Source organism: Pseudomonas sp. R1-1 (assembly GCF_051132135.1).
In the GTDB taxonomy this organism is placed as follows: Bacteria; Pseudomonadota; Gammaproteobacteria; order Pseudomonadales; family Pseudomonadaceae; genus Aquipseudomonas.
In genome coordinates this window covers 3,326,074-3,441,416 of sequence record NZ_CP071663.1, presented here as the reverse complement: position 1 = coordinate 3,441,416, position 115,343 = coordinate 3,326,074, and the positions used below count along the sequence as shown (strand labels likewise).

The following is a 115,343-nucleotide window of genomic DNA, read 5'->3' as shown; positions in this document are numbered from 1 at the left end:
GCGCTCGCTGTTCGAAACCCGCCGTTTGATCGAGATCGGCATCGTCACCGAACTGTGCCGGCGCAAAGACCCGGCGGCGATGCAGGACCTGCGCGCGCACCTGCTGCTCGAAGACGAAGCCCACGCGGCGGGCGATCACGAACGGCTGATTTATCTGCTCGGTGAATTCCATCTCAAACTGGCGCGCAGCCTGAACAACCCGGTGCTGCTCGACTGGTTCCAGAAACTGATTTCCCGGGCCTCGCTGTACGCTGCCGCGCTGGATGACGACAGCCATGAAGTCTGCCGCGACGACGAGCATTTGCGTCTGATCGAGCACATCGAGGCCGGCAACCAGAGCGCCGCCATCGAACTGACCTGCACCCATTTGAACGGCATCGAGAAGGCCATTCTCGACGTCGCCGCGAAAATGAAAACCGGCTACCACCCGCTCAAACACCTGATCGGCGTCTAGTCGGCTGCGGGGTAACAAATCGGTTAATCTCTGATGAAACCAATACGACCGAAGACGCTCGAAACACACGAGCGTCGCGTCGTTCCGGCGTCGCGACAGATCGGGCATTCACCACAGGACACCGAGTCAATCGATGCAGTTTTTATCCGATAGCTACGGTTGTGACGGCTGGAAAGGCGAAATGGCCGAGCGTATTCGGGCGTTCGACTGGAGCCACACCGAGCTGGGCCCGTTGCATAGCTGGCCGGCCAGCCTGTGCAGCGCGGTACAACTGATGCTGGCCTCGCCGCTGCCAATGGTGATGCTTTGGGGCCGTGCCGGTTACATGGTTTACAACGACGCCTATTCGCAATTCGCCGGCGGCCGCCATCCTTACCTGCTCGGCGCGCCAGTCGAGCTGGGCTGGCCAGAAGTCGCCGAATTCAATCGCAACGTGGTTGATACCTGCCTGGCGGGCGGCACGCTGTCCTATCGCAACAAACTCCTCGTGCTGTTGCGTGACCGCGTACCGGAAGACGTCTGGCTCGATCTCTATTACAGCCCGGTGGCCAATGATGACGGCGCTCCCGCAGGCGTGATGGCGATGGTGGTGGAAACCACCGAACTGGTGATCTCCGAGCGCTTGCGTCAGGAAGCGGAGAACGCCTACCGCGCCGATAACGAGCGGGTGCGGCTGGCGCTGAATGCGGGGGCGTTGCTCGGCTCGTTTGTCTGGGACATCAAAAACAATCGGCTGTCGGCTGATGAGCGCTTCACCCGGACCTTCTCCTATCCACCGGACCAGGACCTGAGCAATCTGGCACAAGACATTGCCGACTCGCGCATTCATCCCGATGACCTCGCCTGGGTACGGGAACGTGTTGCTCATTCGGTGCAGACCGGTGAGCCATACAACGCCGAATACCGGGTGTTGCGCAGCGATGGCAGTTACCTCTGGGTGCTGGCCAGCGGTGCTTGCGAGTTCGACGAAGACGGCGCGCCGCTGCGCTTTCCGGGTGTGTTGATCGATATTCATGAACGCAAGAACGCCGAAGAATCCCTGCTCAAATTCACTCGCAACCTCGAGCAACGTGTAGCCGAAGAAGTCGAGGCGCGGCTCACAGCTGAAGAGCAGTTGCGCCAGTCGCAAAAGCTCGAGTCGATAGGCGGATTGACTGGCGGCGTCGCTCACGATTTTAACAATCTGCTGCAAGTGATCGCTGGCAACCTGCATCTGCTCGCGCGGCATGAACCGAACAATGCCAATGTGCAGCGCCGCGTCGGTGCTTCGCTGGCAGCGGTCGAGCGCGGCGCCAAGCTGTCTTCGCAACTGCTCGCGTTTGCCCGGCGCCAGCCGTTGTCGCCGGCGGTATGCAACCCGCAGCAGATCTTCGAGGGCGTCGGCGAATTGCTCCAGCGCGCCCTCGGCGAAACCATTCAGATTGACGTGCAATTGCCGCCAGCGCCGTGGCATGTCTACGTTGACCGCAACCAGTTGGAAAACGCCATTCTCAACCTGGCGATCAACGCCCGCGATGCCATGCAAGGCGAGGGCGTGATCGGCCTCAGCGCCTCCAACGTCCAGCTCGATAGCGCATTCTGTGCCGGTAAAGGCATCAGTCCCGGCGACTTCGTGCGAGTCGCGGTCAGCGACAGCGGCGCGGGTATCCCGCCGGACATCCTTGAGCAAGTGTTCGAGCCGTTTTTCACCACCAAGGCCGATGGTCAGGGCACCGGGCTTGGCCTGAGCATGGTCTTCGGTTTCGTCAAGCAGAGCGGCGGCCACGTCGAGATCGACAGCCGGATCGGCGAGGGCACGCGGGTGCAGTTGTATTTTCCGCGCAGTCTGCGTCCGATCCTTGACGAATCGCCAAATCTGCAACGCCAGCAGAGTGGCGGCAACGAGACGATTCTGGTGGTCGAGGACAACGATGCCGTGCGCGCTTCGGCGGTTGAGTTGCTGCGCGAGGAAGGTTATCGCGTGGTCACCGCCGGCAATGGCGACGTGGCGATGCAGACACTGCTTGAAGGCACTGAAGTCGATATGATTTTCACTGATGTGGTCATGCCGGGATTGATCAAGAGCTCGGATCTGTTCGCCTGGGCCAAGGTGCAGACGCCGCCGGTGGCGGTGCTGTTCACGTCCGGACATACCCGCGACATCATTTCGCGCAATCACCAGCTCAGCCCCGATACCCATCTGCTCGGCAAACCGTACAGCCCGCAAGCGCTGCTGCAAACGATTCGCGCGGTACTCAGCAGTTGAGCGCTGAACACCCCTTCACCAAGGCAGGCCGATGACTTCCAAACGCAGCTCCAAAGCGCCCGCCGGCATGGTCCGGGTTCGTGGCGCCCGCGAACACAACCTGAAAAACGTTGACGTCGACATTCCGCGCGACGCCTTGGTGGTGTTCACCGGAGTCTCCGGTTCGGGCAAATCATCACTGGCCTTTTCGACCCTGTACGCTGAGGCGCAGCGGCGCTATTTCGAATCGGTGGCGCCTTACGCACGGCGCCTGATCGATCAGGTCGGTGTGCCGGATGTCGATTCCATCGAAGGCCTGCCGCCCGCCGTCGCTTTGCAGCAACAGCGCGGCACGCCGAGTACGCGTTCATCGGTGGGCAGCGTGACCACGTTGTCGAGCCTGATCCGCATGCTCTATTCGCGCGCTGGCAGTTATCCGTCGGGGCAACCGATGTTGTACGCCGAGGATTTTTCGCCGAATACCCCGCAGGGCGCCTGCCCGGAATGTCATGGGTTGGGGCGGGTTTATGAGGTCACCGAGGCGCTGATGGTGCCGGATCCGAACCTGACCATTCGCCAGCGCGCCGTGGCGTCGTGGCCGCTGGCGTGGCAGGGTCAGAACCTGCGCGACATCCTCGTAACCATGGGTATCGATGTCGATATTCCGTGGAAGATACTGCCGAAAAAGCAGCGCGACTGGATTCTCTTCACCGAAGAAACTCCGACCGTGCCGGTGTACGCCGGGCTGACCCCGGAAGAAACCCGCGTGGCCCTCAAACGCAAGCTGGAACCGAGTTATCAGGGCACGTTTACCGGTGCCCGACGCTATATCCTGCATACCTTTACCCACTCGCAAAGTGCGCTGATGAAAAAGCGCGTTTCGCAGTTCATGCTCGGCAGCCCGTGCCCGCTGTGTGAGGGCAAGCGCCTGAAGCGTGAGGCGTTGTCGGTGACGTTTGCCGGGCATGACATCGGTGCGCTGTCGCAGATGCCGCTGCTGCAAGTGGCGGAGGTGTTGCGCCCGGTCGCGGCGGCGGATTATCTCGAGCAGGCTGATGAAAACAGCGAAACCCTCAGCCACGCGCAAACCCGCGAGGCCCGCCAGCAGCGCGTGGCTCACGGCGGCAGCGGCCATGCCAGCGCGCCGGATGTGCGGCACACGCCGAACCTGTCGCTGGAAAAGCGCATTGCCGCACAGCGCATCGCCGAGGACTTGCTCGAGCGGGTCAGCACCCTGACTGATCTGGGCCTTGGTTATCTGGCGCTGGAGCGCAGCACGCCGACGCTGTCGTCCGGCGAGTTGCAGCGCTTGCGCCTGGCGACGCAATTGGGCTCGCAGCTGTTCGGGGTGATTTACGTGCTCGACGAGCCGTCCGCCGGCTTGCATCCGGCCGATGGCGAAGCGTTGTTCGAGGCCTTGCAACGATTGAAGGCGGACGGCAACACGCTGTTTGTGGTCGAACATGATGTGGAAACCATGCGCCGCGCCGACTGGCTGATAGACGTCGGCCCGGCTGCGGGCGAGAAGGGCGGTGAGGTGGTGTACAGCGGCCCGCCGGCCGGTCTGGCCGAGGTCGGGTTGTCGCAGACCCGACCGTATCTGTTCGGCGAAGCGCAGCGTCCGCCACGCACGGCGCGTAAGCCTACGGCGTGGCTGAAGCTTGCGGGCATCACGCGCAATAATCTGAACAACCTCAGTGCCGAATTTCCCTTGGGTTGTTTTACCTCGGTCACCGGCGTGTCGGGCTCCGGTAAGTCGAGTCTGGTCAGTCAGGCCTTGCTCGAGCTGGTCGGTGCGCAACTGGGCCGGCCGACGGTTGAGGCCGAACCGGAAGAACTCAGCCTCGAAGACGATGCACCGCAGGTCAGCGGTGGCCAGGTCACGGCGGGGCTGGAATCGATCAAGCGTCTGGTGCAGGTCGATCAAAAGCCGATCGGTCGCACGCCACGCTCCAACCTGGCGACCTATACCGGGCTGTTCGATAACGTGCGCAAATTGTTTGCCGCCACCGATGCGGCGCGCGCCGAGGGTTATGACGCCGGGCAGTTTTCCTTCAACGTCGCCAAGGGCCGCTGCGCCACCTGCGAAGGTGAGGGGTTTGTCAGTGTCGAGTTGTTGTTCATGCCCAGCGTCTACGCACCGTGCCCGACCTGTCATGGCGCGCGCTACAACCCGCAGACCCTGGCGATTGTCTGGCAAGGCTTGAGCATCGCTCAGGTGCTGCAATTGACTGTCGATGAAGCGGTGACGGTGTTTGCCGAGCAGCCGGCGATCCGCCGCTCTCTGGAAGTGCTGCGCGATATTGGTCTCGGTTACCTGCGCCTCGGGCAGCCGGCCACCGAGCTGTCCGGTGGTGAGGCGCAGCGCATCAAACTCGCCACCGAATTGCAGCGCAACCAGCGCGGCGCAACCTTGTATGTGCTCGACGAACCGACCACCGGATTGCACCCGCGCGATGTCGACAGGCTGCTGGAGCAACTGGATACGCTGGTGACGGCAGGGCACACGGTGATCGTCGTCGAGCATGAAATGCGCGTGGTCGCGCAAAGCGACTGGGTGATCGACATCGGCCCGGGCGCGGGGGATAAGGGCGGCAGGATCGTAGTGGCTGGCACACCGCAAAAAGTCGCCGCCAGCAAGAAAAGCAAGACCGCGCCGTTTCTCGCCCGGGCTTTGGGCCGATAGCTCCGTGGCCGCGGCCGGCCCCATCGCCAGCAGGCTGGCTCCCACAATGGATCTCGGTTCGGCATCAGAACAGTGGTGGATTGGCTGGCGCCATCGCTGGTAAGCCAGCTTCCACAGGGATCTTGGAGATGTCTGATTATTGAGCCACAACACAAAACCTGTGGGAGCTTGCCTGCAAGCGATAGCGGTAGAACATTCAAACGTTCATTGACTGGGAGTCAGCTATCGCCAGCAGGCTGGCTCCCACAGGTTTCTGCGGTGTACTCAACGCCGCGGAGACAGGCCAGTCACTGTGTGAGTCTATTCGCCACGAATGATTTATCCGCCGAATCACAAGCTCCTGCGATGTTTTGAACGAATCATCGCCGTCGGGCTTCGAATCTGCATGGCCGACGTATCCAGTCGTGCCAGATGAAAGATGCAGGACCCTGAATGAGGTGGCTATGAACGATCAAGCGTCGCAACAGCAAAATCAATCAGCTGATTCGATCAACCGCAACGACCCCGCGATCGATCCGCAATCACCGGGGCAGACCACGCCAGCGCCGGTAGAAGAGGGCCAGGCGGACAGTGCGCGCAGTGACGTCGATCAGAAGCAGCATCACAACGACAACAGCAACGACTTCAGCCCCGGCTTCAAGCCCGATCCGGACAGACCCGCGCCGGGCGAGAGCACCGACGCCGATATCGACACCGACGGGGGTTGATTGGCATACACAAAAAAGCCGCATCCTTGGATGCGGCTTTTTACGCTCCGGGCGTTTATTTGCTCGGATGCTTGGCTTGCAGCTCTTTGGCGTGCGCCAGATGTTTTTCCAGCGCCGGGAGCATTTTTTGCGCGAAGGCTTTGAGTTCAGTCGCACCCTTGGCCTTGTCATCGGTCACGGTGTTCGCCTGTTTCTTGAACAGCTCGATGGTTTCCTGGTGCGCCATGACCTGATTGTTGGCGTAGGCTGCGTCGAACGATTCGTCGCGCATGTCGAGAATCTTGGCCTTGGCCTGTTTGGTCAGGGTGGTGGTGTCCGGCACTTCGATGTCGTTGGCTTTGGCAATCGCCGCCAGCTCGTCGTTGGCCTTGCTGTGATCGGTGATCATCTGATTGGCGAACGCCTTGATGTCAGCCGATTGGCTTTTTTCCAGCGCCAGGCGACTGGTTTCGATTTCGGCGATGCCACCGGCCGCCGCGTTGTCGACAAAGTCGTTGGAAGTGGCAGCAAAGGCCGAGCTCATGCCAGCACTGAGGGCAACAGCCAGAGCGAGATGACGCAAGTTGAATCCGTCCATTGGGTATCTCCACGCAGGTTTTTGTGAGCGTTAACCAATGGAGCGAACGCACCCGGCAAAGGTTTTATCGCATTTGCGACAGGGCGACGAACGGCAACCGCTGGTCTGACAGGGTGTCGACAGACGCCTGCGGGTGAGGCCATGCTGATAACGAACCAGCGCATCGGTCGCGTTGGTTGTCGATCAATTGATGGAGGTGTTTCATGCCGGTTTCACATGATCTGTATCAGGACCTGGGTTGCAAGAAGGAAGAGATCGAGCAAAAACGCTCCGAGGATCCGAAGCTGGATTCGTTGGTGACTAAGTACTTTGATGTGGACAAGGAAGTGGTCGAGGCCGAGAACGCCAATACACTCAGTGATGACGACCTGAAAAAGCTCAAGGAGAAACGCGTGATCGCCAAAGAAGGCATCGTCGCACGACTGGCCGGGCAGCCGCTGACGGGCCAGTGAGCTACCGACCGGCGGTCACAGACTGACCGGAACGACTATCGGCAACGGCACCTCGAATATTCAGAGTCTCTTGTCCCCGACTCTTGGCGAGGTGCCTTATGAACGACCCCAGATTCCCCAGTGAGGAGCAGGGCGGATTCGACCCGATTCCAACCCGTCCCGAACCGAACAGCCCGGCGCATACTACTGCGCATCCCGAAAAGCCTGTAGAAGAATTGCCTGAGGATGAAGATCCCGAGAAGTTCGACAGGTCCAGCAACTGACATGCCGCTATCGCCAGCAGGCTGGCTCCCACAGGTTTTGTGCCGAATACAGGATGTGTGATCAACTCAATCCCCTGTGGGAGCTAGCCTGCTAGCGATAGCGGCCGCCCATTCAACACAGCCTCAAAGGGCTCACTTCAAGGCCGCCTCCAACGGCAAACGCGCCATATTCCGCGCCTTCAACGAGCCGAAATACAACCACTCTCCATACTCGCGCACCGTGGTAATCGGCGAATAATTGCCGCTGCTCGCGTCCTGCAGATTGGCGATCACCTTGCCCTGCAGATCCAGCCCCAGCACAAAGCCGCGTTTCTCCACCGGTTTCGGCAGCACGGTCAGCGCCCGAACGATCATCTTGCGCACGAACGGGTGCTCGGCGGTGCCATCGAGCAAGGCATTGCGCGGCGCATACAAGGCCACCCAGAAGCGATTGCTGCCGTTGAACGCGAGGTTGTCCGGCAGACCCGGCAAGTTGTCGATGAATACATCATGGGTGCCGGCTTGCGGTCCGCTCAACCAGTAACGGCTGATGCGGTAGGCGCCGGTTTCGTTGACCAGCACATAGGCGTCATCCGGGCCGAGGGTCACACCGTTGGCGAACTGCAGTTTGTCCAGCAACACACTGGTCTTGCCGGTCTGAAAGTCGTAGCGCAGCAAACGCCCGTCGGCGCCGTGCTCGATGATCGCCTCGCCGTCATGGCCATAGCCCCAGCGGCTGGACGCGTCGCTGAAGTAGGCGTAATGCCCGGATTTGTCGATCGCCACGTCATCGGTGAAGCCGAAAGCCAGACCGTTGGCCTCGGTGCTCAATGGAATCAACCGACCTTGCGCGTCGAGGGACAGCAAGCCCTTGACCGCATCGGCGATCACCAGCAAACCGTTGGGATGCCGCGCCAGGCCCAGCGGACGTCCACCGGTGTCAGCCAGCACTTTGCGCGCCTGGCCGTCGAGGCTGGTGCGGATCAGTCGGCCGTCGTGCAGGCCGGTGATCAGGTAATCGTCTTCCAGCAGTAATGCTTCCGGCCCTTCGATATCGCTCGGCCCGACCTTTACCGCGCCTTTGAGTTTCTGATTGTCGGCGTAGATGCCTTCTTTCAGCGACGGTGCTGGCGGTGGCGTCCAGGCCAGCGGTTCGACGCGGGTCGGCATCAACAAAAGAAAACCGACTACGATGACGATCAGCAATGACAATCCATGCGTTAGCTTCACGCGTGCGTCCTCGCTGAGGCCAGGTACTGCGTGGCCATGTCGCGCAACGCCAGCAATGACGCGGCGGATTCGCGCTCGATACGCCGCTTGAGCAGCAAGCGATTGGCGATGCGCAGGGCGAAGCCGTCGAAGCGATAATCCAGCGTGCGCACGAATCGCGTCGCGCCAGCTTCGGCGCTGCATTCGTAAGTCAGATTCAACGACAGTCCCTGGTCACCCTGCGCCCGCGCACACCAGCGGCGGCCGGGCAGGTATTCGGTAACCTCCCAGCGCAAATGGCCGCTGCGCCCGCCGGCGTTTACGTCTTCCTCGAAACGTGAACCGGCATGCAGCGGCCCTTGGGCGCCGTCGATTTTCAGCGACGAAGGATGCCACTCCGGCCAGCGACTGACGCTGGCGGCATAGGCGAGGACGGCAACAGGGTCGCCAGCAATATCGATCTGGTGCTGCATGCGCGTCATGGGCAGTCTCGAATGGCTCGGAAGGGGGGCTTCAGGCTCGCGATAAAGCGTGCCGAAGAGGTAATCCATCAGCGGCACAACGATGTTGAAATTGCTTGCTTGCATGTGCTCGCGGCGGTGATGCAATTCATGCAGACGGCGCATCTGACGAATCCACGGCAGGCGCGCCAGCGGATGATCTGGCGGTAGATGTTCGCAGGCGTGAAACACCTCATAAGTCAGATAGCCCAGCACCATGCAACCGCCGAACAGGCCGGCGACGTTGCTGTTTACCTGCGCCAGCAACCACCACAGCGGGAGGGTGATCAGCAGCGTATGGATCACGACCAGCCACGCCGGAAACAGAATCACCCGCCAGTCGCGAGCGCTGTCGTAGCTCATGTGGCCCGGGGTGAAAAAGCTGTGGTGATCGCCTGCATGGCGGGCATAGAACATTTTTGCCCAGGCCTTTTTGTGGTGGCCGAGATGACGATGGGCCATGTACACGCCAAAATTGAACAGCAGCAGGGTCAGCGGCACCGTCAGCCATTGCAGCGGACTGACCTGCTCCACGCCGCTCCAGAACCCGGCGATCGCCAGCATACCGAACGCCAATACAAACCCACCGTGCAGCCACGGGTTGTAGCGCGGATGAACGGCCGCGCGGTAGCGCTCGCGGAACATCTCGGTGGTCTGCCTCACTGCCTCACCTGCGGGTATCGTTGTGATACCCGGCAGAGTAGCCGATCCGGCCATGCGTGCAGGCTCGACCTTGATGGCAGTTGCGCCATCATCCGGTGTAAAGCGTTCGCGTCAGCTCAACGGATTCCAGCGCTGCGACCAGTCGTCATCGGTGCGGATCACTTCGCGCAGCAGGTCGAAGGCTTGCTGCAGGGTTGCCGAATCCCGGTCGCGTGAATAGACGAGATAGGTCGGATAGCCGAATTCCGGGGCTTTGGTCACCGCCTCCAACGCACCGGTTTCCAGATAGGTGCGCACCACGCGAGTGCGGAAATAGCCGCTGCCACCGTGTTCGAGGATGTATTGCAGGGCCAGCGGGCCAAGATTGAAACTCAGCGGCGCCTTGGCCTTTTCCGGCAGCGCGGCGTCGTGCTGGCGGCGGAAGTCCGGGCCCCAGTCGATGTACACGTAGGGATCCGGGCGATCGGGAGCGCGTACCAAGATCAGTTTTTCTTCCAGCACTTGCTCGACCTGCAAGCCCGGCCAGTATTCAGGTTGGTAGACCAGGGCTGCGTCGAGTACGCCGAGCTCGAGCTGGCGCAGCAGGTTCTCGCCGTCGCGGATTTCCATGCGCAGGGCGTGGCCGGGGATCTTCTCGCGCAGTTCCGCCGCCCAACTGAGCATCAATGGGTTGCACAGGCTGACTTCGCCGCCGATGTGCAGCACGTTGTGATAACCCTCGGGAAGAGGCAGGTCGCGGCGTGCAGCTTCCCAGGTTTGCACCAGTTGATTGGCATAGATCACGAAGGCCTCGCCGTTGGGCGTCAGCTTCGCCCCGGCGCGGTTGCGTACGAACAGCGTACTGCCGAGCTGGCTCTCCAGCTTCTGCACCCGTGCGGTGATTGCCGTCTGCGTGACAAACAGCTTCTGCGCCGCCGCGGCGAGGCTGCCGTGGCGGACAATTTCCAGAAAGGTGCGAGCAAGATCGATGTCCATGGGCGGGCCGGTGTTTTCAGATGGCGCATTGTAAGTGTCCACTTGATACCGCGTCATCGTTCATCGCGAGCAGGCTCGCTCCCACAGGTTTCTCTGGCAATCATGAATTCCGGTATCACAACCGAACCCTGTGGGAGCGAGCCTGCTCGCGAAGAGGCCCGTGCGGTCAATCAAATGTCATCCCGCCAACTCAACCGAACGCATCCGCGCCCAATCCTCGACCAACCGCGCCGGCGTGCCGCAAGCCTTGCGTTTGTAGACGAAGTTGCGGCACTTCTCGGCGAACTGGTTGTGGTTGTGCGGCGCAACGCTCTGTCTGCTCGGGCCGACTCGTTGTGCTGCCTGGCGTTTCGTTCAGGTCCTACGGAAACGGGCCTGTTTCCAGCTGATGAGGGGATATTTCTGACGACTTTTTCAGGTTGGTTGTCGGACGCCTGGCCTATAGCATCAGTCCCGACATTGAAGTCACCGAGCGCTCGATCGCTCTGAACCCAGACAAAGGACGGCAATATGCGAATCCCGCTGCTTGAAAGCCACACGCCTGCTTACTCCCCTCGCCATTACTGGCGCGACGATCGCGCCAGATGCCCCTCGGAGGACGTCGCCATGCCAACCGCCAAAGCGCCTCGGCTTACGGGTTTGAAAAAACTCGAGGGCAAGCCCGTCGAGTTGTTGCTGCGCGGGCAGGACACCGGCGACGACCCGATGCTGATTCTGCGCTGCACAACCGAAGGGTTTGAACTGCACGATGTCGTCAATATGCTCGCCACCAGCGAGCTCTATCAGCGTGGCGATCTGGTCAAACGCATCACTGGAAGGTCGGTCAGAACCGTGCGGCGCCTGCTCAAAGAGGGAACGTCGGTGCGCCTGGACACGCCACAGAGCATCATCGCGTACCAATACGCCGCTGCGCTGGAATTGGCCACCGAAGTGTTCGCACGCCAGGCCAAGGCCGAGTCGTGGTTGCAACAATCCGCGACCTATTTCTACGGCCATGTGCCGCTCGATCTGGTCGGGCACGCGTTGGGTTTCAGGATGGTGGAGGAGTATCTGAACCAGATCAAATACGGGGTTTATCAATGAATCCCTTGCCCTGGGATGAACGCTGGTACGCCTGGCGACTGGATCGCGAGATGTACAGCGATACGTGGGATCGCGGCCTGGGTTCGAATCGCCGTGGCGGCCGCTGGAATACACCCGGGCGACGCGTGGTGTATGCGTCAGTCGACCCATCCACGGCCATCCTCGAAGTGGCCGCCCATGGCGGGTTCGATGCACTGGACGAGGAGCCTCACGTGTTGACCTGTTTTGAGGTCATCCACGAAGCCAGCGTCAGAATCGTGCAACCGGAAGAAGTGCCCAATCCGCATTGGTTGCACCCGATGAAAACCTCGCCCAATCAGCGCAAGTTTGCCGACGCATTGTTGGCAGAACATCCGTTCGTCCTGGTGCCCTCGGTGGCAACCCGGCATTCTTGGAATTTGCTGGTGAGCTGCGACCTGGCGGAGGGGCAATTCAGGATGATTTCGCAGGAGCGGTTTGGTCTGGATACGCGGTTATTGAAGGATTTGGCTGTTAGCTGACCAGACGCTCAACTGTCAGACACAAGCCTGGCGCTGAAAACGACAAATCCCGCCACAAGGGACGGGATTTGCAGATAACCAAGCGGCTTCTTACGAAGGGAACAGCTCGGACAGTTTCATCGACAGCATCATGTCGCCTTCAACGCGCAGCTTGCCGCCCATGAAAGCTTGCATGCCGTCGGTTTCGCCGCTGACGATGCCTTTCAGCGTTTCGCTATCCAGTACCAGCGTGCAGTTGGCATCCGGGTTTTCGCCCTCCTGGATGTCGCAAGTACCGTCCTTGACGATCAGTGCGTACTGCTTGTCTTCGTCGGTGATGTTGAAACCGAAGACCAGGTCCAGACCGGCAGCGGCGGCTGGGTTGAACTTGGCTTGCATTGCTTTTACGGCATCAGCTACGGAGGTCATGGTTCGATCCTTTGTTAGGTAATGGTGCTGGTGTTACAGCAAGGGTCACAGTTGTCCGGTACTCAGCGAAACGTGATGAGTTCCGGAGCCTTCAGCAGTTGCAGGTGCGCATGACTGTTGAAGGAAGCCAGGGCCACCTCGCGACCGCGGAATTTCAGCTGGTTGAGCGAGGTGTTGACGATTTGCCAGTTCAATTCAAAGGCCTGTTTCGCAGGCATTTGCGTAATGAGATGGAGCAGGGCAGTGATGGTGCCGCCGGAAGTGAACACGGCGATGGACTGGTGCTTTTGAGCCAGATCGAGAATCCGGTGCAGCCCGGCGCGGACGCGTTCGACGAAGCCCTGCCAGCTTTCCAGGCCAGGGGTGTCGAAGGTGCCGGCCAGCCAGCGCTCGATGATCAGGGCGAAAATGCGCTGGAATTCGCCACGGCTTTGCGCGGCGTTGCGCAGGATGTCTAGCGCTTCCGGTTCGTCCGGCAGCATCGCCGGGAGCAGGGCGCGGATCACCGCGTCGGCATCGAATTCGTTGAACGCGGAGTCGGTTTCGAGGATCGGCACCGGCAGGCCTTTGGCGCTGAATTGCTCCAGGGCGCTGGTGGCCGTGTGTTGCTGGCGGCGCAGGTCACCGGCGAGGCAGCGATCGAAGCAAATGCCCAGTTCAGCGAGGTGCTGGCCGAGGATTTCTGCCTGGCGCACGCCGGTTGGCGACAACACGTCATAGTCGTCTGCACCGAAGGAGGCCTGGCCATGTCGAATCAAGTAGATGCTGCCCACGTCCGCGTCTTCCCGGTACGTTGAAGGTTCGGCGAGGTTATGAGGATGGCGGGTAGCTGTCAATGAAAAAACATACGCTTGTTTGAAATGCCCGTTACAGGGGTGTTGCCGGAGGTTTCACGGCTGGTCGACAGGGCGGCGCATGGGTATGCTGGGGCCATCCCGCGTGTGCCGTACAACCACGCATTGTTCTAAGGAGTCTCTGTGGAGTTTTTCACCGAATACGCCAGTTTCCTGGCCAAGACTGTCACGCTGGTGATCGCCATTCTGGTGGTGCTGGCCAGTTTTGCTGCATTGCGCAGCAAGGGCCGGCGCAAGTCGGCGGGGCAATTGCAGGTCAGCAAGCTCAACGATTTCTACAAAGGCCTGCGTGAGCGCCTGGAGCAGACGCTGCTCGACAAGGATCAGCTCAAGGCGCTGCGCAAGAGCGAGGCGAAATCCGAGAAAGGCGAGAAGAAACAAAAGAACAAGCCGGAGAAAAAATCGCGGGTGTTCGTGCTCGATTTCGATGGCGATATCAAAGCCTCGGCTACCGAAAGCCTGCGCCACGAGATCACCGCGTTGCTGACCCTCGCCACGCCCAAGGATGAAGTTGTGCTGCGCCTGGAAAGCGGCGGCGGCATGGTGCACAGCTACGGTCTGGCTTCGTCGCAACTGGCGCGTATCCGTGAGGCGGGCGTGCCGTTGACCGTGTGCATCGACAAGGTTGCGGCCAGCGGCGGCTACATGATGGCCTGCATTGGCGAGAAGATCATCAGCGCGCCGTTCGCGATTCTCGGCTCGATCGGGGTGGTTGCGCAGTTGCCCAACGTCAATCGCCTGCTGAAAAAGCACGATATCGACTTCGAAGTGCTGACCGCCGGTGAGTACAAGCGCACCCTGACCGTGTTTGGCGAAAACACCGAAAAGGGCCGGGAGAAGTTTCAGGAGGACCTGGACATCACCCACCAACTGTTCAAGAACTTCGTCGCGCGCTATCGCCCCCAACTGGCGATCGATGACGTGGCGACCGGTGAAGTCTGGCTCGGCATCGCGGCACTGGACAAGCAACTGGTCGACGAACTGAAGACCAGCGACGAGTACCTGGCAGACCGGGCAAAAAAAGCCGAGGTTTACCACCTGCATTATGCCGAGCGTAAAAGCCTGCAGGAGCGTATCGGCATGGCTGCGAGCGGTTCAGTCGATCGCGTGCTGTTGAGCTGGTGGAGCCGCCTGACACAGCAACGTTTCTGGTAATTCAACAGGCAAAAAAAACGCCGGTCACATGACCGGCGTTTTTATGTCCGCAGCAAAAGCCCTGAGGCTTAACGGCGACGGAACAGCGGCAGCGGTTCGTCAGTCGCCGCCTGGTAGGTCACCGAGAAGTCCTTGAGACCTTCCAGCGCCTCGTACGGATCTTTGTCGGCGCGAATGGCAAACGCGTCGAAACCGCAGCGATGCATGTAGAACAGTTGATCGCGCAGCACGTCGCCAATCGCACGCAGTTCACCTTTGAAACCATAGCGGTCACGCAACAGGCGCGCATTGGAATAGCTGCGGCCGTCAGTGAAAGCCGGGAAATTCAGAGCGATCACCTGAAATTCATTGACCACTTCACCGATCTCTTCGGCTTCTTCGTCAGCGTCCAGCCAGACACCCAGACCGCCATCGCGAGCCTTGAGCATGCGGCTGTGCTCGCGCCACAGTTGCAGCGGAACGATCAGGTCGTCGCAGTTGCTGATTTCGTCGATGTTGAAATCCTTCGGCAGCAGGTGCCAGGTTTCGTCGACGACTTCGTTGTTCTTAATGATTCGCTGCATAGACGCGTTCCTTGAAGAGGTCGATGCCAATACGCTGATAGGTGTCGATGAAGCGCTCGTCTTCGGTGCGCTGTTCAACGTACACGTCGATCAGTTTCGAAATCACGTCAGGCATGGCGTCCTGAGCGAAGGACGGGCCGAGGATCTTGCCCAGGCTCGCGTCACGGCTGGCGCTGCCACCGAGGGAAACCTGATAGAACTCTTCGCCTTTCTTGTCCACACCGAGGATGCCGATGTGGCCGACGTGGTGGTGACCACAGGCGTTCATGCAACCGGAGATGTTCAGGTCCAGCTCGCCGATATCGAACAGGTAGTCGAGATCGTCGAAACGACGCTGGATCGATTCGGCGATCGGGATCGACTTGGCGTTGGCCAGCGAGCAGAAATCACCGCCAGGGCAGCAGATGATATCGGTCAGCAAACCGATGTTCGGCGTGGCGAAACCTTGCTCGCGCAATTCCCCCCACAGGGTGAACAACTGGCTCTGCTCGACGTCGGCAAGAATGATGTTCTGCTCGTGTGAGGTGCGCAGTTGACCGAAGCTGTAGCGCTCGGCCAGGTCGGCGACGGCATCGAGCTGTTTGTCGGTGATATCGCCTGGCGCCACGCCGGTCGGCTTCAGCGACAGGGTCACGGCGACATAGCCCGGTTTCTTGTGCGTCAGGGTGTTGCGGCTGCGCCAGCGGGCGAAACCTGGATGCTCTTTGTCCAGATCGGCCAGTTGTGCGGTCTGGTTGTCGAGCGCCTTGTAGTCCGGATCGACGAAGTGCTTGGCGACACGCTGCAGTTCAGCGTCGGTCAACGTGGTCTGACCACCACGCAGGTGCTCCATTTCCGCATCGACTTTCTGCGCGAACACTTCAGGCGTGAGCGCCTTGACGAGGATCTTGATCCGCGCCTTGTACTTGTTGTCACGACGGCCGTAGCGGTTGTAGACCCGCAGGATGGCGTCGAGATAGCTCAACAGGTCCTGCCACGGCAGGAACTCGTTGATGAAGGCGCCAACCACCGGCGTACGACCGAGGCCACCGCCGACCAGCACGCGGAAGCCCAGTTCGCCAGAGGCGTTGTACACCGGCTCAAGGCCGATATCGTGGACTTCGATGGCGGCACGGTCACTGGTAGAACCGTTGACGGCGATCTTGAATTTGCGCGGCAGGTAAGCGAATTCAGGGTGGAACGTGGTCCACTGCCGAACGATTTCGCACCAGGGACGCGGGTCGATCACTTCGTCCGCGGCGACGCCGGCGAACTGGTCGGTGGTGACGTTGCGCAGGCAGTTGCCGCTGGTCTGGATGGCGTGCATCTGCACGGTGGCCAGTTCAGCCAGAATGTCCGGGATGTCTTCCACTGCCGGCCAGTTGAATTGCACGTTCTGCCGCGTACTGATGTGGGCGTAGCCCTTGTCGTAGTCGCGGGCAATCCTGGCCATCATGCGCACCTGACGCGAGGTCAGTTGGCCGTACGGCACGGCCACGCGCAACATCGGCGCGAAACGCTGGATGTACAGGCCATTTTGCAGGCGCAGGGGGCGGAATTCTTCTTCGCTCAGCTCACCTGCCAGATAGCGTCGGGTCTGATCACGGAACTGCTTGACGCGGTCCTCGATGATCCGCTGATCGTACTCGTCGTATACGTACATATAAGTCCTGTTCTCAGGCTTTGGGCTACTCGGAAAACGCTGCGTTTTCGCTTGCTGGAGTCCGATTGTGCCTCTGCAATTCTGCGCGCACGGCCGCGCACTCCCTGACGGAGCCGGGGCAATATACCCGTTTGCGGTTATGCGCAAAAGTGATGTTTGAGTATATGTAAAGAACCAAATCGCCTAACGAGAATCGCTGTCAACTATTCCACATTTGTCGTGCGGACAATCTTCGTCTTAACTGTGGTCGAGTCTTTCTGCAATCACCGACAAAACCGACAAGAGGCGATGCAATGAGCAACCCGACCAAGGCAAGAAAGAGCGACAGCAGTGTCGATGCGTGGGCCATCCTGTTCCTGATCATTCTCGTTGTAGGGACAGCGGTATTCTGGGTCAGCCACCAGTAAATGAAACTCCGGGCCTGATCGCATGCCCCTGGCCGGTGGTTCGCCGGTGACAAGGCGTGATCGTTCTGCCATGGCCCGGATTTTTCATGCAGGCCTCAAACCCCGGCCAGATGCAGCACCAGTTTGACGATGCCAAACAGTGTCAAACCGAACAGGGCTGTGAACAACACCCCCAGAATGACGAAATGGCTGGGTTTGCCGTGGGTGAAATCCCTTTCGCGGTTTTTGCCGCTCTGCACGCCGAACGCGGCGGCCATGACGCTGTGCAGCATCTGCCACAGAGTCGGTGGTTTGTTGTCGCCTGGATCGTCCATATATCCCTCTCCACAAAGTCGTTCCTGATCAGCATAGTCAAATAACCGCCTGTCAGCGGTTCCAGACACGACGTAACAACACTCTCTCGATCCGTGTCGTGGGCCTGGTGAAGCATCCGGTTACTCATCGTCGGCTGTGCAATATCCGGGTACCGCAGATGCGCGCGCCTGACATGGTCTGCTGATTGTTTCCCCGTAAGGAGCAATCATGAGCCCGACATCATCCACTGCGCGAGCGAAGCAACCTGCTTCGCTCGCGCCTTCTGCAAAACCGAAAGCGACGCAAAGCCTGCACGGCCAGTTCCTGACGGAATCGATCCCTGCCTGGTTGACCAACGCCTCAGCGCAAAGACGCGAGGCGTTCAAGAGCGTCACAACGGCGCTGCCGTCCTGGTTTTTAAACGCGACGCCGACCCAGCGCCAGACATTGAGCGAGCGCTTCAAGGCCAGCGTCGATGCGCAGAACAGCCTCGATAAAAGCATGGCGACGTTTCAGCAGGTCGAAGCCTTTGCCAGGCCTTTGCTGATCAAGGCCCTTGCGGACGAGTATCGGCTGCAAGTGGACGTTGACCAGACCCTGCTGTGCCTGCGCCGGCCGTTGGAGGTCAGCGTTCTGGCAATAGAGGTGGGCTCCTTCGAAGTGCTCAAACTGTCATTGCTGGAGGCCGCGCTGCATAACTTCGAAGCCTGGGAATGTGACCGGGGTGCTTACCACGCAACCTCCGGCTTCGTCGTGGCAACGACTGAAGCCGGCAATTATGAGGCCGTGAGCCTTGCGATCTCGGTCAGCCAGTTCCTCGGATTGTGTCGCCGTCTGGACATTGGCAAGCAATATCAGACCTGGCTGCAGTCGTTCTTTCATCCCGCGGATCCAGTGGCGGAGGCGGTACTGCGTGAGCGTTTCATTGCCAGCCAGAAAGCGACAATGCGCGCTGCTGCCGAGCAGGCGTTGCTGACGAAGGACATCGAAGCTGCGCACTACGCGATGATCGTTTCGGTGATCGAGGGCGAGCTCAACCCCTCGGTCGGCAACAAGCCTGTGTGGTTTCGCGACTTCAGCCTGATGAAAAAAAGAATGACGGGCTGTGTGGTCTTCGTCATCAGCGACAAGTACCGCTACAGCAACGAATGGCTTGTTTACATTCCGCACGATCCCGAGCACCCGTTCAAATGCTATCGCGGCAATGACGAGAAGGAAGAATTCAAACGGCTGCTCACGGCTCGAGATACTTCATCAGCGTCGGGTGCGGAACCGACTGCCTATCAGCGCTTCCTCAGTCAGTTTTTGCCTTACGACCAACGAGGCGACTATTTCAGCCAATTCACCCGCAAGGCAGCGGATTCACCCAGCGATTTCTGGCGCTCCCCGTGGCGCATCGTCACCTCGTTTGGCCCTGGCGCGCCTATTACTCGAATCAAGCAGTTTCCGTCCCCGCCAGCCGCAAAACTTGAGCCTGAACCTGATCCCTATATCGCCCCCGGCACGCTTCTGCAAAGGCAGCGCGGGCTGTGGGAAAAGAACCAGGATCTGTGGCAGTACCTTTACGACGAGAGCCGGGCCAAGGTATTGGCCGACGCTCGAAGCCATGCCGTGCCCACCGACGATGTCGACGTCAAGGCGCGCGAGGCCAAACTGGCGCACCTGATGCAGATCGGCCTGCTTGGTTTGAATGTGGTGTCGATGTTCGTGCCGGTGCTGGGCGAAGTGATGATGGTGGTTATGGCCGGGCAACTGCTCTATGAAACCCTTGAAGGATCGATTGAATGGGCTGAGGGCGATCGCCGTGCGGCCAAGGATCATCTGATCGATGTGGCGGAGAATCTGGCGCAGATTGCAGTGGTGGCGGGGGTCGGGGCAGGGGTGCGGAAAATCTCCAGCGCCAAAGCTGTGCCGGTGATTGAACAGCTGCAGCCGGTGCAGTTGCCCAACGGCGAAACCCGCCTGTGGAGAGCCGACCTGCACGCTTACGAGTCTGCGGTCACGCTGCCCGACAGTCCCGGCCCGAATGATGCCGGGCAGCACGTGTTTGAGGGGAAAACCTACATTCGCCAGGGCGGCAAAGTTTACGAGCAGTTCTTCGATGACTCGCTCGGCAAATGGCGGATCAGGCATCCGAGCGACGCCAACGCCTGGCAGCCAGTGCTCGAGAGCAATGGCCGCGGCGCCTGGCGGCATACGCTGGAGCGTCCACAGACCTGGGATCGTCTGACGCTGCTGCGGCGCATCGGCCATGCAACCGAAGCCTTCTCCGATGCGCAGCTGCTCAAGGCTGCGGATATCAGCGGTGTCAGTGAGGCGGCCCTGCGCAAGATGCACATCGATTCGGCGCTGCCGCCACCGGAACTGACCCAGGCCCTGCGCATGATGCGCGCCGATAGCAACGCGGCGCGGGTCGTTGAGCAGTTGCGCGGGACACAACCGATCGACGACCTTTATCTCTACGCGTTGCCGCTGATCACCGAAATGCCGCGCTGGCCGGCGAACCGGGTGCTGGAGGTCTTTGACGGCGAGTCATTGTCCGGCAAGTCGGTCAGGTATGGCTCCGCTCGGCGCTTTCGCGATGTCGGCGTCAAGGCGCCGATTCAGATATCGCGGGCCGATGTCCTCAGCGGTGAACTGTCAACCCATATTCTGGCGGCGCTGGACGAGTCAGAAGTCACCGGCCTGCTGGGAGAGCAAGGTGCACGGGTGGTCGACGCGCGGTCGGCAGAGTTCGGCAAGCAGATCGCCGACTATGCCAACAGCCGTCAGCCGGCGGTTTACGACAGCATCTATCTGGGAACCGACCCCGTCGACCTGCAGGTTGTGCGTTTGCAGAAGGCCTGTCCCGGGCTCAGCGAAGCGGCGGCGCAGGCAGTGCTGGCACACGGGCGCCCCGATGAACTGGAGCGACTCGGCGCAGGCCAGCGAGTGCCGCTGCGCCTGCTGGAAGAGGCACGCTGGTATGCGCGTCAAAGCCGACAAGTGGCGGCGTACGCCGGTCTGCGCAGTGAAAATTTGGCTTCGGCGGACAGCCGGCGCCTGGCGTTGCACACGCTGGAACAATTGTCGGGCTGGCCTGACACCGTGCGTATCGAAGTACGCGAGGGGCATGCGGCTGGCACGCTAATCGACAGCATTGGCAGCGAAACAGCCGGCGAGAAAAAATACCTGATCAAGCAAGGCATGCAGTTTCAGGCGTTCGACGAGCGCGGGGAGGCGCTCAACAGCCTGCCTCGCCACGGCGACAATTTTTACTCATCGATCATGCATGCCCTGCCTGATGCGGCGCGCCGCAGCCTTGGTGTGCCTGAGGTCGGGCAGTCCGCCGGGTTGCGAACAAAAATCATCGATTACGCCGATCAGCATCAAGCAGATGCGTCTGCGCTGCTGGCGCCACCGGTCAAGTGGATCAAGCCGCCCGTGCGGGTGAACGCTACGCTGATCGGTTATCCCGCCAGCGGACGCGGCGCGGGATTGCCAACGCAGCTGGTCGCCCATGTGCGCGATATCTATCCGCAACTGAGCTACGAGCAGGTTCAAGGCTTCATTCTTGAACAATATCGGGCGGGAAAAGACGACAGCGCTATTTTCGAACTGTTGCAATCCCGTCGGCGCGAGTGGGAGCAACTGAACGCGACGCTAGATGAATGGGCGGGGACATCGACGCTCGCCCCCTGGGAACGCTCCGGTACAGATCACAAGTTTCGCGCCGCGCAAGCGCTGAAAACCTGTTGGCGCAATGCCTTGTCCACCGGAGTCGCGGGGGCTGATCAACTTTCGATTCTCACCTACGACCCTCTGCCGGCGCTGACCGCCGACTTTGCTCATGTCCGTGAGCTGGCGATTGGCGGCAATGGCTTGACCGACGCCAATGCAGACGCCTTCCTGGCGCGGTTTGCCAATCTGCAAAAGCTGTCGCTGGGGGAGCGGGGCAGTCTGTTTGGCGCTTACATGGCGCATGAGCAGTCACTGACGACCCTGCCGTTGACGGTGACGCGAATGTCCGCGCTGACGAAGCTCAAGTTCAGAAGCCAAGCCACGGCGCTGGCCGCCGATCTGTCGACACGATTGCGTACGTTGACCGTCGTTGAGGAGCTTCATCTCGATCTTCCCAGCGGCGCGAGCATTCCGCCTGGCCTGGACCTGACGCCCCTCAGGCGCCTGAAAAAATTCAAGATCGAAGCGCCGGGCCTTACGCAGTGGCCGGCATATGTAGAGCAACTGCCTGAACTGGAACGACTGGATCTGACTCAGACCGCCATCGCTTCGCTGCCACAAACGCTCTATATCGGTCATGAAAAACTCTGGGCTGGTTTGTCGCTGGACTGGTCGAAGTTTTCCCATGAAGCGTTCAAACCGGCGTACGACTATGTGAAAAACTACCTCGGGCAGTGGCGGCACTTGGTTGATCTGGACTCGATGGTTCGCCGCTACTGCGCCGGAGAACTGCAATTTCTCACGGGCGAGGCCGGCCGTCCCAACCCGTTGCCCGAGCGTATCATGAGCCTGTGGAACACCCCGGAAACCAGGCTCAAGGCCGTGGAGATTCTGCGCGTGGAACACACCGCGATTTTCCGCCAGTTCTACGAGCCCACGGCGTCCGCAGGTTTGCGCAGTGCAAAGCCGGCCGCGCGCTGGCAAGCGCCGCCCCATGAGCGGGTGATTCGTGCCCTGGAAAAGAACTGGCGCGCGGCCATACGCCGGCGTTATCGCTTGAACGATGAAGTTCGTCCGTTCAATGCGACTAACTGGACATCCGCCACCGATCTCGACGATGCCGGCGTGTTTGAACTGGTCGACACCGCATGGGTACAGGGCGAGGCGCCGGTCAGTGAACTGCCGCAATTGCCAGTCGGTACGTTTGCCCATGTGCAGACCGTGCGGCTGGAGCGGTTGAACGTGCCGATCGATCAGCTTCGCGGGTTTCTCCAGGCATTCAGTGGCGCCACAAGCCTGGAAATCACCGCCTGCGGCTTGACCGAAGTGCCGGTGCGGCCAGCCGACTTCACCCAACTGACTCAGCTGGACCTGTCTCTCAACCTTATCGCCGTAACGCCTGAGGTGCAGGGCCAGTTCAATGCGTTGAACAAACTGGAATACCTCAATGCCCGGCTCAATCGGCTGGACACACTGGATGTTTCTCGCCTGACAGGGCTCAAGACGCTGAACCTCAGCTCCAACGGACTCAATCAATGGCCGCCAGGGGCGCAAAGCCTGCCGCGTTTGCAAGTGCTGGATTTACGACATAACACCATCGGGTCGCTGCCCGAAGACGTGCTTGCCAACGACACTGTGCTGCTCAAGACCCGCTTGCTGAACAACCGCTTCAGTGTCACTGGCGAAGCGGACCTGAAAACGGCGCAGCGCCGGATAGAAATGACCATTGGTTTGCCCGAAGGCGCCTTGCAACGGTTCGACGCGCAAGCCGCGCCGTTGCCTGGTTCAGGCGCGGCGCCGCCGGAAAGCGCGCTGGACCGCGCCGGTCAGCTGTTACCGCTCCCGCCAGTCTCCGCAATCGGCGGCGGCTCTGACATGAGTGCCCGTGTGCTGGAGATATTCCCCTCGCTGACCTTCGAACAAGCGCAAGCCAGCGTTGCACGTCTACGCAACCAAGGGCTGGTTCCTGAGCAAATTGCGGACAGGCTGAACCAGTGGCGGGCGAGTAACGAGACGCTGACGCGTGAGTTGAACGGCTGGATTTTCAACCCGGCGCCAGGTCCTGGTGAAGGGGTGTCGTCATCCACCAGATTGTTCGACGCGACGAGGATCAGCACTTGCTGGCGCGACGGGGTTACCGCGCTTGCCGAGTCCGCCGGACAGACGTTGAGCCTGTCAGCGGGATTCATCGGTGATTTGCCTGCGCTGACAACCCTGTTTTCCCATGTACGCTCACTGGACCTGACCGGGGTGAAATTCACTGTCGAGAGTTTCAATCGCTTTTGCCCGGCGTTTCCTGAGTTGACCACCCTGATGCTTAACGGCAATGCACTGGACCGCGTGCCGGAAGCGGTCTCGGGTCTGAGCCGGCTGGAACGGCTGGAATTGAGCGGTAATCGCCTGGCCGCGGCACAAACGGTCTATCAGTACGTGACCGGGGCACGCCTGCGCTGGCTCGACCTCAGCCACAACCAGCTGGAAGACTTCAACGCCAGAACGTTCAGCCGTCTGGAAACACTCAACCTCGGCCAGAACGGTCTGGATTTCTGGCCTGACGGCGTGCTCGAACTGGCGCATCTGCAAAGGCTGGACCTGTCGGGCAACAACCTCATGTTCTTCCCGGACCGGCTGTTGGGCGGCAACCATGAGCGGCTCGTGGCGGGTACTGACTTGGCGGATAACTCGCTGTCGCTCAACGCATTGGAGCAGCTCAGGGAGTACAGCATCGCGCAGGGTGACAGTGATGTGATGGGCTACTCGTCAGCGTTTCTGCAACGTGAAATTACCGAGCGCCTCCTTGAGGCTGATAGCGATTCCAGTTCCGGGGCGGATTCGGGCTCGGATTCCACGAGCGACGACGGTGATGATCCAAGTGGCGGCGGCGGCAGCAGACGCGTTGATACCCATGCCGTTGTCGAGGCCGCGGAGGACATTGCCAACCCCGCGCAGGATGTGGCGGCGCCGGCGATGGACATCTGGATGACGCATACCCATGCCGATGCGCGTGCTGCGCGGCGAACGCTATGGCTGCAACTGGCGCAACAGACCAATCATGAGTCGTTCTTTCATTTGCTTTCGACCCTGCCCGATACCCTCGAATTCAGGTTGTCCGGCGTCGACCTGACTCATCGGGTCTGGGAAGTCATCCAGGCCGCTACGGAGAACGCCGAGCTGCGCGAGCTGTTGTTTCTCAACGCCGAGACCCATGGCACCTGCGGTGATGGCCGGATCCTGTCGTTCAGCGAACTGGAAACCCGGGTCTATGAATACAACGCTCTGCGCGACATCCCTCGGCATCGTCCCGATCAACGCGGCAGAGCCTTGCTGGATCTGACCCGCCGCCTGTTTCGCCTGGAAAGGGTCGACCGTCTGGCCGAAGCCGCGGCCAAAAACAAGGACCGCGCCGAAGTCCGCTTGCAATACCGCATCGGCCTGACTAGCGGCTGGCCGGACGGCCTCGAATTGCCGGCGCAACCCGAGCACATGCTGTACGCCACACCGATTCGCGGGCAGCGCTTGCTCGACGCGCGTGCGGCGGTCCTCGCCGATGAAGCGTCTGACAGGTTTCTCGAGGATCTGATCGCCCGCGATTACTGGATTCGCTACTTGCGCGAGACTCACGCCGAAGTGTTCGAGACACTTGAACGCAACGCTGGCCAGCGTCAGGAAGAGGTCGAGGATGCCTATATCGACAGAGAGGACAACGAGGTCGGTCGCAACCGCTATCTGGAGGCGATGGCAACGTTGGAAATCGAACTGGCGGAAGCGCGCACCGATAAATTGAAGGAACTAACCCGCGCGCAACTGCAGAACCCGGCGTCGAGCGGCGAGGGCGCGGCGACACCCGCTCCAGCGTCACCGCAGGCCGGCCCGTCATCGCGCCCGTGAGCGGATAAAGGACAAGGCCCGGGAGCAAGCAGCTCTCGGGCCTTGCGCGCCTTGTTTGTCGTAATTCAGCTTCGTAACTTAGTTGTCGTAACCCAGGTTCGGCGCCAGCCAGCGCTCGGTCACGCTCAGGTCCTGGCCCTTGCGCGCGGTGTAGCTTTGCACCTGATCCTTGTCGATCTTGCCCACGGCAAAATACTGCGCTTGCGGATGGGCGAAGTACCAGCCGCTGACCGCTGCTGCCGGGAACATCGCGTAGTGTTCGGTGAGGAACACGCCGCTGCGTCCGGCACGCATTTCGGCCGCTTCAGGATCGAGCAGGGCGAACAGCGCCGCTTTCTCGGTGTGGTCCGGGCAGGCCGGATAGCCGGGAGCAGGGCGGATGCCGCTGTATTGCTCTTTGATCAGCGCTTCGTTGTCGAGCGTTTCATCCTTGGCGTAACCCCAGTGCTTTTTACGCACCTGCTGGTGCAGCCACTCGGCGCAGGCCTCGGCCAGACGGTCGGCCAAGGCCTTGACCATGATCGAGTTGTAATCGTCGCCAGCGTCCTGATAAGCCTTGGCGACTTCTTCGGCGCCGATACCGGCGGTGGTGATGAAACCACCGACGTAGTCGGTCACTTCGCTGTCCTTCGGTGCGACGAAGTCGGCGAGGGAGAAGTTCGGTTTGCCGTCGGTCTTGATGATCTGTTGGCGCAGGTGATGCAGTTTCGCCAGTGGCTGGCCGTCATCGCCGTACAGCTCGATATCGTCGTCATGCACCTGATTCGCCGGCCAGAAACCGAACACGGCGCGGGCGCTGATCAGCTTCTCGTCGATCAGCTTGGCCAGCATCTCCTGCGCGTCCTTGTACAGCGCAGTGGCGGCTTCACCGACCACTTCGTCTTCGAGAATGCGCGGGAACTTGCCGGCCAGATCCCAGGAAATGAAGAACGGCGTCCAGTCGATGTATTCGGCCAGCACCTTCAAATCGATATTGTCGAGCACTTTGCTGCCGGTGAAAGTCGGCTTCACTGGTTGGTAGCTAGCCCAGTCGAATTGCGGTTTCTTGGCGATGGCGGCGGCGTAGCTCAGGCGCTCGGTGCGCGCGCTGCGGTTCGAGGTGCGCTCGCGCACGTCGATGTATTCCAGGCGGGTCTTCTCGACGAAACCAGCCTTCAGTTCCTTGGACAGCAACTGCGTTGCCACGCCCACCGCGCGGGAGGCGTCGGTCACGTAAACCACCGCATCGTTGCTGTACTTCGGCTCGATCTTCACCGCCGTGTGCGCTTTGGAGGTGGTCGCGCCACCGATCATCAGCGGCAGGTGGAAATCCTGACGCTGCATCTCGCGGGCCACATGAACCATTTCATCCAGCGACGGCGTGATCAGGCCGGAGAGGCCAATGATGTCGCACTTCTCTTCCTTGGCAACCTGGAGGATTTTCTCCGCCGGGACCATTACGCCGAGGTCGACGATGTCGTAGCCGTTGCAGCCGAGCACCACACCGACGATGTTCTTGCCGATGTCATGCACGTCGCCCTTGACCGTGGCCATGAGGATCTTGCCCTTGGCTTCCGGCTTGTCGCCTTTTTCCAGCTCGATGAACGGAATCAGGTGCGCCACGGCCTGCTTCATCACCCGCGCGGATTTCACCACTTGCGGCAGGAACATTTTGCCGGCGCCGAACAGGTCGCCGACGATGTTCATGCCGGACATCAACGGGCCTTCGATCACTTCGATCGGCCGCGCAAACGACTGGCGCGATTCTTCGGTGTCTTCGACGATGTGCGTGGTGATGCCCTTGACCAGCGCATGTTCCAGACGCTTGTTGACGTCCCAGTTGCGCCACTCTTCGGTCTCGGCTTCCTTGACACTGCCATCGCCCTTGTATTTGTCGGCGATCGCGAGGAGGGCGTCAGTGCCTTCCGGCGTACGGTTGAGGATCACGTCTTCAACGGCGTCGCGCAGCTCTTGCGGGATCTGATCGTAGATCTCCAGCTGGCCGGCGTTGACGATGCCCATGGTCAGGCCCGCGCGGATCGCATACAGCAGGAACACCGAGTGGATCGCCTCGCGCACCGGGTTGTTGCCACGGAACGAGAACGACACGTTGGACACGCCGCCCGAGCTCAGGGCGTACGGCAGTTCATCGCGGATGTACGCGCAGGCATTGATGAAGTCGACTGCGTAGTTGTTGTGTTCTTCAATGCCGGTGGCCACGGCGAAGATGTTCGGGTCGAAGATGATGTCTTCCGGCGGGAAGCCGACTTCGTTGACCAGAATGTCGTAGGAGCGTTTGCAGATTTCCTTCTTGCGCGCTTCGGTGTCGGCCTGGCCGGCTTCGTCGAAGGCCATCACCACCACCGCAGCGCCGTAGCGCTTGCACAGTTTGGCGTGATGGATGAACTGCTCGACGCCTTCTTTCATGCTGATCGAGTTGACGATGCCCTTGCCCTGAATGCACTTGAGGCCGGCTTCGATCACTTCCCATTTCGACGAGTCGATCATGATCGGCACGCGCGAGATGTCCGGCTCGCCGGCGATCAGATTGAGGAAGGTCACCATGGCCTTCTTCGAATCGAGCATGCCCTCGTCCATGTTGATGTCGATGATCTGCGCGCCGGCCTCGACCTGTTGCAGGGCAACTTCAAGGGCTTCGGTGTAGTTGTCTTCGCGAATCAGGCGGGCGAATTTCGCCGAACCGGTGATGTTGGTGCGCTCGCCGACGTTGACGAACAGCGAGCTGCGATCGATGGTGAACGGTTCCAGACCCGAGAGGCGGCACGCTTTTGGAATGTCCGGAATCTGCCGCGGCGCGTAACCGGCAACGGCTTTGGCGATGGCCTCGATGTGCCCCGGCGTGGTGCCGCAGCAACCGCCGACGATGTTGAGGAAACCGCTCTGGGCGAATTCTTCGATGACCTTGGCGGTTTGCGACGGCAGTTCGTCGTATTCGCCGAATTCGTTCGGCAGGCCGGCGTTCGGGTGCGCGGAAACGTGGGTGCTGGCCTTGTTCGACAGTTCTTCCAGATACGGACGCAGCTCACTGGCGCCGAGCGCGCAGTTGAGGCCTACGGAAATCGGCTTGGCGTGGGCCACCGAGTTCCAGAACGCTTCGGTGGTCTGCCCCGACAAGGTACGGCCGGACGCATCGGTGATGGTCCCGGAAATCATGATCGGCAGTTCGATATGCAGTTCTTCGAACACGCCCTGCACGGCGAAAATCGCCGCTTTGGCATTGAGGGTGTCGAAAATCGTCTCGATCAGGATCAGGTCGGCGCCGCCTTCGATCAGGCCTTTGGTGGCTTCGGTGTAGTTTTCTACCAGTTCATCGAAGGTGACGTTGCGGTAGCCGGGGTTGTTGACGTCGGGCGACAGCGAGCAGGTGCGGCTGGTCGGGCCGAGCACGCCGGCAACGAAGCGTGGCTTGGCCGGGTTTTCGGCAGTCTTGGCGTCGGCCACCTTGCGGGCCAGGCGTGCGCCTTCTACGTTTAACTCGTAGGCCAGCTCTTCCATGCCGTAGTCGGCCATGGAAATACGTGTGGCGTTGAAGGTGTTGGTTTCGAGAATGTCGGCGCCGGCGTCGAGATAAGCCTTTTCGATGCCGCCAATCACGTCCGGACGGGTGATCACCAGCAAGTCGTTATTGCCCTTGACGTCACTCGGCCAGTCGGCAAAACGCTTGCCGCGATAATCCTGCTCTTCGAGCTTGTAGCTCTGGATCATCGTGCCCATCCCGCCGTCGAGAATCAGGATGCGCTCTTTGAGGGCTTGCTTGAGAGCTTGAAGGCGGATGCTGCGATCGGACATGTGGACTACTCGAAAAGACCATTACGAAGGAGGGGGATCATAACAAACCTGTGCGCTTTTGGAGCATGCTGGGCTTTTTCATGAATATCGCTCATGTTGGCACGGACGTCATAACGGTAGAATCGCAGCCTTTTTTACAATCGGGATCAGCAGCATGTCGTACCGCGTCTTCAGTTTCATGTTGCTGTTCCTGAGCGGCGTTGCAGCAGCGCAGACGCCTGCGACCTCGTCCCCGATCAGTTACACGCGCGATATCCAGCCGGTCTTCACCGAGAAATGCGTGGCCTGCCACGCCTGCTATGACTCGGCCTGCCAGTTGAACCTGGGCAGCGGCGAAGGCGCCGCGCGCGGGGCAAGCAAGATGCCGGTCTACGACGGCGAACGCACCCAGGCGGCACCGACCACCCGATTGTTCTACGACGCGTTCGGCAAACGTGCCTGGCAGCGGAAGGATTTCTATTCGGTGCTCGATGCCCAGGGCAGCCAGGCTGCACTGATGGCGCGCATGCTCGAACTTGGTCACAAGACCCCGCTGACGCCGAACGCGAAACTGCCGGAAGACATCGTGCTGGGCCTCAACCGCAGCAATCTGTGCGCGATGCCTGGCGAATTCGACGCTTATGCCGGCGCGCATCCCAAAGAAGGCATGCCGCTGGCGGTCACCGGGCTGACCGACCAGCAATATCAGACCTTGCAGCGCTGGCTGGCGTCCGGCGCGCCGATCGATGAGCAGGGGCTGGCGCCGAGCGCCAAAGAGGCATTGCAGATCGTCCAGTGGGAAAACCTGCTCAACGCCCCCGGCGCGCGGCAGAGCCTGGTCGGGCGCTGGCTGTTCGAGCACTGGTATCTGGCGCACATCTATTTCAAGGACGGTGAGCCGGGGCATTTCTTCCAGTGGGTGCGTTCGCGCACGCCGACCGGTCAACCGATCGACCTGATCGCCACGCGCCGGCCCAATGACGACCCGGGTACGCAGGTGTATTACCGCTTGTGGCCGGTGCAGGGGGTGGTCGTGCATAAGACCCACATCACCTACCCGCTGAGTGCGGCGAAGATGGCGCGGGTCAAAAGCCTGTTCTACAGCGGCAACTGGCAGGTCGATGCGTTGCCCGGTTATGGCCCGCAGAGTCGCGCCAATCCGTTTGCCACGTTCGAAGCGATTCCGGCGCAGGCGCGGTATCAGTTCATGCTCGACAACGCCGAATATTTTGTCCGGACCTTTATTCGCGGCCCGGTGTGCCGCGGGCAAATCGCGACCGACGTGATTCGTGACAACTTCTGGGCGCTGTTCCAGGCGCCGGAGCATGACCTTTACATCACCGACCCGCGCTATCGCGGTCAAGCCACGCCGTTGCTGGCCATGCCGGGGCAGAACGATGACGTCGGCAGTGTCCTGAGCCTGTGGCGCGATTATCGCAACAAACGTAACGAATACGAGGCACTGCGCCGCGACAACTACGCCGAAATTCCCGCGCCGAGCTGGTCGACCCTGTGGGCCGGCAATGACAACGCGCTGTTGAGTATCTTCCGCCATTTCGACAGCGCGGCGGTGGTCAAGGGCTTGATCGGCGATGTGCCGCAGACGATGTGGCTGTTCGACTATCCGCTGCTCGAGCGCACCTATTACCAGTTGGCGGTCAACTTCGATGTGTTCGGCAACGTCTCCCATCAGGCGCAGACGCGCCTGTACTTCGACCTGATCCGCAACGGCGCCGAGCAGAACTTCCTGCGCCTGATGCCCGCCGATTCCCGCGAAGACTACCTCGACGATTGGTATCAGGACGGCGGCCAGTTCAAGATGTGGCTTGATTACGAAGCCATCGATGACGACAAGCCGACCGCCCTTAAACTCGATGAAAGAGACCCGAAGCGCGACTTCGCGATGCAACTGCTGGCGCGTTACGGTGATCTCAATGCGCGGCCCGATCCGATCAATCGTTGCAATGGTGCTTATTGTTCGCGGCCGAACATCGACCCGGCATTGCAAAATGCCGAGCAGGCCCTGAGTCACCTGGCCTCACGCCCGGCTGCCGGGTTGAAAGTCATCGATCAGTTGCCGGAAGCGACGCTGCTGCGCATCGAAACTGCTGGCGGCAAACGTGAGGTGTATAGCCTGCTGCGCAACCGCGCGCACAGCAACGTGGCGTTCCTGCTCGGTGAATCGCGGCGCTATCAGCCGGGGCTCGACACGCTGACGATCTATCCGGGCGTGCTGACCAGCTACCCGAATTTCATCTTCAACGTACCGGCGGATCAGGTCCCAGCGTTCGTCGATGCCATGGAAAACGCCAGGGACGCCCATCGCTTCGAGAAAATCGTCGAGCGTTGGGGTATCCGTCGCAGTCACCCGCAGTTCTGGTTTTATTTCCATGATCTGAGCCAGTACCTGCACGAAACCGATCCGGTGGAAGAGGGTGTGCTGGACATGAATCGCTACGAGAATCTTTGAGCAGCCATCGACGCAGGCCTGTGCCTGCGTCGATGGCTGCGTCAATGCTGAGCAACGCTCATGTAGGATCGGGCGCTGACATTGCGCCAGCAGGCTTGAAGGCTTTCCAGTAGTCCGTGCCGTAATCGAGGAAAAGTTCGGTGCCCGCCGGAATCTTCTCCCATGCGAGCAAAAACACCATGTATTTGCCGACATAGATCGAGCCTACGTTTTCGACGCCTATGTTGGCCTGACCGGGCACATTGACCGCGTTGATCAGGCTCAGCACGTTGCTGTTGCCATGACCGCTGAGGGTGGCGCCCTTCGTTGCCGTTGCGAAGAGAAACGTGCTGACTTTCTCGGTGGATTTCTCCAGCATTTCCGCCCGCACGGATTTGGTGGTGCGATGCAGTTTGCCGCTGTATGGCCCCAGCACTTCGAAAGGCTCGATATCGACTTTGGCAAATACCGACAACCCTCGTTCCGGACCGTCGAGCGGTCGTCTGACCTCGAGTCGACTGACCAGTCTGTCGTGATGGCGGCCTTCATCGGCGATCCATTCCTGAACGTCTTCGGTGATTCTGCGCGTCATTTCCTTGAGTCTGGCACCCTCAAACCCAGCGAGAAAACGATTGGTTTCGGTGATGGTGATATTGTCGACATCACCCTCCAGTTTGCGCGTCAGACTGATCCTGACATCCGTTGGGTCCTGAAGAATCGGGGCATTGTTATTGATGTGATGCCCAAGCGAAGGGGTCAGATCCGTGGCGCGGGCGTTGTCTGGCGCAGCATTTTCCAGTCGAGGTCGTTTGGAACTGCCAGCAGTAGGCGGCGAAAGTGGCCCTGTTTCGCGGGGCGAAGGCGGCTGTGGTATCTGCCACGAAGCGGATTTTATCCCCGCACCGGGGGGGAGGGACTTTCGAGCGCGCATGAGCGCTGAATCCGAGGCAGCAACCAGTTGCAAGCACTCAGGGACCGCACTTCTCAACTCACCTCGATCATTGACAAACGTTGACCAGAGCACCGGGTCTAGATTGTTGTCATCGAGAAACGTATTCATGGTGCTGGCGGACCCGGTAGCGATGTAACGCACGCGCCATTGCTCGATGTGTTCTGCGGTCAAAGGCGTGAACGCCTGGTTATGGGCATATTTCTCCAACACCTTGCCCGGTGCTCGGAACGAGCCATCGGTGTTGACGTGGGAAATGAAGTCCTGCGGGTCAAGATTGTGCGTGGCGGCAAAGCCTTCGCGGCTGAGGGTGCTGCGGCCTTCCTGCGACATCCGGCGCCACTCCCGCAGATGCTCGTAGGTGACGACCGTACGCGCGGTGCCGGCCCGATCCAGTACTTGTTGGCCCAGCGGTTTCAATTGCCCTTGTGTGTGGACGAATTGCCTGAAAGCGGCCGGGTCCAGCCGATGTTTTTTCGCAAACGCCTCAAGGGTAATCTCCAGTACGTGTTCGCTGAACTGCGACCACTTTTGCAGATGCAACGGTGTAGTCACAGTGAGATCTTCAGGCGCGCCGCCTCTGACCCGGATTTCCCGGGTGTACCAGTGACCGGGCTTTACCGATGACACATTAATTGACAGGTCACGGTTGTTTTTCGGGTTGACCAGCACCACCGAAAAACTGTTTTCGCCGGTCTGCGCGGTCTCCTGAATGAATCCATAGGAGTTTTCACGTATCTGGTAAACGGCGACGGTGCCGTGTTCATCAATGTTGCAAATGAACTTCTGGTTGTACTCAGGCCGGAAAAAGATGCCGCGCGCGTCGGCATTGAGTCCGGAGATCCAGTGCGGTTGAACCGCGTGTGGCCGCAACAACGGGCTGCGGTTGCTCATGACCGTCACCGGCTCGCGATAGCGTGGGCCGAACGCCTGGTTCGACACGGCGTCGATCAGGCGATAATCCACCGCGTCCAGGCTGCCAACGTTGCGCATCGGAATATTCGCAATCCCCTCGACCGTACACAGCCGATCACCGGGTTGACGCGGGGTCCAGGTGTTCGGGTCGACTGCGAGCAGATGCTGAGCGGTGACCGTGCCGTCGCGCAACTGGGCGATGCCCAGCCGTGCCTGGCGTATTGCCGCTGCGCCGATCTTGCGCAGGGCAAAGCGCCCAAGCTGGAGCAACCCCAACACCGATTCCAGCGGATTGAGTTCGCGCAATGTCGAGATCAGCAGCGTTCGCGTCAGGCTGGTGAACCTTGGCAGGGCGAGGCGAATGCCGATCTTGCCTGCGAGACTGACCACCCGCGTGCAACCGGCGAGGTATTTGCCGATAGGCAGGGCAAAAGACACGATATCGGTGAACAGGCCAAGCCCGCCGCGTTCGATGCGTTGCGGTTCGCCGGACGCCAGGTCGTCAATGGCGCTCCAGAACGGTACGAACATCTTCCCCCAAAAGCTGAGGTCCTCGAGAAAATCCCTGCCGATGTCCATGCTGCGCGTAGCCTTGCGGGTTTCTTCGAGCAAGGCTGCCTCATCCTTGTAAAACAGTTCGCGGGCGATCATGGCGGCCAGTTCGTCTGCCCGGGCAGAGGTCAGGTTATTGGCCGCAAAGGGCAGGGTGCGTGCCGCGACGTCGGGCGAGCGATATTCAATGGATACCGCGGCAAACGTTTCGCCGACCTGTTCGGCGATAAGGTTGGCGTGCTCGTCCGTTCTGGGTTTCGAGCCGTCGCGGTAGGCTTCCCAGTCGAACGGCAACTCGGTGCCTTTTCTGAAAGACCCGCGGCTGGTTCGACTGCTGGAACCGACTCTCTCGACCTTGATCTCACCGCCGACCGGCAGCGAGTCGATGTCTTCGCGCAAACGTACGATACCCGCTCGCGGGAAGATTTCAACGTAGCGGACCTTTGCCGGATAGACAGGGTTGACCATTCGCAGAATGAACCCATAGCGGCCGCGCACCGCGTCGGTGTTGGTCTTGTTCTCATGTTCGACCTGCGTGTCGTTGAGCGGCAGCCGCAGCGAGTAAACAGTCACCTCGTCGCGCTCAAGGTCACCCCGGCATGCGGGCAGGTACTGGGCGAGCAATGTCTTGATCAGTGATTTATAGGCAGCTCTTGGCGTGGCCAGCCAGGCATCAAACGCCTGGTCATACGCCGCGTCTGAGGCGTAGCGAAAGCGGCTCGGCGGGCTCAGCGCGAGGTTGTTCAGGGCATCGAGCATTTCTTGCTCATGCTGTTCCAGCGTGCTCAATGCCAGTTCTATTTCGCTGACCGGGTAAGCCGCCTGACGTGTGGCGAACAATCCCATCGCCGCCCCCCATTCCACCGTCGGGCGGACCTTGGCGGCGGCTACCAGTCGCTGTTGCTCGATATCGTGCGCAAAGGCCCGAAAATGCTCTGCCGGCAGGTTGAGCAACTGTTCGAAGGTCATGTGCCGGGAGGAGCCGGGCGCGACGGATTCGGCAAGCATGAACCCGCTCTTGAAATTGACCCAGGTGCTGGACGTGGCGTACGGCAGTGCGTCGGGGATGTCCTGAACCCACGCTTCGCTGGCCACATTGCTCTTCATGGTGGCCACCGCTAACAAGGCAATGGGCCGCTCGACTGACAGCGATCTCTGGAAGTGTTCGATCAATGAATCGTGGATGGCCGAATAGCCACAGCCGGGCTCGATCAGTATCTGCAGTTCGTTTGAGTAGTTGCTGTGCGCGCCCGGTTTAATGCTCAGCCAGAGCGCACGCCACAACAACTTCGTCAAAACGCTGGCTGGGCCATTTTGCTTGTTCTTTAGGGTGTACCAACCCAGTTCTTTGGCAATACGTTGCGCCAGTTGCAGGTTATTGGCCGATTGCAGGGCTGTTTCCAGAAGCGCTACTGGCGTGGTCTGGCTCAACTTTTCGAAATTTGCATTGAGTTTCACCGGTACGACATTCGCCAGCAGACAGCGTGATGTTTCGGCTTCAATTTCGCGGACAACCCGCATGATTGTTTCGTCGCCGCCGGCGCTGAACAAATGCTCAAAATCACTGACAGGCCCGTGATGCCCAAGCAGCCATAACGCGCGATGCTCAACCAGATTGTGCAGCAGGCGCTTCCAGTCGGCATGTTTCGCGGGACGCCGCGGGACCAGCGCGTAATACGCCAGAACCTGGTCGAAGCGCACGGAACCGTCGCTTTTGAGCCCATTGCCGACCTTGCCGTAGATATCCAGCAGGACATCAACGTCGATGGACCAATAGATCGGCACATCTCTCAGCGTTATCGAGTGACCGGCGATCGGGAAAACTTCTGCAGAGTCAGGTGTCGGCGACTTCGTGGAACTCAACTGGAAGGACAGAAAGTCGTACAGGAAGTCGTTGCCTAACAGCGATTGATCGGCCGTGGCTGGCGTAGAAAGGTGGGTTATGAAATCTTCGTCTGCCTCCAGTTTTTTCAATACGCGAAAGGCTTCCTTACACTCTCGGCCCAATTCTGAGCCGGCGGGCGGGTGGTAATAGAGCTGGCTGGCATCGGTGTTGAAGTTATCGTCGATGAGCCCGTGCAGGTAACTGATCAGGTGATTGAGGTCCTGCAATCTGCGCGGCGGCGTCTTGCTGTAAAAACGGGATAACGAGGTAGACATTCAGGGCCTTAGAACCGTAGTGGCTGGAAAAATAGTCGAAGGCCATGAATATAGGAGGGTGGAAAACCGGTTGAGGCATACATATATATGGGTGTGAATGTGCTTGGGTTTCCATTTGTTAACAGTGCACCTGCCGTTCGAGCGCCCAGCCGTCGCCGTGGTCAGCGAGCCGGCGAGGGCATACGCCCGGCTTTTTCCGACAAAAATACTGGGACTTTGTCCCGCGCGCCGATTGGCGTAAACTGCGCCCAAGCCTGCGAGGAGTTTCCATGACCGCTATTACCATTACCGACGCCGCCCACGATTACCTGGCTGATCTGCTGTCCAAGCAGAACACCCCGGGCATCGGCATCCGCGTCTTCATCACCCAGCCTGGCACCCAGTACGCCGAGACCTGCATTGCCTACTGCAAGCCGGGCGAAGAAAAGCCTGAAGATACGGCGCTGGGGCTGAAAAGCTTCACCGCGTATATCGATTCGTTCAGCGAAGCGTTTCTCGACGACGCCGTGGTCGACTACGCCACCGACCGCATGGGCGGCCAGCTGACCATCAAGGCGCCAAACGCCAAAGTGCCGATGGTCAACGCCGACAGCCCGGTCAACGAGCGCATCAATTACTACCTGCAAACCGAAATCAACCCGGGGCTGGCCAGCCACGGCGGTCAGGTCAGCCTGATCGATGTGGTTGAAGACGGCATTGCGGTGCTGCAATTCGGCGGCGGTTGCCAAGGCTGCGGCCAGGCCGACGTGACCTTGAAGGAAGGCATCGAGCGCACGCTGCTCGAGCGCATCCCGGAACTCAAGGGCGTGCGCGACGTGACCGACCACACGCAGAAAGAAAACGCCTACTACTAAGGCGTTCGCTGCGAACAAGAAAAACGGCGCCCCGTGAGCGCCGTTTTTTTATGCCTTCGTTTTACCCAAGGTGGGAGCGAGCCTGCTCGCGAAAGGGCCATCAAGGGCGATAAAGATGCGCATGCCCCGCCCGATACAACGACGATTCACTGAACACCTCACTCCCCAGCACCCGCCCGACCAGAATCAACGCCGTACGCCGAAAGCCTTTCGCTGCAACCTTGTCGGCAATGTCCGCTAGCGTCCCGACTACCCAATCCTGATCCGGCCACGTCGCCCGGTGAATGACCGCAATCGGACAATCCGCACCGTAATGCGGTACCAATTCCACAAGAATCTTCTGCAAATGATTGACCCCCAGGTGAATCGCCATGGTTGCGCCATGCCGGGCCAGATTGCCCAGTTCTTCGCCGGCCGGCATTGCGGTCTTGTCGGCATAGCGGGTCAGAATCACGCTCTGCGACACATCCGGCAGGGTCAGTTCGGCCCCGAGCAGCGCCGCACAGGCGGCGGTGGCCGTCACGCCGGGAATGATCTCGAACGGAATATCAAGCTCACGCAGATAACGAATCTGCTCTCCGATCGCGCCATACAGGCTCGGATCGCCGGAATGTACCCGCGCGACGTCATGACCGTTGGCATGCGCGGTCTTGATCAGCTCGATGATTTGTTCAAGGTGCAACTCGGCACTATTGACCACGGTTTGCGCCTGATGCCCTTCGAGCACTGCGTCGGGTACCAGTGAACCGGCATAGATGATCACCGGACATTGGCGGATCAACCGTTGGCCTTTGACAGTGATCAATTCCGGGTCGCCGGGGCCGGCGCCGATGAAATAAACGGTCATCGATGGATCCTTGGAGAAGAGGCGCGACAACGCTTCAGATGAACATTGCTCATGATGGATGGCGGCGATTATCAGGAATTACGCGGCGCCGGCCAATGCCAGAGTGGCCTGAGCGTATTTTTGTCGGCTGATCAGCAGCTTTGCCGGCGCTTGCAGGAGTTGTTCGGCGAGCGCCAGCGCTGCGCTTTCCGCCACGCCGTAGCAGCCGGTGCGTTCGTAAGCGATTTGCGACTGGTGGCTGAGCATCGACTGGTAACCGGCCAGTTCCTCGCTGCTGAAGTACAGCAGGGGCAAGGCCAGTTGCGCGGCCAATTCTTGCAGGCCCGGCTCGTCGCGCTTCAAATCGATGCTGGCCAGGGCCTTGATCGACTTGAGCTCGATGCGGTGCGCCTGCAAGGCCTGGTCGAGTAACGCGCGCAGCGTACTGGTCGGACAGCCGCGCTGGCAGCCGAGGCCGACCACCAGCGTCGACGCTGCGCGGTCATCGCTCATGCGTGGTATTGACCGTTGCTGTTGCGGCGGAACAACCAGGCGCTGATCAGGCCCAGTGCCAGCCAGAACGCCACGTTGGTCAATTGCGAAGCGATCTTGAACCGGGTTTCCAGCGCTTCGGGCGCGAGCATCGAATGCACCAGCGGTTGCGGCGCGCCGATCACATGCGGCACCGCGAGAATCGCCACACCGAGCAGCTTCATCAGCCAGTGCCGGCTAAAGGCGATCAGCGACAGGCCGACCGCGGTCGAGGCCGCAGTGCCGATCCACCACATCTGTCGCGAAGCCAGATCAGCCGCAGCGGTGCCCGGCAATTCCGGCGGCAGGCCCAGCGTTGGCGCCAGCACGAACGTCGCGTAACCGGCCAGCCCCCAGAGCAGGCCTTGCGCGGTCGAGCGCGGCGCACGCAGGGTGTACAGACCGGCAAGCATCAGGGCGAAACCGACCGCTACCACCAGATTGCCAGCGGTGGTCGAAACCACCCGCTGCCAGCCGTTTTCCGGCTCCCAGGCTTCGCCGTCATGGCTGTGCGCCGCGGTGCCGGCCGCGTGTTCGTGGACTGCGGCGACCGGCTCGGATTTTTCATAGGTTTCCGCCTGAAGAATCAGCGGCGAGACCCAGAAGCTTTGCAGCAGCGTGAGGAGCAGGGCGGCCAGCAGGCCAGTGAAACCTGCGGTTTGCGCAATTCGCTTGATCATTCGACAGGTCTCAGTGGCACGGGAACGCAGCGCTGTGGCGGGTATCGTGGGCCGCGTTGTGCACCGCTTCGATATGCGAGAAACCGGCGAAATACACCAGCCCGGCGCCGAGAATCGAGGCGAAGGCGGCGGCAATCAGGCGTTGGCTCAGGGTGGTGGTGCTGGCGATTTTGTCCGCGTTGCTGGCGGTGCTGCTGATGATCGACATGGCGCTTCCCTATGGAGTGTCAGGGGCAGTCGAACGCATGCGGACCCTGCGTGACGGACACGCGGAGGTACGAACAGCGCCCGCCCACCGCGGGTTTGTTATGTCCAGTGACGCTGATTGCGCACCGTGTGTTGCGGGCCGGTCTCCGGGCTCACGAGGGGTTGGCGCCGGGCCAATCTGCAAGCGTCACCTTCCCATGCCGTTGGCACAGTGGTTTTGACGCTTCGCTCGCTTACCGTTGCGGGGGCAGCACCGGACTGACATGGCTCTGAGTAAAGCACATGATTCACCGGTTTCCCGTTTCACCCTGTGAAGGGCACCCGTAACAAGGCGTACAGGAGAGCATGCGGGTGGGTTTGAGTCAATTTTCGGTCGCGAGTGAATATCCAGGGTTGCTGACGGCGGTTTCGTCTGGCGGCGAGTTACTTTGGCAAACGCCCCAAAGTAACCAAAGGTCTTCGCCCTGACGTTCGGCCTGTCGGTCATGATCCCAATCCAGACATTGACCCGCCATTGCACCATGCGTAGCCTTGCGCCTTCGAGGTTCTTCGGTATCTGCCGAAGCTAAGAAGGGAACGCGGTCAAAGCCGCGGCTGCCCCCGCAACTGTGAACGGTGATGTTCGCTGCCACGCCACTGCCAGCTCGGTCAACGAGCCCGCGGGAAGGCGCAGCGAACGCCAGGCCTGGCGCCTGAACACTGTCAGCCAGGAGACCTGCCTCGTCACAGATTCTCACTTTCAACCGGGCGGGGTGATCCGGTGGCGAATACTTCCGGCGCGCGTGCGCGTGGCCGGTTCTCGTCCCGTATGCCCGCCGCTTTGCCAAAGGGCATACCGATGAAAACACTGGCCAAACTCCCCGTCACCATCGTCACCGGTTTCCTCGGTTCGGGCAAAACCACCTTGCTGCGGCACATGCTCGATAACGCCCAGGGCCGGCGCATTGCGGTGATCGTCAATGAGTTTGGCGAGCTGGGCATCGACGGCGAAATCCTCAAGCAGTGCACCATCGGTTGCACCGAAGAAGAAGCCAGCGGCCGCGTTTACGAACTGGCCAACGGCTGCCTGTGCTGCACGGTGCAGGAAGAGTTTTTCCCGGTGATGCGCGAACTGGTCGCGCGTCGCGGCGATCTCGATCACATCCTCATCGAAACCTCAGGCCTGGCCCTGCCAAAACCGTTGGTGCAAGCCTTCCAGTGGCCGGAAATCCGCAGCGCCTGCACCGTTGATGCGGTGATCACCGTGGTCGACAGCCCGGCCGTGGCCGCCGGCACCTTCGCCGCGTTTCCGGATCAGGTCGATGCCCAGCGCAAGCTTGACCCGAACCTCGATCACGAATCGCCGCTGCACGAACTGTTCGCCGACCAACTGGCCAGCGCCGATCTGGTGATCCTCAACAAGGCCGACCAGACCAGCGCCGAAGATCTTGCGCGCGTGCGTGCTGAAGTCGCGGAGGAGCTGCCGCCCGCTGTAAAAATCATTGAAGCGAGCAACGGCCGTCTGCCGCTGGACGTGTTGATCGGCCTCGGCGCCGGTTCCGAAGAGCACATCGACAGCCGTCACAGTCACCACGACCATCACCACGACGGTGATGACGATCACGATGACCACGATCACGACGCCTTCGACTCGATCTCCATCGAACTGCCGCAAGCCGACGAAAGCCTGCTGCTCGACGCGCTGACGCAACTGGTGGTGCAGCACGGTATCCTGCGCGTGAAAGGCTTCGCCGCGATTCCGAACAAGCCGATGCGCCTGCTGATTCAGGGCGTGGGTACGCGCTTCGACAAGCATTTCGACCGTCAGTGGGGCGCCGACGAAGCGCGCGTGACGCGACTGGTGTTGATCGGCCAGGAATTGGACGCAGCACAACTCGAAGCGCAATTGCGCGCCGCGCTCAGCGTTTAAGTCATGCACCTGCTCAGGACCCAGCCCGGCGGTTTCGTCTCGGATGACAATATTGCCGACCTTGGCCAGACGCCTGCCGAGCTGGTGATCCTGTGCAGCGGCGATTCCAGCCTCGCGCTGCTCGCCGAAGCGGCGCAGCAGTTGCCACAAGACTACCCGAGCCTGCGTCTGGCCAACCCGATGCAGGTGCAGAATCACGCCTCGGTCGATCTGTACGTCGACGAAGTGTTGCGTCACGCCAAGCTGATTCTGATTTCGCTGCACGGCGGCATCGCCTATTGGCGCTATGGCGTCGAGCGTCTCGTCGAACTGTCTGAACGCGGCGTGCAAGTGATTCTGGTGCCGGGCGACGATCGTCCCGATCCTGAACTCAGCGACTTGAGCACCGTCAACGCGGTGGACCGTGACCGTCTCTGGCAGTTTCTGCGTCAGGGCGGCCTGGGCAACGCGCTGGATTTCTTCCGGTGCCTGGGTAATCGCTGGTTTGCCCGCGATTACCCGTGGGCCGAGCCGCAAACCCTGCCGCGCACAGCGATTTATCATCCGGACAAAACCACCGCGACGCTCAGTGATTGGCAGGCCGAATGGCTGCCCGCACAACCGGTCGCGGCGTTGCTGTTTTACCGCTCGCACCTACAGGCGGCGAATACTGCGTTCATCGATGTGTTCTGCCAGCGTCTGCAGGCCGCCGGACTGAATCCGTTGCCCATCGCCGTGGCCAGCCTGAAAGAACCCGGCTGCCTGACGGTGGTCGAGGATTGGCTGGACGAAGTCGAGGCCGGGGTGATCCTCAATACCACCGGTTTTGCCCAGTCCAGTCCCGAAGCGCCGCACCTGCGACCGTTTCGCCGCAATATTCCGGTGATCCAGGCGATCTGCGCCCAGGACAACGAGCCCGGCTGGCGCGGCAGCGAGCAAGGCCTCGGCCCGCGCGATCTGGCCATGCACATAGCCTTGCCGGAACTTGACGGGCGCATCATCAGTCGGCCGATCAGCTTCAAGGATCTGGCCTGGCGCAGCGAGCGCAGCCAATCGGATGTGGTGTGTTATCGCGCACAACCCGATCGCATGGATTTTGTTGCTGAACTGGCGCGACGCTGGACTGATCTGGCGCGGGTACCGAACAGCGAAAAGCGCATCGCGCTGATTCTCGCCAACTACCCGACCCGCGACGGGCGCATCGGCAACGGTGTCGGCCTCGACACGCCAGCGGCAGCGCTGAATATCCTGCGTGCGTTGCAGGCTGAGGGCTATCCGGTTTCGACCGATTTGCCAGGCAGCGGCAGCGAGTTGATCCAGCAATTGCTCGGCGGCGTCAGCAACGATCTCGAGACGATTGACCTGCGCCCGTGCCAGCAAAGCCTGGCGATGGACGCCTATCTCGCGATGTTCGACGCACTGCCCGAAGCCAACCGCGCCGCCGTGATCGCCCGCTGGGGCGCGCCGCACAACGACCCGATGTGCCGCGACGGACGCATGATGATCGCCGGGCTGCGTTTCGGTCTGACCTTCGTCGGCATTCAGCCGGCACGCGGGTATCAGGTCGACCCGAGTGCGGTCTATCACGACCCGGATCTGGTTCCGCCGCATGGCTATCTGGCGTTCTATTTCTGGCTGCGCACCACCTACGGCGCCCACGGCGTTATCCATGTCGGCAAGCACGGCAACCTCGAATGGTTGCCGGGCAAAGGTGTCGGCCTGTCGGAGAACTGCTGGCCGGACGCGCTGCTCGGGCCGCTGCCGAATGTCTATCCGTTCATCGTCAATGACCCGGGCGAGGGCGCCCAGGCCAAACGGCGCACGCAAGCGGTGATCATCGACCACCTGATGCCACCGCTGACCCGCGCCGAAACCTACGGGCCGTTGCGCAATCTCGAACTGCTCGCCGACGAGTACTACGAAGCGCAGTTGCTCGACCCGCGCCGCGCCCGGGAATTGCAGCGCGACATTCTGCAACTGGTGCGCGACACGCAGATCGACCGCGAGCTGCAACTCGACGCCGCGCTGGACAGTGACGCCGACGCGGCGATCTGGTTGCCGCGTCTGGATACCTATCTGTGCGATTTGAAGGAGTCGCAGATTCGCGACGGTCTGCATATCTTCGGCGTATCGCCCAGCGGGCGGTTGCGCATCGATACCTTGCTGGCCTTGCTGCGGATTCCGCGCGGGGATGGCAAGGGCGCGCAATCAAGCCTGCTGCGCGCGGTGGCAAAAGCGTTTGAACTAGGTTTCGATCCACTGGATTGCGCTCTGGCCGAGCCGTGGGAGGGACCGCGTCCAAGCGAACTGCAAACCGTCACCGACGAAGTCTGGCGCACCGCCGGCGACACCCGCGAACGCCTCGAATTGTTCGCCACCGAGCTGATCTCCGCATCCCTGCATATCCCTTGTAGGAGTGAGCCTGCTCGCGATAGCGGTGGATCAGCCAACATCAAATCAACTGACACACCGCCATCGCGAGCAGGCTCACTCCTACAGGGGCCCGGGTGGGATGAAGTCGGGGCAATCATCGATAATCTGCGCGAAGTCATCGCACCACGCCTCGACGCCTGCGGACCGGCAGAAATGCGCGGTCTGCTCGACGCCCTCAGCGGTCGTTTCGTCCCCGCCGGCCCGAGCGGCGCGCCCAGTCGCGGGCGTCTCGACGTGCTGCCGACCGGACGCAACTTCTATTCGGTGGACGTGCGCAATTTGCCGACCACCACCGCGTGGCGCATCGGTTTCCAGTCGGCGACCTTGATTCTCGAACGGCATTTGCAGGATCACGGCGATCACCTGCGTCAGCTCGGCCTGTCGGTCTGGGGCACCGCCACCATGCGCACTGGCGGCGATGACATCGCTCAGGCCATGGCGCTGATGGGCGTACGGCCGGTGTGGGCCACTGGTAGTCAGCGCGTCGATGATTTCGAGATCCTGCCGCTGAGCCTGCTTGATCGTCCGCGCGTCGACGTGACGTTGCGCGTCTCGGGATTTTTCCGCGATGCGTTTGCCAACCTGATCCGCTTGTTCGACGCCGCCGTGCAAGCGGTCGCGGCGCTGGACGAACCGGACGACCTCAATCCGCTGGCCGCCAAAGTGCGCGCCGAGCGCGAAGCGCTACGTCAGACCGGCGTCGATGAAGACACCGCGCGGCGGCAGGCCGGCTGGCGCATCTTCGGCGCCAAGCCCGGTGCTTACGGCGCTGGCGTGCAGGGTGCCATCGACGGTCGCCTGTGGCAGAGCCGCGAAGACCTCGCCGAGGTCTATCTGAACTGGGGCGCTTACGCCTATGGCGGCGCCGACGAAGGCACCGCCGCCCGTGAGCAGTTCGTCCAACGCCTGAGTCAGGTGCAGGCGGTGCTGCAGAATCAGGACAATCGCGAGCATGATTTGCTCGACTCCAACGATTACTACCAGTTTCAGGGTGGCATGCTCGCCGCTGTGGAAAGCCTGCGCGGCGAAGCAGCGGCGAGTTATCACGGCGATCATAGCCAACCCGATTTGCCGAAAATTCGCACCCTGAAAGAAGAACTGAACCGGGTGATTCGCTCTCGCGCGGCGAACCCGAAATGGATCGACGGGGTCAAGCGCCACGGCTATAAAGGCGCGTTTGAAATGGCAGCGACTGTCGATAATCTGTTTGCTTTCGACGCGACCACGCATCTGATCGATGATCATCAGTATGCGCTGCTGGCCGACGCCTATCTGCTTGATCCGCAGACTCGGGAGTTTGTCCGCGAGCACAATCCGCATTCGTTGCGCGAAATGACCGAGCGCATGCTCGAAGCGCAGCAGCGGGGCATGTGGCAGGAGCCGGGGGCTTATAAGGAAGCGCTGGAGAATTTGCTGCTGGATATCGAGGAAGATGGGTAGCGCCTCCAAAAACCAACCCTCACCCCAGCCCTCTCCCGGAGGGAGAGGGGGCCGATCTGCGTCGTTCTCGGAATGGGTATTCCACTCGAAGTATCAGGTCGGCGAGATCGAAAGATCACCCCAATCAGTTCCCTCTCCCTCTGGGAGAGGGCTAGGGTGAGGGGCTTTTAAATGACACCCAGCAACATTGCAGAACACCCGGATCAGTTCCCTCTCCCTTTGGGAGAGGGCTAGGGTGAGGGCCTTCGATCTGACACCCCAAAACATTAAAGAACACCCACGACCACGCCAGAGAACCCACCAATGACCGACACCCCACATTTCCCCCTCTCCGCCGTGGTCGGCGCCGATGACCTGAAGCTCGCCCTGTGCCTCACCGCCATTGACCCGAAAATCGGCGGCGTGCTGATCGAAGGCCCGCGCGGCATGGCCAAATCGACCCTGGCCCGTGGCCTTGCGGATCTGCTCGCCAGCGGCCAGTTCGTCACCTTGCCGCTGGGCGCGACCGAAGAGCGTCTGGTCGGCACCCTCGATCTGGACGCCGCCCTCAGCGATGGGCGCGCGCAGTTTTCCCCCGGTGTGCTGGCCAAGGCTGACGGCGGCGTTCTCTATGTCGATGAAGTCAATCTGCTGCCCGATCACCTGGTCGATCTGCTGCTCGATGTCGCCGCCAGCGGCACCAACCTGATCGAACGTGACGGGATTTCCCATCGTCATTCGGCGAAATTTGTCCTGATCGGCACGATGAACCCGGAAGAGGGCGAGTTACGCCCGCAGTTGCTCGACCGCTTCGGTCTGAACGTCGCCCTCAGCGGCCATACGCAACCGACCGAGCGCGGCCAGATCATCCGTCGGCGGCTGGATTTCGACAGCGATCCGCAGGCGTTCTGCGCGCAATGGGCCGCCGCGCAGCAGAGCCTGCGTGAACGCTGCGAAAGCGCGCGGATTGCGCTGGCCGATATTGAGCTGGACGATGCCGCGCTGGCGCAGATTACCGAGCGCTGTTTCGCCGCCGGCGTGGATGGCTTGCGTGCTGATCTGGTGTGGTTGCGCGCAGCCCGCGCGCACGCGGCATGGCGTGGGGCGACGCAGATTGGCGAGGAAGATATTGACGCCGTGGCCGAGTTTGCCCTGCGCCATCGACGTCGCGAACCGTCGGTGCCGCCTAGCCCGCAACAACAGCAACAGCCACAACAACCGCCGCAGTCGCCCAATCCGACGCAAAACACAGCGAGCGAAGGGCAGGGCCAGTGGGGCGATATGCCGACACCAGCGCTCGCCACTGGCACTCGACGAGAAGTGCCCGTCTGGCCAAAAAAGCCCTAGGCATTCGCCCCCGATCCGACGCGGGGGCGAATGCCAGACCCCGCGCCGGACGGCTCGACAACGGACGCCAAGGCAAGCGCCACAGCGCGAGGAATGGCTCGGTGAACTGGCCGGGCACGTTGATAAACGGACGGCCACGACTGCGTGAAGATCTTCTATTCCAACTGCGCACCCGCTCTCCCCATGAGCTGTGGCTGGTCATCGTCGACGCCTCCGCTTCGACTCGACGCCATCAGGCCTTGAGCGATGCCAAGGGTCTGCTCGCGCAGTTGTTCGACGACGCCTACCGCCAACGCGCGCGGCTCGCTTTGCTGACCGCCAGTGGTTCGACGCCGAAGTGGCAAGTGCAGGGACTCAAAGCGTCCAGCAGTCTGCAAGCGTGGCTGCAAGCGTTGGGGGCGGGTGGTGGCACGCCGTTGCTTGCGGCGCTGTTGCAGGCGCAGCAGTGGCTGGTGCAACGGCGCAAGCGTTTCCCCGCCGAACAGCAGCGATTGCTGGTGGTGACCGACGGGCGTTTGAAGCAATGTTCTGGACTGCCGGTGCTGGATTGCCCGGGATTGCTGGTCGATATCGAGCGTGGACCGATTCGCCTGGGCCGGGCGCAGGCAATTGCCGAAGCGCTGGGGACTGATTATCGGCATATCGATGAGCTGGCTGAGCGTTGACGATCGCTTGGCGAGCCTGCTGGCGAACGCAGCTGTCTTCAGCTCATCCGTACAGATCTTGAAATGATTTGCCACTGGGGAAAATGTGTCTTGAGGCTGTACGCTCCAAGGCCATTTTTCATTCAGGATTTGCATGAACACCCTCTCGGAGCCCCCCAGTTATCCCGTCTCCTCGCGCCACGGCGCGGTCTTGATGCTCGCGCAGCATCCGGTTTTTCGACTTCCGACTATCTTTGCCAATGCGGCTCTTCAGCCTTCGCGTTGCGCTTTGTCGTGTCCGGCAGCCTGAATTCACTGAGAGAGATCGAGACGTTTTATGGAATGGTTAGCGGATCCCACGGCCTGGTTGGGCTTGTTGACATTGATCGTGCTGGAACTGGTGCTGGGTATCGACAACCTGGTGTTCATTGCGATTCTGGCGGACAAACTGCCGCCGCATCAGCGCGACCGTGCGCGAATCATCGGCCTGTCGCTGGCACTGATCATGCGTCTGGGCCTGCTGGCGAGCATTTCCTGGCTGGTCACGCTGACGCAGCCGCTGTTCGAAGTGTTCGGCAAAAGCTTCTCCGGACGTGATCTGATCATGCTGTTTGGTGGTGTGTTTCTGCTGTTCAAGGCCACCATGGAGCTGCACGAACGGCTCGAAGGCCATGTCGGCGAGCGCACCACCAACGCGGCGTACGCGCTGTTCTGGCCGATCGTTGCGCAGATCGTGGTGCTGGACGCGGTGTTCTCCCTCGATGCGGTGATTACGGCGGTGGGCATGGTCGATGAACTGGCGGTGATGATGATCGCGGTGATCATTTCCATCGGCCTGATGATCGTCGCCAGCAAGCCGCTGACCCGCTTCGTCAATGCGCACCCGACGGTGATCATGCTGTGCCTGGGCTTTTTGATGATGATCGGTTTCGCCCTGACCGCCGAAGGTCTGGGCTTCCATATTCCGAAAGGCTACCTGTACGCGGCCATCGGTTTCTCGATCCTGATCGAGGTGTTCAACCAGATTGCCCGGGCGCGCCGCAAACGCTCGATGCAGGGTGTGCGCCCGTTGCGTGAGCGCACGGCCCACGCGGTGATGCGCTTGCTCGGCGGGCGCACACTGGCAGCCGAAGAAGTGGGCGAGGAGATCTCTGACCTGCTCGATAACGGTGACGCACCCAGCGCCGAGCTGTTCGACCGTCGCGAGCGGGTGATGATCAGCGGTGTGCTGCAACTGGCTGAGCGACCGATTCGCCAGTTGATGACGGTGCGCGCCGATGTCGACGCCATTGATCTGGCTGACGACGCGGAAACGATTCGTACGAAGCTGATGCATTCGTCCTACTCGCGTTTGCCATTGATTCGTGACGGTGCGGTGGATGAACCGTTGGGCTTTGTGCACAAGAAAGAACTGCTCAAGGATTATCTGGCCGGCGCCGAGCCAAACCTGGAGCAACTTGCCCGCCAGACCGTCAACCTGCTCGACAGCTATTCGATCCTCAACGCGCTGGAACAGATGCGCGCGGCCTCGACGCACATTGCGTTTGTGGTCAACGAATTTGGTGATTTCGTCGGGGTGCTGACCATGACCGACATTCTGGAATCGATTGCCGGTGAGTTGCCCGATGCCAGCGAAATCGAAGGCCCGGACGTGCTGGAGGAGCAGGGCGGCTATCTGGTCAGCGGCGCATTACCGCTGGCCCGCGTGCGCCAGCGCACCGGGTTCGCTGCCGAGCCGACCGAGGATTATCAAACCATGGCCGGGTTGGTGATGAGTCTGCTGGATCGCTTGCCGATGAAGGGCGACCGGCTGGCATACGAAGGCTGGCAATTGACGGTGAAGGCGGTGGAAGAGCGACGGGTGACGCGAGTGTTGCTGGAGCGCGCGGCTGCATGATTGCTGCGGTCATTGCCTGACCCTTCGCCATCGCCAGCAGGCTGGCTCCCACAGGTTTTGTGTTACTTCAAATTGAATGTAATGCAAACCCCTGTGGGAGCTGGCTTGCCAGCGATGGCGATCAGTCAAGCGACGCAGCTTCATGATGAAATGTGTACCGGTCCTTGCCGGTGTGCTTGGACTCATACAACGCCGAATCAGCCTTGATCAATGCTTGATTCAACGTGTCACCCTCCTCGACCCGGGTTATGCCGATGCTGATGGTGACCGGGTGCTCGGCAGGCTGTTCACGGACCAAACGGCACAGCTCGGTGGCAAGCCCGGCAGCATCTTCGCGGCGCACGGCCGCCAGATAGATCGCAAACTCTTCACCGCCCAGGCGTGCATAGTCGAATTCGGCCATCACGGTTTTGATATTGGCAGCGACGCGTTTGAGCACTTCGTCACCGATGTCATGGCCGTAGGTGTCGTTGACCTTCTTGAAATTGTCGATGTCGATCATCATCAGAAAGTGGTCGTATTCGCGTGGAATCGCTTGCAGGCGCTGCTGCGCGTGCGTCATGAACGCGCGGCGATTGGGAATCTGTGTCAGTGGGTCGTTGTACGCCTGATCCAGCAGCAACCTGGACATGATGTAGTTACTGAACCGCGCCTCGCGAAATTTCAAAAACGCGTACACGGTCAGCGCGCAGAGGAACACGCTGTAGCAGGCGGTCAGTACGCCGCGCAGTTCGCCCAGTTCGGTGCTGGTACCGAGGAACGGGTTAAGCACCACCCAGATAACCACCTGCAAGGCAAAAAACGCCCAGCGCCGCAACGGCAACACCGAAACGCTGTACAGCAGGCTCGCAGCGGCGAGCATCAGCCACGAACTGTGCACCGCAGGCGGCAGACCGTCGACGATCATTCGCACGCCGACCGTCAGGCCCAGGACCAACAACACGGTGAGCACATCGAAATGCGCGGCTTTGCGAGTAAACCCGAGCACCAGCGTCACCACACCGAAGACGCCAAGAAACACCATCGAGCGCCACGTGAAGCCTTGTCCGCCCATGAAACTGACGATCAGGTCGAACAACAGCCACATGAAAATGCTGACCACGTAAATCAGCAGGCTGAAGGTTTTCAGTCGCTCGAATTCGCGCTGAAGAAACTCGCTTCTCAACGGCGCCGACGCGCTTTCCTTCAAGGCCTGCGCTTCTATGCTTTCGAACATGCTCGTCCTGCTGCTCGTTTTGATGGCAGCGACTACCGGGCCCCCAAGGGTGTAGCGCTACGTGTTTGCTCATCAGCAAAGCAGCCGAACGGACGCTTGTCCAATGTGAGGCCTGATCCCGGTCCATGACGAGATCAGGCTGCACTCAAGCGCCGAACAGTGAACGCCACCATGCAACTAATCGTTTCGGCAAACTCGACGGCTTGCGCTCAATCAGGCGCTCGAGTGCCAGGCTGCCAAAGTACGAACGCCCCTCCTGGCTTACGCCTTCGGCCTTCAGTGTGACCGTGACAGTGGTTTCAACAGGTGGCGCTATGAACCAGTCGGTCAGCACCTGCCAGTGCGAATCATTGCTGATGGACAGTCTGAGCAATTCGCGAGGTCGTTCCTGGGTCACTACTACGCTGGCAGTCAGTTTGTCGGCTGTTTTCATCCGCAACGCCAGTCGGTATTCAGCTCCCGGCTGGATGTGCTTGATTGTCTGACTGACGGAGCCGGGCGCTACGATACTGCACTCTCCGTCGACGAAATCCGTTTGTCCTGGATGAGTGACTTCCCAATGCTCCGAGCCTTGAGTGAACTCACCGTTCTTGATCAGGTTGGTCACGTTTGAATCCTCCTTGACGTTTATGGGGTCGCGGTACTTCAGCATTTTGCGCAGTCAATACGAACGACGGTGACGCGATGGGGCGACGGTACACAGCACTCTGAATGCCTCACGCAACCAGGCCAGGTCATGCTGACGTTTACGCGGCGGGCCAGCAGGCGCTTTGGTCTTGCCAACATGCCTTGCGAAATCTTCTGCAAGGGACTGTTCAGTACCAATGCCCTTGAGCTTTTTCAGCAATTTGCCGTTGCGATAGAACAGCACCGTAGGCGTGCCGGTGACCAGCGGATGGCGTGGCGACTGGCGGGTGTCGAGCATGTAAACGTTGGCGCGATGCCGGTAGGGCTCGGCAGTCTGCCGAAAGATCGGCCCAGCCCATTCGCACGCAGGGCAATGCTCGTTGGCAAAATACAGGACGACCGGGCGCCAGGTTTTCAGGGCCTTGCGATAAACCGGTGCCAGCGTTGCCGCAGGGAGAGATGCGCTCATCGAATGCTCCTTTTCAACGACGGTGAGGTCTGGCGACGTTAAAGGAGGGTGTGTGAGGTCGTCTACTGTCAGAAATTACAGGTGCTGGCTCGAAGTCTCGGATTTATCCCACGAAAATGGCAGAGCGCGCTGACAGCCAAGGCAGAAATGATGAATGGAATGACGTGTTAGGCTCGATGTATCAAGTCAAGCGCTTCTTGGGGTGCTATTTTTGGCACTTCTTAAAGTACGCCAAGGAGCATCTTGATGGCACATATCGTCCTCTCCAATGTTGTAGCAAGTATTTCTGAATTGAAAAAAGATCCGATGGGAACGGTAGCAGCGGGCGGGGGGCATTCGGTCGCAATCCTTAACCGAAATCAACCGGCGTTTTATTGCGTTCCTGCCAAAGAGTATGAGGCGATGATGACGCGTCTGGATGATCTGGAGCTGATTGCGCTGTGCAAGGAGCGGGAAAGCGACCCAACGATCAGGGTCTCGATAGATGACTTATGAGCTGGAGTTTTCTGAAAAAGCCTGGAAGGAATGGATGAAGCTTGGTGCAGTTGTGAAGGAGCAGTTCAAGAAAAAGCTCGCGGAAAGGCTGTTGAATCCACATATTCCCTCGGCTCGTCTGAAAGGCTTGGGCAATGCATACAAAATCAAACTTCAAAGCGCCGGCTATCGGCTGGTTTATAGAGTGAGCGACGAAGTGCTGATTGTCACAGTGATCGCCATCGGCAAAAGAGCCGGGGGCGATGTATATGAGGCTGCGACTAGACGCTGATTACAATTCTGGCTCTTAGTTAAATGCACCGAAATCGCCCAACCTCATCCCGTTTGGGAACCTGATACCCGTCTGCAGTAGCGTTCGGTAGCGAACCCGCTCCCTCTAGCGCACCACCCTCAAGCGATATTTCCATCGCATCTCCTTGATTCTAAAAACCTTTAAAACCTACGCAGATTTCTGACCAAGGCTGTGGCACACTTTCTGCTGTCTATTCCGTAGTAACAAACCGTGTTCCGGTATAGCGGAATAAACACCATTCTGGAGTGCTTGCCATGCATCGCCGTCCTTCGTTGTTCAAAGCGTGTGTTTTCGTTCTTGCAGCTTCATCAACCGTGATGGGCCTGGCCCAGGCTGCCGAGAGCAAGCTCGACAGTGTCCTGGCTCGCGGCAAATTGATTGTCGGCACTGGCAGCACCAATGCGCCGTGGCACTTTCAAGGCGCGGACGGCAAGTTGCAGGGTTTCGATATCGATATCGCCAGGATGGTGGCCAAAGGGCTGTTCAACGACTCGAGCAAGGTCGAGTTCGTCGTGCAGTCGTCCGATGCGCGGATTCCCAACCTGCTCACCGACAAGGTCGACATGAGCTGCCAGTTCATCACCGTCACGGCCAGCCGCGCGCAGCAAGTGGCGTTCACCCTGCCGTATTACCGCGAAGGGGTTGGTCTGTTGTTGCCGAACAACAGCAAGTACAAGGAAATCGAAGACCTGCAAGCTGCGGGCGACGACGTCACCGTTGCTGTGCTGCAAAACGTGTATGCCGAGGAGCTGGTGCATCAGGCCTTGCCCAAAGCCAAAGTCGATCAGTACGACAGCGTCGATTTGATGTATCAGGCAGTGAATTCCGGCCGTGCCGACGCGGCTGCCACCGACCAGTCTTCGGTCAAATACCTGATGGTGCAGAACCCCGGTCGCTATCGCAGCCCGGCATACGCCTGGAGCCCGCAGACCTACGCCTGCGCCGTCAAACGCGGCGATCAAGACTGGTTGAACTTCGTCAATACCGCGTTGCATGAAGCCATGACCGGCGTTGAATTCCCGACCTACGCCGCGTCGTTCAAGCAGTGGTTTGGCGTCGATCTGCCGTCGCCGGCCATTGGTTTCCCTGTCGAATTCAAATGATCCCGTGAGAGCGGGGCGATTGCCGTCGCCTCGCTCAAGGTGCTGCTGACCATGAACTATCAGTTGAACTTTGCCGCCGTGTGGCGCGATTTCGACACCTTGCTGGCGGGGCTCGGTCTTGGGCTGCAACTGGCGCTGGTGTCGATCGCCATCGGTTGCGTGATCGGCCTGCTGATGGCGTTTGCCTTGCTGTCGAAGCATCGCGCCTTGCGGGTGCTGGCCTCGGTGTACGTCACGGTGGTGCGCAACACGCCGATACTGGTGTTGATCCTGTTGATCTACTTTGCCCTGCCGAGCCTCGGCATTCGGCTGGACAAGATTCCCTCGTTCATCATCACGCTGTCGCTGTACGCCGGCGCCTACCTGACCGAAGTCTTCCGCGGTGGCTTGCTGAGCATTCCCAAAGGCCAGCGTGAAGCCGGGCTGGCGGTCGGGTTGGGCGAGTGGCAGGTCAAGGCGTACGTCACCGTGCCGGTGATGCTGCGCAATGTCTTGCCGGCGCTGTCGAACAATTTCATTTCGCTGTTCAAGGACACCTCGCTGGCCGCTGCGATTGCGGTGCCCGAGCTGACTTACTACGCGCGCAAGATCAACGTCGAAAGCTACCGGGTGATCGAAACCTGGCTGGTGACCACGGCGTTGTATGTCGCGGCCTGTTACCTCATTGCCATGCTGCTGCGTTACCTCGAGCAGCGTCTGGCGATCCGCCGATAGGAGGCTGCGATGTACGAATCACCTAGCTGGTTGCATGAATTGTGGGTCGCTCGCGAGCCGCTTTTGCAAGGTTTTCTGACCAGTGTGCAAGTGTCGGCGCTGGCGATTCTGCTCGGCACCTTGCTCGGCGTAGTTGCCGGGTTGGTGCTGACTTACGGGCGCTTCTGGATGCGTGCGCCGTTTCGCTTTTACGTCGATCTGATTCGCGGCACGCCGGTGTTTGTATTGGTGCTGGCCTGCTTCTACATGGCGCCGGCGCTGGGTTGGCAGATCAGCGCGTTTCAGGCCGGCGCCTTGGGCCTGACGCTGTTTTGCGGCTCGCACGTCGCCGAGATTGTCCGTGGCGCGCTGCAAGCATTGCCACGCGGACAGCTGGAGGCGGGCAAAGCCATCGGCCTGACGTTTTATCAGTCCCTCGGCTACGTGCTGTTGCCGCAGGCATTGCGGCAGATTCTGCCAACCTGGGTCAACTCGTCCACGGAAATCGTCAAGGCCTCGACCTTGCTCTCGGTGATCGGTGTGGCTGAATTGCTGCTCAGCACGCAGCAAGTCATCGCGCGGAATTTCATGACCCTGGAGTTCTATCTGTTCGCCGGTTTTCTGTTCTTCGTCATCAACTTCGGCATCGAATTACTCGGCCGGCACATTGAAAAGCGGGTGGCCTTGCCATGACTCAAACTCAAGTTTCCCCAAACCATCAGGCGCTGCTGGACATTCGCGGCCTGCACAAACAGTACGGCGCGGTCGAAGTGCTCAAAGGTGTCGACCTGAGCATGCAGCGCGGCAACGTCGTAACGCTGATCGGTTCCAGCGGTTCGGGCAAGACCACGCTGCTGCGCTGCGTGAACATGCTCGAGGAATTTCAGGGCGGGCAGATTCTGCTCGACGGTGAATCCATCGGCTATGACGAGGTCAACGGCAAGCGCGTGCGTCATGCGGAAAAAGTCATCGCCCGGCATCGCGCTATGACCGGTATGGCGTTTCAGCAATTCAATCTGTTCCCGCATCTGACCGCATTGCAGAACGTCACCCTGGGCTTGCTCAAGGTGAAGAAAATGCCCAAGGACGAAGCCGTGGTGCTCGCCGAGAAATGGCTGGAGCGCGTGGGCCTGCTGGAGCGGCGCAATCACTTTCCCGGCCAGTTGTCCGGCGGGCAGCAACAGCGCGTGGCGATTGCCCGGGCGATTGCGATGAACCCCAGCCTGATGCTGTTCGACGAAGTCACCTCAGCGCTCGACCCAGAGCTGGTCGGTGAAGTGCTCAACGTAATCAAGGGTCTGGCCGAAGACGGCATGACCATGCTGCTGGTGACCCACGAAATGCGTTTCGCCTTCGAGGTCTCGGACAAGATCGTTTTCATGAATCAGGGGCGAATCGAAGAGCAGGGGCCTCCCAAGGAACTGTTCGAACGTCCGCAATCACCGCGTCTGGCTGAGTTTTTGAAGAACACGCGGTTTTAAATCTTTGTTTTGTAATCAGGAGAAACACCCATGAGCATTACTCGTTATGGCACCGGCAGCACCGCCGCCGGCGGTCAGCCGCGTCCCTTCGCGCGCGCGGTCGAAGCGGATGGCTGGCTGCACGTCTCCGGCCAGGTGCCAGCGGTCGAGGGCGAGATCATTGTTGGCGGCATCGTCGAACAGACTCACCAGACCATGAAGAACCTGATCGCGATTCTCGAAGAGGCTGGTTATGGCCTGGAGGATGTAGTGCGGGTCGGTGTGTGGCTGGATGACCCGCGGGATTTCAGCAGCTTCAACAAAGTCTTCGGCGAATATTTCAAACCCGAGCACGCCCCGGCGCGGGCTTGTGTGCAGGCGAGCATGATGGTCGATTGCAAGGTTGAGATTGATTGCATTGCGTACAAAAGGAAGGCCTGAACCACACCGATCGTTCCCACGCTCTGCGTGGGAATGCCTCAAGGGACGCTCCGCGTTCCAATGGGACGCAGAGCGTCCCCGGCTGCATTCCCACGCAGAGCGTGGGAACGATCATTAGCGGTAAACTCCCGGCGACTTTGAATGGGAACCACTGAAATGACCGAAGACACCATCAAGCGCCGGGCTCGCGGTCTGGACCGGGCGTTCGATATCCTCGATTTTCTCAAGGAAATCGGCCAGCCGCTGCGCCCGAACGACATCGCCAACGGCATCGGCAGCCCGAAATCCACGGTCTACGAACTGGTTGCCTCGTTACTCGAACGGCGCATTCTCGAGCTGGTGGGCAAGGACGGTCATGTCTACCTGGGCCGGCAGCTGTACTTTCTCGGCCAGGCGCATCTGCGCCATTTCGATCTCAGTCGCGAGGCCGATCACGCCTTGCAGGAGATTGTCAGCCAGACCCGCGAGACCGCGCAGATGTGCCTGCTCAACGGGCGCAAATACACGGTGGCGCTGATGAAAGAGGGTGAGCGGCATTTCCGCATTTCCTCCGACATCGGCGAGAACGCGCCGATCCCGTGGACAGCCTCGGGGCGCCTGCTGCTGGCGCACCTGAGCGACCAGCAGATCATCGACCTGATCGACGAAGACGACTACATCCTGCCCGACGGCGAACGTCTGCCGCTGGAGCGCTTTCTGGCGGAGATCCGTCAGGCCGGAATCGACGGTTTTTTCTCCTTCGACAGCGTCGCCGACACCTTCACCCATTGCTTCGCCGCGCCGGTCAAAGACCCGCAAGGCGTAGCGATTTGTACCTTGTGCATCGTCGCGCCCCGGGCCGACGCGAAAACCCATTACGACGACTATCGCCGGGTACTGATCGAGAGCGCCAACAGCCTCGCCCGGCGCATCAACGAATAAACGCGGCTGGCTGCGGCCGCGACAACGAGGAGTTCGACCATGACGACTGCCAACAATCGTGCTGTGCAAAAGGGCGACGCGGCTATCGGCGCGCAGCTGGTGCGCGACGTCAGCCTGCCCGCGCTGGTGCTGCACCGCCAGGCACTGGAGCACAACATTCGCTGGATGCAGAAATTCGTCAGCGACAGCGGCGCCGAACTGGCGCCCCACGGTAAAACCAGCATGACCCCGGCGCTGTTCAAACGTCAGCTCGATGCCGGTGCGTGGGGCATCACCCTCGCCAGCGCGACCCAGACCTGCGCCGCCTATGCCCATGGCGTGCGCCGGGTGCTGATGGCCAACCAACTGGTCGGCATCCCGAACATGGCGCTGATCGCTGACTTGCTTACCGATCCGGCATTTGAATTCCATTGCATGGTCGATCACCCGGATAACGTCGCTGACCTCGGCGCGTACTTTGCCTCGCGCGGGCTCGAGCTCAACGTGATGATCGAATACGGCGTCGTCGGCGGACGTTGCGGTTGCCGCAGCGAGCAGGAAGTCATCGAACTGGCGAAGGCGATCAACGCCCAACCGGCGCTGGCACTGACCGGCATCGAAGGTTACGAAGGGGTGATCCACGGCGACCACGCAGTCAGCGGCATCCGCGAGTTCGCCGCCTCGTTGGTACGCCTGGCCGTGCAGTTGCAAGACAGCGGCGGTTTTGCCGTTGCCAAGCCGATCATCACTGCGTCTGGCTCGGCGTGGTACGACTTGATTGCCGAATCGTTCGAAACGCAAAACGCCGCCGGGCGCTTTCTCAGCGTGCTGCGTCCGGGCAGTTACATCGCCCATGACCACGGCATCTACAAGGATGCGCAGTGCTGCGTCCTCGACCGGCGCAGCGATCTGCACGAAGGCTTGCGCCCGGCGCTGGAAGTCTGGGCGCATGTGCAGTCATTGCCGGAAGCGGGTTTTGCGGTGATCGCGCTGGGCAAGCGTGATGTGGCCTTCGATGCCGGTTTGCCGGTGCCATTGCTGCGCTACAAGGCCGGTGCCGTGCCTGCGGTTGGCGAAGACGTGAGTGCCTGCAAAGTGACCGCGGTGATGGACCAGCACGCGTTCATGACGGTGGCGCCGGGTGTTGAATTGCGCGTCGGCGATATCATTTCCTTTGGCACCTCGCACCCGTGTTTGACGTTCGACAAGTGGCGGGTGGGGTTGTTGGTGGATGAACAACTGACGGTGATCGAGAGCATGGAGACTTGTTTCTAAGGCTTCAGACCGAGGCGCAGCCAATCGCGAGCAGGCTCACTCCTACATTTGAAACGCATTCCAATTGTAGGAGTGAGCCTGCTCGCGATGACGGCGGCACAGCCACCACCGAACCATCAGAGCCCCCCTCAAATGAACACCTTAAGCCCCCTGGGCCCAAACACCCCGCGCATCGCCCTGATCGGCGAATGCATGATCGAGCTGCAGCAGCGCGCCGATGGCAGCCTGCAGCAAAGCTTCGGCGGCGATACCCTGAACACTGCGGTGTATCTGTCCCGCGCGATGGGCGATCAGGCACAGGTCGATTACGTCACCGCGCTGGGCGACGACAGTTTCAGCGATGCCATGTGCCGGATCTGGGACGGCGAAGGCATTGGCCTCGATCTGGTCCAGCGCCTGCCTGGCCGGTTGCCCGGTTTGTATTGCATTCAGACCGACGCCAACGGGGAGCGACGTTTCCTTTATTGGCGCAACGAAGCCGCCGTCCGCGAGTGCTTCACCACACCGGCCGCCGAACCGGTGCTGGCAGCGTTGCCCGATTATGACGTGCTGTATTTCAGCGGTATTACCCTTGCTGTACTCGGTGCAAAGGGCCGGGACAGACTGATCGAAACCTTGATCAAGGCGCGGCAGAACGATGCGCGCATCGTCTTCGACAACAACTACCGGCCGCGGCTGTGGGCTTCTGTCGAAGAGGCGCGAGCGGCGTATCGCAGTATTTTGCCTTACGTTGATCTGGCGTTATTGACGGTGGAAGACGAGCAGGCGCTGTTCGGCTTCCCCGACTGCGATGAAGTGTTTGCGGCGTATGCGCAGATTGGTACGCCGGAGGTGGTGCTCAAGCGTGGGGCCGAGGCTTGTCTGATTCGCTGCGAGGGTGCGGCGTTCGAAGTGCCGGCGCGGAAGGTCGAGACAGTGGTGGATACCACCGCGGCGGGGGATTCGTTCAGTGCGGCGTATCTGGCCAGTCGTCTGTCCGGTGACAGTCCTGTGGAAGCGGCGCAGGCTGGGCATCTGCTGGCGAGCCGGGTAATTCAGGTGCCGGGGGCGTTGATTCCGAAATAGTCGTTTGAATGGCCGCTTGCTGCGCAATCGGTTCGCGAGCAGGCTCGCTCCCACAGGGGACCGCATTTCAGCCTCCACAGGGACTGCATTTCAGTGTCCAGAAGGCAATGCATCACACCTAACACAGGTGGAATGCATTTCAACTGTGGGAGCGAGCCTGCTCGCGAAGAGGCCCGCGAGCCAACTCACTAATCCCGGTAAAACACCTGCACCAGGTGATAACCAAACTTGCTCTTGATCGGCCCATGCACGGTGCGCAGTGGTTTTTTGAAGATCACCGCATCAATCGCACCGACCATCTGCCCCGGTCGGACTTCGCCCAGGTCGCCGCCACGTTTGCCGGACGGGCAGGTGGAGAATTTCTTCGCCAGCACATCGAACGCCTCTCCCTTGGCGATGCGTTGTTTGAGCTGTTCGGCCTCTTCGGCGGTTTTCACCAGAATGTGGCGGGCTTGGGCTTTCATCGGGCGGTCCTGATAACGGGGTGAAGGCGGGGCGCGGATTATGCCTCAAGTCACAGGGTTTGGCTGGTCATCGTGCGGATCTTGCTGGCCAGCAGCTCGACCGCGAACGGTTTGGCAACCATGTCCATGCCGTCCTCAAGAAATCCCTGACGCTCAGCGGCTTTTTGCGCGTAGCCAGTCATGAACAGCACCTTAAGGCCGGGCCGATGCTGACGGGCAATTTCCGCCAATTGCCGACCGTTCATGCCCGGCAAGCCGACGTCGGTGACCAGCAGGTCCACGCGCCGGCTGGACTCAAGCAGGGGCAGGGCGGTCTTCGCGTCTACGGCTTCGTAGGTCTGATAACCCAGTTCCCGGAGCAGATCGAGTACCAGCATGCGCACCGCCGGGTCGTCTTCGACCACCATCACGGTTTCACCGGTGGCGATGGTCGGCGTTTGTTCAACGGCCAGTTGCGTGGCTTGCTGCGCTTCGACGCCGTGCAGGCGCGGCAGATACAAACGCACGGACGTCCCTTGGCCCGGCAAACTGTCGAGACTGACATGCCCGCCAGATTGCTGGGCAAAACCATAAATCATCGACAAACCGAGACCAGTGCCCTGGCCGATCGGCTTGGTGGTGAAAAACGGATCGAAGGCTTTCGAACGGACCGAGGGCGTCATGCCGGTGCCGTTGTCGCTGACCGCCAGCATCAGGTAATCGCCGGCCTTGACCGGTTCCAGCGTCGTGATGTCAGTGCCGTCGAGATAGACGTTGGCGGTTTCGATCAGCAACTCGCCGCCATCGGGCATCGCATCGCGAGCGTTGATGACCAAGTTGAGCAGGGCGTTTTCCAGTTGACTGACGTCGGTGCTGACCGGCCATACATCGTCGGCCAGTTGCAGTTTGAGTTCGATCGGATCGCCTTTGGTCCGCCGGATCAGATCCTCCAGCGATAGCACCAGCACGTTGACGTCGAGGGTTTTGCGGTCCAGCGACTGGCGCCGCGAGAACGCGAGCAAACGGTGGGTCAGTGCCGCCGCGCGATTGGCCGAAGACACCGCCGCTTCGGTGAACCGGCCGATCTCGTCAGCCCGGCCGTTGGCAATGTAGCGCTGCATCAAGTCGAGACTGCCGATGATCCCGGTGAGCATGTTGTTGAAGTCGTGGGCGATGCCGCCGGTGAGCTGGCCGACCGCTTCCATTTTCTGTGCATGGCGCAGGGCATCTTCAGCGCGCTCACGCTCGAACATTTCGCTCTGCAAGCGTTGATTGGCCAAGGCCAGTTGCTCGGTGCGGGCACTGACGCGTTCTTCAAGGGTTTCGTTTAGATTGCGCAGGGCTTCTTCGGTTTTCTTGCGTTCGGTCTCGTCGATCACAAAGATATAGAAACCGTTGACCGCGCCGTCGGCGCCATAACGCGGCAGATAGTTCATCAACGCGTGGCGGCTGCTGCCGTCGCGGTGCGGCGTGTACAGGCTGAAGGAGCACGGCCGGCCGGCCAGCGCTTCGGCAATGTAAGGCAGGCGCAGGAAATACGCCTCCTCACCAATCACCTCGCGAATGGTGCGCCCGTACAACTCCTGCGGCGTGAGCCCGTACCAGTCCAGATAAGCCGCGTTGTTCAAGCGGAAGCGTTCTTCACGATCGACGTAGCTGATCAGGATTGGCATGGCGTTGATGATCAATTGCAGCTCGGTCTGACTCTGGCGCAATGCCTGTTCGGTGTGCTTGCGCTCGGTCAGGTCCAGCGCCGCGCCGAGGAACCGCGTCGGCCGGCCATGGTGATCCTTGTAACAACGCCCGCGCGCAAACACCCAGCGCACTTCGCCGTCACGCTGCAGCAAGCGATATTCCTCGGCGTATTCGGTGCCGTGTGTGATGCAGTGTTTGATGCGACGCGTGACCATGGCGCGGTCTTCGGGGTGCACGCCTTGCAGGTAGTCGCTGATCGGCAATTGCCGGGCGTGTGCCGGATCGACCCCGTGCAACTGGGCAAAATGCGCGTCGGCGATAAAGCGGTCTTCGCCGATATTCCAGTCCCAGGTGCCGACCGCGTCGGTGGCCGCGAGGGCCAGTTGCAGGCGTTCTTCGGTTTCGCGTTGCGCCTGCAGGCTTTCTTCGGAGCGACGCTGCAACTCCAGCGCCACGCGCCGGCGTTCATTGGTTTCGATGGCGGTGACGAGAATCCCGGCGACTTGCGCGGATTCGTCGCGAATCGGGCTGTAGGTCAGATCGAGCCAGAAGTCGCTGTCCTTGCCGTCACGCTGCAAGGTAAACCGCCGTTCGCTGTAGGTGCGCACCTGGCCTTGCAGGACGGCGCGGTAAATCGGGTCGGTGAAGTCGCGAAGCTCCGGCCAGACCTCATGCGCCGGCTGCCCGAAAGCCTGCGGATGCTTCTGCCCGGCAAGCAGGGCGAAACCGTTGTTGTAGATCTGCGTGAGCTCCGGGCCCCACAGCAACACCATGGGCATGGGCGAGTGAATGACGATGTCGACCGCAGTGCGCAGGCTCTGCGGCCAGCTTTCGGCAGCGCCCAACGGGCCGCGACTCCAGTCGGTGCGGGTGAGCAGTGCCTGGGCATCATCGGGAATCGGTACAGCGTTCATTACATCGGTCCTGAGCATGGTTCGGTGAGGCGGCGTCTATCATTGTTGCAAACAGGCGTGCTTCAGGTGCAGGCCAATTTCTGTTCATTGAATGCTTCGCGGGTGATTTTTGCCATGGAAATCGATGCACTGTTAGCAATTTTGTCCAATAAAAACGGCTCAGACCTGTTTCTTTCCACAGGTGCGCCGCCCAGCGCGCGGATCGACGGCGTGCTCGTCCCGTTGGGTGATCAGCCGTTCAAACTCGGCGATACCGCCGCCATCGCTGCCTCATTGATGGACGCCGAGCAGCAACGGGAGTTCGACCGGGATCTGGAAATGAATCTGGCAATCTCCCGAACGGGCATCGGCCGCTTTCGTGTGAACATTTTCAAACAGCGCAACGACGTATCGATCGTCATTCGTAACGTCAAACTGGATATCCCGCGGTTCGCCGATCTGAAGCTGCCGCCGGTCCTGCTCGACACCATCATGCTCAAGCACGGGCTGATTCTGTTCGTCGGAGCGACCAACTCGGGCAAGTCGACCTCTCTGGCCGCACTCATCGATCATCGCAACCGCCATAGTACCGGGCACATCATTACCATCGAAGACCCGATCGAGTACATCCATCGGCATCAGCGCTCGATCGTCAATCAGCGTGAAGTCGGCGTCGATACCCGCAGTTTTCACGCCGCGTTGAAGAACACCCTGCGCCAGGCGCCGGATGTAGTGCTGATCGGCGAAATTCGCGACCGCGAAACCATGGAGCATGCCTTGGCGTTTGCCGATACCGGGCATCTGGTTTTGTCAACGTTGCATGCCACCAATGCCAATCAGGCGCTGGACCGGATTATCAATATGTTCCCGGAAGAGCGGCGGCCGCAGTTGTTGCATGCGCTTGGTAATAATCTGAAAGCCTTTGTCTCGCAGCGCTTGGTGCGCACTATTGATGGACATCGAAGAGCGGCGGTGGAGGTGCTTCTGGGGACGCCAACAGTGGCGGACCTTATTCGTCAAAATGAACTTGGCGAACTTAAAAACATGATGGAGAAATCCGAAGATGCAGGAATGCAGACATTCGACTTTGCCCTCTACAAACTGGTTGAAGAGGGCGTTATCGATGTTGGCGAAGCATTGAAAAATGCTGATTCACTGAATAATTTAAGATTGCGAATCAAACTGGGTTCAGGCGATAAAAGACCAGAGGCCGCACCGGGAGAATGGGGCTTGGTGGAGTAATATCTGTTAGCGGAACACGTTTTTTTCTTCCGATTTGTTGATTCGGAAACGTGAGCTAATAAACGTCTAATTGATTGATGTGCTGTTCTGTTTAAAGTTTGGTTGGCCATGTTGGCCAATAAAACTAAAACAGGATGAGTTGATGAAAGTCAGAAATGATAACGCTGTAAGCTCGGTGATTGCCGCGCAAGACAGCAAGTTGTGTATTCAAGGTGACCAAATAGAGCGTGCTAAGATAACTTCGGTGCTCTACGCGTTGTATAAGGCGCGAAGAAGTGTCGTGCTGGTAAGCATGGATTCAATTACGTTGACCTTGCATGAGGGGTCATCGTTTTATTATATGCATAAGCCGCTCAGCAAAAAATTATCAGACTTGTTAAGTTTTTTCCATCCTGACGCGGAAGCAATCGTCACCCACGCTGGACTGGATCTTTGGTTGAATGACGGAAGTCCCGCTGAAACATTGCAAAAGAGAATACAGGCTGATCCAGAAGCACAGTCGATCCTTAAAATAATCATGCAAGCTGCACAGCTGACTGGCGGAGCTGTACGCTCGGTGGCAGACGAGGCCAGCTATGCCCAATGGTTGCAGTTCCATGGGCTGATTATCCCGGCCAGCGTCGAACAACTGGAGCAGTTGCTGAATTTTCTACAATGGGAGTTTCGTGATCCTGAGCACATCGACAAATATTGGGAACAAATAAGCGGCCATAGTGGCGGCTCGGCCGCATTGACCGAAGTGCAGTGCCAGGAAATTCGCGCATTGACCGCAAAATTCATTCCTGCAAACAAGAGTCTGCTGGGGGTGCTGTATGAAAACGTCAAGCCGGTTCTGCACGATGTTGTCGGTCCGGAAAACGCTGATGACATCCTGAACCAGATCACCCATCACGATTTTTCTTTTCAATTGGCGAAAAAATACATCGATGCCTTGGGATGGTGGGGCTCCGGCGCTGACGAAGTATGTAGTGGGGACGATTACGCCCAGGTTCTCTACACCGCAATTCTTATTCAGCTCGATCCGTTAATTGCTGAGAAGAAACGGCGCAATGTGATCGCCGGGTACGATCTCTATCATCCTGCGGTTGCTGCAGACAAGAAACTGCACGTCATACGAGAGGAGTTTGAAAGGCATCTGATTCGGCAAGGTACAGTCTCCCAGAGGCTAGCCCCTCTGGCGTCACACATGCTGTTATCGTGCGCAGCGCCAGGTCTGTTGATCAGTAACGTTCCAGAATGGCTCACCGCTGGCTCTATCGGTTGGGTCACTTTTTCTCAAGCGGTTGGCATGATTGAGTTGAGCGCCAAGGGGGCTTCACGTTTCGTGGATTACGAAGACGTCATGCTATTTGCCGATATGGGGTCTATCAGCCAAGCCTTGGGCGAACTACAAAGCTTGTCGGCGATTGATGTGATCACTGACTGGGCACTTATAAACGAAGTGATCGTCCATAATGATCTGGAGACTTCCACGACCGCTGCCGCTCAAACCGCTTTGAAGGCTTACCAGAGTCACGTGGAAACGATGGTCAACGGAGTGAAGGCTTTTTCCACGTCAGTGCCCAATCGCAAGAAACTGGCGATGGCGGCGCTAAAACAAACAATGCCTGACTGCGATTTTCTTGAAGAACCGCTGCTGCGCCCAGAACCATTTTCCAGTCTCAGGCAATCCATGCTGGATTTGCACATTCAAGGTGAACTGACTTCCGGAGTATGGGACTGGAATGAAAAGCCTCACATTCTTAGCCGATATCCACAGTTGATGGGTTTGGCTAATAATCAGACGATATTTAAAGCTGATGTGCGTAAGTATCACGAAGATATTCATCGGGCGATAGCTTCCAATATCAAACTCGCCTTGTCCGGAATACCTCGCCAGGATCGCGATATTATCGCTCGAAGCAAAATCACTTTCTTCACTGTGCGTGCACCGGTCACTGAGCTGGTTTACCCATCCAGCAATTACAATCTGTTCGGTGTAGCAAACAAGGGGCCTACCTCAGTTGAAGTGCAATCCAAAAAAGATCAGGCAATAGGCCGCTTTGCTGTAATTATGATCGCTTCGTATGAGGGTGGAATACTTTGCTATGAATTATTCAGTCTCTTGGGAGAGTGTCGAAGAAACGATGCTTTGGGGGAGCTGATCATAAAAACTCAAAAAATGAATATGCCGTCACGTCTGGACTTTAAAGGCAGTCCCAATGATGCTTTTTTTCCACTACCTGCAACCCACCGAGTTCCTACTGATTTCCAAAGCTATACCCAAGGCGCACGGCCGCGTGCTGATGCGTCCGATATCATGGTCATAGAGAAACTGGGAGTGATTCCCGCGCCTGTCACCGCTACACAGGGAAAACAAAGCCTCTATCAATTTTTCATGAGCGAGCCGATAAATAACATCGCGCAATTTGTGGTAACCCACCGACCCGTTGGAAGCGTGGAAGAGTTGACTATGGCCTTCACCGAGCTGACGGAGCGAGAGTCGATCGTTAAAAAAACGGAGGAGTGGGTAACATTTACCATTGATCTGCTGGTGCCTTTCAAGAGATGCATCGAGGATATCGCTTCCGGTGAACGTAACAAAGTCGTTGACGGTATCTACGCTTGTACGATGGATGCTATCGGCATCTTCTTCACGGTGTTGGGTGCGCCTGCAAAGATTCTGACCATAGCAGCAAGGACGGTTTCACTGACATCGAAGCTTGCCAGCGTGGTGAAATATTCATTGAAGCTGACAGTGTCTACGTTTAACCCTGTCGATGGCTTGCCAACAGCCGGGTATCTGGCTACCAAGTCACTTTTGAAAAGCGGGCTCGGGTTGACCAGAGAGGGTGTCAGGCTTTTTGACAAGGCTACCTCTCAGTTGCACAGACTGACCGGCAGACGCCAATCCGTAGACTTTATTCAACTGGCGAGTCTACCCCAAACTGGCCAGGGCAAATGGCGACCTCGTGCTGATGCGCTCGACGTATTTAGCGTATGCGCGCTGAACAGGAAAGATCAGTGGTACGCGATCAGCAGTCGGGGGACGCCTTGGGGCAAAAAGCTGGCGAATTTCCAGTTCCAGCACACGTATTCTCTGCCTAGCGTCCGTTCTGAGAGTTACACACAACACATCATTAAAAATAGTTTGCCCATTGTCCGGAGTAAGATTGACGCGGCTGAAAAAGTGCTGGGGTATTCACAGCTGAATACCAAGACCGACCTTGCAATAGGTTTGTTTTTAGGCACTACTGCAAAAGGACGAGATGACTTTTCGATACTTTTGCGGGCCATCAGATTGAATGTCTACGATACTTCGTTGAGCAATTTTTTTCTGGATGTCGCAAAAGTTGACGAGCATACCGTTGATGTCATCCAAAGCCAGTACAGTGAGTGGAAGAATGCCGGTTTGCATGAGCGAGGAAAAATTCAATACCTGAACATCAATAGTCAGAATCTCAATCGCCGCTTCAATGATGCCGGCTTCAATTATGGTGAGGTCGCAGATGACCTGCTCCATGAAATGTTTCGTACAGGTTCTGGCAAGACTGATCTGGTGGCTGCCAAGGCGCGGTTGCACAATCGAGTTCCCATGTTGGATGTGGCGCCGTTGTTGAATTTGGCAGCAGGACGCCTACCGAAATCGGGAGGAGGGTTCCACAGTGCTGCCGAAGCTCGCTCGAACGCGGATTCCCTTGCGCTTCTGACTGCTCTGCTGAGTCTGGTGGAAACAGACCTCGCCGCTTATTTCAGAAATATGGAAGTCCTGAAAGCCGCGGTCGCGGGCAATCCTGATCGCACTATAACTGGTGAGGTGTTGATTGAGCTGAACACCGATTGATTTGCGTAAATTGCACTTGATCGAGCCACTCTCTCACCCGGCCGTGCTCATTCATTGAGCTCCGGCCGATCCCGAAACTGCTCCAGCGCTTCGGGATTGGCCAGCGCGTCGGTGTTCTTCACCGGCCGCCCATGCACCACCTCGCGCACCGCCAGCTCAACGATCTTGCCGCTGATAGTGCGCGGAATGTCTGTGACCGCCACGATCTTTGCCGGTACATGCCTTGGGGTGGTATTGGCGCGGATCACCTGACGGATGTGCTGTTCGAGCGCATCATCCATTTCCAGCCCTTCGCGCAATCGCACAAACAACACGACCCGCACGTCATCCTGCCACTGCTGGCCGATGGCGACGCTGTCCATTATTTCGCTGAGCTTTTCGACCTGACGGTAGATCTCCGCTGTGCCGATGCGCACGCCGCCGGGGTTGAGCACAGCATCCGAACGCCCGTGAATCAACATCGCGCCGTGCGGCGATTGTTCAGCATAATCGCCCTGGGCCCAGACACCGGGAAACAGGCTGAAATACGACTGGCGCAGTTTTGTCCCGTCCGGGTCATTCCACAAACCGATCGGCATGGCCGGAAAATGCCGTGTGCAGACCAGTTCACCTTTCTCGCCAATTACCGCCTGACCGGCGTCGTTCCAGACCTCGACCGCCATGCCCAGGCTTTTGCCCATGATCTCGCCGCGCCGTACCGCCGACAGCGGATTGCCGTTGACGAAGCACGAGACAATATCGGTGCCGCCGGACATCGACGCCAGACACAGATCGCTTTTTATCTCGCGGTAGACATAGTCATAACTCTGCGGCGACAGCGCCGAGCCGGTGCACAGCAGGGTTTTCAGGCTACCCAGATCATGGCTGTTGCGGGGGCGGGCACCGCCGCTTTCCAGGGTGGCGAGAAACTTCGGGCTGGTGCCGAACACGCTGATGCGCTCGTCGTCGATCAAGTCGAGCAAACGCTGGTGGTCCGGGTAAAACGGCGAGCCATCGTAAAGAACCACCGCACTGCCGACCGCCAGCGCCGAGACCAGCCAGTTCCACATCATCCAGCCGCACGTTGTGTAATAGAACAGCCGGTCGCCGGGTCCGAGATCGCAATGCAGCCCGTGTTCCTTGACGTGTTGCAGCAGCACTCCGCCGGTGCTGTGGACGATGCACTTCGGCACGCCGGTGGTGCCGCTGGAATACAGCACATACAACGGATGGTTGAACGGCACCGGGACGAAATGCGTCTCGCCGCCGACTGCGTAGAAGTCCTCCCACGAACTCACTTCAGCCGGTGTCTGGTACACCTCCATGCTCACTTGCGGATCGGCGTACGGGACAATGATCAACTGTTTCAGGGTCGGCAGCTGTTCGAGGATGCCGTTGATCTTGTCGGTCTGGTCGAGAGTCTTGCCGGCGTAGCGGTAAGCGGCGCAAGTCAGCAACACCTTCGGTTCGATCTGGCCGAAGCGATCGATGACCCCGTGGGTACCGAAGTCGGGCGATGAGCACGACCAGATCGCCCCAAGGCTGGTGGTCGCGAGCATCGCCACCAGCGTTTGCCAGGTATTGGGCATGCATGCCGCGACCCGATCACCGAGGCCCACGCCGGCAGCCTGCAGGCTCGCTTGAAAACCGGCGACGTGCTCCGCCAGTTCAGCCCAGGTCAATTGCTCGCGCTGGCCGTTCTCCGCCACGCTGATCACCGCTACGGCGTCGTCGCGGCGGCGCAGCAGGTGTTCGGCGAAGTTCAGGGTTGCGCCGGGAAACCACTCGGCGCTGAGCATTTGCGCGCCTTCACGCAGTACCGCGTCGGGCTGGGTGTGAAAGCGAATATCGAAACAATCGACAAGCGCCTGCCAGAAATCCGCACGCTGCTCGATGCTCCATTGGTGCAGGGCAGGGTAGTCGTCGATGTTGAGATCATGGCGCTGATTGATGGCACGGCGAAACGCATCCATGCGTGATTGGGCGATACGGTTGGCGTCGGGTTGCCAGAGGATGTCGGACATCGCTTGCCTCTTTTTATCGAATTCAAATAAGCAGCCTGGCTTGTTGACCCTGTGGGAGTGAACTTGCTCGCGAAAGCGCTGCGTCAGTCAAAAACTCTCTAACTGACACTCGGTATTCGCGAGCAAGCTCGCTCAGGTTATTGCGCGAGCCAGCCGCCATCGATATTCCAAGCCGCGCCACGCACCTGACTGCCGGCCTCGCTGCACAGAAACAACACCAGTTCGCCCAGATGCTGCGGCGTGACGAACTCCAGCGAGGGCTGCTTCTCGGCCAGCAGATCATGTTGCGCCTGCTGCGGATCGACACCCTTGGCCGCACGGTCATCGATCTGCTTCTGCACCAGCGGCGTCAGCACCCAGCCCGGGCAGATGGCGTTGCAGGTAACATTGCTGGTCGCAGTTTCCAGGCCGACCACTTTGGTCAGGCCGATCACGCCGTGTTTGGCGGCCACGTACGCGGCTTTGCCGGTCGAACCGACCAGGCCGTGCACCGAGGCGATGTTGATGATCCGCCCCCAGTTTTTGCTGCGCATGCCCGGCAGGCTCAGGCGGGTGCTGTGGAACACCGAGGACAGATTGATGGCAATGATCGAATCCCAGCGCTCGATCGGAAACTCTTCCACCGCCGCGACATGCTGAATGCCGGCATTGTTGACCAGGATATCCACGCCGCCGAACTCGCGCTCGGCGTAGGCGATCATCTCGGCGATCTGCGCCGGATCGCTGACATCGGCCGGATGATGGCCAACCTTGCCACCGAATTGGCCGACTTCGGCAATCACTGCCGACGCATCGCCAAAACCGTTGAGAATCAGGTTGGCCCCAGCCTTGGCCAGGCTCAATGCGATGCCCAGGCCGATGCCGCTAGTGGAGCCGGTAACCAGTGCGGTCTTGCCGGAAAGAGTCGTCATGAATACCTCACACAATGCCAGTGGCGTAGAAGGTGCCGATCACTACGAAAACCGCCAGGGTCTTGATCAGCGTAATACAGAAAATGTCTTTATAGGCCTCGCGGTGGGTCAGCCCGGTCACCGCCAGCAGGGTGATTACCGCGCCGTTGTGCGGCAGGGTGTCCATGCCGCCGCTGGCCATCGCGGCCACGCGGTGCAGCACTTCCAGCGGAATGTTCGCCGCGTTGGCCGCGCTGATGAACTGCTCGGACATCGCCGCCAGGGCAATGCTCATGCCGCCCGATGCCGAGCCGGTGATCCCGGCCAGCAGGGTTACGGTGATGGCTTCGTTGACCAGTGGATTGGGGATCTGCTTGAGCCAGTCCGCCAGTACCAGAAAACCCGGCAACGAGGCGATCACTGCGCCGAAACCGTATTCGGACGCGGTGTTCATCGCCGCCAGCAGTGCGCCGCTGACCGCACTCTTGCTGCCTTCGGCGAGTTTGCTGCGAATCGCCTGAAAGCCGAACGCCAGCACCATCAGAATGCCGACCAGCAACGCCGCCTGTACCGCCCAGATTGCCGTGAGCTTGGCGATCTCGGTGGTGACCGGTGTGGCCATGCCCGGCAGCGCGAGGCTGTGGGTCTTGCCGTACCACTGCGGAATCCACTGGGTGAATAGCAGATTCATGATGCCTACCGCGAGCAGCGGCGACAGTGCAATCCACGGGTTGGGCAGTTTCAGGTCTTCGGCGGTTTCCGGCTCGTTGCGCAATTCGCTGCCATAGCCCTCACCGGCGCGCTGGGCCTTGTTGCGCTGGCGCTGAAGAAACAGCATGCCGGCGCAGAACACGAAAATCGTGCCGATCACACCCAGCCACGGTGCGGCCCATGCGGTGGTGTTGAAGAACGTGCTGGGAATTATGTTCTGAATCTGCGGGGTGCCGGGCAGGGCGTCCATGGTGAAGGAAAACGCGCCAAGGGCGATGGTCGCGGGGATCAGCCGTTTGGGGATATTGCTCTGGCGGAACATTTCGGCAGCAAACGGATACACCGCAAACACCACCACGAACAACGACACGCCGCCATAGGTAAGCAGCGCGCAAACCAGCACGATCACCAGCATCGCCTGGCGAGTGCCGAGCAGGCGAATCGCCGCGGCGACGATCGAACGGGAGAACCCCGACAGCTCGATCAGCTTGCCGAACACGGCGCCGAGCAGAAACACCGGAAAATACAGTTTGATGAAGCCGACCATTTTCTCCATGAACACCCCGGTGAAGGCAGGCGCAACGGCGGATGGATCGGTGAGCAGGACCGCGCCGAGCGCGGCAATCGGGGCGAAGAGGATAACGCTGTAGCCACGGTAGGCGGCCAGCATCAGCAACGCGAGGGCTGCCAAGGCAATGATCACACTCATGGTGTGTCTCTCCAGAATTGTTATTTTTGTGTGTGGAACGGGTGTGGAGAGGTGTAAGCGAGATTTGTGCCAATCTGCTAAGGGGTTGAAAAATAAGGAATTAACGAGTGAAGATTGGTCAAGGTAAAGTAGTCTGTCTCTGAGTTGAGATTTTCGGCGGACGATCTGGCGCTATCGCGAGCAGGCTCACTCCTACAAGGTGACGGTGTACGCAGTTCCTGTAGGAGTGAGCCCGCTCGCGATAAGTGCGAAGCACTTCCATCTACCAAGTGAGAGTGAAGTCTCTAAAGTGAGACTAGGCAATCCCCAGCGCCACCATTTTCTTGTACAACGTCGACCGCCCAAGCCCCAGTCGGGCCGCCGCTTCCGGCACCTTGCCCGCGCATTCAGCCAACGCCGTTTCAATCAATTGCCGATCAAAGCGCTCGCGCGCCTGGGCGAAGGTTTCCTCCGTCGCCGCTGGTGCGACAGATGCGGGCGAACGCTCGACCGGCGTCAACGTGCCGATCGCCGCACGCAGATCCTGTTCGGTGAGAATCAAGTCATCGCTGAGCAACGCTGCGCGCTCCAGCACGTTGCGCAATTCGCGAATGTTCCCCGGCCACGCATGTTGGCCAAGCAATGCCAGCGCATCACGGTGCAGTTCGTGCTGACTGCGCAACTCCTCCAGAATCGCTTCGCTGAGTGCCGGCAGATCATCGAGGCGTTCGCGCAGGGGCGGCACCTGGATCGGCAGCACATTCAGGCGATAGTACAAATCGGCGCGAAATTCGCCGCGCTTGATCGCTGCTTGCAGATCCGTCGAGGTCGCGGCAATGACCCGCACATCACTCTGAATCACCTCGTTGGAGCCGACCGGTTCAAACTCCTTTTCCTGCAACACGCGCAGCAACTTGCTTTGCAGCGGCAGCGGCATGTCGCCGATCTCGTCGAGAAACAGCGTGCCGCCCTGGGCGATCTGCAATTTACCGGTACGCCCCTTGCGATCAGCACCGGTGAACGCGCCGGGGGCCGTACCGAAAAATTCGGCTTCGAGCAGTGCTTCCGGAATCGCCGCGCTGTTGATGCTGACGAATGCCTTGTGCGCGCGGGGCGATGCGCTGTGGATCGCTTGAGCGAGCAGCTCCTTGCCGGTGCCGGTTTCGCCGAGCAGCAAGACCGGCGATTCGGCACTGGCACTGCGCCGGGCGCGGCGTTTGACTTCGAGGCTGGCGGCGCTGGTGCCGATGAAGTGGGCGAAGTTGTATTTGGTCTGCCGGGCGCGCAGCAGCGAACGGGTCGAGGCCAGTTCTTCCTGCATGCTCAGGTAGCGCTTGAGCATGGGCGACAGGGTGCGCAACTCATCGAACAGGGCGAAGCCGATCGCGCCGATCACCGTGCCGGCATCGTCATGGATCGGCAGACGCATCACCACCAACGGCTCTTTTGGCGTGTCTTGCATATCGAGCAGAATCGGCCGCCCGGTGCGCACCACTTCACGCAGCAGGCTGCCGGGAATCACGCTTTCACAAGCCTTGCCGATCGCGCCGGCAGCCGATTCAAGGCCGAAGCGCCGGGCATAGCGCTCGTTCATCCAGACGATGTTGGCGTCCCGATCGACGATCACCGTGCCTTCGCTGGACTGCTCGATGATCTCGAACAGCGAGCGGATCGCCAGCGTGCGAACGCGTTGGTAGTCCTTGAGGCTTTCGGTGGTGTTCATCGGGTAGATCCTGAAAACGTTTCGTCAGTAATGGCGCTATCGCGAGCAGGCTCACTCCTACTTTTGGAATGCATTTCAAATGTAGGAGTGAGCCTGCTCGCGATGAATATTACTCGGTTTGTCGGCCATCCCCGATTATGCCTACCCCGGATGCGCCGCCGCCAACAGCTCTTTGGTGTAAGGATGCTGCGGCGCATCAAACACCTCATGGCTGGCGCCACGCTCCACGACTTTACCGTCCTTGATCACAATCATGTCATGGGCCAGCGCGCGGACGACGGCCAGGTCATGGCTGATGAACAGGTAGGTCAGACCGTGCTTTTCCTGCAACTGGCGGAGCAGGGCGACCACTTGTTTCTGTACCGTGCGATCCAGCGCCGACGTCGGCTCGTCGAGGAGGATCAACGCCGGTTTCAGTACCAATGCCCGAGCAATGGCGATGCGCTGGCGCTGGCCACCGGAAAACTCGTGGGGATAGCGATGCCGACTCTCCGGATCGAGGCCGACCTCTTTGAGCACGCGAACCACTTGCTCATCACACTCATCGGCGTTTGATTCACAATGCACTTCGAGGCCTTCGCTGATGATCTGCGCCACCGACATGCGCGGGCTAAGGCTGCCGAACGGGTCCTGAAACACCACTTGCATTTGCCGCCGCCACGGTCGCATCTGTTTCTGATTGAGCGCGTCGAGCGCCTCGCCCTGGAAGCGGATGCTGCCTTCGGAATCGAGCAGGCGCAGGATCGCCTGACCGAGCGTCGACTTGCCTGATCCCGATTCGCCGACGATGCCCAGCGTTTTGCCACGCTGAATGTTCAAGCTGATGCCATCCACCGCGCGCAGGTACTGCTTGCGCTGAAACAGCCCGCCACTGACAGCGAACTCAACTCTCAGATCGTCGACTTCCAGCACATTCTCACGCTCGTCCCGTGGCAGCGCTTCGCCTTCCGGCTCGGCGTTGAGCAGCACGCAGCTGTAAGGGTGCTTCGGCTCGGTGAACAAGGTTTCGCAGGGCGCCTGCTCGACGATTTCGCCGGCCTTCATCACGCACACACGTTGCGCGATGCTGCGCACCAGATTGAGGTCGTGGCTGATCAACAGCAACGACATGCCCAAGCGCTTCTGCAAGGATTTGAGCAGCAGCAGAATCTTGCGCTGTACCGTGACGTCGAGCGCGGTGGTGGGCTCGTCGGCGATCAGCAATTCCGGCTCGCATGCCAGCGCCATGGCGATCATGACCCGCTGCCGTTGCCCGCCCGAGAGCTGGTGCGGATAGGCTTTCAGGCGCTCTTTGGGTTTCTGGATACCGACCAGACCCAGCAGTTCGAGAATCCTTTGCTGCGCCGCTTTGCCGCCGAGGCCACGGTGCAGCAGCAGGGTCTCGCCGATCTGCTTCTCGATGGTGTGCAGCGGATTGAGCGAAGTCATCGGCTCCTGGAAGATCATTGCGATACGGTTGCCGCGCAACTCGCGCAAGACCTTGGGATCCGCGCCGAGCAGCTCCTGGCCTCGATAACGAATGCTGCCGTGGGTATGCGCCTCGGACTCGGGCAACAACTGCAGGATCGAGTGCGCGGTGACCGACTTTCCGGAGCCGGATTCACCAACCAGCGCCAGGCATTCGCCGGGGCGGATATCCAGACACAGGTCGCGCACCACGGTCTGGCCATGGAACGCGACATTGAGGTTACGGATTTCAATCAGATTGTCAGTCATGGGCACGCTTCAGGACCTTGGATCGAATGCGTCACGCAACGCTTCGCCGATGAATACCAATAAAGACAGAATCAGCGCCAGCGTGAAGAATGCGGTCAGACCGAGCCAGGGGGCTTGCAGGTTCTGTTTGCCCTGGCCGATCAACTCACCCAGCGAGGCACTGCCGGCGGGCATGCCGAAGCCGAGAAAGTCCAGCGCGGTCAGGGTCGAGATCGCCCCGGTGAGAATGAACGGCAGGTAACTCAATGTCGCGTTCATCGCGTTGGGCAGGATGTGCCGGAAAATCACCTTGCGGTCGCTGAGCCCCAGCGCACGGGCGGCTTTGACGTATTCCAGATTGCGCCCGCGCAGGAACTCGGCGCGCACTACGTCCACCAGCGCCAGCCACGAGAACAGCGCCATGATCCCCAGCAACCACCAGAAATTCGGCTCGACGAAACCGGAAAGAATGATCAGCAGGTACAGCACCGGCAGCCCCGACCAGACTTCCAGCAGCCGCTGCCCGAGCAAGTCGACCCAGCCGCCGTAGTAACCTTGCAATGCACCGGCGGCAATGCCGATCAGCGCGCTGACAAAGGTCAGCATCAAGGCGAACAGAATCGACACCCGTGCGCCAAAAATCACCCGCGCCAGCACATCTCGCGACTGATCGTCAGTCCCCAGCCAATTGACCGATGTGGGCGGGCTGGGCGCGGGTTTATTCAGGTCATAGTTCGGCGTGTCGTCACTAAACGGAATCGGTGGGAACAGCAGCCGACCGCCGTCCTTGCGAATCAGGTTCTGCACATAGTCGCTGCGATAATCGGCCTGAAACGGCAGTTGTCCACCGAATTCCTGCTCGGTGTGGCGCTTGAACACCGGGAAATACCACTGACCCTGATAACTGACCATCAACGGCTTGTCGTTGGCGATCAATTCGCCGCCGAGTGTCAGCACGAACAGGCCGATGAACAGCCACAGCGACCACCAGCCGCGACGGTTTTTCTTGAAACGCTCGAAACGGCGACGGCCCAACGGCGAGAGCTTGAGCATCAGGCGTTCCTCGCGGCGAAGTCGATACGCGGGTCGACCAGGGTGTAGCACAAATCGCCCACCAGTTTTATCAGCAGGCCGAACAGGGTGAAGATGAACAGCGAGCCAAACACCACCGGATAATCCCGCGAAACTGCCGCTTCGTAGCTCATCCGCCCGAGGCCATCGAGCGAGAAGATCACCTCGATAAGCAGGGAGCCCGCGAAGAACACACTGATGAAGGCTTGAGGAATCCCCGAGACCACCAACAGCATGGCGTTGCGGAACACGTGGCCATACAGCACACGGCGTTCACTCAGACCTTTGGCGCGTGCGGTGACCACGTACTGGCGGGTGATTTCATTCAGGAACGAGTTTTTGGTGAGGATTGTCAGCGTCGCAAATCCGCCGATCACCAGCGCTGTCACTGGCAGCACCAGGTGCCAGAAATAGTCGGCGATCTTGCCCAGGGTCGACAGCGATTCGAAATTGTCCGAGACCAGCCCGCGCACCGGAAACCAGTTCAGCGAAGTGCCGCCGGCGAACACCACAATCAGAAACATGGCGAACAGAAACGCCGGCATCGCATAGCCGATGATGATCGCGGTGCTGCTCCAGACATCGAAATGGCTGCCGTGGTGCACGGCCTTGCGAATCCCCAGCGGGATCGACACCAGATAGGTAATCAAGGTCGCCCACAAGCCGAGCGAAATGGTCACCGGCATCTTTTCCAGGATCAGATCAGTGACCGTGGCGCCACGGAAGAAACTCTTGCCGAAATCCAGCTGCGCATAGTTTTTCAGCATCAGCCACAGACGCTCATGGGCCGGTTTGTCGAAGCCGTATTGTTTCTCGATGTCCTTGATCAGTTGTGGGTCAAGGCCGCGACTGGCGCGCGAGGCACCGCTGGCAGTCTCGCTGGCACCGCCGCCTACGCTCGCACCGCCGATCCCCTGCAAGTGAGCGATGGCCTGTTCCACCGGGCCGCCGGGAGCGGCCTGAATGATCACGAAATTGACCAGCAGAATGATCACCAGCGTCGGGATGATCAGCAGCAGACGCCGCAGTATGTAACCCCACATCAGTGCGGCCCTCCGGGTCTGCCGCGGGCGATTTTCTCGGCGGTCATCTGTTGGTTGGTCAGCGGCGTGCGGCTGATTTCCCACCAGCTTTCGATTGCTTCGTCATTGCTGGCCTGAATCGTCGGTATGCCGAAACGATTCCACCACACGGTGGACGTGCCGGGCGGATAGTAGTTGGGGATCCAGTAGTAGTTCCATTGCAGTACCCGGTCCAGTGCATGCGCATAGCGCAGCATGTCGGCCTGGGTTGATGCGCGGATCAGGCCATTGATCAAGGTGTCGACCGCCGGGTTTTTCAGCACCATGTAGTTGTTGGCGCCGGGATCGTTGGCCGACGCCGAGCCGAAGTAGTTGAGCAGTTCGCCGCCCGGAGATGTAGTAACGGGATAACCGGTAACGATCATGTCGTAATCGCGGCTCATCAGCCGGTTGACATATTGCGACGAATCGATGCGGCGTATGTTGAGCTCGATGCCGATCTGTTTCAGCGTGCGCTTGTAGGGCAATAGCAGGCGATCCATACCGTTCTGGCTGACCAGAAAAGTGAAGCTCAGCGGCTCTCCCTGAGCATTCACCAATTGATCGCCATCGGGTTTCCAGCCAGCCTCTTCGAGCAGTGCGAGGGCTTGCAGTTGCTTGTCGCGGATCACACCGCTGCCATCGGTTTTCGGCGCCTCGAACACTTTGCTAAACACCTCGTCGGGGATCTGCCCACGCAACGGTTCGAGGATTTTCAGTTCTTGCGCGTCGGGCAACTCGGTTGCAGCCAGTGACGTATTGGAGAAATAGCTCTGCTGGCGGATATACAGGCTGCGCATCATTTGCCGGTTGCTCCACTCGAAGTCCCAGAGCATCGCCAATGCCTGGCGCACACGCCGGTCGGCGAACATCGGCTTTTGCAGGTTGAACACGAATCCCTGGGCCGATTGCGGCGCTTCGGTCGCCAGATGGGCTTTTTGCAGGCGGCCGTCGCTCAGCGCGGGGCTGTCATAGCCGATCGAATAGCCGGTCGCCGAGAACTCTCGGTTGTAGTCGTAGGCGCCGCCGCGCAGCACTTGGCGAGCGACATCGGTGTCGCCGAAGTATTCGATGCTGAAGTGATCGAAATTGTACAACCCGCGACTGACCGGCAGGTCCTTGCCCCACCAGTCGGGGTTGCGCTCAAAGGTGATGCTGCGGCCCGAATCGACCTTGCCGACGCGATAGGGACCGCTGCCCAGCGGGGCTTCATAACCGCCCCCGCCAGCGAAATTGCGGGTTTTCCACCAGTGTTCAGGGAACACCGGGAGCGTCGCTATATCGAGGGGCAGGGTGCGGTTTTCGTTGCTCTTGAAATCGAAACGCACGGTCAGCGGTGCTTCCACCTCGACGCCTTTGACGTCGGCGAACTGCGTGCGATAGCGCAGGCTGCCCTGGGTCATCAAAAGGTCATAGGTGTAGCGAACGTCTTCGGCGGTAATCGCTTTGCCGTCGGCGAAGCGGGCCTTGGGATTGATGAAGAAGCGCAGCGACAGGCCATCGTCCGAGCGCTCCATTTTTTGCGCGACCAGGCCATACACGGTGTAAGGCTCGTCCAGCGAGCGCTGGGCCAGCGGCGAATACAGCAACCCATCGATCTGCGTGACACCGATGCCTTTGTCTATATAAGGAAGGACATGGTCAAAGTGGCCGATCTCGATGGCCGAGCGGCGCATCGTGCCGCCCTTGGGGGCCTGCAGGTTGGTGTAGTCGAAATGGCTGAAACCGGCGGGGTACTTGGCAGGCTCGCCATAAACGGTCAGGGCGTGTTGCGGTGCGGCGTTCGCGCTTGCGCCAGCCATCAGCAGGGCGAGGGCGGCGAGCATCAATGTGGGGAAAACCAGTCGCATTGTCAGCCTTGGGACTCGAATCGATAAGCGCAAGTTGTACGCGAGAGGCGCGTCGCTCGCCAGCCGTATGTGTAACTGAAATACAACGGCCCGCCATATGGCGGGCCGTTGCGGGCAGTCGGACGACGAATCAGTCCTGACGGCTGGTGACTTCAAGCAGGTGATAGCCGAACTGGGTCTTCACCGGGCCTTGCACGACATTGATTGGCGCGCTGAACACCACGGTGTCGAATTCCTTGACCATCTGACCAGGACCGAAGGAACCCAGATCACCGCCCTGACGGCTCGATGGGCAGCTGGAGTTGGCCTTGGCCACTTCAGCGAAATCGGCGCCGGCTTCGATCTGGGCCTTGAGTTCGTTGCACTTGTCTTCGCTGGAAACCAGGATGTGGCGGGCAGTGGCTTTAGCCATGGGGAATTTCTCCAATGTATTTCAGTAAAGAGTGGAGCGTACCGGATTCAGTGAGCGATTTCCCGGCAAAGTTCCTTGCTTGGTATGTGGTGCTCGTCAAAGACTGGCTGCGCGCAGACGCTCAGCGTGGTCGACGTACAGTTCGATCGGATCGGGCAGTGCCGTGACCGTGCCGGCCGCGCGGCGCAGACTGCCCAGATGATCCAGCGGATAGTCTGAGCGAATCACTTGGCCCAGGTGAGAGCTGAAGCGACCGACGAAACCATCGTTCTGCTCTGTCTCGGTCATGAAGTACTGCGAAAGGGCGTGGCAAACGCTCTGCGTCGGATCGACCAGCGACGGGCTCTTTGTCGCAATCACCCCGCTCCAGGAGTAATAGCGCACCCCGTTGACTTGATCCGCACCCTGACCGCCCCATGTCTGGGGTAATCCCTGCGGGAATCGATCATTGAAATGGCCGACCCCTACGGTCGTGAGTGCGTTAAGCGCTGCCAGGGCGTTCTGCGGCAACGTCTGGTTGCCACTGAGCAAGGAAAGAAAGTTGGCGAAGAGGGTAGCCACGTTCTGAGCGACGGTTTCTGGCAATCTGCCTGGCACCAGTGCCTTGCGCAGAAAATCCGCCAGTTCCGATCCATGATTCGGGCCACTGACTGAAGTCACCGAGGCGACCGAGTGTGGCGCAAGCGCAGCAGCGTATCGAGCGGCCAATGCCCCTTGGCTGTGCCCGATGAGATTGACTTTCTCGGCACCTGTGCCCCGCAGGACTCGGTCTATCTGTGCAAGCAACTGTTCACCCCTTGTTTCGTTCTTTTGGGTGGCAGAGAGGTGTGGAACAAACACGCGGTTGCCAGCCGTCTTCAGTGCGTTTTTTACCTCATGGAACAGCTCGAAATGGCCGATGCGCTCGAATCCGAACAGGCCGTGTACCAACAGGATGGGATAGCGAGTTGAAGCATTCCGTTGCATGTTCTTACCTTTTTCACAGAAGTTCGTCGGGAATACGGACGCCACTCTAAAACACTCATCCCGCCGAAGAAGTAAGAAGAGGCATCTCTTGGCTGTTGAATATGGACTAGGGGTTGTACGAATTTTCAGATACTTGTGAGATCCGAATCGGAAGTTGCCGCCATCTTTCGCTCGCTCCAACGCGAATTCACGTTGTTTGCCTACCCGGCGCGCCGCTTTTAACCGAGACCTGCGGCGACTCGGCCTGACAGAGAAAACGGGCGTGATCCTGTTCAATGTGAGCTGTCGACGCCGCCCATCCAGCGGCGTTTTTCCAAGGAATGGAGCCACAAATGAACACGCATGAAGTCGAGTTTTGCTACCGGATGCGCCACCCTGCAGGTCCTTGTATGTCAAGTGAACTGCTGCCCGCGGTGACCCTGGATTCAATCGACGGCACAGTGCTCGATCCCGCGCTGGGCAGGGTCGTTGTCCGTATCGCGCCTTATCCCGGCATGACGTGCGGCGACCGCTTGCTGCTGAGTTGGGAAGGGCTGGATATCGAAGGCTTCGCTTACCAGCATGAAATGGTTCGTTATGTCACTGAAACTCAGGTCGGGAAGGATATGGTGTTCGTCGTCAAAGGCCTGCATGTCGCGGCACTGGATGGCGGTTCGCTGGAGGTCTACTGGACACGAGTCAGTGCCGGCTCGCCCGAGCCCTCCGTGTCGGCTCGTGTGCAATTGTCGGTGGGTGATACACGAGCACAATTGCTCGCGCCGATCGTCGAAGGCGTGATCAGCGGGACGCTCGACCCAGCGCGGGTGCCGCAGGGCACGCTTGTTTCGCTGCAGCCTTACGCGCGCATGGCAGCTGGCGATCGGGTGACGTTGCTGTGGTGCGCCGATGCCGGTGCAGCTTCCTTCAGGGACAGTTTGAAGGTCGAGACCTTCGCTGTCGCCGACGTGCTGTCATTTTGGGTTGACGGAGTACATATCGCGGGCCATTTCGGTGAGCAGATCGCGGTGCGTTACCGGGTCGAAAGCGTTGACGGCAAAGTGCGCGAGTCGGAAGTGACGGAACTGCTCGTGGCGCCTTTTGTTCGTAATGATCTGAACGCCCCAGATGTGCTGGAAGCGCAAGATGGCGTGCTCGACAGCGAGAATTCAGTCGACGGCGTGACCGTCGTGATCGGTAACGCCGGGACACAGGAAGGGGAGCTGGTCTACCTCAAATGTGATGGAGAACTTTTCAACCACCGCGACGAACGTGAGATCACGCGCGAAACGGCAGGGAAACCGCTAATTTTTATCGTGCCGCACCGGTTCTGGCGTGAGCATCATGGCACTACGGTGCGTGTGGCCTACACGGTTGAACGTCTGGACGATGTCAGTGAGGAATCTGCGCAAACACAGGTGCGAGTCGAGGCGTAGCACTGTTGCCCAGCCCTTCGGTTCCAGCGAAACCGAAGGGCTGGCATGGCCATCAGTTCGCAGGTGCAGCGAGACGCTTGGCGGCGTCGAGCAGCAAGCGCTCAGTCGCATTGAAGCCGAGGCAGCCATCGGTAATCGATACCCCGTAGCGCAGAGATCCGCTGAGTGGCTGGCAGCCCTCGAACAGGTGGGATTCCAGCATCATGCCGATCAGACCGCGATCACCTTGAAGCCGTTGCTCAAGCACCTCGTTGAAAACGCCGGGCTGGCGCAAAGGGTCCTTGCCGCTGTTGGCGTGACTGCAATCGACCATGATCCGGCTCGGGATATTCAGTCGATTCAGATCGGCGTGGATCTTTGCCACGCTCTCACGATCATGGTTCGGCCCTTTGTGACCTCCGCGCAGCACCAGATGGGTGTCTGGGTTGCCTGGGGTTTGAATGATGGCCGGATGGCCTTGGCTGTCGACGCCGAAGTGCCGGTGCGGGTGCGCGGCCGACCGCATGGCGTCAACTGCAATGGCGGCGCCGCCGTCGGTGCCGTTCTTGAAGCCGACCGGCATGCTCAAGCCACTGGCCATTTCGCGGTGGATCTGCGACTCCGTGGTGCGCGCGCCAATCGCTACCCAGCTCAGCAAATCATCGAAGTACCCAGCGGCCATTGGTTGCAGCAGTTCTGTGGCCACCGGCAAGCCGAGCCGGATCATTTCCAGCATCAATTCACGTGACAGCGCAAGGCCACCGGCCATGTCATCGCTGCCATCCAGGTGCGGGTCATAGGCCAGGCCTTTCCAGCCAACCGTGGTGCGCGGTTTTTCTACATAGGCACGCATCACCAGAAGCATTTCGTCGCTGACCTGTTCAGCCAGTCGAGCGAGTTTGTCGGCATATTCAAGTGCGGATTGCGGGTCATGGATAGAGCAGGGGCCAACGATCACGAGCAGGCGCTGGTCCCGGCCGTTGAGAATGGCCCGCACGGCTTGGCGTTGGGCGGCGACTTGCTGGCTCAAGGCGTTGTTGAGCGGTAATTGCTGTTTTAATTGCAACGAGCTGGGCAGACGCAACGTCAGCGCTTCGTTGGCAGGGTTCAACGTGGAGAGTGGCAGAGCGGAAACGGACGAGTTCATATTCGGTCTTCCTGGGCTGGCGGCGGTTTTTCACCGCGCACTCGGCCCTACTGGGGTGTTCGACAATTGGCCGGATTGGCTACGTGTGTGTGCTTGCCACCTGCAGGTGACCGATCGGAGGCGGCAGGCTGTCCCGAGCGGAAGCTGGTAAATCGCCAGGCGCTAAAGCTGTCGTAACGGTAATAAGTGGCGTTGTTCATGGGTGAATCCTCAAGTGTCTGGTGGTGTGGCTGAAAATTTGTGAAGCCTGAAAAAACAAAACCCCCGGTCGGGAAGCCGACCGGGGGTTGAGAAATCTCTGGTAGGCGACCCGTTTAAATGGGCGCCGTTTGGGTATCAGGCGCGCCAGTGGCTAAACCAATACCCAAAATAAAAGCTGACCGGAGCGCAAACACCGTTCACCCACGCAGCCGCAACCGAGCGCTGGGCGCTGACGGGATGAAGCTGTGAAAGGGCGTCGAACATGATCTGTCTCCGATGAATGAGCCGAGCTTACTCGACGCTGACTGGCGGCAGCAATCAGAAATTGCTATTACCTGTTCAACATAACGCCTATTGTCGAGGTGTTTGATAGTCGTGACACCCAGTACTTTGTTTGTTTGCCGAGGATGAACAGTGGTGTCATTTATGCTCGCCGGGGCGCTGACCAATGAGGTCAAGAATGGCAAGAATCCGCGTTTGGTGGAGCCGGAGAGAGCAGGATGAGTTTTGAATTGCGTCGCGCCACCGTCGAGGACCTGTCATTCGCCCGCGAGCTGACCAGCCAGAACATGCTGCGTTACTACATCGAATTCGAGCTGCCATGGCAGGACCATGCGTTCGATGTCGCGTGGTCGGAGCGGCAAAACTGGCTGATAGTGCGCGATAGCGTGCCTGTCGGTTATGTCAGTCTGAGCCGGGACATGCGCGCGCTTTATATCCGCGAATTACAGGTCGCTGAAGCGTTTCATCGGCAAGGCGCCGGTTCCTGGGCAATCGATCAGGTTATCGACATCGCGCGCGGAGAGCGTCGTCCGGCGATTCGACTGACGGTTTTCGAGAATAATCCGGCAAGGAGCTTGTACGAAAGAAAAGGCCTGCAGGTGCAAGGCAGAGACGAGTGTTTTCTGCGAATGCAGCTCGATATCAGCACACCTGTGCTTTGAAACCCGCAGCCGGCAAGCCCTCAATGATGTATTGAAACTTTTTTAATGCTGCTTTCCGCTAGGTCTGTGGGGCACTTTTTGCTAAGGTGTCCCGCATCCCAATATGACCATATCGCGAGGTGTCTGCTTGATTAGGGTGCTAGTGGTCGATGACCATGATCTCGTTCGTACGGGCATTACCCGCATGCTGGCCGATATCGACGGCTTGCAGGTGGTCGGCCAGGCCGAGTCCGGGGAAGAGTCCCTGATCAAGGCTCGAGAGTTGAAACCCGATGTGGTTCTCATGGATGTCAAGATGCCCGGCATCGGTGGCCTGGAAGCCACGCGTAAGCTCCTGCGCAGTCATCCGGACATCAAAGTTGTCGCGGTGACGGTATGTGAAGAGGACCCTTTTCCGACACGCTTGCTGCAGGCCGGCGCTGCGGGCTATCTGACCAAGGGGGCGGGATTGCCGGAAATGGTTCAGGCGATTCGCCTGGTGTTCGCCGGTCAGCGCTACATCAGTCCGCAAATCGCTCAGCAACTGGCAATCAAATCCTTCCAGCCGTCCAACGACTCGCCTTTCGATGCATTGTCGGAGCGGGAAATCCAGATCGCTTTGATGATCGTCGGCTGTCAGAAGGTGCAGATCATTTCCGATAAACTGTGCCTGTCGCCGAAAACCGTGAACACCTATCGCTACCGTATCTTCGAGAAGCTTTCGATCAGCAGCGACGTCGAGTTGACGCTGTTGGCGGTTCGTCACGGCATGGTCGATGCCAGCCTCTGATCATGACTGAAACATTCGACTCCAGCGCTTTTCTCTCGACCGTCAGCGGACGCCCAGGCGTCTATCGCATGTTCGACAGTGATGCGCGACTGTTATACGTCGGTAAAGCCAAGAATCTGAAAAAACGCCTGGCCAGCTACTTTCGCAAAACCGGTCTAGCACCGAAAACCGCGGCATTGGTCGGACGGATTGCGCAGGTCGAGACGACCATCACGGCGAATGAAACCGAAGCGCTGTTGCTTGAGCAAACGCTGATCAAGGAATGGCGTCCGCCGTACAACATTCTGTTGCGCGACGACAAATCCTACCCCTACGTGTTTCTCTCCGATGGTCAATTTCCGCGCCTGAGCATTCATCGCGGAGCGAAAAAAGCCAAAGGCAAATACTTCGGCCCCTATCCGAGTGCCGGTGCCATCCGCGAAAGCCTGAGCCTTCTGCAAAAAACCTTTTTCGTTCGTCAGTGTGAAGACAGCTACTACAAGAACCGCGCGCGGCCATGCCTGCAATATCAGATCAAACGCTGCAAGGCGCCTTGCGTTGGCTTGGTCGAGCCCGAGGTTTACGCCGAGGACGTGCGTCACTCGGTGATGTTTCTTGAGGGGCGTAGTCATGCGTTGACCAACGAGCTGTCCACGGCAATGGAAGAAGCGGCGATCAATCTGGAATTTGAGCGAGCCGCCGAGCTTCGCGATCAGATCGCACTGTTGCGACGGGTTCAGGATCAGCAAAGCATGGAGGGTGGCACGGGAGACATTGATGTCATCGCTGCGTTCGTCAACCCCGGTGGTGCCTGTGTGCATCTGATCAGTGTTCGCGGCGGGCGCGTGCTGGGCAGCAAGAATTTCTTCCCGCAAGTGGGCATCGAAGAAGACGTGTCGGAAGTCATGGCGGCGTTTCTGGGCCAATACTTCATCAGCAGTCCCGAGCGCGATTTGCCGAGCGAGCTGATCGTCAACGTGGTGCACGAAGACTTTGCGGCGCTGATCGAGGCCATTCACGAGTTGCGTGGCCGCGAGTTGGCGATCAGCCATCGGGTCCGCGGCACGCGCGCGCGCTGGCAGCAACTGGCTGTCACCAATGCCGAGCAGGCGTTGGGCGCGCGTCTGGCCAACCGTCAACACACCGCGGCGCGTTTCGAGGCGTTGGCCGAAGTGCTCAATCTCGATGAGCCGCCACAGCGTCTGGAATGCTACGACATCAGTCATTCCAGCGGTGAAGCGACGGTGGCTTCCTGCGTGGTGTTCGGCCCTGAAGGTGCAATCAAGTCGGATTACCGCCGCTACAACATCGAAGGTGTCACGGCCGGTGACGATTACGCTGCCATGCACCAGGCACTGACGCGGCGTTTCAGTCGACTCAAGGAAGGCGAGGGCAAGTTGCCGGACATTCTGCTGGTGGATGGCGGCAAGGGCCAGTTATCGATGGCTCGCGACGTGCTCAATGAACTGGCCGTGCCGGATCTGATCCTGCTCGGTGTTGCCAAGGGCGCAACCCGCAAGGCCGGCTTCGAAACGTTGTATCTGAATGATGCAGCGCACGAGTTCACGTTGCGCGGCGACTCGCCGGCATTGCATCTAATTCAGCAGATTCGCGACGAAGCACACCGTTTCGCAATCACCGGGCACCGCGCGCGCCGCGGCAAAACCCGCCGTACGTCTACGCTTGAAGGCGTTGCTGGCGTTGGACCAACCCGCCGTCGCGACTTGTTGAAACATTTTGGTGGATTGCAGGAGCTGTCTCGTGCAAGCATCGAAGAGATCGCCAAAGCCCCGGGGATCAGTAAAAAGCTCGCAGAGTCGATTTATGCGAACCTGCATAGCGAGTAGAATGCCCCCTCACCTCGTAGCCAGTTGTGCCGATGAATATCCCTAATCTGATTACCGTTCTACGCGTCCTGCTCATACCGATCTTCATTTTGCTGTTCTATCTGCCTTACCAGTGGAGTTACATGGCCTCCGCCTCGGTATTTGCCTTCGCGGCAGCGACCGACTGGCTGGACGGTTATCTGGCCCGTCGTCTGGAGCAGAGCACGCCGTTCGGCGCGTTTCTCGATCCGGTTGCCGACAAACTCATGGTTGCCGTGGCGTTGGTGTTGCTGGTGCAGGAACACGGCAATCTCTGGCTTACGTTGCCGGCGGCAGTCATCATCGGTCGCGAAATCGTCGTTTCGGCATTGCGTGAATGGATGGCCGAACTCGGCGCCCGTGCCCATGTCGCAGTGTCCAATCTGGGCAAATGGAAAACCGCTGCACAGATGCTTGCTTTGGTGATCCTGCTGGCCAATCCCAAGGACTTCAGCTTCTGGGTGATATTGGGTTACGCCTTGCTGATGGTCTCCGCCGGCCTGACGTTATGGTCGATGGTTCAATACCTTCGTGCTGCCTGGCCGCATCTGAAGACGGATGTGGAAAAGAAATAAAAGTTTTTTGAATCAAGGGGTTGACGGACCTTCTTAATTCTATAGAATGCGCATCACCAAGCGGGAATAGCTCAGTTGGTAGAGCACGACCTTGCCAAGGTCGGGGTCGCGAGTTCGAGTCTCGTTTCCCGCTCCAAGTTTTACGTATTTGTTGTTGTGCTACTGACAGCAAATGCTTTGAGGCCGAGTAGCAAAATGGTTATGCAGTGGATTGCAAATCCACCTACGCCGGTTCGATTCCGACCTCGGCCTCCACTATTAAAAACCCCGTAGATCAATGATCTACGGGGTTTTTTATTACCTGCAAAAAAGTGGGGTGTTCCGCAATTTTCACTGGTGTTCCGCAAGGAACCCTCTGTTTTCCATAGAGACGGTGGCCTTGTCGCGCTTAAGATGCGCTGTAGGCGACGCGCGCAAAGCTCGACATAGTTGCTGGCGACGTGCCACGCTAGCAACAAGTGAAAATTCTGGAGCCGGTTATGTTCGTTCTTAAGCTTTTGGCGTTCGTTGCGTTCTTTGGCTCAATTGCATGGTTTTGGGCTAGTCCTGATTACGAACCTGGAATCGCAATTGTCTCAACGCTATCCGGACTAATTGCCATATGGTTTGGCGAGCGTCAGTCGGCTCGAAAAGAAGCACAATCACAGGTAGTCGGGGCTGGTGGTGTTGGAGTGCAGGCGGGCCGTGATGCTCACGTTGGAAGCATTTCGGGTGGGGATTCAAAGGATGCTGAATAAAGACCAAAACCAAGAAGTCGGTGCCGGAGCGTTAGCAATACAAGCGGGCGGAAATGTCACTGTGGGTATTTCCGTTGCGGACGCGCGGGCAATTGCTTTGGATGTTGCAAAGGCGACTTTTTATGAGCTGACCGGGGCTGCGAGGGACACGATGAGTGCCCGAGTAGAGGAAATCACTGAGAAGGTCATTTCCCAAATCGAAAGGGATTACCCGGAAGGCCTCAAGAAAGCGGTTGATCCGGATTTTCAGCATGCTTTATATACCGTGCAGAAAAATTATGGGCGAACAGGTGATGTTGACTTAGGGGACCTGCTCGTCGATTTGCTTGTTGATCGGAGCAAGCAAGATAAGAGGGACTTACTGCAAATTGTCCTGAATGAATCGTTGGAGATAGTTCCTAAACTCACTTCTGCGCAAGTGGCTAATCTTTCCATGCTTTTTTTGTGTTGCTATACGATAGATAACGCAGTAGTTAATGATGAGCAGCTAGGGCTATATTTCGATAAAAATATACTGCCACTTGCAGATCAGCTAGTTAAGAGTGCATCATCTTTTCAACATCTTCAGTTTACAGGGTGTGGTAGCGCGCAAATGATCTCGCGGAGCCTTGAGGAATCCTTTTTGGCCCAATATCCAGGGCTTTTCTCGAAAGGGTTCACTAGAGATGAAGCTGATGTTGAGTTGCTTCCAATTAGAACTAGGCGTAAATTTTTGATGACCTGCTTAAATGACTCGGAAAAGCTTCAAGTCCGGGTTCAAAATGCTGCTTCTCTTACAGCGATGTATGACGAACATGGAGTTGATGAGGCGAATCGATTAATAATAGATCGGCTCTTTAACTTGGGGCGAATGTCTCATGCAGAAGTTCGTGCGAAGTGTATGGGGTTGCGAGGCTATATGGAGCAGGTGTTTTCATTGTGGAGCGTTAGCGACTTCAGAAGTTTCACCCTCACTAGTGTGGGTATGGCAATTGGTCATGCAAATATGAAGCGAATTGCAGGTAATTTTGGCCCCTTATCTCAATGGATTGAGTAAATTATATTTGTTAGCCGGCTTTGACCGGAAGCCGGTTCTCTCTAAAGGTGTAGTTATTTCGTTGGCTTTACGATTTCCCCCACTCGGCGGTATACCTTTTTTGTCATTTCCTCAGTGGAATGACCAAGCAGACGGCTTGCGTGCTTGATGTCCTCGATTTCGCTACCGGCCTTTGGGCGGATGTCTCTGAATTGAAACTTTCGAATCGTGATGGCCAGCTCGGCGTCACCTTCGGTCGCGGCTTTTGTCGCCGCCTGGTCTCGGGCCTCGTCCCAACGGTTGCGCAGCATGTTGTAGCTCATGCGTAAGCCTGTGTGGTTTGTGATCAAGGTCGATGTCTTTATGCCAGCCTGAACCCGCCGATCAAGGAGACCGTTGATGAAGACACAAAGATCTGTCTCGTTGTCGGCGTCGTAGAGGCGGATTCTCAGGCGCTTTTCCGTCTTGCCCTGGCCAACCATCAGAAATCCATGATTAAGATCGGTGGTCGATGCCTTCAACACGTCGGCCGGGCGCTGGCCCGTCAGATATGCCAAGTCCATGGCGTCCCGGAGGTCTTGTCCGGCTTGCTCGTACACGGCATTCCATATGATATCGCCGGCGTAGAAGTCCCGAGGCGTCTCCTTGTTCCTTCGAAGGCCGAAGCACGGGTTGGCCTTGTCGGTCAGGCCCCACTCGCGGGCAAAGGTGAACATTGTCGAGAGCAGGGCGATCTCACGATTTGCGCGCACTTTCGCCGTGCGCGCGTCTCGGTACTGAGCTATCACCTGCGGCGAGATCGCCTCGATCGGGGCCGACTCGAATGCGTTCCGCAGTTGCTTGAGACCCTTTAAGTAATCGTTTCGAGTGCCTGGCTTGAGTGTCGGGATCACCTTCGACTCATAGTCATCAAACAACCGGCCCATCAAGTGGGCCGGTTTGGGTACCGCTTTGCGATCTAATCGTGCCCATTCGATCTTGGCTTCGTCGAGATCCCCTCCCAAAGGGATCTCGACGCGATTGCCTTCAGCATCTCTGCCGTTGTAGTAGTAGCCCACCCAGATTTGTCCGTTTTTCCTTTTTCGGGTGCGGCGGATCATCCTTGGTGGCAAATCTCGGTTTGCTGGTTTCTTATGGCGCATTGTTAGTTCACACGGGATAGATCAAGGGACCAGGTCTCGGCGACAGCGTTGTTGGCTGACGGCTTTACCCCGGCGAGTTTCAAACGGGCGTAAACACGGCCCACCACTGGACGTTGTGCGCCCGTGAGGACGTACTCCCATTCGTTGCGGGTTAACCACTGGCGCTGGAAACACGGCGTCTTGTATCCAGTGATGGTTGCCAGTTCATCTTCCGAAAGCGTTTCGCTCGCCAACTGAGGCTGGTTTTCTCGATTCATGCTTGTTCCAAAGAGAAAGTGTCTCGTGGCTTGTTATGTTTTTCAGAGGGCAAATCTGCTCCTTCCAGGACGAAACTGGCTGTCTGCTTCGAGGGCCACAAACAGTCAGGACTACTGCAGGCCTGGACGACAGCCGTAGCGCTGCCTATGTCGGCACACGCTCTCTCGCACATGCGCAATCTGTACCCAGCCATACGCGCAGCAACAAAAGAAACCTCGTCGCAGACTTTGAAAATGTTCGGGGAGGCCTCTATATCGCTTCCGCTTGGTTTTTGTGTTTGCATGGTGTTCTCCATTACGCATCTCGGCACTGCAGCGCCGAGTGTTCCTTTAATTGCAGCGCGTCACGCCTGCTTAAAAATCCAGCAGCGCACAGTAGAGCTCCGTCTTGGCACTCCGTTGATTACCGCTTGAGAAGCGCGAACCGCGCTGTACACCGCTTTATTGGTTTCCAGCCACTTATGGCTACGACTGTTCACTAGCAGCCCACGCAACGTTTTGAGGTCGGCGAGGTTCTGCCGGTGGAGGCTGGCTAACTCCGCAAATTCGTTGAGGTTGACCGCGATAAGTTTGGGGTCTGTACTGTGATTGACCTGTGGGCCTTCGCCGAGACTTTCGAGGTATTCGAATACATCCCAAAACTCGGCAACCAGCGGGTGGTCAGCGCTGATCGCGGCTTGTCGCTCCAGCGCCATGCTCATCAGCGCTTGTTGTGTTGTGTCTAGCTGGTTGTCATCGAGCGCGCAAACCAGGCGCAGGCAATCCACCAGAGCCATCAACTGGCTGTGGTTCTTGATAATCCGCTCAACGCGAATATCTTTGAGTTCGCGTAACTGCCGTTCGTGAACAAGCACGCGCTCGGCGAACCGAGTCATCACCTGCGTTTCAGCACGTACGGCCAGCAGTAAAAAATGGCTCAGTTGCTCCACTGGAATCAGATTCAAATTGTCAGCGGCCGCGCGACTCTCTGTCGTGACTTCCGGCCGCGCAAAATGCGATTTGATGATCCGCGTGAGGATGGCTTCGGAAGCGCTGACATCGGCGTTCTGACTAATCGCAATCGCACCGCGAAACGGTGGTTCATAAGTCTCGTTCCCGCTGGTTTTCATGCCCTTGGTGCCGAGCGTGCCGCCGCCGTAATAGTCCTTCAGCTCGTCCCAGTCGAAACCTTTGGCGTGGGCTTTGTCCGGTTCATTCCGATCGCCCTCGATCAGCACCACTGGCATATTGGAAACTTGCCCCATCGCCCGCTGACGTCCGGCCCGGGTCGATTTCGAAGGATCAAAACCCTCATGCTCGCGGCCGAGCAGCTTCCACAAAAAAGTCAGCAACGTGGTCTTGCCGGCGCCGGCCTCGCCAGTGACCTCAAGGAACGGAAACGACTTGTACTTCGCTCGGATCTGCTCGGCGAAGAGCGAGCCAAACCAGAAGGCGAGGGCGACAATTCCCTTGGCACCAAAGCACAACCACAACATCGGCAACCAGTCAGTGCGGTACTGCTTCCCGTCGCGCTGAATGTGCATGGTGATCGACTTCTGCAGTGTCTTGAGTCGCAGTTTGCCGAATTCGAAAAAGTCTTCCTTGTTCACTAGGCTGACGATACCGCTGCGGACCGCGAGGTCGCCGAATACGTAGCAACTGTGCTGCTTGCTGTAGCCGACGAAGTCGACCGTTTCGACAGTCTTCAAACCGAACAGCTGGTCCTTCATGATCTTGTCGAGCTGCTTGCTACTGCCGGTAAACACCGCGCCGGCAGCCATCCCCAGCAGGCGTTTTTTGAACTCGCTAGCAGCAGCGACCTGGCCACCAGTGAAGGTGTTTTTCACACTGCCACTGTCGTGGGGGAAGTCGACGCGAAAGTAATACCAGGATTCATCGGTGACTTCGTTACGTTGAAAATACAGGGCCTGCGGATAACAGTTGGCGATCTCTATGACACCACCACATTGCCGCAGGGCTTTTTGCCGTCGCTGGCCTTCGCTGAGTAGCTGGTCTTCGTGAAGGTCGGAAGCTTCCAGCGCATGCATCGCCCGGCTGAACTTCTCGAGATCCATCCTGAACCAGTACAAACGGCTGTCGAAACCAAAGTGAAATTCATGGCGCTCGCGCCAGTCGTACATCAGCACGCCTTTTTCTGAGGCGCTTTCCGCGATCAGCAAAGAGCCATAATAGCGGGCGGTGGCCACGTCTTTTTTAATCCGCTCGGCGCGCTGATTTTCATCATCGATGAAAGCCCAGCGTTGATGCAGATCGTTCCAGTCGACCTTGCGGCTGTCTGTTTGGGGGATCTGCGCTGCATAGCATTCGTAACCTAGGGCTCGAGCCTGGCGCACCCAGCGCTTGGTGTACTTGTGCGCACCCGGTTCGTTGTCCAATGCCCAAACCAGTTTGGGCAACTTCCCGCCGCGCTGGCGAGCCAGCATCTTCAATGAGTCCTCAGGGAAAAGGTTGGACGACATCGCGGACACTGCCGCGATGCCGTTATGCACCAGAGCGATCGCGTCAAAAATGCCCTCCACAATCCACAACTCTGCGACGTCCAGCAGTCCAATGCAGGGAGGACACCACCAGCAACCACGCGGGCTTTCGCCGGCTTTGAAGCGCGCCTTCATCTTGCCGAACCGTTGCGGCCGGTCGATCAGGCGTTCCCAGTAACCTCCCTTTTCGAGCGCGAAGCGAACAGTCGCGCTGCCGGCGATCAACGCTTCAGAGAAATACGTTTCCTGAGAGAACCAGCCTTGAATGAGTTCAAAGCGAAAGCCCCGAGCAAACTCCAGATAAGCCCGAGCCGTCGCCAAGGGGAATTGCTCAGAGGACGGCGCGCGCTTGCTCCAGTCGTCGAACAAATCTTCGTAGATATCTTTAAGGTGCCACTGCTGCGCGCATTTGCTTTCTCGTCCGCAGATGAGCAACCAAGGCTCGGCATACCGTGTGTAGAGCTCTTTCTTTCCACACGCTGGGCATTTGCCGCCTCGCAGATAATCGGTGCTCAAGCGACGCTTGAGTCCATAGTCATCTGCGAGGCGCTGCAATACATCGGCGTGTAAAGTGCTGGGAAAGGCGCTCACCAAGAACGCCTTCTCCAGATTTCTTCCGAGAGCGCAGTGATCAACTGATGTTTAACTCTCAAAGACGGAAGGGCTGCCAGCATTGCGTTAAGCCTGTGTTCGATGGGAATGACACTAAATAGCTCTTCATCCCAGTGCTTTTCATGAAGTGCGGCATATAGATCACGAATGTCATCCAGAAGCTTGCACGCTTCGATACGGCTCAGTGTCAGGTTGATGCAGATTGAATCTTCCATGGAATCCTCGATTTTTAGGCAAAGCGTTCCCAACCCTGTGGATCAGGGATGCGGGGTACTTAAATGAGAAGGGTTAGAGCGTGTCGGTGACCTGGTGAGGCGCTCGATCGGCCTGCTGCAAGTCATTCCACGCCAGGTACACCAGTTTTTCCGCGAGGTTGGCCGGAACCTCAAGGGCTACGATCAAATGGTGTTCGGCGCAGCTGAACAAGCGATCTGAGTCAACTAGATACTCAGCTCGATGCCGCAACAGGTAGGCGTGAGCTGCGTCCTGCATGCAGGTGCGATAGTCAGGGGCGAAATGGGTGGTGTTCATCGTGCGGCCTCCATTGCCTGAGGCGGAATCAACGACATCTGATTGTCATCGGGTTGCATGGCCGCTCGACGCTGCGCCACACACGCCAACGGGAGTTGCACGGCAGGGTTTGCCATTCCGCTGGGACTCATCTCATGCGTCATCTCAAACTCAGCACGGACAGACCAGCCGCAGGCTTCGTTTAGGCATTGCAGATAAGCGACACGCAGAAAAATATGCGTGCCTTCGCTGGTGCGTATTCGCATGCGGTTATGGCAATGGGGGCAAACAAGTTTATAAGTGCTCAATGGTGGGCATCCTTGCGTTGGGTGAACGATTTGACTCTCAGTCTCCGGTGCTAACGGTGCCGACCTTGATACCCAGCAATACCGCAGCGTCATGGGCTTTGCCGCGAAGTCCTTTCTTGCGACCGTTGAGCAAATCACTGACCAAGTTGCTATTGAGGTCATTACGGCGACAGAACTCGGCAAGGCTGATGCCTTTCCGATCAAGTTCCGCTCGGGCTTGCTCGGATGTGAGTGGGGCGGGCATAGTGTCCATTCGTGTGCATTCGTGTTGGTTTGATTTCATTATGCCCAAATAGTTGGGCCTGTAAAGGGTGAAAGCTTGAAAAGTTGTGCATCTCAGGAAGACTTGGACGTTGGAGTAGGTGAGCGTTTGCGCGAGGAAAGGACGCGCCTAGGCCTTAACCAAGATGCCTTTGCACAGCAGGGCGGCATCACTCGCAACACGCAGGGCAGCTATGAAAAAAGCGAGCGTAATCCTGATTCTGCCTACCTCACAGCCGTGGCCAGAGCCGGTGTGGACGTCCTTTACGTCTTGACCGGTGTACGTCTATCGCCAACTGCCAATGAGCTGGATGCTGCTGAAAACCAACTCATTCAACAGCTTCGAACGCTGTCTGAATATGACCAAAAAGCTGTGCATCGAATTGTCGGCGCCATGGCCGAAGTCACGCACCTTTCTGCTGCCAAGAAATAACTCGTCGAGATTTAAAACATTCGTTACGACGGATTTCAGTTTTGATTTTCCACACTCATGAGTAACGTTGCCCCTCAATGCACTTAATGGAGTAGTGGGCATTTGGATCAAGACAAAAAAGAGAACATACGCACGGATAAACCAAAGTGCGAAATGTCCGAGTTAACGCAAGAAGAGCGGAATCTTCTTACATCGTATAGAGCGATGTCTGAAGCGGATCGTGGATACATACAGCGCATATCACAGGCGCTTATCCACAAGCCGTGATACTCGAGTTCAGTGCAACCGACCTATAACTTTTGTAATTAATTGGATAGAAATGGAAAGCCCAAAGGAAGCCCGGCCCTGTGTCGGGCGTTTTGATGCTCGGGGGAGGGCGCTAAAAGCACGCCCACCCACCGTCGAAGCACTCAAACGTAGAGGCTCGCTCGCTATTTTGCGGCTTTCAGAGTCACCGGGCCGGGGCGTGGTGACATGGCTTTGAGGACATCATCGACCACGGCTTTTGCAAACACCGTCACGAAGTGCGCGCCCCAGGCATATCGGTCAGTTTCCTTCGCGAAAGCGGCGTCTTCTGCCAGTGATTTGGCCAGGCACAGCAGATCTGATGCCCGAGTCAATGCATCCTTGAACGGAACGCCGGCACAAACTTGAAAAAGTGGCTTGTCCGCGCAATAGATGAAGTGGGTGTGACCGATGGTTTGTTCTTCGGCTTCTTCGATCATTTGACACCTCCAGAAATAGAGGGCAATTGGAAAGATAGTGAAATCTGGCGTTGAGGGTGAGGTGGGGAATAAATGAAGATAGTGATGTTCATGGTCTAACTCCTTGACATGAGGAGCTGCCGCTATCGTTTCCAAGCGAATGGGTGGCAGCTGTACGCAGGTTGGAAACCGGGAGTCAAGGAGACCGGCACGTCCTAAGACGTCCCACGCACAGCCGCCATATCATAAACCTACAGTCGTAAAAGTACGCTGACGCTTATGGGAGGAGCGCTGTTGCGTGACTCGACGGGTTTCCAAGCCAGATCGCTGAATCTGCAGCGATGTCTGGAGAGTATCCCGGCGAATTGAGGGTCGGCAAGGCACTTGCCTGCTGAGAGCACAGAAGTCGTGCTTCCTTACGCAACTCGCGGATTTTGCCTACAGCTTTGACCTGAGTCACCTGATATTTGGATCCCATGTCAAACGGGTCCGCGGACTCATTCGCCTGTGACGCGAAGGCTTTCTACGAGAGATCAGGAGTCACCCCGTGAGCAAAACGAGATACAGCGGCTATGTGGGCCGAATAACAGGGACCAAAAATCTCGTTGGATTTCACGGAACGTCAGTCGCGAAGCTGCGAGGAGCGTTTCAGGAGGCTGTAGTCGATTATCTCGAAACCTGTGCCCTGCTTGATCGACTACCTCAAAAGCCGTATTCGGGAAATCGCGGACGCCGTACCTGCAAACGGCAGGCGAAAAAAAACCGCCTTTGCAGGGCGGTTCTTTTGTAAGCCTTCGCTTGCGGCTCGGGCTAAGTACGTCTCACAGACAATACTGGCGTGCGGTCATGTTATTAATCTTCGCTCATCCTCGCAAGGTGATTTTTGAGCCACACGACCAAATCGCCGAAAAGTGCTTTTTGGCCGATACAACGAAGCGAGGATACTGGCAGAAATACCGATTTACAAAAGCCCCTTATCCTTTTGCCGGAGAACCCCTGTGGATCAGGTTAAGATGCCGTCGCTCGTATGCCAGCGCGGCGGTGAGGTTTGGCTGGTGGCATAACAGATTTATGCCCTCTGACACGGTTTTGCACCCGTGCCGGATGATGCCTCGGAGGGGTCTCAACCGGCCGCCTCACAGGCAATACTGGCGTATCTGCTGAAGGCACGCGTGATCCGGTAAGTGTGCTGGAGGTTTGGCCCCCAACTGGAGGCCAAAACGTATGAAGCTTTTGCTGCGTACGCTGAGCCTCGTATGGAGATTGTTTAAAGCGTTTCGCTTTTACGAGTTCCTGCGAGATCACTTCGACGACCTGAAGTAACGGTCGTTGTGGTGGGGAAAAACCCGTTTCAGCTTCGGCTGAAGCGGGTTTTTTTTAATCTGTATAAGCTGTCAAAAATACGTTTTTATACCAGCCATTTCTTTAACTGCCGTAGGGTATTTCGTCGGCATCTGTAGGTTTCGTCCGAAGACTCTGAATATACTGGTTATGCGTACAGTACGCGTTCGCATGGGGAACCGAACCGATGAAAACTATAATCACCGTCGCATCTGGCTCACAGCCAAAAGACTTAGCGCACTGGCGGGCGATGCTCGCCGACAGATCCGCGCTTTTCGCTAGACCAGGCGCTCACCACAAAGCACTCCTGACCGGAGCCCGCACCCTCTACACAAATAAGGTGATTGATAGCGACGACCTCTGCGATCTGCTTGAGTTGGCGGATGGGGCGCTAGCCTTTGCGGTGGAATCGATGCTCGACATCAATAGCGATGAGTAGGCAGTGACAGGCAACTTCGTATCTTCAGTCCATTTCTCATCCAGGTTCGAATCATGAGTGTCACCATCCTTGGCCCGCTTTCGGCGGACGGCAAAACGCTCCCGCTTTACTCGTTCCGTATACCGGCGGGCTTTCCGTCCCCAGCCGCCGACCACATCGAAAAGCATATCTCCCTGGACGAGCTGTTCGATATCCGAGCGCCGCACGTCTACCTTGCCAAGATCGAGGGCGACAGCATGCAAGGCGCGGGAATATTTTGCGGCGATCTGGTCATCGTCAATCGCAGCCTCAATGCCGAACACGGCGATATTGTCATCGCCGGCCTCAACGCCGAACCTATCTGCAAACGCCTACACCGCCGCGACGACGTGGTCATGCTGCTATCGGCAAATAGCAAATATCCGCCGCGCTACGTGATGGAGGGTGATGAGTTGGTGATTTGGGGTGTAGTGACCTATAGCGTGCGCGACCATGGCAGGTCGTGAGCAGGTCTTTGCTCTCATTGGCTGCAACTGCCTCTACGCGAGCTAAGAGCGGGTCTTTCTCCCTGATGTAACCAGACCGTCATCGTCTTTCTGTGCAACAAGGATGGTTGCGTCATTGCCCGAAGCTACGACGCCAAATCCTTGGTGAGAATGGGCGCGCCATTCTTTCAAATCAAATACGTGTTGCGGCAACACGGAGAGCGCAGAATTTGTTGTGCAAGAAAATCCGCGTCAGCATTCGAACCGGCATGTTCAGTCCGGAGGAGGTGAATTACGTCAACGGGGCGCTGGTTGAACTGGCTTACCCTACGAATGATGTGCGGCTGCTGACCAAGGCCGTGACTGATGCAATTAACCGTCTGTTTAGCCTTGGGATTTAAATACAGCAAGGCTGAAGTTTTGTTCTTGGATCTACGGCAGCCCGGGAAGTTTACGAATCTCCTGTTCGCGGAGTCGCAATCGCAAGCCGCCGAAAAGGTTATGGGGGGGATGAGATTAACCAGTGTTGGGGCAGGGAACACTCCGCACTGGGGGGGGGGGCGTCAGCACCTGATTGGGGGATGCGGCGGGAGATGATGAGTCAGAGCTTCACTACAAAGCTGGATCAGTTGTGAACTGTTAAATGCAACTAGGCTCGTGATTTCCTGCACTCAGAGCGAGCTGCCATTCAGCCCGCTTTGAGTTGACTCACGTCCTCCTATGTTTATTCAACATCAAAAGTGAGGTTGAAGCCTTCGAAAGATATCCAGCAATTTCCGGATGCAAAATTCAAATGTGCAACGACTGTTTGAGTTCCATCATAACCCTCCACTTTGAGCGCTTGTTCTAGCTCGAGAGACGCAACGTGAATTTGATCCTGAATGCCGCGAATTTTGTCTTCCTCTCGATCGGCTGCCCTGACACCTGAGGTGGAAATACCATTTGTAGAGTAGCCGCCTCCTAGTGCCGTTATGAAAGTGCCATCCGATAGTGGTGTAATGAGATTGACGCCTGCTGCTCGCAATTTCGCCCTGTCCTCATCAGTATAATTTCCTGTTAGAGATGCTACTCCATGAAGCTTTGCGCCAGTGGTGAGTTCTGGCCAGTTTGAATGCAGCGTCTCAATTACAGAGCTATCGCTCCATGCTCCGTGTTCGTAAATGCCGATTGCATGAAAAATTTCTTTCGTAGGGAATCCAAATAGAACCGGGCCCGTGCGCTCGACGAAGTTTCCGTTGTTGGGGTGAGCAGACTCGCCTAAATGTAGGTGATAAATGCCCCAATCAAAAAGTAACGGGTCTTTGGCCATCACTTTCTCAATCTGAAGGCTCAGGTGGGGTGAGAGGTCATTACCATCTTCAATCTTCCGTCTGAGCGAGGCCCATCCTGATGCATGGGGCGCTGGGCAGGAAAAAGAAGTGGAAAGTTTAATAATGCGCGGACGGGGTTCTATTCGACGTCTCATCGCGTGGAAAAACAGCGCAGCGAGATCGTGTGCGGGCACTTGGCTCAGGTCCATTGCCCACTCTTGCTCCATAATCCTCTGTAGTTCTGTATGCCAGTCTTTTACGAAATCAGTTTGAAGAAGCATTTTCCATCCTTGAGCTATCGGCTATCAGGCGTCGTGGGGTCGCATCAATGACCCGTCCTGTGATAGTAATGGCATACGGCTACCCCTTGGAAGCCGCATCGATGCTAAACGTACTCATGGAAGCTTTCGAGTCCATGTTTTATACGACAGGGAGGGTGTATGGCGACTAACTACATGTATATGTTTGAATGTGATTATGGTGCTCGCGTGAAAGAGAAAACTTTCTTGAAGGATGTTTTGCGCACCTTTGATCCGGACTACGCCACATCAGTTGGTGCGGTGATAAACAATAATCCGTACTGCTTGGAATTTTCTATTTTAATTAATATTCAAAATGACCCTGTTGGTTTTGAGTTGTGGCTGCGGGAGAGTTATCCTGAAAAATTAAAGCGGCATAATGTTTTTTTGAATGATGTGATTTTTTATAATGTGATCACGTTTCTGGAAGATGGGTTGATTGATTTGGTTTTCACAAGTGAGCCAAATTCAATGTTCATATGGCCTGAACGGGAGTTGTTTGAGGCTATGAATCCCCAATATAAAAAAATGAATCGGAACGAATCCAAGGTTTTTATTAGTCACTCATCGAAGGATAAAGAGCTAATCGTTGGTCCGCTTAATGCGTATTTACAGGCCGAGGATATAGGTACTTGGCTGGATAGCTATGAAATCGACTATGGTGATAATATTTATCTTAAGGTCAATGAGGGTATTGAGAATGCCAATGTCGGGATTTTCATATTGACCAATAATTTTTTTGATAGCGCCAGTGGCTGGCCCCTCGCCGAGTTTTCAACGTTTTTTATGGACTTGATGAGAAGCAATAAAAAAGTATTGATGATTAACGCAGGTGTAGATCAAGATAAAATTCATGCGATGATGAAAGCTTACAAGTACTTGAATTGGGATAATGGAAAAGGCTTGCCTGAAATTGCAAATGCAATCAGAAGAAAATTAGGGACGTAGTTTATTTTTTACCCTGCGTTTTCAATCCCGTACTGATAAGATTTGGTACGGGATTGCAGATGAATGCTAGTGCTTAGCGCCCTAGAATCAACTTGTGCCCAGTCCACTCCGCCACCTGCGTAACAACGGTATTTCCGGCACTGAAAGCCTCTGCAAGGTTGGCGCATCCAGTCCGAGGCAAAACCCATCATCGTCAGTCGCGGGCTGCAGCTCAACCATCTGATCCTATCCGTTCACATGAGCGACGAAAGTGATGCAGCCCATAGCGATCGAAGAGGCGGCTCTGTCCGCGAGCAGAGTATTGGCAGCCTCGGGAAGACCGCTTAGCCGTTGAGGATGAAAAAGTGGTATTGATTTACGGTGGGGTAGTCATGAGATACTTATGGCATTCTAATGTCTAGAGGAGTTGGCATTGAAAGGGTCTGAGGCGCTAAGTATTGCTAGTTCGATCGCAACGTTGACCGGCGTTTCGTTTACGTGGCTTGCAACAAAAGGGGGGTTTGAAAACGCCGGGGTTGATGAGATTGGCTTTAAAAGCATTTCAGCTATTATCGGGATGTTACTCGCGATCGGGGTTCTGTATTGGCTAATACAGAATTTTTCTGTAGCACTGAAAAACGCTAAGCCTGAGAACCGTGTTTATTGCTGGACGTTCGGACTTGCTATCGGATTATGTTTTACAACTTTGCCTATGGCATTGATCTATGCCTTGGTGACGTTTGTCTGGAGTATTCACTACTGAAGATGTGCACGGGCCACGCCGTGAATACGAATCGAGCGTGAGCGATGTAGGGCTCGCGCCCGTTTCTCGTTGACTAGTTTGTCATCCCAGTCCGCGTCGATTTGCGCTTGTAAGGTAAAGTCGTGAAGCTTCGGCCTCGAAGGCCAGATAAGGTATCGAACTATCCCCCTAATACCAAAATCAGCTTCACTGAGTTGAGGCTCCCCCAGCCTACCGAGCATCGGCTTTCCAAAGCAGCTCCCATTCGGAAGACCGTTGGGAGGGCTATGTAGGCTCTAGCTATGTGGATTCAGCTGGCTTCTCCCCGGAAGCATTAGAGGGGCGCGTGCGGGCACCAGGCCTCTTTCACCACTGAGACTAAGCTTCCCTCCGACCCCAAGAAGTCTTTCAAGGCGATTTCCTCCCTGTCAGATGATTGGATGATGAATTTAAGTTAAATGCTATCGTTTCCGCAACCCTTCGAGGCAAGGGAGAACTGCCGGTCGCGTGGATGTGTATTTTTAGCTGAGCGTCAGTAACGTTTCTGCAACCCACTCCGCCACCTGCGTAACAACGGCATTTCCGGCACCGAAAGCCTCTGCAAGGTTGGCCGCATCCAGTCCGAGGCAAAACCCATCATCTTCAGCCGCTCGCTGCCGCTCAGCCATCTGATCCCATCCGTTCGCGTGAGCGACGAGAGTGGTACAGCCCATAGCGATCTGAGAGGCGGCTCTGTCCGCGAGTAGAGTATTGGCAGCCCAGGCATCCGCGGGGCGTGGCCAGTGCTGCGATTGAGACGCTGGAGGTATTGCGTCCACTGGCGCGGCGTCAGCCAGGAACTCGAAGGGGGGCATTTGTCGATAACCTGCGACCAGGAATATTCGACGACGTTGCTGGGGGACTCCGAAATATTGAGCATTAAGCACTCGCCAGAATCCCACATACCCGCAGTCCGCAAGGGCCCGGATGACTGTCTCAAAGTCGTGGCTATCGTTGATAGCGAGCAGGTTAACGACGTTCTCAAGCACCACCCAGCGAGGTTGAATTTCCTTGAGGATTCGTATGACTTCCCAAAACAATCCGCTGCGCTCGCCGCGTAGTCCTCGGGTATCTCGGTTGCTTTCTCGGGCGCCGGCGATGCTGATGTCCTGACAGGGAAATCCTGCAGTGAGGACATCGACCGAACAGAGGTTGTGGGCGCCGCAGTGGCGCACGTCTTCGAATTGCTGGGCGTGGGGAAATCGATCGGCAAGCACAGTCCGGTTGATGGGGTTGAGTTCGACTTGCCAGGCGCTGCGGTACCCCGCGTTTTCAAATCCGACATCAAAGCCTCCTATGCCTGCGAACAGGCTGCCAAGGGTGGGTTGCGGCATTCAGTAACTCGTTGTTCTGGATGCTCGCGGCACGCTGGGGGGAGGCTCGGGGCCTTCAGGTGGTTGAGTGTCCGGCAGCGCGGGCACTTGATCTGTAATTCAGTGAAGCCGCTGGCGGCGGCGAGTTTGCGGCAGCAATGGCCGCAGCGTATGTCCTGCATGCAATCGTCCTTGATGGGTCATGGTTTTTCACGTTGGAGCTTTTTCCATTCGCGATCCGCCGCACGTTTGGCGGTGCTCTCAGTGGCGTACAGCCAACGTAAGCGTTTTGGCTTGCGCTGTTCGCCAGTCGTTACCGGTTTCTGCGCTCCGGTCTTCTTGTCTCGGTAATACGCGATGACGCCTGTGAAGTCGTCTTTGTTCTCCTCAGCCAATGCCTCGATTGTGTCCTCCGGTAATTTGCTCTCAAGTTCCAGACTGACGATGTAGCCGCTGTCTGCGCTGAGGGAGTGCTGCACGTTGCCCCCGTACCAGACGATTTCTTCGATTTCGGGTTTCACGCCTTCGAGCGTGTAAGTCAGCTCCGGGATCAGTTCCGGCCTACCCACGGCCAAGACGTAACTGAGAGTCGCGCTGCCGCGTTGCAGTCGGTTGAATTCGGCGCGGGCGGCACGTAGGGCCGATTGCCGATCGCTGTAGGTGTGGCGCAGATCCTTGAGGTTTTCGCCGCCACCCGCGATTGCGTGCTGCTTTTCGGCGCTGTTCACGTCGTAGAAATAGGCACGCACTCCGTCGTAACTGTCGCGGTCGGCTTGCAGGTAGCGGTGTTGGTCGCCCTCGGCGCGAGTCAGGGTGATGTGGGGCAGATCGGCACCGCTGGCGGTCTTTCCGCCGCCGGCCGGCAGACACAACAGGCAGCCAGCCTTTACGGTGACGACGGCATCGAATTCTTCGCCGATGCGGCTGATCAGATTGGCGTCGGATTCGTTGGCTTGGTCGAGCTGCAGGAGGGGTAAACCGTCAAGAGTGCCGGCAATGGTGGTGGTCAGGCCGTTGCCCAAGGCGATGTCTCCGAGTACGTCGCCGAGGGTGGTGTTGCTCCAACAGCGTTCGCGCTTGGTCTTCAGACTTTTACGTAGATCGGCCGATCGAGCGCGAATGATCAGCACGTCGGGAGCGCCGGAGTGTTCGGTTTCATCGACGGTGTAGGTACCTTTGTCGATCAGGCCGGTGTCGCTCCAGCCCAGCCACACGCGAATTAGCGCGCCGGTGGGAGGGATGGCCAGCAGGCCGTCATGATCGCTGAGGGTGATGCTGAGCTGATCGGCTTCGATGCCGCGATTGTCGGTCAGGTCCAAGCTCATCAAGCGCGGGCTGATCAGATGAGCGATGTCGTTGCCGTCCACAGTGATGCGGAACGCCGGCACTGGATACGCGGCCTCCCGCTGGTAGCGTGAGAGGCTCTTATCCACATAACCGGTAACGCGGGAGAGGGCAGCGTCGATCACAACAGTGACCTCATGATGCTGATGCCCACGCTCGTCCCGGCTCCGAGCAGATCGATTCGGTCGTCATCGATGCGCTTGAGACTCACCGTGAATTCAATACGCCGGGGTGTGCCGTCACGGAAAAACAAGGTCTTGTTTTCGCTCAGGCTCTCTATGATCCACAAGCCGTAGATCCGGCCGCTACCTTCGACCATCGGCCAAGCCTTACCGGTGTTGGCCATCAGCCGCAATGCATCGAGGCTGAGCGCGCTGCCGGCCAGTTCCGGCAGGATGACGCCAGGCAGGGTGATCGAGTCGTCACCTCGACCCAAAAACTGCCGGACCGGTGCTGCGCCGACACGGTTGCTGCTTGTGTGGCGCCATTCGGTTTGGCGTTGCAGGGCCTGATAGGCCGCGGTGGAGAGGCTGAAGACGAACATGCCCAGGGCAAGCATCATGGGCGTTACTCCAGATCGGCCAAACGGCTGCGTTGACGGGCTTCTTTCTCGTACTGGATGCGGGTCATCTCGGCGCGCACTGCACGACCGATTGCCAACGGATCCATGCCCGGGGCAGGGTGGATGTTGATTTCGTAAATATCGTGGCTGTCGTGAATCGATGGTGATTTAGGTTTGAGCGGAGATCGGTTATCGACGGTCAGCAAATGGTTTCTCGCGCCCGGCATAAAGCTGATCGCTTTGGTTGTGTCATTGATCCGCTGAGTCAACCCGCTTAGCACGCCGATCGGTTGACGCTGATGACGCTCCAGTCCTTGAGCGAGACCGGCCATGGTGAAACCGCCCAACTCGGCGAAGACGCGGGAAGGGCTGTTGATACCGAGCTTTTCCTTGAACCAGCCAATGGTGGAGTCGCCAATATCGCCCATGACATTTTTCAGCTTGCCGATCCCGGCCTTCAGCCCTTTAACCAGCCCGTCGATAATCAGCCCGCCGAACTCGGTAAACCGGCCGGGCAGCTCAATGCCAAGGTATTTCATGACGGCCGCGAAGGCCTGATAAAGCAAACCCACGGGGCTGAAGTTGATCAGGGTCTTGAGGATGCCGGTCGTGCCACCGTTGAAACCTGCTTTGATCTCTTTCCAGGCATCGGTGAAGTAGAGCTTTACCGCGTCCCAGTTTTCATAAAGCAGATAGGCGGCGCCGGCAATAGCGGTGATGGCCAAGCCGATGGGATTCAACATCAGCGCGCGCCCCAAGAGCAGCAGCGCTTTACCCACGAACGGCAGTACCTGGCGACCAAGACTCCACAACAGGCTGATCAGGCTGGGCAGGCGAATCCCCAAGCTCAGGAATACGAGTCGTAACGCCACAAAGGGCAGCATGACACCGGCAACCGTAACCATCAGGCCGCCGAGTACCACCGCTAACCCCGCGATGATTGCTACGGTTTTTACAATGGTGGCCGCCAGCTCTAGATGCTCGGCGGCCCAGTTTTTTACACCGCGAATAACCTCCGTGAGGGATTGGATCAGCGACCGTAAAGGCCCGTCCTGCTGATCCTGCAATTCAATGCCCAGATCCTGCCAGGCACTGCCTAGCGTCGTCAGGTCGCCTTTCAAATTGTCAGCCATGACTTTGGCGGTGCGAGTTGCCTCGCCTTGGCTTTCACGCAGGCTGGCAATCAGTTTTTGCAGCTCGCCATTGCCGGCCTGAGTCACCAATTGGGCCATGCCTTTGACGGCTTCTTCACCGGCAATGGCCTTCAACAGGCCACCTTTTTTCGCAGTGCCCAAGTCTTTGGTTTTGTCGTGAATCTCTTTGAGGATGTCCGGCATTTTCCGCAAGTTGCCGTGAGCGTCAGCAGTGCGGATCTGCAATTGTGCAAGTGCTTTTTCTGCAGCTTTGGGCGGCGCTGCCAAGCGGTTCATAATCGAACTCAGGGCCGTGCCGCCCATGCTGCCTTGCAAACCAGCATCACCCAATTTGCCCGCCATCGCGGCGGCGGTTTCCAGCTCGACGCCGTAGGTCTTGGCCATTGGTGCTGCGTATTTCATGGTTTCGCCGAGCATCTGCAAATTGGTGTTGGAGCGGGTAAACGTGCCGACGAGTACGTCGCCCAGTTTGCTCATATGCTCGGCTTCCATACCGAGTCCGGAGAGAATGTTTGAAGCGATGTCGGCGGTCTGGGCCAATTCAGTACCGCCGGCAGAGGCGAGGTCGAGCATGCCGGGCATGGCGGCTTTGATTGCTTTCGGCTGGAAGCCGGCCATGCCCAGAAAACCTTGAGCATCGGCGGCTTGGCCGGCGGTGAATTGTGTGGAACTGCCCAGCCCTCGCGCCTGCTTGCGCAGATCCGATAGCTCGGGAGCGTTTTGATCGAGGCGGGTGATCGCTTGCACTTTGCTCATGCTGGCGTCGAAGTCGATGCCGGGCATGATCATCTTTGCGCCGGCATACAGCGCTGCGCCTCCGCTCGCAGCCGCTGCCGTGCCTTTTCCAGCCATTGAACTGGCGACATCTCGCTGATTTTGTAGTGCGGCACGGGCCGCTGTCAGCCTGCGCTGTTGAGCCGCCAACGCCGCCAAACGTCGGGTCTGCTCAGTGATGCTTTGATTTGCAGCATCGGTTTGCTCACGCAGGCGACGTTCGTGCTGGCTTAGGTTTTTGGTACTGAGACCGGCGTCGTGCAGCCGAGTACGAAGGCGCTGTAGCTGCTCGCTGTTGTGCTGGTGTTGTTGCTTGAACTTCTGCGCTTCACGGACGGCATTGCGCAATTCTTGTGTCATGGTCTTCGTCGGCGCAGCAGTGGCGGCCATTTGCTGACTTAACGTTCTGGCTTTGTTGCGTGCTGCTTGCAGCGCCTGAGCCGTCATCTCGGCCGCCGCACGTTGCGAGCGCCAGGCGCTCACATCCTTCTGCTGCGAGTTGAGCGCCTTGAGCTTTTCGCGGGCGTCCTTCAAGGCGCGGGCAGCGCCGATGCTGCTGTTGTTGATTGCCCTCAATGGCCGGGTGGCCTGATCGATGGCGCTCAGCAATACCCGCAGTTTCAGATCATTCGCCATCGACGACACTCCGCAACCTGGCGCGCTCGCGCCATTCCATCAGCTCTTGCAGGCCCAACGAATCCATGTCCGCTGGCGCCCAATGAAAGACCACCGCCAAGTCAGCCATGGCGTCCTCTACGCAACGAGGCAGACATCCGTCTTCACCGACTTCTGTAACAAAAAAGCGGAAATCTTGCTGCCACAGGCCAGCAGATCCGCCGGGTCCATGCCGGCGGCTTCCGGCGCGGTAATGCCGGGTGAAGTGATGCGCGGCAGGATCTTGATCAGGGTTGCGACGTCCATGTTCAGCAACTCGATCAACTGCACGCCGCGCAGTTCACCCGATTGAGGTTTGCGCAGAGTGAGCGTATTGATCGTGGTTTTGCCGCGAATGATGGGTGTGTCGAGTGTGACGCTGTTGTCATCGATAGAAAGGTTGATTTCGTGTGGCTCGATGCTTTGCATAGGGAGTGGCCTAAGGTTGGGCGAAGGTCAGAGACCGATCGCGGCGCGCTGCTTTTCGAGCATGTCGACGCCGTTCACTTTCTCGATGAAATTGAGCAGATCGATCTCGATGATTTCTTCGTTATCGACGATGAGCTTGTAGTAGGAGCAGGTGGTGGTGATGCTGTGTTCGGTGTCTTCGCCAGGTTGGTTGTCGCCCATCTCGATGGTCTCGTGACGGCCGCGCATGACCACTTCAACGGCGCTTACATCACCGGTGTCGTCCTGCTGGAAGGCGCCGGCGAAACGCAGAGCGATGCCTGAAGCGTTCACGGCGCCGAACTGGCGCAGCGCGATCAGATCCATCCCGCCGGTCTTCCATTCGAACTGGATGCCGTCGTCGGAGAACCCCAGATCAGCCTTGACCGGGCCGTTCATGCCGCCGCCGCGATAGCTCTCCATCTTGCGGCCGAGTGGGGGCAGGGTGACGCTCTTGACCACGCCGACATAGCTGTTGGCATCGTTGAACAGGTTGAGGTTTTTCAGTTTGCGCGGCAGGGCCATGGCGCCGTTCTCCGGTTAGCGGTTGATCTGGCTGGCGAAGTTGATGAGGTAGCGGTCGGTGATGCGTTGACGCAGCGTCAGATCTTCGAGCGGCGGGATCGGTGTGTAGTCGTAATCCAGCCAGAGCTTGCCCGCCTTGAGGGTGTCTTTGGTGTTGATGTCTTCGGGATACCAGCAGCCTCCGCCGACCAGATAACCCGCCGCAACCTTGGTGCGAAATTCGGCGTTCACCGCTTCGATCATGTCGCGCACCAGTGAGGCGTGCATGGGTTTATCCATTGCCCACATCTGCGCGCCGGCCATGGTGTCGGACAGGACTTGTGCGGTCCGGGTGTAGTTCTCGAAAGCGAACTGCGGATCGTCGCTGCAGGTGCGGCTTCCCCAGAATCGAAAGCCGCCCTCGTTGATCAACGTGGCGACCTCATTGCCGTTGAGGTAGTTGGCATCGGTCACCGGGTTTTGCAGATCCCAGAACACGTCGGCATTGATGCCGGTGACGCCATTCACGGCGACGTTGGATAAGGTTTTGTGCCAGCCGGTTTGCTGATCGATCTTGGCGCGCAGGCCTAGCGCATTGGCCACCGCGCTCGCGTTCGCAGTCTTGTTGGTGGCGGTGTTCCAGTTGAGGAAGTCAGGCCAGATGACCATGGCTTCCCGCGCGCCGAAGTTGCGACGGTAAGCAACGGCCTCTTCTTTGGTCTGGCAGCCCCAAGCGCTGACGTAGGCGAATGCGCGCAGTTGTTGAGCGAGCGATGTGAGGGCGGTGGCCACGGGCAACGAGTCGAGCCCGGGCACGCCCAGTATGCGCGGCACCAATCCCAGTCGAGACTTGGCCGCAAGCAGCGCTTTCATGCCAGTGTATTTGCCGGATTCGGTGGTGGTGCCGATCAAGGCGCTGGCTGTTTCCGCTTCGTCCTGACCTTCCTTTACGCGCACCACGATGACGTAGGGTTTGGTCTGATTGGCAATGGCTTGCAGGCTGACCCCCAATGTACCCTTTTCACCGGCCTTGCCGATGGCGCTTCGTACGCTGCTGATCAGTACCGGTGTATCCAGTGGGAAGGTCGTTGCATCGGCATCATCAGCGGTGCAAACCATACCGATGACGGCGGTCGGGATCGTGCGGATCGGGCGTGAGCCATCGTTGAGTTCGATGACCCGGACACCGTGAAGATAATCGGACATGGAAGCGGCCTGTGCGGTGAGCGTGAAGTCGATGCACAGGTTGCCGCTGGAGGATGATTACGTCGTGCTTTGAGCGTTGTAGGGGGCAGGGTTACAACCCTGCATCAACGGCGAGGGTTGTGGTCTGGAGGTGTCGGCCAATCGACGATGTCGGGAAGTGGATCTCGCTGTTCGATGCGATTGAGTTCTACGCTGTAGCGCATCCAGTCCGTTAGAGCGGTCAGTTCTTCAGGTGTCGCAGTCCCCAGCTTTTCTGCGTACTGAAGCGGTGCGATGCGTAATTGCGCGTTACGCAACAGGCCATCGCGGTGCAGCAGGGTCTGAGCACTTTGGGCCGCTTGCAAGGAAGGTTCGTCGAGTGTCCATTGTTCGTTGATCCATCGGAAGTGTTCGCCTGGCCATGGTTGGGCCGTTAGCCCTTCGGGCAGTTCGCCTAATTGCTGCCACGATTGGCTTGTGCCATCAACTGTGCGGAAAACGGTGCCTCGCACATCGCGCACCTGCCTGATATCTCCATCAAGTTGCGCCCATGTCGTGCCTGCTTCGGGCTGAGTAAGGACTTTCGGAACCTGCACCGCGTTGCTAGGGAGTTGCGGACCGAAACCGGGAATATCAGGGAACGTCACCGGGCCGCTCAGGGCGCCGGCATCATCAATCAAATAGGTAATCATGAAGGCCTCAGATCAATTTAATTCGAGCCGGGTAGGCGATGTTGCGTGGCCGGGTTTCTTCCTTTCCCACCGGTCCGATTAAAGGCGGGGATGTGTTGTAGGCCTCTACATGTTTGATATGAGTTGCAGAGGTTGAAGGGGCGGAAAGGAGCGCTACGCGGTCCCCCTTGCCGGATCCAATCGAGACAGGGTGGGTGTGCCGCTCGAAAGTGTCGGGTGTCCATGAGCCGGCAATCCGACCAATAAGCTGCCACTCACCAGCGCCATCCGTCTGCGACTTGTTGGAGACAATAATCTCTGAACTGTCGACCGAAACAACAGTGGTGCCATTTGGAAAGTCGCCACCCTCCAAAATCATCCCGATCTTCACGTGCGTGCGGCCAGTGATATTGCTAATAACTGCGCTTCCTCGTTTGGTGACACCTGCCAGAGTCGATTTATCGACGCGCCGGTCCTCATCAAGCACCCGGAAAAATTCACCTCTTGCTTCGGGTATCCGAAAGTTTGTTTTGTAGTCGCCGAACGTCCATGCGCCTTCCAGATATGTATGTTTTTCTGGGTAAAGCATTCCCGATTGTTGAGCGTGATCCCACAGCCATGGCCATTCATTTCTGTTGAGTAATTGCCCGCTCATGGCGCCGTAGCCACCAGGACTGAACACGGTCGTGGTTTCGAAAACTGGTCGGCCCAATGTCGTACTGTCGAAGCGGCCTATTGGCCACCAACTCCCGGCGCCATCACTGCGCAAGTGCCACCAATCACCGGCGCCCATCAGCACCAGAAATGGATAACCCTCTGGGTTCAAGTGCGTATGAAACTTCAGGCTGTCTTTGCCGTTTGCCTTGATGACCAGCCGATTGATACTGTTGTCTTTGCGGTGAACAACCACATCTCGCATACCGAGTTTGGCGTCAGATGCTGGTAGCTGAATGTTCAAGGCTCGGGCACTGGCGTCTATCAGAACGATGCCCATTTCTTGAGGTTTCAAGGTTCTGGATGACGACACCTTGGTGAACGCTGAGCGTGCGATGACGGAGCGATCCACATAATCTCGGGTCGCTAGTACCACGGCCGGATCAATCTTGATCTGAATGTTGGCGGTGCCGTTTGTGATGATGTGCATCCGCACGACCTGGTTACGTCCCGACCCTTGGTCAAGCAGGGGTTTGTAGCAGGGTGGCATATTCGCAACCGCACAAAACACGCCGTCGCTATCTTCAAGTGCCAACTCCCTCATCCACCAGCCGCCCACTTCCGGGGGCAATACCAGTTCGGCGATCAGCACGTTTGGATCGGTAGGTGAGACGTGAAGCTGATTGAGTGGTGCGCGATGGACCTGATTGATCAGTTGAGTCTGTGAGGAATTGGGTGTGGGGGCGGTGCCGTTGGCATCACCGATTAGCATGTGGCTCGGCTCCCAAGGGATGCCGAGGGCGTCGCAGTTGGTTTTCTTGGCGGCGCCCGCCGTGGTCAGCATGCCGCCGAATATAGAGTTGTGATCAACCATGGGGGTACAGGTCCAGTTCGTCGAGTGTGTAGATGCTTACGCCGTTGTAGCCCCGGACGGGGATGTTGATGTCCGGGTTGTTCCAGGGGTAGACGTCAATATCGTCCCCGTCGAAAACGGAGATGCCAGCGAATGCGTCGAGTCGGGACTCAAAAATGATGTCGAGGCCGGTCAGGTGCCGGGTGAGGGGCTTGGCGTCGTCGATGAGCCACACCAGTTCCTGGTACATGGCTTCGGTGATGCCGGAGTCGAGGACGCCGATGCGTAAGGTGAAGGTGCCGGGTGTGCCGTGTGGGATGGTCTGCCACCATTCAGCGATCTCGATCAGGTAGCCCAGCGGTTCGACTACACGGCGTAAGGCACCGATGGTGCCCTTGTGCGAGTGGACGTAGTACGCCGCACGACAGGCTGCGCGCTTGGCCGACTCGAGCCATTTGCAGTCCCAGCGATCCACTGAAAAAGCCCAAGCTAGGTACGGCAGCAAGGGCAGGGGGCATTTGTCCGGGTTGTAGAGTGTGCGCAACGGAATCGGCACGAGCTGGATTGCTGCCAATGCCTGTGCGGCTTGGTGTTCCAGTGGTGTCGAGTTGTCAGGTAGAAGTGGCTGGAAGGGCATCACTCAACCCCCAATGTCAGTTCCACGCTTGTGCAATACGGCGCCTGGTACTTGGTGGCGACGATGTCTTCCCAGTCTTCCAGCACGACTTTGCGCACGCCCTCGACGTGCAGCGCGGCATGCACGATGGATTCGGAAACCTCCAGTGCGAGGCGTCGGCGCTGATGTACAAACTGGAGCAACTGGGCTTCGGCTGCTGCGAGGACCAATTCGGTTTCAGGGCCATTGCTCAACGGGTAGATCCGCGCCTTGATCTGGTAGTTGACGATCTCGGCGCCCTGGACGGTGAGGCGATCCGCGACGGGGCGGCGGTCGTCATCGCTGAGGTAGGTTTTGACCTTGTCGAGCAGAGCCGGGGACGCTGTTCCATCGCCCAGCACGGATTGCACGGTGACCACGGCTTCGGCCGGCGCCGGGCTTTCGGCGGTGGCGTCTGCGACTTGTCCGTCAGCGGATCGGGCATGAAAGATGTAGCTGTTGCGCGGGCCGGCAGTGCTGAGGCCTTCCCATGCCATTTGTGCACGCTCGCGCAAGCTGTCGTCGCTTTCCATCAGCTTGGGGACAGGCGGCACGGCTGCCGGGTTTGCGGCTTGAATGACCAACCGCTTCACGTTGAAGTTGGCGGCGAGTTGTTCGAGGTCGGTGCCCTTGGCCAACGCCAGCATGTTGGCGACCGATGCCTCGTTGACCCGCTGTCGCCAGACAGTTTCGCGGTAGGCGTTTTCCTCGAGTAATTTGGTCAGCGGCTCCGACTCCATGTTGAGGCGGGCGGCAATTTCAGGTTGTTCCTCGATCGGCCAGAGGCTGACGGCGTAGGCCTTGCGCTCGGCGAGGATCTGTTCGTAATCGATCTGCTCGACGATCTGCGGCGCCGGCAGTTGACCGAGGTCGATGGCGACAAAAGTGTTCATACGCTGCCCCCCAGTTGCAGAGGCACGCTCAGGCTCAGCGGCTGATTGTTATCAACGATGGTGCCTTCGAACTCCAGCGACGCCTGGCCTTGAAGGTTCGCGCCGATGAACTGGGTACCGGCTGAGGCTGATGCGGGTTTCCCAGCGCATCAGGGCCATGACGGTGGCGGCGTATACCTGCAAGCGGGTGAAGTCGTTGAACGGCTGATCGACCAGCTCGGGCAGCAGGCTGCCATATTCGCGGCGCATGACGCGGGTGCCGATGCGAGTGGTCAGGATGTCGGTGATGGACTGGGCGATGTGTTCGACCAGGCCGAGGGCCGCGCCGGTTTCTCGGTTCATTCCGGTTTCCCCGTCTTCGCGCCGCCAGGCATGACACCGCCGTGCAGGTGCGTCACAAGACTGATGCCGGCCGCGATGACATCTTCGGAGACGGTGACCATGCCGGTGACGTTCTGGTTACCGGTCTGGGTGTAGTCTCCTTCGTGGGTGATCGGGCCGACGATGTGGATGCCGCCGGTGCTGGTCAGGTTGGTGGTGCCGCCATCGGCCAGCGTGGCGTTTAGATGGTGCGCGACGCTGTCGTACTCGATGACGGTGCCGTCGCGGTAAGTGCAGCGGTGCAGGCCTTCGCGGTCGCCGTTGGCCGGGATGTTGTCGCTGAACAGGCCGGTCAGGACGATGCCGTTGCCGAGTTGGCCGGATGGGCTGAAGAGGATGACCTGCTCGCCTTCGGTGGGCGGGTTCCACTCCCGGTCGGCACCGGCTCGGGCGGCGACCCACGGGAGCCAGCCGGTGATGAGGGTTCCGGTTTTGACCTGCACGCGCGGGGGCTTCATCTGAACGGCAGCGATGGTGCCGAGGCGGATGAGATTTTCGATCAGGCGGGCGAGGGTGGCTAAGTCGTTCATGCGCTCATGATCATCACATCATTGCAGGAGGGTAAGTTCTCCCCATTGTTACCTTGGTGCTTACAAAACTATCTCCTGTTATGCGCGCGCATTCCCAGATGTTACAGTGTCAGATATATTCCGCTACACTGCTGGGGACGGAGCTGTTAGCGAATAAAAAGGACTGAAAAGGAGATCGAAAGAGTATGGATGCAATGAAGGAAAAACTAACAAACTTGGTTGGGATGCTAATGAAAAACATAAAGGATGTGGTTTATTTTTTGTTTGGTTTTTTCTGTCTGATAGGGACGTTTTATCTGATTACGTTACCGCTTACTGCGCAACAAATGTTGCCCAGAGAGCAAGCTCTATCTTCATCGCTGCAATTCGTTATTACGTCTCTTTTGTCTTTAATTTTTTCTTATTTTTTTGCGAAGTCTGGCGTGTTCGAGAAAAATGACCCGATTGCAGAAGCGTCCGCTGAAAAAATTGTGAATTTATCTATCCAAATAGATCGATTGAAAGAGTTTCTCTTATCTTCTATTGATACGGTTGAGTCAAAAGATAATACTCATGAAATGCAATTGTATGGATTGAAAAATAGAATTGAGTCTGCTGCCGAAATGGCTGTTCTTTTGGCACTCTCAAATCAGACTTTTAAGAACGATTGGCTTGGTGTGGTGTCTGGGCCCATGCGCAGCAAAATTGAGCAAAAGTATAAAGATACTTCTGATTGGATTGCCGCTACGGACAAACGCCAAAAATTGGAGAAGAAAATTGAGGCGTCCGAAGGCAATGATGCATTGGTCGCTGAGTTGGCTGCCCAGCTAAGAGCGACAGAGCAGAAGATTGAAGAACTTTCCAATTCGATTCCTGCCGCGACTGTTCCATTAAATAAAACACTAGCATCGTCAGTCAGTAGCCAAGATTTTGCGGAGCGATCCGAAACTAAACAGTCTGGGACAATTTCCATTGCCGTCCATCGGCCAATACCTAATGCCACAGGGTCAGGTAAGCTCAGTCCAAAAATGGTGGCAGCACCAAATCTGTCAGTGAATCTGCTCGCGGCCCCTGAAGGCTTTGAACGGGATAAGTATAAGATTCATCCGGGAACTGGGACTAACTATGATTTCAATATTTCTATTAAATCAAAAGTTCCTGGTACATTGGTTCCTATAGGTGAATACGAATTTTCGTTTGAAGCTGAAGCTGAAGCTGAATCCGAGACGACCTGAGTTCTAGTTACTGACCGGTCGGTACGAAATAATTCAGTAATTTGTCTCGTATCGACTGAGTGTTTATTGCTGTAAAACCTAAAATTTCCCGTGAGTCGTACTTCACGACATTTGAACTCCTTTTGGCTCGATCCATTAAGCCCAACTGATGTACTTTAGCGATTCGGGCAATGCGTCCGGAGAAACCGACGCTGATGGTGTTCCCATCACACTGAACTTTGAGAAAGCTTGCCGTCCGTAGCTTTTGAAACATTTTCACCTTCCGTTTCACCCGACCCTGCTTACCCCCAAACTTACGCAGCTTTCGCGGCACGTACTTACTGCCATCCGGATTTTTCTGAGTAATTATTCGTCGCTGCTGGCTGCGTCGTAATTCCTGGCCGATGCAGCGGGCTAACTTATGACGCGAAGTCGGTTCAAGCATCCCGAGCAATCCCGCCGCCCAGTCCTCCAGGGCTTCCAAGCGGTTGGTCATTCCGGTAGCACCCATTCGCTACAGGTGCCCTGCACCTCGGGAGTCCAGTTTTGATCAAGAAAGTCGGCAGACCGTTGCGGTTCGCCGGGATGGCGAATGGTGGTGTTGCCCTGGTCATCCTTGCCCACCACCACGCGCTCGGTCAGCGGCAGTGTCAGGCTCATGTCCACTTTGCTGTTGTCGAGAATGTCAGCCTCGAACTGAATGCCGTCAGCGGCTTTGTTCAGATTTTCCAACAACTCGGGCTGATGAACGCTTAACCACCCGAGCAAGGGCAACATGACGCTGTCAGGGTGGCCGGCGAAGTCTGTAAGGATGACCTGCAGGT

At 58.4% G+C, this 115,343-nt stretch carries 97 protein-coding genes, 2 tRNA genes, 2 pseudogenes and 2 riboswitches (2 of these 103 only partly in view); of the genes and pseudogenes, 44 read left to right on the top strand and 57 right to left on the bottom strand.

Annotation, left to right across the window (positions count from 1 at the left end; translation table 11 throughout):
• The 4 genes from J3P75_RS15495 to J3P75_RS15480 form a co-directional block, all read left to right on the top strand.
• Positions 1–454: the 3' portion of a GntR family transcriptional regulator gene (locus tag J3P75_RS15495; RefSeq protein WP_090283193.1), read on the top strand. It extends 236 nt beyond the left edge of the window; the window shows 454 of its 690 coding nt (coding positions 237–690); its start codon lies off the left edge, out of view; it ends in the stop codon at positions 452–454.
• A gap of 133 nt (positions 455–587) precedes the next feature.
• Positions 588–2,699, top strand: a complete 2,112-nt coding sequence (locus J3P75_RS15490; protein ID WP_434707311.1) for an ATP-binding protein — start codon at positions 588–590, stop codon at positions 2,697–2,699.
• Between the two features lie 31 nt (positions 2,700–2,730).
• On the top strand, positions 2,731–5,364 hold the full coding sequence (locus J3P75_RS15485) for an excinuclease ABC subunit A (protein ID WP_434707310.1): 2,634 nt from the start codon (positions 2,731–2,733) through the stop codon (positions 5,362–5,364).
• A 443-nt stretch (positions 5,365–5,807) separates the two neighbouring features.
• Entirely contained in the window at positions 5,808–6,071 is a 264-nt protein-coding gene (locus J3P75_RS15480) for a hypothetical protein (RefSeq protein WP_434589191.1), read from the top strand.
• A 55-nt stretch (positions 6,072–6,126) separates the two neighbouring features.
• Here the strand turns inward: J3P75_RS15480 and J3P75_RS15475 are convergent, their stop codons facing one another.
• Positions 6,127–6,648 carry a DUF4142 domain-containing protein gene (locus tag J3P75_RS15475; RefSeq protein WP_434707309.1) on the bottom strand — a complete coding sequence of 174 codons (522 nt, stop codon included), beginning with the start codon at positions 6,646–6,648 and terminating at the stop codon, positions 6,127–6,129.
• Between the two features lie 203 nt (positions 6,649–6,851).
• Here J3P75_RS15475 and J3P75_RS15470 point away from each other — a divergent pair, with 203 nt between their 5' ends.
• A complete protein-coding gene (locus tag J3P75_RS15470) occupies positions 6,852–7,100 on the top strand; it encodes a hypothetical protein (protein ID WP_434707308.1) in 249 nt (82 codons plus the stop codon).
• Between the two features lie 395 nt (positions 7,101–7,495).
• Here the strand turns inward: J3P75_RS15470 and J3P75_RS15465 are convergent, their stop codons facing one another.
• The 3 genes from J3P75_RS15465 to J3P75_RS15455 all read right to left on the bottom strand — a co-directional run bounded on the left by J3P75_RS15465 (position 7,496) and on the right by J3P75_RS15455 (position 10,689).
• Positions 7,496–8,512 carry an SMP-30/gluconolactonase/LRE family protein gene (locus tag J3P75_RS15465; RefSeq protein WP_434711317.1) on the bottom strand — a complete coding sequence of 339 codons (1,017 nt, stop codon included), beginning with the start codon at positions 8,510–8,512 and terminating at the stop codon, positions 7,496–7,498.
• Positions 8,513–8,568: 56 nt separating this feature from the next.
• Entirely contained in the window at positions 8,569–9,714 is a 1,146-nt protein-coding gene (locus tag J3P75_RS15460; RefSeq protein ID WP_434707307.1) for a sterol desaturase/SRPBCC family protein, read from the bottom strand.
• Between the two features lie 111 nt (positions 9,715–9,825).
• Complete coding sequence (locus J3P75_RS15455) at positions 9,826–10,689, bottom strand: LysR family transcriptional regulator (protein WP_394502821.1); 864 nt, start codon at positions 10,687–10,689, stop codon at positions 9,826–9,828.
• A 606-nt stretch (positions 10,690–11,295) separates the two neighbouring features.
• On the opposite strand from J3P75_RS15455, the gene J3P75_RS15450 reads away from it, so the two are divergent.
• A complete protein-coding gene (locus J3P75_RS15450) occupies positions 11,296–11,772 on the top strand; it encodes an antitoxin Xre/MbcA/ParS toxin-binding domain-containing protein (RefSeq protein ID WP_434589180.1) in 477 nt (158 codons plus the stop codon).
• Complete coding sequence (locus J3P75_RS15445; RefSeq protein ID WP_434707306.1) at positions 11,769–12,272, top strand: RES family NAD+ phosphorylase; 504 nt, start codon at positions 11,769–11,771, stop codon at positions 12,270–12,272. Before J3P75_RS15450 ends, J3P75_RS15445 begins: the two co-directional genes overlap by 4 nt.
• A 90-nt stretch (positions 12,273–12,362) precedes the next feature.
• Here the strand turns inward: J3P75_RS15445 and J3P75_RS15440 are convergent, their stop codons facing one another.
• Together J3P75_RS15440 and J3P75_RS15435 are read right to left on the bottom strand one after the other, a co-directional pair.
• On the bottom strand, positions 12,363–12,680 hold the full coding sequence (locus J3P75_RS15440) for an SCP2 sterol-binding domain-containing protein (RefSeq protein WP_042610331.1): 318 nt from the start codon (positions 12,678–12,680) through the stop codon (positions 12,363–12,365).
• 62 nt (positions 12,681–12,742) lie between these two features.
• On the bottom strand, positions 12,743–13,453 hold the full coding sequence (locus J3P75_RS15435; RefSeq protein WP_434707305.1) for a histidine phosphatase family protein: 711 nt from the start codon (positions 13,451–13,453) through the stop codon (positions 12,743–12,745).
• A 204-nt stretch (positions 13,454–13,657) separates the two neighbouring features.
• Here J3P75_RS15435 and sohB point away from each other — a divergent pair, with 204 nt between their 5' ends.
• Entirely contained in the window at positions 13,658–14,689 is a 1,032-nt protein-coding gene (sohB, locus tag J3P75_RS15430) for a protease SohB (RefSeq protein WP_208937661.1), read from the top strand.
• A gap of 68 nt (positions 14,690–14,757) precedes the next feature.
• Here the strand turns inward: sohB and J3P75_RS15425 are convergent, their stop codons facing one another.
• From J3P75_RS15425 to J3P75_RS15415, 3 genes are all read right to left on the bottom strand, one after another.
• Positions 14,758–15,252, bottom strand: coding sequence for a DUF934 domain-containing protein (locus J3P75_RS15425; protein WP_090283212.1), 495 nt, complete (start codon positions 15,250–15,252; stop codon positions 14,758–14,760).
• Complete coding sequence (locus J3P75_RS15420; protein WP_434707304.1) at positions 15,236–16,894, bottom strand: nitrite/sulfite reductase; 1,659 nt, start codon at positions 16,892–16,894, stop codon at positions 15,236–15,238. The genes J3P75_RS15425 and J3P75_RS15420 overlap by 17 nt, the downstream gene beginning before the upstream one ends.
• A gap of 502 nt (positions 16,895–17,396) precedes the next feature.
• Entirely contained in the window at positions 17,397–17,615 is a 219-nt protein-coding gene (locus J3P75_RS15415; RefSeq protein WP_434707303.1) for a DUF2970 domain-containing protein, read from the bottom strand.
• 208 nt (positions 17,616–17,823) lie between these two features.
• Between J3P75_RS15415 and J3P75_RS15410 the strand changes: the two genes are divergently transcribed.
• Complete coding sequence (locus tag J3P75_RS15410) at positions 17,824–25,143, top strand: NEL-type E3 ubiquitin ligase domain-containing protein (RefSeq protein ID WP_434707302.1); 7,320 nt, start codon at positions 17,824–17,826, stop codon at positions 25,141–25,143.
• A 78-nt stretch (positions 25,144–25,221) separates the two neighbouring features.
• Here the strand turns inward: J3P75_RS15410 and metH are convergent, their stop codons facing one another.
• The gene (gene metH, locus J3P75_RS15405; protein ID WP_434707301.1) at positions 25,222–28,932 is read right to left on the bottom strand and encodes a methionine synthase; all 3,711 of its coding nucleotides are present in this window, start codon (positions 28,930–28,932) and stop codon (positions 25,222–25,224) included.
• 154 nt (positions 28,933–29,086) lie between these two features.
• Here metH and J3P75_RS15400 point away from each other — a divergent pair, with 154 nt between their 5' ends.
• A complete protein-coding gene (locus J3P75_RS15400) occupies positions 29,087–31,381 on the top strand; it encodes a fatty acid cis/trans isomerase (protein WP_434707300.1) in 2,295 nt (764 codons plus the stop codon).
• Positions 31,382–31,439: 58 nt separating this feature from the next.
• On the opposite strand, the gene J3P75_RS15395 is transcribed toward J3P75_RS15400, so the two are convergent.
• Entirely contained in the window at positions 31,440–35,936 is a 4,497-nt protein-coding gene (locus tag J3P75_RS15395; RefSeq protein WP_434707299.1) for an SET domain-containing protein, read from the bottom strand.
• 269 nt (positions 35,937–36,205) lie between these two features.
• On the opposite strand from J3P75_RS15395, the gene nfuA reads away from it, so the two are divergent.
• Entirely contained in the window at positions 36,206–36,790 is a 585-nt protein-coding gene (gene nfuA, locus J3P75_RS15390; protein WP_003225494.1) for a Fe-S biogenesis protein NfuA, read from the top strand.
• A gap of 100 nt (positions 36,791–36,890) precedes the next feature.
• Here nfuA and cobM read toward each other — a convergent pair whose 3' ends face one another.
• From cobM to J3P75_RS15370, 4 genes are all read right to left on the bottom strand, one after another.
• On the bottom strand, positions 36,891–37,637 hold the full coding sequence (cobM, locus tag J3P75_RS15385) for a precorrin-4 C(11)-methyltransferase (protein ID WP_434707298.1): 747 nt from the start codon (positions 37,635–37,637) through the stop codon (positions 36,891–36,893).
• 78 nt (positions 37,638–37,715) lie between these two features.
• Positions 37,716–38,129 (bottom strand): cobalamin biosynthesis protein, encoded by a 414-nt coding sequence (locus J3P75_RS15380; protein ID WP_203421975.1) that lies wholly within the window; start codon positions 38,127–38,129, stop codon positions 37,716–37,718.
• Complete coding sequence (locus tag J3P75_RS15375) at positions 38,126–38,827, bottom strand: CbtA family protein (RefSeq protein ID WP_434707297.1); 702 nt, start codon at positions 38,825–38,827, stop codon at positions 38,126–38,128. The genes J3P75_RS15380 and J3P75_RS15375 overlap by 4 nt, the downstream gene beginning before the upstream one ends.
• 10 nt (positions 38,828–38,837) lie before the next feature.
• On the bottom strand, positions 38,838–39,035 hold the full coding sequence (locus J3P75_RS15370; protein WP_434707296.1) for a CbtB domain-containing protein: 198 nt from the start codon (positions 39,033–39,035) through the stop codon (positions 38,838–38,840).
• A 119-nt stretch (positions 39,036–39,154) separates the two neighbouring features.
• Positions 39,155–39,374, bottom strand: a riboswitch (cobalamin riboswitch).
• A gap of 185 nt (positions 39,375–39,559) precedes the next feature.
• Positions 39,560–39,771: riboswitch (cobalamin riboswitch) on the top strand.
• A 101-nt stretch (positions 39,772–39,872) separates the two neighbouring features.
• On the opposite strand from J3P75_RS15370, the gene cobW reads away from it, so the two are divergent.
• From cobW to J3P75_RS15345, 5 genes are all read left to right on the top strand, one after another.
• Positions 39,873–40,943: a cobalamin biosynthesis protein CobW gene (gene cobW / locus J3P75_RS15365; RefSeq protein ID WP_434707295.1), complete on the top strand. Its 1,071-nt coding sequence runs from the start codon at positions 39,873–39,875 to the stop codon at positions 40,941–40,943.
• A gap of 3 nt (positions 40,944–40,946) precedes the next feature.
• A complete protein-coding gene (cobN, locus tag J3P75_RS15360) occupies positions 40,947–44,795 on the top strand; it encodes a cobaltochelatase subunit CobN (protein ID WP_434707294.1) in 3,849 nt (1,282 codons plus the stop codon).
• A gap of 303 nt (positions 44,796–45,098) precedes the next feature.
• Complete coding sequence (locus tag J3P75_RS15355) at positions 45,099–46,121, top strand: ATP-binding protein (RefSeq protein WP_434707293.1); 1,023 nt, start codon at positions 45,099–45,101, stop codon at positions 46,119–46,121.
• Positions 46,103–46,786: a vWA domain-containing protein gene (locus tag J3P75_RS15350; RefSeq protein ID WP_434711315.1), complete on the top strand. Its 684-nt coding sequence runs from the start codon at positions 46,103–46,105 to the stop codon at positions 46,784–46,786. Before J3P75_RS15355 ends, J3P75_RS15350 begins: the two co-directional genes overlap by 19 nt.
• 316 nt (positions 46,787–47,102) lie before the next feature.
• Positions 47,103–48,662, top strand: coding sequence for a TerC family protein (locus J3P75_RS15345; RefSeq protein ID WP_434707292.1), 1,560 nt, complete (start codon positions 47,103–47,105; stop codon positions 48,660–48,662).
• Between the two features lie 121 nt (positions 48,663–48,783).
• On the opposite strand, the gene J3P75_RS15340 is transcribed toward J3P75_RS15345, so the two are convergent.
• From J3P75_RS15340 to J3P75_RS15330, 3 genes are all read right to left on the bottom strand, one after another.
• Complete coding sequence (locus J3P75_RS15340) at positions 48,784–49,878, bottom strand: diguanylate cyclase domain-containing protein (RefSeq protein WP_434707291.1); 1,095 nt, start codon at positions 49,876–49,878, stop codon at positions 48,784–48,786.
• Between the two features lie 145 nt (positions 49,879–50,023).
• On the bottom strand, positions 50,024–50,485 hold the full coding sequence (locus J3P75_RS15335; protein ID WP_434707290.1) for a hypothetical protein: 462 nt from the start codon (positions 50,483–50,485) through the stop codon (positions 50,024–50,026).
• A 54-nt stretch (positions 50,486–50,539) separates the two neighbouring features.
• Positions 50,540–50,974: a thioredoxin family protein gene (locus J3P75_RS15330; protein WP_434707289.1), complete on the bottom strand. Its 435-nt coding sequence runs from the start codon at positions 50,972–50,974 to the stop codon at positions 50,540–50,542.
• Positions 50,975–51,220: 246 nt separating this feature from the next.
• Here J3P75_RS15330 and J3P75_RS15325 point away from each other — a divergent pair, with 246 nt between their 5' ends.
• The 10 genes from J3P75_RS15325 to J3P75_RS15280 all read left to right on the top strand — a co-directional run bounded on the left by J3P75_RS15325 (position 51,221) and on the right by J3P75_RS15280 (position 58,698).
• Complete coding sequence (locus J3P75_RS15325) at positions 51,221–51,469, top strand: type II toxin-antitoxin system Phd/YefM family antitoxin (protein ID WP_434707288.1); 249 nt, start codon at positions 51,221–51,223, stop codon at positions 51,467–51,469.
• Complete coding sequence (locus tag J3P75_RS15320) at positions 51,459–51,740, top strand: type II toxin-antitoxin system RelE family toxin (RefSeq protein ID WP_434707287.1); 282 nt, start codon at positions 51,459–51,461, stop codon at positions 51,738–51,740. Before J3P75_RS15325 ends, J3P75_RS15320 begins: the two co-directional genes overlap by 11 nt.
• Positions 51,741–52,015: 275 nt before the next feature.
• Complete coding sequence (locus J3P75_RS15315) at positions 52,016–52,864, top strand: transporter substrate-binding domain-containing protein (RefSeq protein ID WP_434707286.1); 849 nt, start codon at positions 52,016–52,018, stop codon at positions 52,862–52,864.
• Between the two features lie 51 nt (positions 52,865–52,915).
• On the top strand, positions 52,916–53,578 hold the full coding sequence (locus J3P75_RS15310; RefSeq protein ID WP_434707285.1) for an amino acid ABC transporter permease: 663 nt from the start codon (positions 52,916–52,918) through the stop codon (positions 53,576–53,578).
• A gap of 9 nt (positions 53,579–53,587) precedes the next feature.
• Entirely contained in the window at positions 53,588–54,250 is a 663-nt protein-coding gene (locus J3P75_RS15305) for an amino acid ABC transporter permease (RefSeq protein WP_434707284.1), read from the top strand.
• Positions 54,247–55,038 (top strand): amino acid ABC transporter ATP-binding protein, encoded by a 792-nt coding sequence (locus tag J3P75_RS15300; protein ID WP_434707283.1) that lies wholly within the window; start codon positions 54,247–54,249, stop codon positions 55,036–55,038. The genes J3P75_RS15305 and J3P75_RS15300 overlap by 4 nt, the downstream gene beginning before the upstream one ends.
• 30 nt (positions 55,039–55,068) lie before the next feature.
• Entirely contained in the window at positions 55,069–55,458 is a 390-nt protein-coding gene (locus J3P75_RS15295; RefSeq protein WP_434707282.1) for a RidA family protein, read from the top strand.
• Positions 55,459–55,614: 156 nt separating this feature from the next.
• Positions 55,615–56,379 carry an IclR family transcriptional regulator gene (locus J3P75_RS15290; RefSeq protein WP_434711313.1) on the top strand — a complete coding sequence of 255 codons (765 nt, stop codon included), beginning with the start codon at positions 55,615–55,617 and terminating at the stop codon, positions 56,377–56,379.
• A 39-nt stretch (positions 56,380–56,418) separates the two neighbouring features.
• A complete protein-coding gene (locus tag J3P75_RS15285; RefSeq protein ID WP_434707281.1) occupies positions 56,419–57,633 on the top strand; it encodes an amino acid deaminase in 1,215 nt (404 codons plus the stop codon).
• 132 nt (positions 57,634–57,765) lie between these two features.
• Positions 57,766–58,698, top strand: coding sequence for a sugar kinase (locus J3P75_RS15280; RefSeq protein ID WP_434707280.1), 933 nt, complete (start codon positions 57,766–57,768; stop codon positions 58,696–58,698).
• A gap of 188 nt (positions 58,699–58,886) precedes the next feature.
• Here J3P75_RS15280 and J3P75_RS15275 read toward each other — a convergent pair whose 3' ends face one another.
• On the bottom strand, positions 58,887–59,162 hold the full coding sequence (locus tag J3P75_RS15275; protein WP_007912322.1) for a peptidylprolyl isomerase: 276 nt from the start codon (positions 59,160–59,162) through the stop codon (positions 58,887–58,889).
• 50 nt (positions 59,163–59,212) lie between these two features.
• Positions 59,213–61,750, bottom strand: coding sequence for a PAS domain S-box protein (locus tag J3P75_RS15270; protein WP_434707279.1), 2,538 nt, complete (start codon positions 61,748–61,750; stop codon positions 59,213–59,215).
• Between the two features lie 114 nt (positions 61,751–61,864).
• On the opposite strand from J3P75_RS15270, the gene J3P75_RS15265 reads away from it, so the two are divergent.
• Both J3P75_RS15265 and J3P75_RS15260 read left to right on the top strand, forming a co-directional pair.
• Positions 61,865–62,971, top strand: coding sequence for a PilT/PilU family type 4a pilus ATPase (locus tag J3P75_RS15265; RefSeq protein WP_434711311.1), 1,107 nt, complete (start codon positions 61,865–61,867; stop codon positions 62,969–62,971).
• Between the two features lie 142 nt (positions 62,972–63,113).
• The gene (locus tag J3P75_RS15260; protein WP_434707278.1) at positions 63,114–66,794 is read left to right on the top strand and encodes a hypothetical protein; all 3,681 of its coding nucleotides are present in this window, start codon (positions 63,114–63,116) and stop codon (positions 66,792–66,794) included.
• Positions 66,795–66,841: 47 nt separating this feature from the next.
• Here the strand turns inward: J3P75_RS15260 and J3P75_RS15255 are convergent, their stop codons facing one another.
• From J3P75_RS15255 to J3P75_RS15210, 10 genes are all read right to left on the bottom strand, one after another.
• Positions 66,842–68,797, bottom strand: a complete 1,956-nt coding sequence (locus J3P75_RS15255) for an acetoacetate--CoA ligase (protein WP_434707277.1) — start codon at positions 68,795–68,797, stop codon at positions 66,842–66,844.
• Between the two features lie 137 nt (positions 68,798–68,934).
• Entirely contained in the window at positions 68,935–69,708 is a 774-nt protein-coding gene (hbdH, locus tag J3P75_RS15250; RefSeq protein WP_434707276.1) for a 3-hydroxybutyrate dehydrogenase, read from the bottom strand.
• Positions 69,709–69,715: 7 nt separating this feature from the next.
• Positions 69,716–71,107: a GntP family permease gene (locus J3P75_RS15245; RefSeq protein WP_206415245.1), complete on the bottom strand. Its 1,392-nt coding sequence runs from the start codon at positions 71,105–71,107 to the stop codon at positions 69,716–69,718.
• Between the two features lie 295 nt (positions 71,108–71,402).
• Positions 71,403–72,809, bottom strand: a complete 1,407-nt coding sequence (locus tag J3P75_RS15240) for a sigma-54 interaction domain-containing protein (RefSeq protein WP_434707275.1) — start codon at positions 72,807–72,809, stop codon at positions 71,403–71,405.
• Positions 72,810–72,950: 141 nt separating this feature from the next.
• Positions 72,951–74,525 carry an ABC transporter ATP-binding protein gene (locus J3P75_RS15235; RefSeq protein ID WP_434707274.1) on the bottom strand — a complete coding sequence of 525 codons (1,575 nt, stop codon included), beginning with the start codon at positions 74,523–74,525 and terminating at the stop codon, positions 72,951–72,953.
• 9 nt (positions 74,526–74,534) lie between these two features.
• Positions 74,535–75,557, bottom strand: coding sequence for an ABC transporter permease (locus J3P75_RS15230; RefSeq protein WP_434707273.1), 1,023 nt, complete (start codon positions 75,555–75,557; stop codon positions 74,535–74,537).
• Positions 75,557–76,618 (bottom strand): microcin C ABC transporter permease YejB, encoded by a 1,062-nt coding sequence (locus tag J3P75_RS15225; protein ID WP_258449429.1) that lies wholly within the window; start codon positions 76,616–76,618, stop codon positions 75,557–75,559. The genes J3P75_RS15230 and J3P75_RS15225 overlap by 1 nt, the downstream gene beginning before the upstream one ends.
• Positions 76,618–78,486, bottom strand: a complete 1,869-nt coding sequence (locus J3P75_RS15220; protein ID WP_434707272.1) for an extracellular solute-binding protein — start codon at positions 78,484–78,486, stop codon at positions 76,618–76,620. The genes J3P75_RS15225 and J3P75_RS15220 overlap by 1 nt, the downstream gene beginning before the upstream one ends.
• 130 nt (positions 78,487–78,616) lie before the next feature.
• The gene (locus tag J3P75_RS15215) at positions 78,617–78,898 is read right to left on the bottom strand and encodes a peptidylprolyl isomerase (protein ID WP_016774509.1); all 282 of its coding nucleotides are present in this window, start codon (positions 78,896–78,898) and stop codon (positions 78,617–78,619) included.
• A 96-nt stretch (positions 78,899–78,994) separates the two neighbouring features.
• Complete coding sequence (locus J3P75_RS15210; protein ID WP_434711309.1) at positions 78,995–79,864, bottom strand: esterase/lipase family protein; 870 nt, start codon at positions 79,862–79,864, stop codon at positions 78,995–78,997.
• Positions 79,865–80,196: 332 nt separating this feature from the next.
• On the opposite strand from J3P75_RS15210, the gene J3P75_RS15205 reads away from it, so the two are divergent.
• On the top strand, positions 80,197–81,276 hold the full coding sequence (locus tag J3P75_RS15205) for a hypothetical protein (RefSeq protein ID WP_434707271.1): 1,080 nt from the start codon (positions 80,197–80,199) through the stop codon (positions 81,274–81,276).
• A 52-nt stretch (positions 81,277–81,328) separates the two neighbouring features.
• Here J3P75_RS15205 and J3P75_RS15200 read toward each other — a convergent pair whose 3' ends face one another.
• A complete protein-coding gene (locus J3P75_RS15200; protein WP_434707270.1) occupies positions 81,329–82,402 on the bottom strand; it encodes a 3-deoxy-7-phosphoheptulonate synthase in 1,074 nt (357 codons plus the stop codon).
• Between the two features lie 701 nt (positions 82,403–83,103).
• Here J3P75_RS15200 and J3P75_RS15195 point away from each other — a divergent pair.
• The 8 genes from J3P75_RS15195 (at position 83,104) to J3P75_RS15160 (ending at position 88,508) form a co-directional block, all read left to right on the top strand.
• Positions 83,104–83,547: a GNAT family N-acetyltransferase gene (locus tag J3P75_RS15195; RefSeq protein ID WP_434707269.1), complete on the top strand. Its 444-nt coding sequence runs from the start codon at positions 83,104–83,106 to the stop codon at positions 83,545–83,547.
• A 127-nt stretch (positions 83,548–83,674) separates the two neighbouring features.
• The gene (gacA, locus tag J3P75_RS15190) at positions 83,675–84,316 is read left to right on the top strand and encodes a response regulator transcription factor GacA (RefSeq protein WP_016984198.1); all 642 of its coding nucleotides are present in this window, start codon (positions 83,675–83,677) and stop codon (positions 84,314–84,316) included.
• Between the two features lie 2 nt (positions 84,317–84,318).
• On the top strand, positions 84,319–86,142 hold the full coding sequence (gene uvrC, locus J3P75_RS15185; RefSeq protein ID WP_434707268.1) for an excinuclease ABC subunit UvrC: 1,824 nt from the start codon (positions 84,319–84,321) through the stop codon (positions 86,140–86,142).
• 32 nt (positions 86,143–86,174) lie between these two features.
• Positions 86,175–86,735: a CDP-diacylglycerol--glycerol-3-phosphate 3-phosphatidyltransferase gene (gene pgsA / locus J3P75_RS15180; RefSeq protein ID WP_007950102.1), complete on the top strand. Its 561-nt coding sequence runs from the start codon at positions 86,175–86,177 to the stop codon at positions 86,733–86,735.
• A gap of 60 nt (positions 86,736–86,795) precedes the next feature.
• Positions 86,796–86,871 (top strand) — tRNA-Gly (locus J3P75_RS15175).
• Between the two features lie 45 nt (positions 86,872–86,916).
• Positions 86,917–86,990 (top strand) — tRNA-Cys (locus J3P75_RS15170).
• 224 nt (positions 86,991–87,214) lie between these two features.
• Positions 87,215–87,472, top strand: a complete 258-nt coding sequence (locus J3P75_RS15165) for a hypothetical protein (RefSeq protein WP_434707267.1) — start codon at positions 87,215–87,217, stop codon at positions 87,470–87,472.
• Positions 87,462–88,508, top strand: coding sequence for an LPO_1073/Vpar_1526 family protein (locus tag J3P75_RS15160; protein ID WP_434707266.1), 1,047 nt, complete (start codon positions 87,462–87,464; stop codon positions 88,506–88,508). The genes J3P75_RS15165 and J3P75_RS15160 overlap by 11 nt, the downstream gene beginning before the upstream one ends.
• Before the next feature lie 53 nt (positions 88,509–88,561).
• Here the strand turns inward: J3P75_RS15160 and J3P75_RS15155 are convergent, their stop codons facing one another.
• From J3P75_RS15155 to J3P75_RS15125, 7 genes are all read right to left on the bottom strand, one after another.
• The gene (locus J3P75_RS15155) at positions 88,562–89,629 is read right to left on the bottom strand and encodes a tyrosine-type recombinase/integrase (protein WP_434707265.1); all 1,068 of its coding nucleotides are present in this window, start codon (positions 89,627–89,629) and stop codon (positions 88,562–88,564) included.
• A gap of 2 nt (positions 89,630–89,631) precedes the next feature.
• Complete coding sequence (locus tag J3P75_RS15150; protein ID WP_122699225.1) at positions 89,632–89,886, bottom strand: DUF4224 domain-containing protein; 255 nt, start codon at positions 89,884–89,886, stop codon at positions 89,632–89,634.
• A 344-nt stretch (positions 89,887–90,230) separates the two neighbouring features.
• A complete protein-coding gene (locus J3P75_RS15145) occupies positions 90,231–92,954 on the bottom strand; it encodes a bifunctional DNA primase/helicase (RefSeq protein WP_434707264.1) in 2,724 nt (907 codons plus the stop codon).
• Complete coding sequence (locus J3P75_RS15140; protein ID WP_434707263.1) at positions 92,951–93,190, bottom strand: hypothetical protein; 240 nt, start codon at positions 93,188–93,190, stop codon at positions 92,951–92,953. Before J3P75_RS15140 ends, J3P75_RS15145 begins: the two co-directional genes overlap by 4 nt.
• Positions 93,191–93,263: 73 nt before the next feature.
• Positions 93,264–93,506 carry a hypothetical protein gene (locus J3P75_RS15135; RefSeq protein WP_434707262.1) on the bottom strand — a complete coding sequence of 81 codons (243 nt, stop codon included), beginning with the start codon at positions 93,504–93,506 and terminating at the stop codon, positions 93,264–93,266.
• Complete coding sequence (locus tag J3P75_RS15130; protein WP_332763148.1) at positions 93,503–93,793, bottom strand: ogr/Delta-like zinc finger family protein; 291 nt, start codon at positions 93,791–93,793, stop codon at positions 93,503–93,505. Before J3P75_RS15130 ends, J3P75_RS15135 begins: the two co-directional genes overlap by 4 nt.
• A gap of 37 nt (positions 93,794–93,830) precedes the next feature.
• The gene (locus J3P75_RS15125; protein ID WP_434707261.1) at positions 93,831–94,037 is read right to left on the bottom strand and encodes a DNA-binding protein; all 207 of its coding nucleotides are present in this window, start codon (positions 94,035–94,037) and stop codon (positions 93,831–93,833) included.
• 75 nt (positions 94,038–94,112) lie between these two features.
• Here J3P75_RS15125 and J3P75_RS15120 point away from each other — a divergent pair, with 75 nt between their 5' ends.
• The gene (locus J3P75_RS15120; protein WP_434707260.1) at positions 94,113–94,487 is read left to right on the top strand and encodes a helix-turn-helix domain-containing protein; all 375 of its coding nucleotides are present in this window, start codon (positions 94,113–94,115) and stop codon (positions 94,485–94,487) included.
• A 431-nt stretch (positions 94,488–94,918) separates the two neighbouring features.
• Here J3P75_RS15120 and J3P75_RS15115 read toward each other — a convergent pair whose 3' ends face one another.
• Positions 94,919–95,212 carry a DUF3077 domain-containing protein gene (locus J3P75_RS15115; protein ID WP_434707259.1) on the bottom strand — a complete coding sequence of 98 codons (294 nt, stop codon included), beginning with the start codon at positions 95,210–95,212 and terminating at the stop codon, positions 94,919–94,921.
• 1,507 nt (positions 95,213–96,719) lie between these two features.
• Between J3P75_RS15115 and J3P75_RS15110 the strand changes: the two genes are divergently transcribed.
• The 3 genes and pseudogenes from J3P75_RS15110 to J3P75_RS15100 form a co-directional block, all read left to right on the top strand.
• On the top strand, positions 96,720–96,971 hold the full coding sequence (locus J3P75_RS15110) for a hypothetical protein (RefSeq protein ID WP_434707258.1): 252 nt from the start codon (positions 96,720–96,722) through the stop codon (positions 96,969–96,971).
• A 53-nt stretch (positions 96,972–97,024) separates the two neighbouring features.
• Positions 97,025–97,456, top strand: coding sequence for a LexA family protein (locus J3P75_RS15105; protein ID WP_434707257.1), 432 nt, complete (start codon positions 97,025–97,027; stop codon positions 97,454–97,456).
• 194 nt (positions 97,457–97,650) lie between these two features.
• A pseudogene (locus tag J3P75_RS15100) lies at positions 97,651–98,070 on the top strand (DUF4113 domain-containing protein); the annotation flags it as partial.
• 89 nt (positions 98,071–98,159) lie between these two features.
• On the opposite strand, the gene J3P75_RS15095 reads toward J3P75_RS15100, so the two are convergent.
• Positions 98,160–99,026: a hypothetical protein gene (locus J3P75_RS15095; RefSeq protein ID WP_434707256.1), complete on the bottom strand. Its 867-nt coding sequence runs from the start codon at positions 99,024–99,026 to the stop codon at positions 98,160–98,162.
• A gap of 159 nt (positions 99,027–99,185) precedes the next feature.
• Between J3P75_RS15095 and J3P75_RS15090 the strand changes: the two genes are divergently transcribed.
• Positions 99,186–99,992, top strand: coding sequence for a toll/interleukin-1 receptor domain-containing protein (locus J3P75_RS15090; protein ID WP_434707255.1), 807 nt, complete (start codon positions 99,186–99,188; stop codon positions 99,990–99,992).
• Between the two features lie 412 nt (positions 99,993–100,404).
• On the top strand, positions 100,405–100,734 hold the full coding sequence (locus J3P75_RS15085; RefSeq protein WP_434707254.1) for a hypothetical protein: 330 nt from the start codon (positions 100,405–100,407) through the stop codon (positions 100,732–100,734).
• Positions 100,735–101,234: 500 nt separating this feature from the next.
• On the opposite strand, the gene J3P75_RS15080 is transcribed toward J3P75_RS15085, so the two are convergent.
• The 15 genes and pseudogenes from J3P75_RS15080 to J3P75_RS15010 all read right to left on the bottom strand — a co-directional run bounded on the left by J3P75_RS15080 (position 101,235) and on the right by J3P75_RS15010 (position 113,326).
• Complete coding sequence (locus J3P75_RS15080) at positions 101,235–102,086, bottom strand: DNA cytosine methyltransferase (RefSeq protein ID WP_434707253.1); 852 nt, start codon at positions 102,084–102,086, stop codon at positions 101,235–101,237.
• Positions 102,047–102,247, bottom strand: coding sequence for a Com family DNA-binding transcriptional regulator (locus J3P75_RS15075; protein WP_434707252.1), 201 nt, complete (start codon positions 102,245–102,247; stop codon positions 102,047–102,049). Before J3P75_RS15075 ends, J3P75_RS15080 begins: the two co-directional genes overlap by 40 nt.
• A gap of 18 nt (positions 102,248–102,265) precedes the next feature.
• The gene (locus J3P75_RS15070; protein WP_434707251.1) at positions 102,266–103,534 is read right to left on the bottom strand and encodes a phage late control D family protein; all 1,269 of its coding nucleotides are present in this window, start codon (positions 103,532–103,534) and stop codon (positions 102,266–102,268) included.
• Positions 103,531–103,971 carry a phage tail protein gene (locus J3P75_RS15065; protein WP_434707250.1) on the bottom strand — a complete coding sequence of 147 codons (441 nt, stop codon included), beginning with the start codon at positions 103,969–103,971 and terminating at the stop codon, positions 103,531–103,533. The genes J3P75_RS15070 and J3P75_RS15065 overlap by 4 nt, the downstream gene beginning before the upstream one ends.
• Before the next feature lie 5 nt (positions 103,972–103,976).
• Complete coding sequence (locus J3P75_RS15060) at positions 103,977–106,535, bottom strand: phage tail tape measure protein (RefSeq protein WP_434707249.1); 2,559 nt, start codon at positions 106,533–106,535, stop codon at positions 103,977–103,979.
• Positions 106,525–106,644: a GpE family phage tail protein gene (locus J3P75_RS15055; protein WP_100847860.1), complete on the bottom strand. Its 120-nt coding sequence runs from the start codon at positions 106,642–106,644 to the stop codon at positions 106,525–106,527. Before J3P75_RS15055 ends, J3P75_RS15060 begins: the two co-directional genes overlap by 11 nt.
• A gap of 8 nt (positions 106,645–106,652) precedes the next feature.
• Complete coding sequence (locus J3P75_RS15050; RefSeq protein WP_434707248.1) at positions 106,653–106,982, bottom strand: phage tail assembly protein; 330 nt, start codon at positions 106,980–106,982, stop codon at positions 106,653–106,655.
• Positions 106,983–107,009: 27 nt separating this feature from the next.
• Entirely contained in the window at positions 107,010–107,525 is a 516-nt protein-coding gene (locus J3P75_RS15045) for a phage major tail tube protein (RefSeq protein ID WP_100847862.1), read from the bottom strand.
• 15 nt (positions 107,526–107,540) lie between these two features.
• Positions 107,541–108,710: a phage tail sheath protein gene (locus J3P75_RS15040; protein WP_434707247.1), complete on the bottom strand. Its 1,170-nt coding sequence runs from the start codon at positions 108,708–108,710 to the stop codon at positions 107,541–107,543.
• A 104-nt stretch (positions 108,711–108,814) separates the two neighbouring features.
• Positions 108,815–109,381, bottom strand: coding sequence for a tail fiber assembly protein (locus J3P75_RS15035; protein ID WP_434707246.1), 567 nt, complete (start codon positions 109,379–109,381; stop codon positions 108,815–108,817).
• 7 nt (positions 109,382–109,388) lie between these two features.
• Positions 109,389–110,888, bottom strand: coding sequence for a phage tail protein (locus J3P75_RS15030; protein WP_434707245.1), 1,500 nt, complete (start codon positions 110,886–110,888; stop codon positions 109,389–109,391).
• Positions 110,881–111,504 (bottom strand): phage tail protein I, encoded by a 624-nt coding sequence (locus tag J3P75_RS15025; RefSeq protein WP_434707244.1) that lies wholly within the window; start codon positions 111,502–111,504, stop codon positions 110,881–110,883. The genes J3P75_RS15030 and J3P75_RS15025 overlap by 8 nt, the downstream gene beginning before the upstream one ends.
• A complete protein-coding gene (locus tag J3P75_RS15020) occupies positions 111,504–112,415 on the bottom strand; it encodes a baseplate J/gp47 family protein (protein WP_434707243.1) in 912 nt (303 codons plus the stop codon). Before J3P75_RS15020 ends, J3P75_RS15025 begins: the two co-directional genes overlap by 1 nt.
• Positions 112,412–112,757, bottom strand: a pseudogene (locus J3P75_RS15015) (GPW/gp25 family protein). The gene J3P75_RS15020 and the pseudogene J3P75_RS15015 overlap by 4 nt, the downstream one beginning before the upstream one ends.
• Positions 112,754–113,326: a phage baseplate assembly protein V gene (locus tag J3P75_RS15010; protein WP_434707242.1), complete on the bottom strand. Its 573-nt coding sequence runs from the start codon at positions 113,324–113,326 to the stop codon at positions 112,754–112,756. Before J3P75_RS15010 ends, J3P75_RS15015 begins: the two are co-directional and overlap by 4 nt.
• A gap of 185 nt (positions 113,327–113,511) precedes the next feature.
• On the opposite strand from J3P75_RS15010, the gene J3P75_RS15005 reads away from it, so the two are divergent.
• Entirely contained in the window at positions 113,512–114,540 is a 1,029-nt protein-coding gene (locus J3P75_RS15005) for a hypothetical protein (protein WP_434707241.1), read from the top strand.
• A 7-nt stretch (positions 114,541–114,547) separates the two neighbouring features.
• Here the strand turns inward: J3P75_RS15005 and J3P75_RS15000 are convergent, their stop codons facing one another.
• Together J3P75_RS15000 and J3P75_RS14995 are read right to left on the bottom strand one after the other, a co-directional pair.
• The gene (locus J3P75_RS15000; protein WP_434707240.1) at positions 114,548–115,015 is read right to left on the bottom strand and encodes a phage virion morphogenesis protein; all 468 of its coding nucleotides are present in this window, start codon (positions 115,013–115,015) and stop codon (positions 114,548–114,550) included.
• On the bottom strand, positions 115,012–115,343 hold the 3' portion of the coding sequence (locus J3P75_RS14995; RefSeq protein ID WP_434707239.1) for a phage tail protein. Its footprint extends 145 nt past the window's final position; only the last 332 of its 477 coding nucleotides appear in the window; its start codon lies off the right edge, out of view; it ends in the stop codon at positions 115,012–115,014. The genes J3P75_RS15000 and J3P75_RS14995 overlap by 4 nt, the downstream gene beginning before the upstream one ends.

What these genes read in the sequence shown, in the direction of transcription:
- J3P75_RS15065 (WP_434707250.1), bottom strand. Translation starts at nt 103,971, where the DNA reads ATGATGCTTGCCCTGGGCATGTTCGTCTTCAGCCTCTCCACCGCGGCC.
- J3P75_RS15235 (WP_434707274.1), bottom strand. Translation starts at nt 74,525, where the DNA reads ATGACTGACAATCTGATTGAAATCCGTAACCTCAATGTCGCGTTCCAT.
- J3P75_RS15155 (WP_434707265.1), bottom strand. Translation starts at nt 89,629, where the DNA reads ATGCGCCATAAGAAACCAGCAAACCGAGATTTGCCACCAAGGATGATC.
- J3P75_RS15265 (WP_434711311.1), top strand. Translation starts at nt 61,865, where the DNA reads ATGGAAATCGATGCACTGTTAGCAATTTTGTCCAATAAAAACGGCTCA.
- J3P75_RS15415 (WP_434707303.1), bottom strand. Translation starts at nt 17,615, where the DNA reads ATGGACGATCCAGGCGACAACAAACCACCGACTCTGTGGCAGATGCTG.
- J3P75_RS15370 (WP_434707296.1), bottom strand. Translation starts at nt 39,035, where the DNA reads ATGTCGATCATCAGCAGCACCGCCAGCAACGCGGACAAAATCGCCAGC.
- J3P75_RS15260 (WP_434707278.1), top strand. Translation starts at nt 63,114, where the DNA reads ATGAAAGTCAGAAATGATAACGCTGTAAGCTCGGTGATTGCCGCGCAA.
- J3P75_RS15075 (WP_434707252.1), bottom strand. Translation starts at nt 102,247, where the DNA reads ATGCAGGACATACGCTGCGGCCATTGCTGCCGCAAACTCGCCGCCGCC.
- J3P75_RS15440 (WP_042610331.1), bottom strand. Translation starts at nt 12,680, where the DNA reads ATGACCTCCGTAGCTGATGCCGTAAAAGCAATGCAAGCCAAGTTCAAC.
- J3P75_RS15410 (WP_434707302.1), top strand. Translation starts at nt 17,824, where the DNA reads ATGAGCCCGACATCATCCACTGCGCGAGCGAAGCAACCTGCTTCGCTC.
- J3P75_RS15245 (WP_206415245.1), bottom strand. Translation starts at nt 71,107, where the DNA reads ATGAGTGTGATCATTGCCTTGGCAGCCCTCGCGTTGCTGATGCTGGCC.
- J3P75_RS15210 (WP_434711309.1), bottom strand. Translation starts at nt 79,864, where the DNA reads ATGCAACGGAATGCTTCAACTCGCTATCCCATCCTGTTGGTACACGGC.
- pgsA (WP_007950102.1), top strand. Translation starts at nt 86,175, where the DNA reads ATGAATATCCCTAATCTGATTACCGTTCTACGCGTCCTGCTCATACCG.
- cobN (WP_434707294.1), top strand. Translation starts at nt 40,947, where the DNA reads ATGCACCTGCTCAGGACCCAGCCCGGCGGTTTCGTCTCGGATGACAAT.
- J3P75_RS15290 (WP_434711313.1), top strand. Translation starts at nt 55,615, where the DNA reads ATGACCGAAGACACCATCAAGCGCCGGGCTCGCGGTCTGGACCGGGCG.
- J3P75_RS15200 (WP_434707270.1), bottom strand. Translation starts at nt 82,402, where the DNA reads ATGAACTCGTCCGTTTCCGCTCTGCCACTCTCCACGTTGAACCCTGCC.
- J3P75_RS15060 (WP_434707249.1), bottom strand. Translation starts at nt 106,535, where the DNA reads ATGGCGAATGATCTGAAACTGCGGGTATTGCTGAGCGCCATCGATCAG.
- J3P75_RS15300 (WP_434707283.1), top strand. Translation starts at nt 54,247, where the DNA reads ATGACTCAAACTCAAGTTTCCCCAAACCATCAGGCGCTGCTGGACATT.
- J3P75_RS15395 (WP_434707299.1), bottom strand. Translation starts at nt 35,936, where the DNA reads ATGTCTACCTCGTTATCCCGTTTTTACAGCAAGACGCCGCCGCGCAGA.
- J3P75_RS15450 (WP_434589180.1), top strand. Translation starts at nt 11,296, where the DNA reads ATGCCAACCGCCAAAGCGCCTCGGCTTACGGGTTTGAAAAAACTCGAG.
- J3P75_RS15490 (WP_434707311.1), top strand. Translation starts at nt 588, where the DNA reads ATGCAGTTTTTATCCGATAGCTACGGTTGTGACGGCTGGAAAGGCGAA.
- J3P75_RS15325 (WP_434707288.1), top strand. Translation starts at nt 51,221, where the DNA reads ATGGCACATATCGTCCTCTCCAATGTTGTAGCAAGTATTTCTGAATTG.
- J3P75_RS15030 (WP_434707245.1), bottom strand. Translation starts at nt 110,888, where the DNA reads ATGGTTGATCACAACTCTATATTCGGCGGCATGCTGACCACGGCGGGC.
- J3P75_RS15230 (WP_434707273.1), bottom strand. Translation starts at nt 75,557, where the DNA reads ATGCTCAAGCTCTCGCCGTTGGGCCGTCGCCGTTTCGAGCGTTTCAAG.
- J3P75_RS15400 (WP_434707300.1), top strand. Translation starts at nt 29,087, where the DNA reads ATGTCGTACCGCGTCTTCAGTTTCATGTTGCTGTTCCTGAGCGGCGTT.
- J3P75_RS15425 (WP_090283212.1), bottom strand. Translation starts at nt 15,252, where the DNA reads ATGCAGCGAATCATTAAGAACAACGAAGTCGTCGACGAAACCTGGCAC.
- J3P75_RS15045 (WP_100847862.1), bottom strand. Translation starts at nt 107,525, where the DNA reads ATGGCCCTGCCGCGCAAACTGAAAAACCTCAACCTGTTCAACGATGCC.
- J3P75_RS15470 (WP_434707308.1), top strand. Translation starts at nt 6,852, where the DNA reads ATGCCGGTTTCACATGATCTGTATCAGGACCTGGGTTGCAAGAAGGAA.
- J3P75_RS15165 (WP_434707267.1), top strand. Translation starts at nt 87,215, where the DNA reads ATGTTCGTTCTTAAGCTTTTGGCGTTCGTTGCGTTCTTTGGCTCAATT.
- cobM (WP_434707298.1), bottom strand. Translation starts at nt 37,637, where the DNA reads ATGACCGTTTATTTCATCGGCGCCGGCCCCGGCGACCCGGAATTGATC.
- J3P75_RS15285 (WP_434707281.1), top strand. Translation starts at nt 56,419, where the DNA reads ATGACGACTGCCAACAATCGTGCTGTGCAAAAGGGCGACGCGGCTATC.
- J3P75_RS15005 (WP_434707241.1), top strand. Translation starts at nt 113,512, where the DNA reads ATGGATGCAATGAAGGAAAAACTAACAAACTTGGTTGGGATGCTAATG.
- J3P75_RS15115 (WP_434707259.1), bottom strand. Translation starts at nt 95,212, where the DNA reads ATGATCGAAGAAGCCGAAGAACAAACCATCGGTCACACCCACTTCATC.
- J3P75_RS15000 (WP_434707240.1), bottom strand. Translation starts at nt 115,015, where the DNA reads ATGACCAACCGCTTGGAAGCCCTGGAGGACTGGGCGGCGGGATTGCTC.
- J3P75_RS15010 (WP_434707242.1), bottom strand. Translation starts at nt 113,326, where the DNA reads ATGAACGACTTAGCCACCCTCGCCCGCCTGATCGAAAATCTCATCCGC.
- J3P75_RS15380 (WP_203421975.1), bottom strand. Translation starts at nt 38,129, where the DNA reads ATGAGCGATGACCGCGCAGCGTCGACGCTGGTGGTCGGCCTCGGCTGC.
- J3P75_RS15135 (WP_434707262.1), bottom strand. Translation starts at nt 93,506, where the DNA reads ATGAACACCACCCATTTCGCCCCTGACTATCGCACCTGCATGCAGGAC.
- J3P75_RS15125 (WP_434707261.1), bottom strand. Translation starts at nt 94,037, where the DNA reads ATGCCCGCCCCACTCACATCCGAGCAAGCCCGAGCGGAACTTGATCGG.
- J3P75_RS15315 (WP_434707286.1), top strand. Translation starts at nt 52,016, where the DNA reads ATGCATCGCCGTCCTTCGTTGTTCAAAGCGTGTGTTTTCGTTCTTGCA.
- J3P75_RS15475 (WP_434707309.1), bottom strand. Translation starts at nt 6,648, where the DNA reads ATGGACGGATTCAACTTGCGTCATCTCGCTCTGGCTGTTGCCCTCAGT.
- J3P75_RS15305 (WP_434707284.1), top strand. Translation starts at nt 53,588, where the DNA reads ATGTACGAATCACCTAGCTGGTTGCATGAATTGTGGGTCGCTCGCGAG.
- hbdH (WP_434707276.1), bottom strand. Translation starts at nt 69,708, where the DNA reads ATGACGACTCTTTCCGGCAAGACCGCACTGGTTACCGGCTCCACTAGC.
- J3P75_RS15480 (WP_434589191.1), top strand. Translation starts at nt 5,808, where the DNA reads ATGAACGATCAAGCGTCGCAACAGCAAAATCAATCAGCTGATTCGATC.
- J3P75_RS15275 (WP_007912322.1), bottom strand. Translation starts at nt 59,162, where the DNA reads ATGAAAGCCCAAGCCCGCCACATTCTGGTGAAAACCGCCGAAGAGGCC.
- J3P75_RS15310 (WP_434707285.1), top strand. Translation starts at nt 52,916, where the DNA reads ATGAACTATCAGTTGAACTTTGCCGCCGTGTGGCGCGATTTCGACACC.
- J3P75_RS15375 (WP_434707297.1), bottom strand. Translation starts at nt 38,827, where the DNA reads ATGATCAAGCGAATTGCGCAAACCGCAGGTTTCACTGGCCTGCTGGCC.
- J3P75_RS15105 (WP_434707257.1), top strand. Translation starts at nt 97,025, where the DNA reads ATGAGTGTCACCATCCTTGGCCCGCTTTCGGCGGACGGCAAAACGCTC.
- J3P75_RS15110 (WP_434707258.1), top strand. Translation starts at nt 96,720, where the DNA reads ATGAAAACTATAATCACCGTCGCATCTGGCTCACAGCCAAAAGACTTA.
- J3P75_RS15150 (WP_122699225.1), bottom strand. Translation starts at nt 89,886, where the DNA reads ATGAATCGAGAAAACCAGCCTCAGTTGGCGAGCGAAACGCTTTCGGAA.
- J3P75_RS15345 (WP_434707292.1), top strand. Translation starts at nt 47,103, where the DNA reads ATGGAATGGTTAGCGGATCCCACGGCCTGGTTGGGCTTGTTGACATTG.
- J3P75_RS15090 (WP_434707255.1), top strand. Translation starts at nt 99,186, where the DNA reads ATGGCGACTAACTACATGTATATGTTTGAATGTGATTATGGTGCTCGC.
- J3P75_RS15255 (WP_434707277.1), bottom strand. Translation starts at nt 68,797, where the DNA reads ATGTCCGACATCCTCTGGCAACCCGACGCCAACCGTATCGCCCAATCA.
- J3P75_RS15195 (WP_434707269.1), top strand. Translation starts at nt 83,104, where the DNA reads ATGAGTTTTGAATTGCGTCGCGCCACCGTCGAGGACCTGTCATTCGCC.
- J3P75_RS15050 (WP_434707248.1), bottom strand. Translation starts at nt 106,982, where the DNA reads ATGCAAAGCATCGAGCCACACGAAATCAACCTTTCTATCGATGACAAC.
- J3P75_RS15205 (WP_434707271.1), top strand. Translation starts at nt 80,197, where the DNA reads ATGAACACGCATGAAGTCGAGTTTTGCTACCGGATGCGCCACCCTGCA.
- J3P75_RS15160 (WP_434707266.1), top strand. Translation starts at nt 87,462, where the DNA reads ATGCTGAATAAAGACCAAAACCAAGAAGTCGGTGCCGGAGCGTTAGCA.
- metH (WP_434707301.1), bottom strand. Translation starts at nt 28,932, where the DNA reads ATGTCCGATCGCAGCATCCGCCTTCAAGCTCTCAAGCAAGCCCTCAAA.
- J3P75_RS15240 (WP_434707275.1), bottom strand. Translation starts at nt 72,809, where the DNA reads ATGAACACCACCGAAAGCCTCAAGGACTACCAACGCGTTCGCACGCTG.
- J3P75_RS15445 (WP_434707306.1), top strand. Translation starts at nt 11,769, where the DNA reads ATGAATCCCTTGCCCTGGGATGAACGCTGGTACGCCTGGCGACTGGAT.
- J3P75_RS15280 (WP_434707280.1), top strand. Translation starts at nt 57,766, where the DNA reads ATGAACACCTTAAGCCCCCTGGGCCCAAACACCCCGCGCATCGCCCTG.
- J3P75_RS15140 (WP_434707263.1), bottom strand. Translation starts at nt 93,190, where the DNA reads ATGGAAGATTCAATCTGCATCAACCTGACACTGAGCCGTATCGAAGCG.
- J3P75_RS15055 (WP_100847860.1), bottom strand. Translation starts at nt 106,644, where the DNA reads ATGGCTGACTTGGCGGTGGTCTTTCATTGGGCGCCAGCGGACATGGAT.
- J3P75_RS15215 (WP_016774509.1), bottom strand. Translation starts at nt 78,898, where the DNA reads ATGGCTAAAGCCACTGCCCGCCACATCCTGGTTTCCAGCGAAGACAAG.
- J3P75_RS15270 (WP_434707279.1), bottom strand. Translation starts at nt 61,750, where the DNA reads ATGAACGCTGTACCGATTCCCGATGATGCCCAGGCACTGCTCACCCGC.
- J3P75_RS15465 (WP_434711317.1), bottom strand. Translation starts at nt 8,512, where the DNA reads ATGCCGACCCGCGTCGAACCGCTGGCCTGGACGCCACCGCCAGCACCG.
- J3P75_RS15020 (WP_434707243.1), bottom strand. Translation starts at nt 112,415, where the DNA reads ATGAACACTTTTGTCGCCATCGACCTCGGTCAACTGCCGGCGCCGCAG.
- J3P75_RS15485 (WP_434707310.1), top strand. Translation starts at nt 2,731, where the DNA reads ATGACTTCCAAACGCAGCTCCAAAGCGCCCGCCGGCATGGTCCGGGTT.
- J3P75_RS15420 (WP_434707304.1), bottom strand. Translation starts at nt 16,894, where the DNA reads ATGTACGTATACGACGAGTACGATCAGCGGATCATCGAGGACCGCGTC.
- J3P75_RS15330 (WP_434707289.1), bottom strand. Translation starts at nt 50,974, where the DNA reads ATGAGCGCATCTCTCCCTGCGGCAACGCTGGCACCGGTTTATCGCAAG.
- cobW (WP_434707295.1), top strand. Translation starts at nt 39,873, where the DNA reads ATGAAAACACTGGCCAAACTCCCCGTCACCATCGTCACCGGTTTCCTC.
- uvrC (WP_434707268.1), top strand. Translation starts at nt 84,319, where the DNA reads ATGACTGAAACATTCGACTCCAGCGCTTTTCTCTCGACCGTCAGCGGA.
- J3P75_RS15225 (WP_258449429.1), bottom strand. Translation starts at nt 76,618, where the DNA reads ATGTGGGGTTACATACTGCGGCGTCTGCTGCTGATCATCCCGACGCTG.
- J3P75_RS15455 (WP_394502821.1), bottom strand. Translation starts at nt 10,689, where the DNA reads ATGGACATCGATCTTGCTCGCACCTTTCTGGAAATTGTCCGCCACGGC.
- nfuA (WP_003225494.1), top strand. Translation starts at nt 36,206, where the DNA reads ATGACCGCTATTACCATTACCGACGCCGCCCACGATTACCTGGCTGAT.
- J3P75_RS15040 (WP_434707247.1), bottom strand. Translation starts at nt 108,710, where the DNA reads ATGTCCGATTATCTTCACGGTGTCCGGGTCATCGAACTCAACGATGGC.
- J3P75_RS15320 (WP_434707287.1), top strand. Translation starts at nt 51,459, where the DNA reads ATGACTTATGAGCTGGAGTTTTCTGAAAAAGCCTGGAAGGAATGGATG.
- J3P75_RS15340 (WP_434707291.1), bottom strand. Translation starts at nt 49,878, where the DNA reads ATGTTCGAAAGCATAGAAGCGCAGGCCTTGAAGGAAAGCGCGTCGGCG.
- J3P75_RS15220 (WP_434707272.1), bottom strand. Translation starts at nt 78,486, where the DNA reads ATGCGACTGGTTTTCCCCACATTGATGCTCGCCGCCCTCGCCCTGCTG.
- J3P75_RS15080 (WP_434707253.1), bottom strand. Translation starts at nt 102,086, where the DNA reads ATGCCGCAACCCACCCTTGGCAGCCTGTTCGCAGGCATAGGAGGCTTT.
- J3P75_RS15025 (WP_434707244.1), bottom strand. Translation starts at nt 111,504, where the DNA reads ATGCCCTTCCAGCCACTTCTACCTGACAACTCGACACCACTGGAACAC.
- J3P75_RS15095 (WP_434707256.1), bottom strand. Translation starts at nt 99,026, where the DNA reads ATGCTTCTTCAAACTGATTTCGTAAAAGACTGGCATACAGAACTACAG.
- J3P75_RS15355 (WP_434707293.1), top strand. Translation starts at nt 45,099, where the DNA reads ATGACCGACACCCCACATTTCCCCCTCTCCGCCGTGGTCGGCGCCGAT.
- J3P75_RS15295 (WP_434707282.1), top strand. Translation starts at nt 55,069, where the DNA reads ATGAGCATTACTCGTTATGGCACCGGCAGCACCGCCGCCGGCGGTCAG.
- J3P75_RS15035 (WP_434707246.1), bottom strand. Translation starts at nt 109,381, where the DNA reads ATGATTACCTATTTGATTGATGATGCCGGCGCCCTGAGCGGCCCGGTG.